This window comes from Uliginosibacterium sediminicola, from assembly GCF_039631295.1.
GTDB classification, from domain to species: domain Bacteria; phylum Pseudomonadota; class Gammaproteobacteria; order Burkholderiales; family Rhodocyclaceae; genus Viridibacterium; species Viridibacterium sediminicola.
Genome location: NZ_JBDIVE010000002.1, coordinates 1 through 114,824 on the forward strand (window position 1 = coordinate 1; position 114,824 = coordinate 114,824).

Here is a 114,824-nt window from a genome sequence, read left to right on the forward strand (position 1 = left end):
CCGAAGACAGAAACCCAACCAAAGACCAAGCACCCACACCTATCGGTTGTCACATTTTTAAAGAGCTTTACTGCCTTTACTGCTTTATTCTTTACCGCTAACCGCTGCTGCTTACGCTGCATCTCGTTTAGCGAGGGGCGAATTCTACACGCTATATTCAAGCAGTCAAGCACTTTCGAAATTTATTTCTCAGTACTTAGCAAGAAAATTTCTCTTGCAAAACAACAGCTTGAACAGCTTTTTCTTCGCCCCGCTGCCGTAGCAGCAGAGAAGCGAGATTATGGACAACCACGTACATCTCGTCAAGCCCCACATCACTAAAATCCAGCAATGAGCGCTTTCCCGTAGCCCGCTCAACCTGTCCTATTCGGGCAGGTATTGGAAAAGCATAATTTTCCGGTGATAGATTGGAGACATAAGCCTTTTCGGCACCGTACAACTGCAATCGGGGGTCGGCTGTTGATGCGCTATCGTCCCATTCTTATTGTTGCTACGTGCACACAGCTAGGTGCCTGTGCCACCGAGCCAAGTGTCGAGTTAAACACTAGTCGACATCTTGCAAGGCCGACTGAGCGCAGCGCAGCCGATACGACGAGCATTCCCGAGCCACTGGCGCAAAGCTTCAGCCTGCCACCACCGAAGATCGTACCGCCGCCCGAAACCTATTCGGTGGTCGTCAGCAATATCAGGGCGCCGGAATTGTTGTTCTCCCTGGCGCGCGACGCCAAGCTGAATCTGGATATCCATCCAGGCATTTCCGGCAATGTCACCCTCAACGCGCTGGACCAAACCCTGCCTCAGCTGCTGACGCGTATCGCCAAACAGGTGGATATGCGCTTTGAGCTTGATGGCAACTACCTGAGCGTGATGCCCGATACGCCGTTTCTGCGCACCTATCGCGCCGACTACGTCAATATGTCTCGCGACACCAACGCGACAGTGGCGGTCTCCAGCCAGATTGCCGCAGCCAGCGGCAGCCTGCAGAGCACGGTTGCCAGCTCCGGCCCGGGCAGCAACAGTTCATCGACGGTGATCACCAGCGCAACCCGCAATCGCTTCTGGGACACCTTGATCCAGAACCTCAAGGATTTGCTACGCGAGACGGACAAAGTCTTCCCCGAAGGTGCTGCCGAAAGAACTGTCGAGACCATCACTTCAGGCAGCATCAATACTTCAGCACTCAAAGCCAGCAAACCTGATGAACTTCAGGCGCGAGCAGCCGAAACCGAGCGTCGCAGCTCACAAACCGAGAAGACAACCAGTTTTCGCGAGGCCGCTGCAATCATCGCCAACCCCGAAACCGGTGTGATCTCGATTCGCGCGACGGCTCGCCAACATGAAAAGGTGCAGGAGTTTCTGGGCAATGTGCTGGCCAGTGCCAGACGGCAGGTACTGATCGAAGCCACCATTGCCGAAGTCGAATTGTCGCAGAACTACCAGAAAGGCATCGACTGGCGCGCTCTCAATGTCTTCGATACCGGCTTCCGGATCATCCAGAGTGTCTCCGGTGCGATCAGCGGTCCCAGCGCCACCTTGATGGAGCTGGGCTACAACTCGAGTGGCGGCAATTTCGGCAGTACGATCAAGCTGCTCGAGAGCTTCGGCACCGTGCGCATCCTTTCCAGCCCCAAGATCAGTGCACTGAACAATCAAACGGCGGTGATCAAGATTGTAGACAACGCCGTGTATTTCACGATTGAAAGCGCCACCAATCAGAATCAGTCCACGTCCAAGACGACCTACTCGACCAGTGTACATACCGTGCCAATCGGCTTCGTCATGAATGTGACCCCACAGATCGCCGATAACGACAGCGTCTTGCTCAATATCCGCCCAAGCTTGTCGCGCGCCATCGGTGAGGGCGCGGTTGATCCGAATCCGGATCTGAAGACGGCAGGCATCATCAACCGCATTCCGGTAGTGCGCTCACGCGAGCTCGAATCGGTAATGCGCGTCAGCAGCGGCAACATCGCAATCATGGGCGGCTTGATGGAGGACCTGCTCAACAACACGAGCGATGCGGTTCCGGGCCTGGTCGGTGCGCCGGTCATCGGCAGTGCGTTTGAAAACCGCAACGATCTTAAGAAAAAGACAGAGCTGATCATTTTCGTCCGTCCGACCATCATTCACGACGGCGACGCGAACCTCGCGCATGAGTCCATGCCCAGCAGCCAGTTCTTTGCGCCGCTCTCCTCGCGCAGTTAAGGGGGGCGCAATGCAAACAAAGGCATCCAGCCCACACGGCTCAGTGAGCCGAAACAGGAGAAGCGGCACGATATCGCTCACGCACTGGCTAGGCATATCAACCCGCTACTTGCTGCTGAGTGCCACCCCTTTTTGCTACGCAAAAACCGCCGACAACGACATCAGGCTACTCACTGAACTGGCCGGAGCTACCGCACGAGCATCCAGTCAGCGCACAGAAAAAAGCTCGGCCACGCTGCAGCTTCCGCCCAGCAAAACCAGACACACCAAGCGCAGCATCTTGGCACCACGCCTTCCCCCGACAGAACCGCAAGCGTCCTCGCAAATCGAGGCCACAGATCCGCTGGCAGACACTCAGCCCGCCGCGGAGCTACACATCCGGCGCAACACACGGCAGGACACTCGCCCCCTGCAAGCCCTGGCTGACACGGCCTACGCCGCCTACCGTGCGGGTGATCTGATCACTGCCAAACATCAGTACAAGGAATTGCTCAAGCGTGCGCCAGACAACAGCGAAGCGCGCAATGCTCTGGCGCTCCTCTACTGGCGCGACGGCCAAAGCGATGAGGCGGCCAGCCTGTTCCAGGCGAGCGTGCAAGCCGACCCTGTCAACGACACGGCTTTATCCGCACTGGCCCTGCTGACCGGGAGCAGCGACCCGATCTCAGCCGAAAACCGCCTGCGCAGTTTGATCACGAAGCAGCCCGCTGCGTCGTTGCCCCATTTCGCACTGGGTAGCCTGCTTGCTCGGCAAGGGCGCTGGAGTGAAGCGCAACAAAGCTTGTTCCAGGCGCTCACGCTCGACAGCCACAACCCGGATGTCATTTTCAACCTCGCCGTTTGCCTCGATCATCTGCAAAAGAGCAAACAGGCCAGGCAGTTCTATCTCCAGGCCTTGCAGGCGAGCGCTCTAAGGCCCAGCAGCTTTGATCCGGCCGGGGTTCAGAGACGCCTCAAGGCACTCGACGAAGGAGTCAGACCATGAACGCACCTGTCGCGCCAACACTGCTGGGGCAGCAACTGATCAGCAAGGGCATGCTCAACGAGGACCAGTTACGCATTGCCCTGCATGAACAAAGCCTGTGCAAGGCTCCACTGGGAAAATTGCTGGTCAAGCTGGGCTTCATCTCCGAAAACGGTCTACGCGACACACTCTCGCAAGCGCGCGGCGCCAGCAGTATCGAACTGGGCAACCTGCAGATCTCGCCAGACACCCTGGCCCTGGTGCCGGAGACCTTGGCCAAGCGTCACCAGCTGCTGCCGATCAGCTGGGATGCGCAAACCACGAGCTTGGTTGTCGCGATGGCCAATATCGATGATCTGGTCGCGTTCGATGCACTGCGCGCCCAGCTCCCCAGCCAGGCCAGGATCGAGCCGCGCATTGCATCACACAGCGATATCGGTCGCGCCATCGAACAGCATTATGGCTACGAGCTCGCCATCGAGGGCATTCTCACCGAACTGGAAACCGGCCGCCTTGAGCCTGGCCATCTTGAAACGCAGCGCGAGGAATACAGCGCACCGATCATCCGCCTGATCAACGCTTTGCTGGCCGATGCGGTTCAGCAGGGCGCTTCGGACATCCACTTCGAGCCGGAAGCTGGCTTCTTGCGGCTGCGCTACCGTATCGACGGCCTGCTCAAGCCGATCCGCGTCCTGCATAAATCCTACTGGCCGGGCATGGTCGTGCGTCTCAAGGTGATGGGCGGCCTGAACATCGCCGAGAGCCGTGCCCCGCAGGACGGACGCTTCTCGCAAGAAATTCGCGGCCGCGAGATCGATTTCCGCATCGCTGTGCAGCCGACCATGCATGGCGAGAATATCGTGCTGCGCCTGCTCGACCGCCACAAGGGCATCCTGCCACTGGCCAAGCTGGGCCTGGCGCCGCGCCAGCTCGAAACCTTGAAGCTGATGAGCGCGCGCCCCGAGGGAATCTTGCTGATCACCGGACCAACCGGTAGCGGCAAGACGACCAGTCTGTATTCGATCATCAATCACATCTCGCACGAGGGCATCAATATCATGACCCTCGAAGACCCGGTCGAGTACCCGATGCCGCTGATCCGCCAGACCTCGATCGCCGAAGCGGCGCGCATGGATTTTGCCAGCGGCATACGCTCCATGATGCGGCAGGACCCGGACGTGATCCTGGTGGGCGAGATCCGCGATGCCGCCACCGCCGAAATGGCTTTCCGCGCAGCGATGACCGGGCATCAGGTGCTCAGCACCCTGCACACCAACTCGGCCCTCGGCGCCATTCCGCGCCTGCTCGATATCGGCGTGCTGCCCGACATCATGGCCGGCAATATCATCGGCGTCATCGCCCAGCGTCTGGTACGCAAGCTCTGCGTGCATTGCCGACAGGCGCGCCCGGCAAATTTGCACGAGCGCCGCCTGCTCAAGCTGAGCAGCGCATCGCAAGATCAGCTGTTCGAAGCGCGCGGCTGCACGGCCTGCGCTGGCAGCGGTTACAAGGGACGCATTGCGATCATGGAATTGCTGCGTGTTGATAGCGATCTGGACGAACTGATTGCCCGTCGCGCGAGCATGCGCGAACTCCGCCATGCGGCGCGCGACAAGGGCTTCGAGGCGATGGCCGACGATGGCATCCGCCGCGTGCTCGACGGCAGCACATCACTGAATGAACTGATGCGCGTGATCGACATGACCGAGCGCATCTATCACGCCACACACTGAGCGGAGGCGAAATGAGCTGCTTCGTGTATCGCGCCATCGATGCAAGCGGGCAGCGCCAGCAGGGGCGCATCGAAGCACGCAGCCTTGCCGAACTCGAGGCCTTGCTCAGGCAGTCCGGCCTGGAATTGATCAATGCGCGGCTTGCGAAAAGCTGGCCCTGGCCAACACCGACACGCAGCCTGCCGCTACGCGAGCGCATTCACTTCTGCTTCCATCTCGAACAGCTTGCACGTGCTGGCGTGCCCTTGCTCGACGCACTGCAGGATCTGCAACACAGTGCCAAACGACGCGAGACGCGCCAACTCATCGGCCGCGTGATCGAACGCATTGAAGCCGGCAGCAGCCTTTCCCAGGCCCTGCGCGCGCAAGGCAAAGCCTTCGACGAAGTATTCTGCGCCCTGGTTCATGTTGGCGAATGCAGCGGACAGCTGCCGCAAGTCTTGCAATCGCTCAGCGACTCGCTCAAGCGCGAAGACGAGTTGCGCGCCTTTCTCGGCAGAATCCTGATCTACCCCAGCATCGTCCTTGTGCTGACCCTGGCCGCCATCGTCTGCGCGCTCTTATTTGTGGTGCCTCAACTGACGCAGCTCTTCCAGAGCACCGGTCAGCCCCTGCCCTTGCAAACCCGCGCCCTGATCGGCCTGTCCGCCTTTTTGCAGCACCAGTGGCACTGGCTCATCACGGCGCTGCTCCTTGTCTCCTTGAGCATCATGGCCTGGCTGCACTGGGTTCCGCAGGCGGCGCTGCTGTGGGACCGTTGCATGCTGCGCATTCCGCAGCTGGGCGAGCTGTACCGCAAGATCATCCTGGCTCGCTTCGCCAAGCTGTTTGCCATCATGTATGCCTCAGGCATTGCCGTGGTCGATATTCTGGTGCTCACACAGGCGCTGGCCGGTAATCGCGCCGTGCGGCGCGCGCTGGAACAGGCCTCGACGCTGATTGCCGAAGGACAACAACTGAGCGTTGCGTTTGCCGCGGTCGATCTGTTCCCGCCACTGAGCATTCACATGCTGCGCATTGGCGAACAAACCGGCTCGCTGGATACCGCGCTGCGCAATCTGAGCTATTTCTACGAACGCGATGTCAGCGAATCGGTCGCGCGCTTCGAGGCCATGCTGGAGCCTGCGCTGAGCATCGTCATGGGCGCCCTGATGCTGTGGGTGGCGATGGCCAGCCTGGCGCCCATCTACGACATCGTGACGCAGATGAAAACCTGAACGGAGGACGACCGTGCTAGGCGCCGAGCAGTTTGTCCACTTGATCAGCCATGCCGGCCTGCGCAGTTTTCGCCTGCGCGGCAAGCAGCTTGAAGCCATTGCCGAATTCAACGAGCAGCCCGCAGAGCAAGCGCGCTTTAGCCAATTCGTAGAGACACATGCCCGCGCACGCCACAGCCTGCTGTTCGAGACGCCAGAACAAATCTTCCAGGACGAGAAGCTGCCACCAAGTCGCGGCGCCGATCGCCGTGCATTAATTGCGCGACGCCTGACACGCCACTTCCCCGTCGCGGACAATGCCTCGCCTGCGCGCTTCTGCCTCGCCTTGCCGCAGGGCAGGTCGCGAAGTGTGTTCTCGCGCAAGGCAGAGGAAGAGATTCTCCTCACCGGCCTCAGCAGCAAGGCCGGCGCAACGCTCGAAACCTGGCTGGCCTCGCTGCGGCAAGCCCGCGCGCCAGTGCGCGGGGTATGGAGCAGCGCACTGCTCTGCTCAGCGCTGCGCATGCTGATCTGCAAACAGGCCACACGCGGGCTGATCCTGCTGCTCACCGCACAAGGCATCCGCCAGATCTATTTCGACCACGGCCAGCTGCGCTTCTCACGCCTGGCCGCAGCGCCCGATTCCCCACTCAAGCACTGGGCGCCAGAATGCGTGCGTGAAGCACAGCAGATGCGCCTCTACCTTGGCAACCGGGGCTGGCTGGCCCACGACGAGGTACTCGATGTATTCGTGCCGCTGCCCGAAGCAGACATTGCGGCATTCGACCAAACCTCCACACAACTGCTCGCGGCAGATGGCAAGCTGCGCTTCCACTGGCGCCGCAGCGAGGAGATGTGCGCACAACTCGGCCTCCGCCCGACAGCGGCGGAATCCGCGGTACAAGAATGTCTGCTCAAGCTGACGCTGCGGAGCCGGGCGCCGCAACTGGCCGCCGCGCCAGATCTGCGCGCCGACAGACATCAACACGCTTTTCAGTACAGCGTGGTGCTTAGCCTCGTCCTGTTGCTCGGCAGCGCGAGCCTCGCTGGCCTGTGGTACGCGCAGGCGCTCGCGCTGGCACCGCAGGTCGCTCAAGCGCGAACCGAGACGCAAAGACTGGCAGCCCAGACACAGCAGGTGCAAACCGCACAAAAGAACACCCCCGAACACCTCGCCGCACTGCGCAGTGCCCTGCAGGGGCTTGATGAAGCCTCGCAGCAGCGCCTGGACCCACGCGGCCCGCTGCTGGCGCTGAGCCAGGTACTGGACGATTTCAAAGATGTTCAGCTGACGCAGCTGCGCTGGCAGGACAGCCGCTGGCCAGAGGCCGCCATCGCCACAGACCGACCCCGCCACATCCTGCAACTGACAGCAAAATTGCTGAGCGCAGCCGACACCGCGCCTGCGAGCAGTGCCGAGCGCATCCGCTCGTTCAGCCGCAGCCTGCAAAGCGCACTGGATGGCGAGCTGATCAAGCTTGAACTACCCCTCGATGACACGCCGGCGCGCGCGCTGCACAGCGACGAGCTGGTCGCTACGCAGGCTGCGCACTTCAGCGTGCAGATCAAGTTGGGGAACACCGTTTCATGATCTGGCCCGCAGACATCTCGAAACCCGCAGCAGGCGTGCTGAGTCTGTCGCTGCTGCTCAGTCTGGCCCTGCTCTACGCTGGCTTCAAGCTGCGTGCCGATGCGCAGGAGGAGTTTGCGCAGCTGCAGCGCGCCCAGCAGCACAGTGCCGCGCTGCTCCAGCAGGCGCAGCACGAGCAGTCTGCCATCGAGCAAGCACTGGCCCGCCTCGGCGAACTGCAGGCCCAAGGTATTGCCGGCAGCGCAAAACGCCTCCAATGGATGGCGGACATGCAGCAGCTGCGCCAAAGCATTGCTCTGCCGGATCTCGACGCCGAACTCGCCGCGCAAGAAGCCTTGCAGCCCAAGAGCGCCGGCAGCTTCCGGCTGCTAAACAGCCGCATGCAAATCCATGCCGCGCTGCTGCACGAGCTGGATCTGTTCACATTGCTGGCGCATCTGCACACTCGTCGTGATGCCCTCGTGGCTGCGCGACATTGCACGCTCAGTCCCGACCCTGCGCCAACCGCATCACACGCAGCACTGCGCGCCGACTGCGTCTTCGACTGGATCAGCCTCGGCACGCCCGAGCAGAGTGAGTGAGCACCATGCAGAACCGCCCAAGGCTGATGCTGCAGCTGTTGCTGATCTTTGCGGCGCAGTGCGCGCACGCGGCCGAGGATCTATCGGGCAAAAAGCTGGGGCGTCTGTTCACCACGGCCGAGCAACGCGCTCAGCTGGATTTGCTGCGCCAGCACCCAAAGCTGCGCAGCGTGCTTCCTGTGGAAGGCCTGGTGCGGCTCGATGGCATCGTGACGCCCGAGCATGGCCGTCGCAGTATTTGGCTCAATGGCCGGCGGGTGCCGGAAGAAGCAATCAGCGCTGCCGATACCGCGTCGGTACAGCTGCGTGGCAACGACGCATCCGGCCAGCGCCTGCGGGTCGGCCAGACACAACGAATCGTGCCGCTCGAAGCGGAGTCGCCGCCATGAGCCGGCGCATGGCGCAGCGTGGCGCGGTGGTCTTGCTGAGCATCCTGCTACTGGCCTTTCTCGCCCTGATGTTCGCCGGCCACCAAGTCGCCCAGGCCGCTGCACCGGGCGCGCAAAGTGTCCGGCCACAAGCTGCCTTACAAGAACAATTACAGGAACTCAAATACGCGCTATTGTTCAAGGCGATGACCGAGGACAACACGCCGGGTACCCTGCCCTGTCCTGACCTCGCGCTCAGCAGCAGTTGTGCGGCGAGCGTCAGCGGCTTGTCTGGCGAGCTGAGCCCGGCCGCGCTTGCCTTGCCCAGCTTCAGCAGCGCACGCAAGCTTTGCCTGCAATATGTCATCGCGCCCTCGCTGCGCAACAGCCTCGATACCGTGTGGCGCGGCAACGACCCCGCGCAAAAACGCATCAATCCGTCTTACGTCGCGGACCTCAGTCTGGTCGACCCAGCCAGCAATACCAACATCGCGACCTGGGCCGTGCTGCTCGCCAGCTACGAGATCAGTGGTAGCTGCTCGCTCGATGCGCTGGGCTTCCAGCTGAGCTATAGCAGCAACTCAGGCAACGCGCGCCTGCAAGGCAGTCGTGCCAGCGCGATCAATACCACGCTACTCACGATCCAGCGCGCTGACCTGCTGCAAGCGCTGTTGTTACAGGTGCTGCAGTCGGTCGATGTCGCCACGCTCAAAAGCTATCTGGCGAACCTGAGTCTCGCAAGCAGCACGCGCCTGAGCGATCTGCGCAGTGCCCAGCCACAACAATTCGACACGGCCTTGGCCAGCCCCGGTGTGATTGCCACGCTGGGCACCTGCAATGTCGATACCAGCAGCCCGCATCCACACGCCTCAGCCGTCAGCTGGCTGTGCTTCAACGCCTGGCATGACTACATTGTTTTCAATCCGCTCGATGCCTCGTTCAGCATCAGCGATGCGCAAAGCGGCCTGCAATGCACGCGTCGCAATGGCCTGTCCTCATGCGCTCGAGCAAACAGCTAGGCATGCGCGGCTTCAGCCTGGTCGAGATCGCCATCGCCCTAGTGGTGATCTCACTGCTTGCCGGCAGCTTGATGAAGGCCTTCCAGTTACAACTGGCCTTCGGCCGCAGCACACTGGCGCGCGAGCAGCTGCGTGAAGCACGTGAGGCCTTGCTCAATTATGCCGTCGTCAATCAACGCCTGCCCTGCCCAGCCAGCGACAGCAGCGGCATCGCCCAGACCAGCTGCAGCAGCACGCCGAAGGGCTGGCTACCCTGGCAAGAGCTGGGTTTGCCCGCACGCGATGCCTGGGGGCAGACACTGCGCTATGCGGTCAGCACAGCAATGAGCACAAGCGGCTTCGGCCTCGGCAGCACGGGCAGCTTGCAGCTCTATCAGGGCAGCAACCGCATGAACAATGACGAAGCCGTCGCCTTCGTGGTCTGGAGTATCGGTAGCGACGGACACGATGCCTCAAGTGGCAGCAACGCGGTTGTCACGGTGGAGAGCCCAAGTTCCGATGATCTGGTCGAATGGGTTTCGCGCTACCTGCTGTTTGGCAAAATGCTCGCCGCCGGGCGCAGCCTTTCCTTCGGCGCGGGCCCCTGATCAAGCCAGTACAGCAGTGCTTTGCTATGATCAGCCCACATGGACAAAGCACGCCCCGCCACTTCCTTTCTGACGCGCCTGCGCAATGCAGGCATCCATGCCGGAGATAGCGAAGAGCTGCGCCAGCAGAAATCCCTGCTGGTGTTCATGAGCGGCCTGATCAGCCTCGCCTCGATGATGTGGTTACTGGTTTACGGCTGGATGGGCTCGCTGTTCTCGTCCTGGCTACCTTTGAGCTTGCAGCTGCTGGTTGCGCTCAATCTATGGAGCTACATCAAGTTCGAGCGCTTCGAGTTGTTTCGCGCGCTGCAAATCGCGCTACTGCTGATCTTCCCCTTCATCGCGCAATGGTCGATCGGCGATGTCGTCTCGGCGTCCGGGCTGATCCTGTGGGGCGGGCTGGCGCCGATCTGTGCCTTGCTGTGCATCGGCATCCGTGAGTCCATCTTGTGGCTGGCGGCCTACCTGATCCTGACCCTTGCCACCGGCATCTCCGACTACCTGCTCGGCGACTTTGCTTCAGTGCTCGACAGCGAAGAAAAACGCCGCAGCGCGATGATGTTCTTTGCGCTGAATTTCGCCACTTTGTCGGCCATCATGTTCCTGCTGCTCCGTTACGCGCTGATCGACCGCGGACGTGCGCGCGCCGCACTGGAGACTGCACATACCCGGCTGGCGGCCGAACAGGCGCGCAGCGAACGCCTCTTGCTCAACGTGCTGCCGGCGCGCATTGCGGGGCGCCTCAAACAATCGGACGCCACCATTGCCGACGGCTTCGAGGCCGTCACCGTGATGTTTGCCGACATCGTCAATTTCACCGAGCTGGCAGCCGACATGAAGCCCGAGCAAGTGTTCGCCATGCTCAATCGCGTTTTCAGCAATTTCGATGAACTTGCTGAAAAGCATGGCCTCGAAAAAATCAAGACCATCGGTGACGCCTACATGGTCGCCGGCGGATTGTCGGGCGCGCGCGTCGATGCTGGCGAGGCGGTTGCGGCGCTGGCGCTGGACATCCACAAATGGTTGCGCAAAGACCAGGCAGGACGCAGCAAACCGCTGAAAATCCGCATCGGCATGGCGACCGGGCCAGTCGTTGCCGGCGTGGTCGGCAAAAAGAAATTCATCTACGACCTCTGGGGCGACACGGTCAACCTGGCCAGCCGCATCACCGAAGAAAGCCTGCCAGACGGCATCCAGTGCGATGCACGCACCTATCTCCAGCTCAAGGACAGGTTCAGTTTCGAAGGCCCCATTCCTTTCGACCTCAAAGGCAAAGGGCTGATCGAAGTGTGGCGCATGCAAGGTCGTCATTCGAACTAAATCAGCACCTGCATCAGCGACATGCGCGACGGTGAATTGATGACAAATCGCTATGTGAGATTTTGCACAGATCGTCCAGATTTCGACGCGCATTCATGAATTAGTACCGCTAGATCGACATTTCCAGCCCGCCAACTACTGGCATCATTGTTGCAGACCCCCAGCACCTACAACCAACACAGGGGTCGATGCAAAATGAGAATTCCTAAAAGCAAGATCGAAGCAGGCTTCACGCTGATTGAAATCGCCATCGTTCTGGTCATCATCGGCCTCCTGCTCGGAGCCGTCCAGAAGGGTCAGGAGCTCATCAACAGCGGCAAGGCCAAAGCCGTGATGGCAGACTTCCGCAACACCGCGACGATGCTTTCAGCATTCCAGGATCGCTTCCGTGCCGTGCCGGGTGACGACGCCCAGGCCGCCAACCATCTGGCTGGCGCCACGACAGCGGCCTCGGCCAGTGGCCAGACACCGGGCAATGGCAACATCGAAGGACTCTGGAGCTCGACCAGCGCCAGCGATGAAAGCGTCATCCTCTGGCAGCATTTGCGCCTGGCCAATCTGGCCCCCGGGGACACGACGGCGCCGGCCTCCGTCAGCGATCTCAACAGCTGGCTGCCGCGCAATCAGGAAGGCGGCCGCATCGGCGTCCAGAGCACACCGCTCATCAGCAACTGGAGCGGGCGGCAATTCATTTGCCAGGACAATATCTCCGGCCGCATCGCCCAACAGGTCGACAGCAATATGGATGACGGCGCGCCGAGCACCGGCAGCATCCGCTTTGGTGCTATGAACGGCAATAACCTGAGCCCCACCTCCGTCGCCAATGGCGCCAGCAGCAGTGTCAGCGGCAGCTTCAACGAAAGCAGTAGTTACGTGGTCTGCATGAGCTTCTGAGCCACCCGCTGCGGGCGCTGCGCGCGCCCGCAGGCTCAGGCGCCTTTGAGCAGCTTGAGTTCGGCAAGCGACAGATCAGCAGGGACGCCCAGCAGGACCAGCACATCACCGGACTGCAGTACCGTTTCATCCGAAGGATTGACGCCACGGATCCCACGCCGGCGAATCGCAGTGACCGTTACATTGATTTCCTGCAAGTGCAGATCCGAGAGCGCAACACCAATCGCGTGCGCGCCGGGCTGCAGCGCGATTGAATGCAGACGCTCCTGCAGCGCGTCCGGCCGATCAGCTGCATCGGAGGTGCCATGGAAGAATCCACGCATCACCGAATAACGCTGATTGCGGATGTCACGCACGCTGCGGATCACCCGCGAGAGCGGCATGCCGATCAAGGCCAGCACGTGGCTGGCGAGCATGATCGAGGTCTCCAGCATTTCCGGCACCACTTCCACCGCGCCGGCATTGAGCAAGCGCTCCAGATCATTGTCGTCCGCCGCACGCGCCACCACCGGCACATCAGGCCGTACGCTCTGCACGTGGTGCAGAACGCGCAGCGTCGCCTCGGTATCATTGAAGGACACGACCACCGCGCTGGCGCGCATCAGGCCGGCGGCCATCAGGGTCTCGCGCCGTGCCGAGTCACCGAAGACCACGGTATCCCCCGCCGCTGCCGCGCTGCGTACACGATCCGGGTCCAGATCGAGCGCCACGTAGCTCAGCTGCTCCTTCTCGAGGAAACGCGCCAGATACTGACCACTGCGCCCATAGCCGCAGATGATGATGTGCTTATCGGTCGCAATCGACTGTGCTGCCACGCGGGTCAGCTCCATCGAGCGCAACAGCCATTCCGAAGCGACAAAGCGCATCACCAGACGGTCGCTGACCTGCACGATCAGCGGCGCCAACAACATCGACAACACCAGCGCCCCCACAGTGACCTGCAGCGCTTGCGTCGAACCGATGTCCAGATCGCCGGCCAGGGTCAGCAACACGAAGCCAAACTCGCCCCCCGCGCACAGCCACAGGCCGCTGCGCATCGCGGTACCGGTTGGCGAACCCAGGAGACGGGACACCGCAAAGACGACGCCGAACTTGAGGGCAAGAACGCCGAGCAAAGTCAGCAGCACGAGCAGGAGATTGCTGGCGATCACGCCGACATCGAGGAACATGCCGACCGTCACCATGAAGAAACCCAGCAGCACATCGCGGAACGGCTTGATGTCCTCCTCGACGTGAAAGCGGAACTCGGTTTCCGAGATCAACATGCCCGCAAGGAACGCCCCCAGCGCCATCGACAAGCCCGCGCGCTCGGTCACCCAAGCCAGTCCTAGCGTGATGAACAGAATGTTGAGCATGAACAGCTCGGAGGATTTTCGCTGCGCCACCCAATGGAACCAGGGGCGCATCAGGCGATGACCGAGGAACAGCAACAGGGTCAGCACCACCACCGCCTTGAGGGCAGCCCAGCCAAGAATCGGCGCCAGATTGGCGCTCTTCTGGCCCAGTGCGGGAATCAGGATCAGCAAGGGCACCACGGCCACGTCCTGGAACAGCAGCACACCAAGCACCTCGCGACCATGCGGCGCGTCGAGCTGCATGCGGTCAGCGAGCAATTTGGACAGCACCGCGGTCGAGGACATGGTCAGTGCCGAAGCCAGCGCAAAGCCCGCCAGCGGGTCAACACCGAGCGCGATGCCGATCACCGTGCCAAGCACGATGCTGAGCAACACCTGCAAGCCGCCCAGGCCGAACACCAGACGTTTCATCGCGAAGAGGCGGCCCAGCGAAAACTCAAGCCCGATGGTGAACATCAGGAAGACCACGCCAAACTCCGCCAGATAGTGCGCCTGAGCGGTGTCGGGCACCAGCGCGGCGGCATGCGGGCCAAGCACGGCGCCCATGGTCAGGTAACCCAGTACGGGCGGCAGATTGAGGGTTCTAAACAGGGCAACGACCGCGACAGCGGCGGCCAACAGCAGGAGAATCAGTTCCAGGGCGTGGTTCATTCAGGGGTCTGCTCGGGGACAAGCGGATCGCTTTGGTATACTGCGAGGTCGCGACACGTGAAGCTATTGCGGTTTGACCGACTAGTAAACAGTCAAGGACAGATCCCACACTGCGACACATTATGGCTGGGAGTTTAACTTTCCCGGCCCGCCAACCCAAGCGGAATCACCACTGCATGAGTCCTGTAGCACCTTTGAGCAGCACGACACCTTCCCCGGAAATAGACCCGCAGATGCTGGTGCGACGCGCCCGCGATGTACTGCGTATCGAGGCGGCTGCCGTCTCGGCGCTGTCCGAGCGTATCGGCGACGCCTTCGTCAAGGCGGTCAGCATCATCCTCGCCAGCCGTGGTCGGGTGATTGTCAGCGGCGTCGGCAAGTCCGGTCACATCGCCCGCAAGATTGCGGCAACCCTGGCCAGCACCGGCACACCCGCATATTTCATGCATCCCGGCGAAGCCGCACATGGCGATCTGGGCATGCTGCAGCCAGATGATGTGCTGGTCGCGCTGTCCAACTCCGGCACGGCAGAAGAACTGCTGACCATCCTGCCGCATGTCAAACGCATGGGCGCACACCTCATTACCTTGACCGGTCGTGATGACTCACCGATGGCGCAAGTGGCCGACGTACATTTGAATGTCGGTGTGGCTGAAGAAGCCTGCACCCTCAACCTTGCGCCGACAGCCAGTACCACCGCAGCGCTGGCCATGGGTGACGCGCTAGCCGTCGCCCTCCTCGAAGCACGCGGTTTCGGCCCTGAAGACTTTGCGCGCTCCCACCCGGGCGGTGCGCTGGGGCGCCGCTTGCTCACCCATGTGCGCGACGTGATGCGTACCGGCGATGCAATTCCGCGTGTCTTGCCGGAGGCCAGTTTTGCCGAAGCCTTGCTCGAAATCTCGCGCAAGGGCATGGGCATGACGGCCATTTGCGATGCGCAAAACACGCTGATCGGCGTATTCACCGACGGCGACCTGCGCCGCCTGCTTGAACGAACGGACGACATCCGCGGTCTGAGCATCGCCAAAGTCATGCATGGCACGCCACGCTGCATCGCGCCCGAAGCGCTGGCGGCGGAGGCAGCCAGCATGATGGAACAGCTCTCCATCACCCGTCTGCTGGTCACCGACGCCGCAGGCGTGCTGGTTGGCGCACTCAATACGCAAGACCTGCTCAAGGCCAAGGTAATCTGATGTCTGACACGCTTTCCGCCCGCAACAAAGCGGCACAACTGCGCTTGATGGCCTTCGATGTCGACGGTGTGCTCACCGACGGCAGCCTGTTCTTCACGCCCAATGGCGACGAGATCAAGGCCTTCTCCAGCCTCGACGGACACGGCCTGAAGATGCTCGCGCAAGCCGGCATCGAGCTGGCCATCATCACCGGCCGCCGCTCGCGCATGGTCGAGCTGCGCGCAGCCAATCTGGGCATCACGCATCTGTTCCAGGGCGTCGAAGACAAACGCGCGGTGATGCGCGCCCTGCGCGAGCAGCTGGGGATCAGCCGCGACGCCTCCGGCTACATGGGTGACGACGTGGTCGATCTGCCGATCCTGCTCGACTGCGGCTTCGCCGCCACCGTTGGCGACGGTCACCGCTTTGTCCGCGAACACGTCGATTTCGTCGCCAGCGCTGGCGGCGGGCGCGGCGCCGTGCGTGAGCTCAGCGACTTCATCCTCAGCGCGCAAGGCAAGCTCGACGCCATGCTGCAAAGCTACCTCACGCAATGAACCGCCTCAGCTCACTGTTCCCGCTACTCATCGCCGCCCTGCTGGCCATCAGCGCCTACTGGCTGCAGCGCACCGTCAATGGCGAACGCGGACGCACCACCATCGCCAGCCGTGGTACGCCGGACACCATCATCGAGAACTTCCACATCAACAAGTTCGAAGCCGACGGCACCTTGTCGATGAGCCTCGAAGGTCCCGAGCTCAAGCATTTCCCGAGCGATGACTCGGCCGAGCTAACGTCGCCGACGGTGCGCTTCCTGCGCCCGCAACGCAAAAGCGAATGGCGCAGCGACAAGGCCGTGGTCACCGAGCAGGGCAATAATGTGTTGATGACCGGCCGGGTCAAGGGCATCGGCTCGGCCAGTAATGGCGAGCCCATGTACTTCGAGACCGAATCACTGACCCTGCGCTCCCATGATGAAGTCGCCAGCACCAATGAAGCCCTGCGCGTGACGCAGGGGCGCGAACGCATCGACGCCGGCAGCGGCGAATGGGACAATATCAATGGCCTGCTCAAACTCAAGCAGGTCGAAGCAACTCTTGAACATCGCGGACCATGACATGACTGCAGCCCGAACTTCTATTTTTGGCCTGATGGGCCTTGCCTGTGCCCTGGCCCTGAGCGCCACGCCAGTCAAAGCCGAACGTGCCGACCGTGACAAACCGGTCGTGATGCGCGCCGACTCGGCGACCTACGACGATGTGCGCAAGACGCGCACGCTGCAAGGCCGCGTGCGCATCACCCAAGGTTCTCTGGTGATTCTCGCCGACAAGCTGGAAATCAGTCTCGATGCCACCGGTTATGAGCACGCCGTGGCCATCGGTGGTGAGAACGGCCTCGCCCATTTGCAGCAAAAGCGTGAAGGCCGCAACGAGATGGTCTATGCCGAAGCCGAGCGCATCGAATACGACTCCAGCACCGAAATCGCCAAGCTCATCAAACGCGCCTGGGTGCACATGGGCAAGGGCGATGAGGCCTGCGGCGACTACCTCGAATACAACGGCCAGACCGAAAGCTACCGTGTGCTGAGCAACCCGAATGGCAAACTTGAGGACCAGCTGACGATGATCAGCCCCAGCAAATCGGGTCAAGCCAGCACCTGCGTGCGCAAAAAATAAGCGCCTGCTTCACCTCACAGCAAACGCCCGGACCCTTGGTCCGGGCGTTTTCGTTTGCACCTTCCACTGCTACATGACACGACCTGCATCAAGCGAAGCAGGCATTTGTCGCAGCGCAATGTTTTTGCCATCTTCACGGCGCAGAATCCGCCCAGACCATCCACCAAAGCACTGATAGCTATTGGTTTTATACTGAAACATAAAAATAACGCATCGCACAAAAAAACAACTTGACATGAAAGTTTTTCTGCCTAGAATTGGCATTGTGCATTGCAGCAAAAGTTTGGTTGGGTGTCCTGCAACGCCTGTTGTAGATGTGTTGTTGAAACCATTCACCGAGGAGATCACAAATGTCTTTCGCACCTGAACAATTCGCAAGCGCCAACAAAGCCGCCATCGAAGCCTTCCTGACTTTTGCCAACACCGCCTTCGCCAGCGTCGAACGCCTGGCTGCTCTGAATCTGAATACCGCTCGCAGCACGCTGGAAGACAGCGTTGCTACGACCAAGGCCCTGCTGGCCGTCAAGGACGTGCAAGAACTGGCCGCGCTGCAATCGAGCCTGGCCCGCCCGGGTGTTGAAAAGGCTGTTGCCTACGCTCGTGGTGTCTATGAAATCGCCACCGAAGCCCAAGGCCAATTCTCCAAGGCCGTCGAAGAACAAGTCGGCGAGCTGAACAAGAACATCGCTTCGGTGCTCGACAAGGCTGCCAAGTCGGCACCGGCCGGTTCCGACGCCGCCGTGGCTGCCGTCAAATCAGCTTTCGCTGCCGCCAACTCCGCTTACGACAGCATCAACAAGGCTGCCAAGCAAGTGGCTGAAATCGCCGAAGCCAATGTGGCTGCCGCAACCGATGCAACGGTCAAGGCTGTCGGCGCAGCGCCGGCAAAGACCAAGAAGGCCGCCTGAACCAGGCTAGCCTGAAATGAAAAGGCCGCCGGTGCAAACCGGCGGCCTTTTTGCATTCTGCAGCCGCTCAAGCAGCGGGCAGATCGCCCAGCTCACACCAGGGCGCGGCACGCGCCGTCAAAGCCTCGCGCATTGCCGCCATCGCCGCCTCAACAGCCGCCGGCTCGCCCTTGGCACCCAGATCGATATGGCGCGGCACGCCCTCGCCGCCGAGATTCGGCAAGCTGAACACCGTGACGCCAAAGCGCTCCTGCAGATCGGTCATCAGATCGATCAACGCGCTTTCATTGGTATCGAGCACGGCCAGCGAGGCTTCCGCCCAGGGCGTGAGGTGGTGCAGATGGGCGTAGTGCGTATCGAGCACGGCCTCCATCATCGGCCAGGACATCTGCGGGAAGCCCGGCAGAAACCAGTGCTCGCGGATGCTGAAACCGGGAATCTGGTTGAAGGGATTCGGGATGATCTCGCTGCCCGCCGGAAACTCGCCCATCGCCAGCTGCTGCGGGCCGGCTTCCACCCCGCGGCGGGCAAAGATGGCCTCGCGAATGGCGCGTTCGGCTTCCGGATGCAGGACGATATCCAAGCCCAGCGCAGCGGCGGCAGCTTGCCGCGTGTGATCGTCAGGCGTCGCGCCAATGCCGCCGAATGAGAACACCACGTCGCCGGTGGCAAAGCTCTGCTGCAGTGTTTCGATCAGCAAGGGACGGTCGTCGCCGCAGTAGCGCGCCCAGCTGAGCGCCATGCCGCGTGCCGAGAGCAACTCGATGGCCTTGGCCAGATGCTTGTCAGCCCGCCGGCCGGAGAGGATTTCGTCGCCAATGATCAGTACGCCTATGCCCATGAATACTCCCTCGCTTGAGCCTTAATTGATGTCGATGATGTGTTCGTTGGCGCGCGCTTCACGCAGCGCTTGCAACAGGAAATGCACGAAGCTCAACCCCGTGAGCGCCGGCACGAAAAGATTCAGCAGCGGCACATAGGCCAGCACGCCAGCGCCCAGCCCGAGGGCGTAGAGTTCGGCACGATGACGCGCCGGCAGAGCCTGGAGTTCATGCGCATCCGCATGCTGCATCAGCGCGTCGTAGCGATAGCAGCGCTGGTTGAGCCAGGCGCTCAAGCCAATCGACAAGAAGATGCCCATGCCCGGAATCAGCCACAGCGGCAGGCTCAGCAAGGCCAGCACGATGAACAGCAGGAGCGCCACCAGCGCATTGGTGATGCTGCCGATCTGCGTGCCACCGCGCCGCAACTGCAGCTCGGGATAATCGCTGGCGGCGACGCGTTCGAGCATCAGCGGCAGGGCGAACACCGAGATCAGCACGCTCGCTGTCAGCAAGGACAGCGGCACGAAGAGCAGCAGCAACAAGATATGTGCAAAGCCGGTCAGGGCCAGCGCCCATAGCGAGCCATCGGCAAACCACTTGCCTACTGCCGGCCAGGCCTGGACGTATTGCAGCAGCAGATTGGCGGTCTCGCCCCACACGGCCACCGCCAGAGCGATCCACAGGGCGAAAGCCAGCACAGTCGGCCACAAGAGGTGCCAGAGGATGTCGCCGCGCAGCAGGCTGTGCAGGGCGCGCAACCAGGCGCTCAGGATCTTGAACATAGAGCTCTTTCAGAAATATCAGGCACCAGCACGCAGGGTATCGACGACGGTGCGCCGCAGCAAGCCGCGCACGCCCAGCCAGCCCAGGGCTAGCACCGCGAGTACGGCCAGCCAGACGTAAAACACCAGCGCCAGCCAGTCCGGCCGGTATTCGATGTCGAAGACCTTGATCGCCAGCAGCTGCCCGGTGGCCAAGGCGCCCAGGCAGGCCAGCACGCTGGCCAGCACGCCGAGCACGAGGAACTCCGAGAGCATCGCCGCACGCAGCTGGGCATTGCTCGCGCCGAGCGTGCGCAGCACCGACAGCTCATGCGCGCGCTCGTCATGCGTTGCGCGCAGGGCCGACCACAAGACCACGGCACCGGCCAGTAGCGCAAAGCCGAACACCGCCTGCACGACGCGAATCAGCCGTGCGCTCAGATCTTGCACCTGGGCGATGATCGCGGCGACATCGATCACCGTCAGATTCGGAAAGGCCGCCACCAGGGCGCTGAGTGTGGCCCCCTGCCCCGGCGGCAGGCGGAAGCTGGTGATCCACGAGGTCGGCAAATTGTCGAGCACGCCCGGCGCCGCGCTGAAGAAGAAATTGACGCGCATCGAGTCCCAATCGAGCTTGCGGATGCTGCCCACCGTGCCGCTGACGCGCTGACCAGCAACATCGAAGCTCACCGCGTCGCCCAGACGGATGCCCAGGGTCTTGCCGACGCCCTCTTCCATCGAGAACACCGGCGCACGTGACTCGCCGTGCCAGGTGCCGGCGACCACCCGATTGCCCTCCTGCAAGACACTGCCCTGCGAGAGATTGAATTCACGATCGAGCAGATTGCGAGCGCGTTCTTCGGGGTAATCGCCCGGCGTCACCGGCTGGCCGCGCAGCTCGACCAGACGCCCACGAATCATCGGCAGCAGTTCGATGGGCGGCAGATTGTGAGTGCGGAAATACGCTTGCAAGCTATCGCGCTGATCGGTCTGGATATTGAGCAGGAACTGGTTCGGCGCATCCGGCCGCAGGCCGCGCTGCCAGCCGCGCATCAAATCGCCCGAGACCAGGCCGAGCAGCAGCATCGCCATCAGTGCCAGCCCCAAGGCCACGCTTTGCACCACGCTGGCGGCCAGGCGCCGATGCATCGCTGCCAGCCCGTAACGCAGGCCCCAGGGCAGCGCCCACCCGAACAGCTGGCCGCGATGCCGCAAAGCGCCCAGAGCCCCCAGGGCCAGACGCGCGATCAGCGCGAACACCGCGCAGGCAGCGGCAAACCCCAGCGCCACCCAGGCGCCCAGCTTGATGTCGCCCGCCATCCACAGGAACAAAGCCAGCAGCGCGAGGATGCCGGCCGCCCAGGCGCCCAGCACACTGCCCTGCATGCCGCCCCATTCGCGGCGCAGCACATGGATCGGCGGCACACGCGTCATGTGCAAGAGCTGCGGCGCGATGAAACCGAGTACCAGCACCAGCGCCACCAGCAAACCATGTACGACGGGCAGCCAACTCGGCAGCGGCAGATTGGTCTGGATCAGCGAACTGGCCAGCGCGGCAATGCCCAGCTGGACGACAAAGCCCAGCGCGCAGCCAAGCAAGGCAACAGCCAAACCGAACACCGTGAATTCAGTCAGGAACAGCCCCAGCAGCTGGCTGCGCTGGGCGCCGAAGCAGCGCATCGCCGCGCAACCGTCGAGGTGGCGCTGCAGATAACGCCGCGCCGATAAACCGATCGCCACCGCCGCCAGCACCACCGACAACATGCCGGCCAGCTGCAGGAAGTGCTGGATGCGCTCCAGATTGCCGCGGATCTCCGGCCGCACGTTTTCCAGCGACTCCAGCTGCTGGCCGGCGCCAATCTGCGGCTTGAGCCAGCGCTCGTAATCCGCCACCGCCTTGGGCGAACCCGCCAGTTGCAGGCGGTAACGCACGCGGCTGCCTTCCTGGATCAGCCCACTGGCCGGCAGATCGGCCGCATTGACCATGATGCGCGGGATGAAGCTGAAGAAGTTGTTGCCGCGGTCCGATTCGAAAGTAATCAGGGCGCCGACACGCAGCTGCAGATTGCCCAGGCTCAGCGTATCGCCGACCTTCACATTGAGGGCGCTGAGCAGGCGCTCCTCGACCCAGGCCTCGCCCGGCGCCGGAATCCGCCCGGCCACCACGCCTGGCTGGCCCATCGCCGGCGCTATCTCGACGCGGCCGCGCAGCGGATAGCCACTCTCGACGAACTTGGCGCCGGAGAGCTGGGCCAGCTCGCCGGTACTGACCATGCTCGAAAAATTGACCGTATTCGCCGCCTGCAAACCGCGCCGCTGGGCCTCGGCGCGCCAGGCCGGCGGCAGCGGCGCATCCGCCGAGACGAGCAGATCGCCGCCCATCAATTGCGTGGCGTCGCGGCGCAGGGACTGTTGCACGCGGTCGGCAAAAAAGCCGACGCTGCTCAGGCTGGTCACCGCCAGCAACAGCGCCACGCCTAGCAAGCTGAGCTCGCCGGCGCGCAGGTCACGGAACAACATCTTCAGGGCAAGTCGGAAATCAGGCATCGGTCGGTATCGGCAAGGCGTCGTGACGTGTCAGTGCGGAAATCGCAGTGCTTGAGACAGACATCATACGTGGCAGAAGGTTTGCTAAAAATCAGAAATCCCGTTTTGCGACAGCCTATCTGAGGGTAAGCCCTTAGTCAGACAACTACGGAACAACCCCTAGAATATGCCACCCGCAAATGCCGAACAAACCGGCATGGCAACGCTGCGGAGACGATTCCGATTTGTCAGTCAAAGCCTTAGCAAGCCTGGACAACAGGCTCACACAGATTTGCCACCGAAAGAGGAGTGTCATGAAGCGCGTTAATGTCCTGAAATTCTCACTGCTACTGTCCGCCCTGCTGTCGGCCCAGGTTTTCGGCGCTGTCGAGCTCAAGCTCGGCCACTTCGCCGCTGACGGCACGCCGAACGCCATTGCCGCCCTGCAATTCAAAACCAATGTTGAAAAACGCACCAATGGCGAGGTGAAGATCAATGTCTTCGGCAACAACGCACTGGGCAGCCCGCCCGAGGTGCTGGAGCAAGTGATGATCGGCGCGGTGGACATGAGCCTCTCCGGTCAGGACCAGCTGGCCAAGCATTTCCCCTTCTACGATGTGATCAGCACGCCCTTCGCGTTCAAGGATTACGCGAATGCCGACAAGATCATCGATGGCGATTTCAAAGCCTGGGCCGATCCCGAACTGGCCAAGAAGGGCCTGGTGCATCTGTCGGATTGGGAATGGGGCTTCCGCCAGCTCACCAATTCCAAGAAGTCAGTGATGGTGCCGGCCGACATGAAGGGCATGAAGATCCGCACCCCGCCGGCTTTCGCCTACCAGGCCTTCGTTGAAGCCGCCGGTGGCAATGCGGTCACCATCGCCTTCCCCGAACTGGTGATGGCCATGAAGCAGGGCGTGGTCGACGGCCAGGAAAACCCGGTCGGCACGATCTACGCGCTCAAGCTCTACGAGACGCAGAAGTACATGACCATCCTCAACTACACCTACAGCTCGATGGTGCATGTGGTGAACAAGAACAGCTGGGCCAAGCTCACGCCGGCACAGCAGAAGATCGTCGCGGAAGAGTCGGCCGCTTCGGCAAAGTTCGCGCGCAAGACCGTGCGTGACGAGGAAAGCACCCAGCTCAAGGACCTCGAAACCAGCAAGGGCATCATCATCAGCCGCCCCGATCTGGGCGTCTGGAAGGCGGCCATGGGTCCGGCCTGGGACAAGGTCAAGGCCAAGGTGGGGCCGGATAACTTCACCAAGTTCATGAGCATCGTCGACAAGAACAGCAAGTAAGCCAGAACGGCGTTTGTCCGCCACGCGGGCAAACGCCAGCGCTTACCTGCACGCCTGTTCAACCCTCGTCTGGATGCTCTGCAACTCATGCTTACCCTGCTGATTTTCTCTGTCCTGCTCGTCCTGCTGGTCATCGATGTGCCGATTGCTGTCGCCATCGGCCTGACCGCCGTGATCTTTTTCGTCGCCATGGGCCAGGGCAGTTTCCTGGTCATGCTGCCGCAGCGCATGTATTCCGGCACCACCGGTTTCACCCTGCTGGCGATTCCCTTCTTCATCCTCGCCGGTAATCTGATGAATACCGGCGGCACCACCACGCGCATCTTCCGCTTCGCGCGCGCCCTGGTCGGCCATGTGCCCGGCGGGCTGGGCCAGGTCAGCGTGGTCTCGTCGATGATCTTCTCCGGCATGTCCGGCTCGGCGGTGGCCGATGCGGCCGGCCTCGGCCAGATCCAGCATCGCGCCATGGTCGACGCCGGTTACAAGCCGACCATCTCGGCCGCCATCGTCGCCGGCGCCTCGACCATCGGGCCGGTAATTCCGCCGTCGATTCCCTTCGTGCTCTACGGCGCGATCACCTCGGTGTCGGTAACCCAGCTGTTCCTGGCCGGCGCCATTCCCGGCGTATTGATGGGCATTGCGATGATGATTGGCATTTTCCTGATGGCCAAGCCGCGCGGCCTGCCCTCAGATCCACGCGCCAATTTCGTCGAAATCTGGACCAGCTTCAAAGCCGCCTTCTGGCCGCTGATGGCGCCGGTGATCATCATCGGCGGCATCACCACGGGCTTTTTCACGCCGACCGAGGCTTCGGTGATCGCCACCCTGTACGCTCTGGTGCTGGGCTTTTGCTACCGCGACCTGAAGTGGCGCGACCTGCCGCCCATCCTCCTGGCCTCGCTCAAGCAGACCTGTGGCCTGATGTTCATCATCGCCACGGCCAACTTCTTTGGCTGGTTCACCATTTTCGAGCGCATCCCTGACCAGCTGATCACCCAGCTCACCGCGATGGGTGCAAGCCCTGCCGGCTTTCTGTGGATCGTCATCGCCATCATTCTGGTGCTCGGCTGCTTTCTCGACGGCAATGCGATCTTCCTGATCACCCTGCCGATCTTCATGAAACTGTGCCCGCTCTACGGCATCGACATGGTGAATTTCGGCGTGGTGATGACCTTGCTGATCATGATCGGCAACCTCACGCCACCGGTGGGCATGTGCTTGTTCGCCGTGGAGAGCTTCGCCAAGGTCGGCATCTGGCGGCTGTCGCTCGAATGCCTGCCCTACCTGCTCGCGATCTTCGCCGTCACCCTGCTGTGCGCCTTCATTCCGGAGATCGCGCTGTGGTTGCCCAGCGTCATGGCCAACTGAACGACAAGGACACCTACTCCGATGCTGCAACTTTTCGCCTGCTTTGATCGCGCGCTACGCAAGACCCTGGAATGGATCTGCATCCTGCTGTTCGTCGCCATCGCGCTGATCCTCACGCTCAACATCGTCATCCGCTTCCTGCCGCTGATGTCGATGCACTGGTTCGACGAGATCCTCGAGCTGCTCTACGGCGCGCTGATCTTCTACGGTGCGGCCACCGTGTGGGTCACGCACAGCCACTTCAGCGTCGGCGACTGGATCTCCCGGCATATCGCCAGCGTGCGCCTGCGCTTTGTCTATCGTCTGATTGTCGAGCTTTGCTCGCTGGCCTTCATCGCCATCTTCTTCAAGTACGCGCTGGACATCACCCTGCAAACCGACGAGCAGACCACCGCTTTCGCGATGTCCAAGAAATGGCTCTACGTGTGCATGCCGATCACCGGCGGCATCATGCTGCTCTACAGCCTGAAGAACATGTACCTGGAGATGGCCAAGATCCTCAAGCCCGAGCTTGAGATCGACCTCGGCCGCGAAGACCTCAATCACTGACCCCAATCACTGAGCTCCATCACTGAGCCATCCCGATCTGCGCCGCCGGGCAAGGCAGGCGCAGATCGGTCAGCGCTCGCGTCCACGCGTATAATCCGCGCTCCACCGCACCCGGCCACGGCCTGTTGCGGCGTTCTGCATTTTTGTACGCTGCCCATGACTGCTCCCGCCCCGCTTCAGCTCATTCCGCGCATTGCCCTGCCCAAACCTGGCCAGCGCCTGGACTTGCCGCCCCTGCATGGTTCGGCCGATGCCGCCGTGCTCGCCCAACTGGCCGGTAGTGGTCAGAAGCTGCTGGTGATTACCGCCAATCCTCTGGATGCGCAGCGTCTCAAGGAAGAAGTCGCGTGGTTCGCGCCGCAGTTGCGCACGCATCTGCTGCCCGACTGGGAAACCCTGCCCTACGACACCTTCTCGCCACATCAGGACCTGATCTCCGAACGTCTGGCAACGCTCTACGCGATCCAGAAAGGCGAGTCGGACATCACCCTGGTGCCGGCCTCCACGGCGCTCTACCGCATGGCACCGCCGGCCTGGATGGCGGCCTACACCTTCTTCCTCAAGGCCAAGGGCAAGCTGGACCTCGAAGCGCTGCGCATGCAGATGACCCTGGCCGGCTACGACCATGTCACCCAGGTGCTGCGACCGGGCGAATTCTCGGTGCGCGGCGGCATCGTCGATCTGTTCCCGATGGGTACCGCGATGCCCTACCGCATCGACCTGTTCGATGACGAGATCGACACCATCCGCACCTTCGACCCGGACACCCAGCGCACGGTCTATCCGGTGCCCGAGATCCGCCTGCTGCCGGCGCGCGAATTCCCGCTCGACGAAAAGGCGCGCTCGAGCTTCCGCCAGCGCTTCCGCGAAGCCTTTGAGGGCGACCCGACCAAGAGCGTGATCTACAAGGATGTCTCCAACGGCATCGCCTCGCCCGGCATCGAGTACTACCTGCCGCTGTTTTTCGACGAGACCGCGACGCTGTTCGACTTCCTGCCCAAGGAACTGGTGCTGGTCACCCATCAGGATGTGCCCGGCGCCATCGAAGCCTTCTGGGCCGAAGCGCACAACCGCTACCGCATGATGGCCGGCGAACGCGCCCGCCCGCTGCTGCCGCCCGAGCAGCTGTTCCTGCCCGCCGAGCAGTTCTGGCTGGCGGCCAAGAATCTGCCGCGTTTGGTCATACACGGCGAAGCCGCACGAAGCGCCCCTCTCCCGCTTGCGGGAGAGGGGCTGGGGGAGAGGGCCGCGAGTGCCGCAACGCCCTCTCCCGGCCCTGCGGGGACAACACCGACGGCGCCGCTGCCCGAGCTGGGCGTCGAGCGCAAAGCGAGCGATCCGCTGCACAAGCTCAAGCACTGGCTGGCCAATTTCCCCTGGCGCGTACTGATCATGGCCGAATCGGCCGGCCGCCAGCAGACCATCCACGAATACTTCAATGAATACGGTCTCAAGCCGCAGGCCAGCGCCGATCTGGCCGGCTTCCTCGCATCCGACGCCAAGCTCGCGCTGAGCAGCGGGCCGCTCGGCAATGGCTTCGTGCTGCCCGGCGCCAATATCGCCATCCTCACCGAGAACGAGCTCTACTCGGCGCAGGCACGGCCGCGCAATCGCGGTCGCGAGGCGCGCAAGGCTTCGGTCGAAGGCTGGCTCAAGGATCTCTCCGAACTCAAGACCGGCGATCCGGTGGTGCACGCCAGCCACGGCATCGGCCGCTACCTGGGCCTGGTGCACATGGATCTGGGCGATGGCGACATGGAATTCCTGCACCTGGAATACGCCAATGACACCAAGCTCTACGTGCCGGTCTCGCAACTGCATGTGATCACCCGCTATGCCGGCGCCGACCCCGAGGCGGTGCACCTGCACGCCCTGGGCAGCGGCCAGTGGGAAAAGGCCAAGCGCAAAGCCGCGCAGCAAGTGCATGACACGGCGGCCGAGCTGCTGGTGCTCTACGCCCAGCGCGCCGCGCGCCCCGGCCACAAGTTCGATTTCAAGCAGCATGATCTGGACGCCTTTGCCGAAGGCTTCGGCTTTGAAGAGACGGCCGACCAGCTGTCCGCCATCAATGCCGTCATCGACGATATGCGCAGCGGCCGCCCGATGGATCGCCTGGTCTGCGGCGATGTCGGCTTCGGCAAGACCGAGGTCGCCTTGCGCGCCGCCTTCATCGCCATCGCTGACGGCAAGCAGGTCGCCGTGCTGTGCCCGACCACCCTGCTCGCCGAGCAGCACTACCAGACCTTCGCCGACCGCTTTGCCGACTGGCCGGTCAAGGTCGCCGAGATCTCGCGTTTCAAGAGCGCTGCCGAGCAAGCCGAGGCGATCAAGCAGCTCGGCGAAGGCAAGGTCGACATCCTCATCGGCACCCATCGTCTGCTGCAGAAGGACGTGGAATTCAAGCGCCTGGGCCTGGTCATCATCGACGAAGAGCACCGCTTCGGCGTGCGCCAGAAAGAGGCGCTGAAAGCGCTGCGCAAGGATGTGGACATCCTCACCCTGACCGCCACACCGATCCCGCGCACGCTGGGCATGGCGATGGAAGGCCTGCGCGAGTTCTCGGTGATCGCCACCGCGCCGCAGAAGCGCCTTGCCATCAAAACCTTCGTGCAGAGCTGGAGCAAGGGCATCGTGCGCGAAGCGGTGCTGCGCGAATTCAAACGCGGCGGCCAGGTGTACTTCCTGCACAACGAAGTCGACACCATCGAGAACATGCGCAATACCCTGGCCGAGCTGCTGCCCGAGGCGCGCATCGTCGTCGGCCACGGCCAGCTGCCCGAGCGCGAGCTGGAACGCGTGATGAAGGACTTCACCTCGCAGCGCGCCAACCTGATGCTGTGCACCACCATCATCGAGACCGGCATCAATATCCCCAGCGCCAACACCATCATCATCAACCGTGCCGACCGCTTCGGCCTGGCGCAGTTGCACCAGCTGCGCGGCCGCGTCGGGCGCTCGCATCACCAGGCCTATGCCTACCTGCTCACCGACGCCGGCGGCAAGCCCAGCGCCAATGCGCAAAAGCGCCTTGAAGCGATCACCATGATGGAAGACCTGGGCTCCGGCTTCTTCCTCGCCATGCATGACCTGGAAATCCGCGGCGCCGGCGAAGTGCTGGGCGAATCGCAGTCGGGCGAGATCCAGGAAGTCGGCTTCTCGCTCTACACGCAGATGCTCAATCGCGCCGTCAAGGCGCTGCAATCGGGCAAGACGGTCGATCTGGCGCAGCCGCTGGACGTCACCTCCGAGGTGAATCTGCACATGCCGGCGCTGCTGCCCGACGCCTATTGCAGCGATGTGCAAGAGCGCCTGACGCTCTACAAGCGCATGGCCAACAGCGAAAGTGCCGAAGAATTGCAGGACATCCAGGAAGAGCTGATCGACCGCTTCGGCGAACTGCCGCCGCAAGCGCAAGCGCTGATCGAGACGCACAAGGTCAGGCAGGCGGCCAAGCCGCTAGGCATCATCAAGCTGGACGCTTCAGAGACGCGCATCAATCTGCAATTTGAAGCGAACCCGCCGATCGAGCCGATCAAGATCATTCAGCTGATCCAGAAGAACCGCAACTACAAGCTCAACGGCCAGGACAAGCTGAGCGTGACGATCGGCTCGACGACGCTGCGTGACCGCGTCACGCGGATCAAGGAAGTGCTCAAGGCGCTCAGCTGAGCGCTGGCGCTGCGCCGCTCAAGCGCGCATCGCCGCTGCCGCCAGGGCGCGGTCAAAGCTGATGAGGTGTTCGCTCAGGTGCTGGTCGATGAACTGATCGAGCGCATCGGTCTGCGTGAGCGCGCCGCGCTGAAAGCAATGCTGAAGGTATTGCACCTTGTTGATCAGACGATCATGGGCGGCTTTATGCACCAGATAATCGGGATACTCGATGCGCAGCATGAGGCGCTCTTCGCGCTCAAAGTGCCCGACGGTGTACTGGATCAGCTCGTCGAGAATCTTGCCGACAACAACCTTCCCGAAGCCTTCACAAATCGCCTGCCGCAAGCGCTCGGCGACGCTGAACAGCTGCTGGATGGGTTCATCCAGCGCCGCATTGCCGACGCTTAAAGCCGCTGTCCATTTCATGACACACCAAACAAGCCATCTCAAAAGGTCGCCGATCATAACATCAGCCCCCTGAAATACTAGGGTTAACCACTACACCACTAGGGTGTAAGTATCAGAATCAGGGATAAACGGCCCCCAGCAGCGGCGCACGGCGCGGCCGACGCAAAACAAGGTCTGCGGAATGCGGATCAAACGAAGCGGCGGCCGGGACAGCCGCCGCGATCAGGACTTCAGGCCAATGGCCGACTTGTCGGCCGCCTGCGCGGCGCTGGCCAGCTCGCAATCGAAACGACGGATATGCTCGCTGAGCAACTTGCTCAGAAAGTTATCCACGCGGTCCGAAAGATTGAGAAAACCGTGGTGGAAACTGTGCTTGAGGTACTGCACTTCGCTGATCAGGCGATCATGCTCGGCCTTGTGGCGGGTGTAGTTGGCGTAATTCACGCGGCGCATGAAGTACTCCTCGCGTTCGAAGTGGCCCACCGTGTAGTGCACCAGCTCGTCGAGGATGTCGCCCAGGACATCGCGCTCCTGGCCTGAGCGCATGGCCTGGCGGAAACGCTCGACCATGCTGAACAGCTGTCGATGATCTTCGTCGATCAGCGTGTCGCCGACACTCAGATGCTCATCCCATTTCATGTGCGTCAGAGGAACTGATAAGCGCAATTGCGCAATATGTGAATATCGACAATCCCGGCCAGACTTATCTTGACGGCCATCAAGCACATTGCAATGCAGCATCGAATCCGTCCGGCGTGCGCGCGTAAACGTCAGAACGGGCTTTGGCGCATGCACCAAAGCCCGTTCCGGGATCAAGCACTCAGTCCTGCCAACGCGCTTTAACGTTCGACGAAGGCGCGTTCGATGACGTAGTCGCCCGGCTCGCCCACGCTCGGCGAAATCTTGAAGCCGCGCGCGTCGAGCAGATCAGCCGTATCGTTGTTCATCGACGGGCTGCCGCAAATCATGATGCGGTCGGTCTCCGGGTTGAGCGGCGGCAGGCCGATGTCGGCGGTGAGCTTGTCGCTCTTGATCAGATCAGTCACGCGGCCCTGGTTGCGGAAGGGCTCACGCGTCACGCTGGGGTAATACACCAGCTTGTCGCGCACCATCTCGCCAAACAGTTCATCGTTAGGCAGCTCTTCGGACAGGTAGTGCTGATACGCCAGCTCGCTGACCGTGCGCACGCCGTGGAAAATCACCACCTTCTCGAAACGGTCGTACACTTCCGGATCGCGCACCAGACTCATGAACGGCGCCAGACCGGTTCCCGTACCGAGCATGAAGAGATTCTTGCCCGGCTTCAGGTCGTCCAGCACCAGGGTACCGGTCGGCTTCTTGCCGACGAGGATCTCATCGCCTTCCTTGAGATGTTGCAGGCGCGACGTCAGCGGGCCGTTCGGCACCTTGATGCTGAAGAACTCCAGATGCTCTTCGTGGTTGGCGCTGGCGATGCTGTAAGCGCGCAGCAGCGGCTTGCCATCGACCTCCAGGCCGATCATCACAAAGTGACCATTGCGAAAACGGAAGCTTTGATCACGCGTGGTCTTGAAGGAAAACAGCGATTCGTTCCAGTGATGCACGCTGAGGACTTTTTCGGGCGCTACGACGGCCATGGGACTTTTCTCAATGAAATACGGACAGTGAATTTATAAGCCCAAGCGCGCGCCAAGTTAAGGTCGCAGGCCCTATCAACTCATAACAGCAGGTTATCCGCCCGCCAACAGAGGCAAAAAAGCCCGCCTGCGGCGGGCTTTTGCAGCGCTTGATGCGATCAGACCGCGCAGTAGGAACGCATGCGCAGCGACAGTTCGCGCAGCTGTTGCACACCGCTCTCTTCAGCGCGCTGGCACCAGTCCTGCAGTTGATGCAGCAGTTGCTCGCTGGAAGCGGAAGAACGTGCCCACAACGCAGCCAGCTCCTCGCGCATGCCGTGCAGCTGGGCCAGACGCGGGCTGTGCGCCAGCGCCTCGCTCAAATGCTCGCTCAGATGGGCGGGCAGCTTTTGGGCATCGGCCAGCAGCGCAACACGCAGGCGCTTGGTATCGAAACGCTCACCGTGCTTTTCGCGCAGCAGCTTGAGCTCACGGGCGTACTCCGCCTTGAGGCCGTCCAGATAACGGGTCATCACGTCATAGCGATGAGTGATCACGGTTTGCAGCATTTCGAGGTCGACCACTTTGCGCGTCTCACCCAGGCGCGGCACCGGAATCGTCTTCTTGACCTTGGCCAGACCCAGCACTTCGAGAATGCGGATGTACAGCCAGCCGATATCGAACTCATACCACTTCGCCGACAGCTTGGCCGAGGTGGCATAGGTATGGTGATTGTTGTGCAGCTCTTCACCGCCGATCAGGATGCCCCAGGGGAACAGATTGGTCGACGCATCGACACAGTCGAAATTGCGGTAACCCCAGAAGTGGCCCAGACCATTGATCACGCCTGCGGCCCAGAACGGAATCCAGATCATCTGCACCACCCAGATCAGCGCGCCCGGCACGACGCCGAACATAGCCAGATCGAGCAGCAGCATGAGGACGATGCCCAGCTTCTGATGCGGCGTGTAGATCGTATTCTCGATCCAGTCATTCGGCGTGCCGTGACCGAAGCGCTCCATGGTCTCCTTGTTGCGGCTTTCCTTCACATAAAGGAACACGCCGCCCCACAGCACGCGGTTGATGCCCAGCACTTGCGGGCTGTGCGGATCTTCCACGGTCTCGCACTTGGCGTGGTGCTTGCGGTGAATGGCCGCCCATTCCTTGGTGACCATGCCGGTGGTCATCCACAACCAGAAGCGGAAAAAGTGACTCGGAATGGCATGCATCTCCAGCGAGCGGTGCGCCTGGTAGCGATGCAGGAAAATGGTGACAGAAGCGATGGTGATGTGGGTGAGCCCCAGTGCGGTGATGACGTAACCCCACCACGGAAGATCGAAAATACCGGAAAACATGAAAGTCCTTTGTCAAGTTGCATCGCGATTGTACGTGATCCTAGACAAGCGACACATCAGGAAATTCATCGATTTGCAATGTTTATCGTGATGATTGCTTGACAACATCGCCGTGACAGCTCTACTGTGAGCCCATGACTGCGATCTCCACGATCCTCGCTCTGCTTCTCTCCCTCAGCCTTGGCCGCGCGCTGTCCCTGCGTGCCAAGCGTCAGCTGCTGCTGCGCCGCGCGCGCAGATAATCTTCCCCCCTCGTTCCGGTTTGACCCTTCACCCGCCCTCTGCGGCCGGTGTTGCCGTGCTTTGGCACTTTTCACTCGGGAGATTCACATGATCGACTTCTTCACGCTACGACTGCCCATCGGACATCCGGCCTCGAACTGGCTGCCGGATGTCCCTGCCCTGGCCATCGACACTTCCCGATACCGAACGCAATGGAGCACGCCCGCATCATGTTGAAGAATCCGTCTAGCAAGTACCGCGCTTTTCCCCCTGTCCAGCTCGCTGATCGCAGCTGGCCCGCCAAGACCATCACGCAAGCGCCGATCTGGATGAGCACCGATCTGCGCGATGGCAATCAAGCCTTGTTCGAGCCGATGTCGCCGGCACGCAAGCTGCAGATGTTCCAGACCTTGTGCCAGATCGGCTTCAAGGAAATCGAAGTCGCCTTCCCCTCCGCCTCGCAGACCGATTTCGACTTCGTGCGCAAGCTGATCAGCGAAAACCTGATTCCGCAGGACGTCACTATCGAAGTGCTGACCCAGGCGCGCGAACACCTGATCCGCCGCAGCTTCGAATCGCTCAAGGGCGCGCGGCGCGCGATCATGCACGTCTATAACGCGACGGCCGAGAACTTCCGCCGCATTGTCTTCAATACCGACCGCGCCGGCTCGATCCGCATCGCCACCGAAGCGGCCAAGCTGATCCGCGAACTGGCCGAAGCGCAACCGGAAACCGAATGGGTGTTCCAGTACAGCCCGGAGACCTTCACCGCGACCGAACTGGACTTCGCCCTCGAAATCTCCGAGCGCGTGTTCGAGATCTGGCAGCCGACGAAAGAACGCCCGGCCATCCTCAACCTGCCCGCCACGGTTGAAGTCGCCACGCCGAACGTGTTCGCCGACCAGGTCGAGTGGATGTGTCGCAATCTGTCGAATCGCGAAGCCATCATCGTCAGCGTGCATCCGCACAACGACCGTGGCACGGCCGTTGCCGCCGCCGAACTGGCGATGATGGCGGGCGCTGATCGCGTCGAAGGCTGTCTGTTCGGCAATGGCGAGCGCACCGGCAATGTCGACGTGGTCACCCTCGCCCTCAATCTCTACACCCAGGGGATCGATCCCGGCCTCGACTTTTCGAGCATCAACCAGATTGCCCGCGTGTCCGAGGAATGCACCCAGCTGCCGATTCACCCGCGCCACCCCTATGTTGGCGATCTGGTGTTCACGGCTTTTTCCGGCTCGCATCAGGACGCTATCAAGAAGGGCTTCGCGGTGCAGGATCCGCAAGGCATCTGGGAAGTGCCCTACTTGCCGGTCGATCCGCAGGACCTTGGCCGCACTTACGACTCGATCATCCGCGTCAATAGCCAGTCCGGCAAAGGCGGCATCACCTACCTGATGGAATCGGCTTACGGCCTGGTCATGCCGCGCCGCATGCAGATCGAATTTTCGGCCGAAGTGCAGCAAGTGATGGACGACACCGGGCGTGAGCAGGATGCCGCGGCAATCTGGGCGATCTTCGAGCAGCGCTATCTGGCGGCCGACTTGCCGCTGATCTTGCTCGCGCATCGTCTCGAAGAGTCGCGCGAACATCACGTGATCGAACTCGATGTGATGATCGATGGCCATCCGCGCCGCCTGCGCGGCGAGGGCAACGGCCCGCTGGATGCGGCTTTGCGCGCGCTCGATCTGCCCTTGGCGATCCACAGTTTCGAGGAGCGCTCGCTCGGTCAGGGCGGTGACGCCCGTGCCGTGGCCTTTGTCGAACTGACTCGTCCCGGCGTGGCGGGCAGCCTGTTCGGAGCCGGTTGTTCGTCGAGCATCGTCGAAGCTTCGCTCAAAGCCCTGGTCTCGGCGATCAATCGTGTCCATGCCCGCGACGCAAGCCTGCTTGCAAAGACTTTTAATCCGGCACAATAAACGGTCAATTCGCGTCAATTTCCCGCGCTGAATGGAACACAAGCTCGGCTAAAGTGGTCGAATTGCCAAATTTGGCGATTCGACCACCAACATGAGCGCAAGCACGCAACAGACCTTGACCCAGCGAGCCATCGGTGAATGCCGTAGGGCCATGCTGGAAACACTCACCGAGGTCTTGCAGATCTTCAAGTACGTCGACGGCAAGATCCTCAACGTCACGCTCAATGCAGCGGGCGAGCAGTTCGACCAGCTTGCTGGCCTGCGTGATCGCAAGAGCTTCGAATCGCAACGTGGCCTCACCGCCTCGCGGATCAGCCTGGTGCACGAGGAAGATCTCGAATTCTCGATCCGCCTCTCCGATCTGGCTCAGCAGTTGCGCGAGAACTGTGAGCAGCCGCTGTCCCAGCTGCACCTGCGCTTCATGACCCTGCTCGACCAGCAGGAAGCCGCGCCCGAGCAATTACCACTGGGGCCGGAGACGATCTGTAGCGCGCTGCGCGTGCTTGCCACCGAATCCAAGCTCAATCCGGATCACCGCATCGGCATGCTGCAGGAGATGCGCTGGCAGCTCACCAACAGCCTGCGCCGGCTCTACGAGGGCCTCAATACGCGCCTGGAAGAAATGGGCGTCGAGCAGAAGAGCTTCACACGCAGCCCGGCCGAACGCGCCAGCCGCGCCACCCTGATGCCCAACGCACTGACCAGCGCCGCCGCAGCACCCGCCGCAGCGCATGCGCTGGAGCCGCTGCTCGCGGGCGCGTTGCGCGAGCACATGATCAGCTGGCTGGAGGATCAGCTGAGCAACGGTGGCAGCGCCCAGATCGCGCATCAGCTCAGCCGCACCGAACTGGCCGGTCAGCTGCCGGCCGAATCACGCGCAGCGGTCGATTTCATCGAACTGGCGCTCGACCGCCTGGCCACCCATGACGACATCCCGGCGGTGGCCAAGCAGGCGCTCGAAGGCCTGCGCGTGCCCCTGCTCAAACTGGCGCTGCGCGAACCCCAGCTACGTGAAGAGGCCGAGCATCCGGCACGGCGCCTGCTGCTCGCGCTCGGTCGCGAAGCGGCGGAACTGCCCGTCGATGCAAGCCCCGGCAGCACCCAGCTGAATCTCATTGAAGCCTGCGTGTCACGCCTGACGCGCGAGTACAAGGAAGACACCCGCGTTTTCGGTGACATTCTCGCGGTGCTCGACAGCGCACGCGCCGAACGCCTCGCCGCGCTGGAGCGGCGTGCGCGCCAGCACACCGAGAGCATCGGCCGCGAAGAACGCAAGGAAAGTACCCGTCTGCATGCCAGCAAGGCGATCCGTGCACTCTGCGCGCAAGATCCGCCGCGCTTCGTGCGGCATTTTCTGGAGCATTACTGGAGCGTCCTGCTGCGTCGCACTCTGCTGCACTATGGTGAGCGCAGCGCGGAATGGAAGCAGTCGCTGAAAGTCGCCGATGCCTTGATCTGGAGTACCCAGGCCAAGCACGACGAGGCCGCGCGCGACAAGCTGGTCGAGCTGATGCCACGCCTGCTGCGCCACCTGCAAAACGGGCTGGATGCCATCGGCGTCAGTGCCGAGACACGCGACCGCCTGCTGGGCATGTTCAGCACGCTGCACGAGGATGCCCTGCAAGGTCGCGACGCAGAGGTGGCGGACAGCGAATCAAGCCCGGCGGCTGAAACCTCGAAACTGGAAAATGTCGCCGGCAGCGAGGATTTGCAGATCCAGCGCCGTGTCGGCTTCCAGGCCCATGAACCGAGCTTTCCGCCGGCACTCAACGAATTGTCCGCCGGCGCAGTGCTGCGCTTCGTGCGGGCCGACGGTCAGGCGCTCAGTGGCACCATCGCGCTGATTGGCCCCCAGCAGCAGGTTTTCATCTTGCTGACGCGCCCGGAAAACCAGCTCTTCGCGCTGACAGCAACCGAAATCGCCCACCAGTACGCAGCGCGCACCCTGAGCATCGCCCGCACGCCCCAGCTCTTCGACTGAGGCAGCGCGCGCTCAGTGCGGCGTGGTTTGGCTGGGGGCGATGGCGAGCAGCTTTTGCGACTGTGCCAGCTCGATGCCGGCGGCGCCAAAGCGTGCCAGCACGGTGCGCAAGATATTGGAGCGCGTCTCCAGCATGCCGCTGCGCGGATCAGCCACCCACACGCCCAGTTCGAGACGGAAACCCGCATCGGTCACCTCGGAGAGGAAGGCGCGCGCCAGCGGCTCGGCCATCACGCTAGGCTGCGCCTGGGCCACTTCCTCGGCGATGCGCAAGGCCTGCTCCAGATCGCTGCCATGCGCGACGGTCAGGTGGATCGCCATGCGCAAGCCGCTGCTGCTGAAGTTTTCGTTCTGCACCACGGAGGACACCAGCTGCTCATTGGGCACGATGAAATGAGCGCCATTGCCACCGCGCAACACGGTGTAACGCGTGGTGATCTGCAGCACTTCGCCACGCTGATCGCTGCCGACCTGGATCAGGTTACCGATGCGGATCGAGCGGTCGAGCAGGATGATGAAGCCGGAGACATAGTTGCTGGCGATCTTCTGCATGCCCAGACCGAGGCCGACACCCAGCGCGCCGCCGAAGACTGACAGCGTGGTGATGTCCAGCCCGACCAGGGACATGCCCAGCAGCACCGCGACGAACAGCAGCACCGCCTTGATCAGCCGCGAGAACACCACGCGCAGGCTGCTGTCCAGGCTGCTGGCGGCCTGCAGGCGCGCATCGGCCAGCCCGCTGAGCCACATCGCCAGGATCACCGTGACGAAGACCGTGACCAGGCCCTGCAGGATCTGCCAGACCGTGACATGCCCCTTGCCGACGTGCAGCGAGAAGCTGTCGAGCCAGTCGATGAACTCGGGCAGGATGCCCAGGATATTGAGCGCCACGCCGAACCAGATCAGGCTGGCCAGGCTGCGCTCGAAACTGGCCAGCGCGCCCGATGGCGCAAAGATCTGACGCAGCGCGAACACCAGCACACGCACGCCGACCATCGCAATCGCCAGTTCGATGGCAATGCGCAGCACCTGGCCGGACCAGGCAAAGCGATGGGTGACAAAGCTGCACAGCGTCAGCAGGACGATGGCGCACAGCGGGAAAGCCAGGCGCCGCGCGCTCTCACCCTTGAGCGGCGAGACATCGGCCGCATGGCGGCGGCGCAGGTAGCGCGCCAGCCCGGCGGCTACGGCGACGATCAGCAGAACCAGCACGATCTCGCGCAGGATCTGTGTCGACTGCAGCAGCCGCAGCCATTCGGACAGCAGCTCCATCAGCTCGCCTCGGCAGCGACCGGGTTAGCCTTGCGCGTCAGCACGGCGGCGAAAAAGCCGTCGGTGCCGTGCTCCAGCGGCGTCAGCCGCAGGCGCGTACCGGTATCGAGATTGATCTTCTGCGCGGCCAGCACAGCGCTGGCGGATTCTTCCTGAAACTCCGGATGCGCGGCGAGGAAGGCATCGACGATGGCGTCGTTCTCTTCGCGCAGCAGCGAGCAGGTCGCATACACCAGGCGACCGCCCGGCTTGAGCAGGCGCGAGGCGGAGGCCAGGATGCTGGCCTGGCGCTGCACCAGCTCGCCCAGGCCCGCTTCACTCTGCCGCCACTTGAGGTCGGGATTGCGGCGCAGGGTGCCAAAGCCGCTGCACGGCGCATCGACCAGCACGCGGTCCATCTTGCCGGCCAGACGTTTGATGCGCGCATCGTTCTCGTGAGCGATCGCCACCGGATGCACGTTCGACAGACCGGAGCGGGCCACACGCGGCTTCATGCGCGCCAGACGCTTGTCGGAAACATCGAAGGCATACAGCCGCCCGGTCGAGCGCATCATGCCGCCCAGCAACAAGGTCTTGCCGCCAGCGCCGGCACAGAAGTCAGCGATCATCTCGCTGCGCTTGGCGCCGAGCAGCACCGCCAGCAGCTGGCTGCCCTCGTCCTGCACCTCGATGCTGCCATCGAGGAACAAGGGGTGGCGCTGCAGCGGCGTGCGCGCGCTCAAGCGAACGGCGTAGGGCGAATAGCTGCCCGCCGCGGCATCGATCTTGTCGCTGGCCAAACGGCTCAGCAAAGCGTCGCGTTCAAGCTTGAGCGGATTGACACGGATGTCCATCGGCGCCGGCTTGTTCAGCGAATCCGCCAGCGCCAGCAGATACGGCTCTTCATACTGCGCCAGCAGGCGCTCGGCCAGCCAGTCAGGCAGATCACAGCGTTCGGCCAGTGTCGCCGCATCGGTGGCAGCGGCCTTGACCTCGGCCAGCCACTGGCGCTCGCCGGTCGACAGCAGGGGTTCGATCTGGCGAATCGAATAACCTTCGATGCGCAGCAACCAGGCCAGCACGAGTTTGCGCGGCCCGACATTGTCGCCGGCGACGCGGCGCAGCTGACGCAGATGGCGCACCACGCCATACACCGCCTCGGCGGTGAAGGCACGGTCGGCGCTACCCAGCTGACGCTGGGCGCGGAAGAAAGCAGACAGCACGACATCGGCCGGGTGCTGGAAATCGAGCACTTCGTCGAGTGCGGCAGACGCAGCATCAAGCTGCGTACTCAGGATTTGCGTGGCCATGGAGTCCGGAAACAGTCATCAAGCCCGCAAGTATAGTGGTTTTGCTCCAGCGCCCCCTCATTCACCGCTGCTGGGCGGCGGCGCCGTGGCCACGCGCTGGCCGTCGATCTCCACTTCTTCGGCTTTCAGGTCGTAGGTGCCGCCCTCGTCGGCAACGCGCACGCGCAGCGGCGCATTGCGCCAATCGACCGCCAGCCAGATATCGATTTTCAGCGCACCGCCGCGCCCTTCGGCATGAAAACGCCGCGCCGGCACGCGGCCCAGCGGCAAGTCGATATCTTCCGGCGGCATCTGCACCACGGTCACACGGCTGACCGAACCGCGAAAAGTCACCACGAAGATGTCGAAATTCGGCGTATCGCGTGGCTGCAAACCCATGAAATGCATCAGCGCGAGCATGTCCAGGGCGTAGCCACCGGTCGGCACTTCGCGCGCATCGCCGCGCCGCAACTGGTGCACACGCGTGCCGTCGGCATCGAAAGTGGTCTCGTAAGCGGATTTGTTGAAGGTCTCGCGGAACTGCTCGGACACCGGCCGGCCGGCCGCGATGTGGCCGCTCGACTCCTGGCGCAGCAGCTCGCCCTTGATCGCCACCGAGCCGCGCAGGCTGGCGCTGAACTGCGCATCATCATGCGACCAGGTCTGCTCGGCCGAGACGGCGAGGCCGAAATAGCTCGATTGGTAGCGCACCCGCCCCTGGCCGGCCCATTGCGCCAGATCCAGCGCCGGCTCCGCGGGCGCAGCACTGGCCTCGGCAGGCGCTGCGCTGGCTTCAGCGAGAACCGGCGAAGCCGGCGTATCAGGCGCGCTGGACTGCGCGTCCGGCGGCAAGGCGGCCACTGGCGCAGCCGCGGTGGCTTCGGCCACCGGCAGGCGCGGCGCCGGCTTGTGCGGGCGGGCCGGCTTGGGCGCGGCGGCGCTGGGGGCCGGCACGGCGACCAGATGTGCGCTGAGTGGCGACGGCGGCTCCGTCGGAGTGTCTTCAAACCACGGGCCGCCGGGCATCAGCAAGGCAGCGCCATGTACCAACAGCGAGGCTACAACAGCCATCCCGAGTACTCGTGGCGGCCGCATGTGCGTAGGCCTCAGTCGCCCAGACTGGTTTCTACCCGCGGCACGCTCCAGCCCTCGGCGCCTGCTACGGCATTGGCCACGCAGGCACGGCCGTCGCGCAGGCTGATGCGCCCTGCGACGAACCAGCTGATCGCCTGCGGATAGATGCGATGCTCTTGCGCCAGCACGCGCGCCGACAAGCTTGCCTCGTCATCCTCATCGTGCACCGGCACGGCGGCCTGGATGATGATCGGGCCGCAGTCGAGCTCGGCGGTCACGAAGTGCACCGTCGCGCCATGCAGCTTGACGCCGGCCTGCAGCGCCCGCGCATGGGTGTGCAGCCCCGGGAAGGACGGCAACAGCGAGGGGTGGATATTGATCAGCCGGCCGAGGTAATGGGTGACGAAGCCAGCGGTCAGCACGCGCATGAACCCGGCCAGCACGACCAGGTCCGGCGCATGGCCATCGATCAACGCCATCAGCGCCGCATCAAAGGCTTCGCGCGAAGCAAAGGCCTTGTGGTCGAGCACCGCCGTAGCGATGCCATGTTGCTGCGCAAAGGCCAGACCGCCGGCATCGGCGCGATTGGCCACCACGGCGGCAATGCGCGCGCCAGCGATCTGACCGGCTTCGAGCGCACGCACGATGGCCTCCATATTGCTGCCACGGCCAGAGATCAGGATGACGATGTTTTTCATGGAATCAGGTCTTTACGAGCAGGCATCAAGCCTTGGCCGCCTCGCGGCGCGCCTTGAGCCAGGCGAAGAATACCGGCAGCAGGGACACTCCGATGATGCCAAACACGAACACGCTGAGGTTCTTGCGCACGAAGGGAATGTTGGCGAAATAGTAGCCCGCGTAAGTCAGCGAGCCGATCCACAGCGCGCCGCCGAACAGGTCGAGCACGACGAAACGGCGGTAGTCCATGCGCCCGATGCCGGCCACGAAGGGCGCAAAACTGCGCAGCAAGGGGATGAAGCGCGCCATGATGATGGTCTTGCCGCCATGCTGTTCGAAGAACACCTGGGTGCGGTCAAACGCCTTGCGATTGAACAGTTTCGAGTTCTCCCAGCGAAACACCCGCGGGCCGACAAAGCGGCCGATCCAGTAATTGGTGTTGTCGCCCAGCACCGCTGCTACAAAGAGCAGCAGCGCCAAGGTATGCACGTCCATATTGCCGGTTGCCGCCAGACCGCCGGCCACGAACAGCAGGGAGTCGCCCGGCAGGAAGGGCGCAATCACCAGACCGGTTTCGCAGAAGATGATGGCGAACAGCACCAGATAGATCCACTGTCCGTATTGCGCCGTTAGCGCAGCCAGGTGCACATCAAGGTGCAGGATGATGTCGAAGAATTGCGTGAAGAGCTGGATGATCAGTTGCACGGCAGAGTCCAAGGCAGGCCGACGAGGGCAAAGGCCGCCATGATAGCCGCAGCGGGCGCCGCACGGACAGCAAGTGCCGAATCAGCCCTGCAGCCGCGTCGCCAGCCAGGCCTCGAACTGCTCGGCCGGCATCGGATGACCGAAGAAATAACCTTGCATCTTCTCGCACCCCATCGCGATCAGTGCGTCGCGCTGTTCGACGGTTTCCACCCCTTCGGCCATCAGGCTCATCGAGCGCGCAGCGGCCAGCATGACAACGGTCGCCGCCATGGCGTGATCAGCACGCGAAGAATCGCTCTCGACGCCCAGCTTTTCGACGAAGGAGCGGTCAATCTTCAGCTGATCCGCCGGCAAGCGTGCGATCTGGCTCAGCGACGAAAAACCGGTGCCGAAGTCATCGATCGCGAAATGCACGCCCGCACGGCGCAGCTCCTCGATCTGGCCCATCACCTGGGCGTGATCTTCGAGAGCAATCGATTCGGTGATCTCCAGCACGACCGCCGAAGGCGCCACGGCATGGTGCTCGATCAGGCGCAGCACGCGGCGCGCAAAGTCCTCGTTGCGGAACTGCACCGAGGAAACATTGACGCTCATGCTCAGCGCCAGACCCTGTGCCTGCCATCGGGCCAGCCGCGCCAGCGCTGCGTCGAGCACCCACAAACCCAGCTCGTTGATCAGGCCGGTGCGCTCAGCCAGCGGAATGAATTCGTTCGGCGGCACCAGGCGCGCGGCATCGTTGCGCCAGCGCAGCAGCGCCTCGACGCCGACCAGCTCGCCGTCACGCGCATTGATTTGCGGTTGATAGACCAGACTGAGCCCGCGCTTGAAATCGATTGCCGCACGCAAGCCGTGCAGCATCGACACCCGCGTCTGCACATCGTCGGACATCGCGCGCACGAAATGGCTATGCCCGCTGCCGCCCGAATTGCGCACCTGATTGACTGCCAGATTGGCGCTGCGCAGCAGTTCCACCGCACCGCCATGACTCTCCGCAACCTGGGCCAGACCGACGCGCAAGCTCACCGAGAGCACATGACCCTGCACGTAGAAAGGCGCGTCGAAGGCGCGCCGGATGCTCAGCGGATCGATGTACTGGGTCGGCCCGAACAGCGCGAACACATCGCCGGCGATGCGCGCGCACAGCACATGCGCGCCGGCCACGGCGCATAACCGCCGCGCCACGGCGCTGAGCAGGCTGTCACCGCAGCGGTGACCGAGCGCATCGTTGATGTCGGAGAAGCGCACCACATCGACAATCGCCATGCAGCGCGGAATGTCGGCATGCGAGAACAGATCGTGATCGACATCGGCCAGGAAGCGCGCGCGATTGGGCAGGCGCGTCAGCGCGTCGAAGGAAGCGTGAAAATCGAGCTGCTCGAAGAGCATCACATTGCCGAAGGCCACGGCGATATTCGCCGCCATCAACTCCAGCAGGCGGCGCGTCAGCTCGTCGAGTACATTGCCGGTGTGGAATACCGCCACCGCCGCTCGGCGCTCGTTGCCCAGCCACAGATAGGCGCAGCTCTGGTCGAACAGGCTGCAGCGCTCCAGCGCGCAACGCTCGATCATGCCGCGCAGTTGCGGCTCGCAGAGCTGGGCCACGGCGCTGCCACGGCAGTGCTCGTAGCGACCGCTGGCGTCCAGCACGCGCAGCGGCGCCTCGCCCTCAACCGTGACCTCGGTCGCGCAGAACGCGCCGTCGTTCTCGCATTCGAGCACCAGCGCGAGCTGGCGCAGCAACTCGGCGCCAAAGGCCTGCGGCGCCCGCACACTGGCCATGCGCTGACCCGCTTGCACGACGCGCGCCATGCCACGGCTGATCTGCGCATTGCCTTCGAGCTGCGCGTAGGCGCGGATCGCCGCCGTCAGCGCAGTCAGCAAGCGCGCCTGGGTCAGTTCGGACTTGGTCCGGTAATCATTGATGTCGCTCTGGCGAATCACATCCAGCTCGGGCGCGTAACCGGGCTGGCCGGTGCGCAGGATGATGCGCAGATTGTGCAGGCCCAGCTCCTGACGGATGCAGCTGACCAGACGCAGGCCGGCATCCGGCGCTTCCATCACCACGTCAATCAGGGCCACCGCAATACCGTGCTCCTGACGCAGCATGGCCTCGGCTTCACGGCCACTACTGGCGTGCAGCAATTCGATTTCGATGCCATCGATTTCCGCGCCGCGCAGCGCAAAGGCGGTGGCGGTGTGGACTTCAGGATCATCATCAACGACCAGCACACGCCAGCGCCGTACAGCGCTCAGCGCGGACGCAGCCTCTTCGTCTGCTTCCGCCTGCTCGTCGGCGAACACCAGTTCATCGTCGCCCGGATCAGCATCGGACGTGGCGAAAGATGAGCTCAACTGGCTCAGTACCGATTCGACACGCGCCGGCTGCAAGACGCCTGAGCTCATCAATTCTTCTCTCCCGCACACGGATGGCGTCGCTCATTCATACGCTGCATCGGCCTCCCCGCAAACCAAGGCAGCGCAACTTAGAGCTGTTCACGGTCGCAGCACACTGAAACTGAAGCCGCAGCACACATCTATCGGCGCGAAAATTGTGAACAGTGTGTGGTAATGCACACGCCGCCATGAATTCACACGCCTGCACTGGACGCCGCCGCTTGATCACAGAAGCGTGCAAGACGCACATCCAGCTCACTCAAACCATTCAGTGAATGCGTCGCCAGAATAATGTGTACACGGTTGTAGACGTTTGACCACTCAGGATGGTGATCAAGCCGCTCAGCCATCAGGGCGACACGGCTCATGAAGGCAAAAGCGACATTGAAGTCGGTGAAGCGGAATTCACGCTGCAGCGCCTCACGCCCTTCGACCAGCCGCCATTGCGGCAGCTGTCGCAACACCTGCTCGATTTCCTCGACAGTGAGTCTTGATGCATTCATGCCCGCCACGCCCCGAAACTCGCCCATCTGTCTCGCCAGGCTCCGGCCTGCCGAGCAGTGGCGCCGAAAAAGCGTGACATAGTTCAAAGAAATGCACGAAAAAGCCCCAAGCCTTTGGTGCAACGCAAAAACATTCTAGCAGTGGATTTGCCCGCCCGCCTGCTATCAGGCAATCACCAAACGAGATTGCGCCACGGCTTAGCCGTATGCCTGCGAAAGCAGACCAGCTCAGGGGCTCACGGCAACGAGCGTTTCAAACACCTTGCCACATCACGCTGCGCGCGCGCGGCCCCCACCGTCCGGAGAGCGCCCAGAGCATCAAGAGCTTTTCGTGAATAAATCGAATTTGTTATTTTTTACATGCACTTGCAGCATTAAATCTGAGTAAATCCGCCTTGACGTTTGAATAATTCATAACCACACTCCGGCCACACATCGCGGATCCACTACCGCTTGATAGGCAAAACCGGAGCAGCGGCAAACCGCCACAAAGCACAATCCAGGGTGTGTTGCAGCAGAAGATGTTCCAAGATTCAGCAGCATAAAACCTAAAATCAGGAGACAACTATGCAATCGAAGCTTCTTCTCGGCCTGTTCCTTGCCGCCGTTCTGACCAATGCCAATGCCACCTCGACCATCTCCGGCACCTTCGACGGTGGCGGCAAGACCTATGGCACCTCCTGCTCGGGCGACGGCGAAAGCCAGGATCCGGTGTTCACGCTGAAAAACGGCGCCACGCTGAAGAATGTCGTGATCAAGGCCGGTGCCGCTGCGGACGGCGTGCACTGCGTCGGCAACTGCACGATCAGCAATGTGAAGTGGCCTGACGTCTGTGAAGACGCCGCCACCCTGGAAGCCGGCGCAGGCGCCAGCACCATGACGATTACCGGCGGCTCGGCAACCGGCGCGAATGACAAGGTGTTCCAGCACAATGCGATCAAGGGCACGATCTCGATCAGCGGCTTCACTGGCGGCACGATGGGCAAGCTGGTACGCACCTGTGGCGACTGCTCCAGCAATGGCGGCCCGCGTTACATCAAGATCAGCGACACCACCCTCAACAACAAGCCGAGTTCCAGCGTTGTCGGTATCAACAGCAACTATGGCGACAAGGCCACCATCCGCACCCTGACCGTGCCGAAGGGTACCAAGGTGTGCGTGACCTACAAGGGTGTCGTCAAGGGCAACGGTTCGGCCAGCTCCATCGGCGAAAAGTGGAACGACGCCAACTGCGACGTCAAGACCTCGGACGTGACCTACAAGTAAGTCTCGGGCAGTCCTGCCGTACCAAGCCCCTTGCTCCCGCGAGCAAGGGGCTTTTTTGCTGTCGCGCAGCCTGTGCTCTCTGCCCGGCCGCCGCATTTGTTATGTTCACGCCTCTGCCCTCTTTTCGAACGTCCAACGAATGAGCAAGCGCAGTCCTTATCCGGCCCGCCCGGCCACGCGCCCCGACCCGCTGGCGGGCTTCCTCAACAAGGCGCTGCAACTGCACCAGCAAGGCCAGCTGGCTGAAGCCGAACAGCTCTACAGCTACATCCTCGGCAAGCAGGCCGGGCACTTCGATGCGCTGCACATGCTGGGCGTGGCGCGCCTGCAAAGACAGCAGACCGCCAGCGGTGTTGAACTGATCGAAGCGGCGCTGCGCATCCGGCCCCAGGCGGCCGATGCCTGGAACAATCTGGGCAATGGCCAGCTCCAGCTCGGCCAACAGGCCGCAGCGCTGGCAAGTTTCGAGCAGGCCATCGCCCTCGCGCCGACCGACGCCAATGCCCACTACAACCGTGGTCTGGCCTTCGCCGGCCTCGGCGAACACGCAGCGGCGCTGGCGGCCTTTGACGCCGCCCTCGCCCAGCAGCCGCGCCATGCCGAAGCCCACAACGCGCGTGGCAATGCGCTGCGCAAGCTGCAACGCTTCAACGAGGCGCAGCAAGCCTATGCGGCCGCCTTGGCACTGCGCCCCAGGTTCGCCGATGCGCTGAACAATCTCGGTCTGCTGCGTGCGGCACAAGGGGACTACACGACCGCGCTGACGCATTACGCAGAAGCGCTGGCGCTGCGTAGCAGCTATCCCGAAGCACTCAATAACCGTGGCAATGCCTTGCGCGAACTCGGCCAGCACGCTGCCGCGCTGGAGAGCTTCACCCAGGCGCTGGCCCTGCGCCCGCACTACCCGGAAGCGCTCAATAATCGCGGCAATACCCAGCTGGCGATGCAGCAGGCCGAGGCCGCACTGGCCGATTTCGACGCTGCCCTGGCACAGCGCGAGGACTACGCCGACGCCCTCAACAACAAGGGCCTGGCGCTCGCCGCACTGAGCCGCTGGGAGGCTGCGCTCGCCTGTTACGAACAAGCCCTGCAGCACAAAGCCGATTACCCCGAAGCACTCAACAACCGTGGCAATGCGCTCAGCGCGCTGGGCCGCCACCTCGACGCCATCGACAGTTTCGACCGCGCCTACCAGCTGCGTGCCGACTACATCGATGCCCTCAACAATGCCGCCAGCACCCTGCTCGATCTGCGCCGCCCGACAGAGGCCATCGCGCTGATCGAGCAAGTGCTGGCCAAAGCGCCGGCGCACCAGGCCGCACAGAGCAATCTGGCCCTCGCCCGCTGCCAGCAGGCACGTTTTGCCGAGGCGCTGGAAATCTATGATCGCTTGCTCGCCGAGACGCCCGATGATCACGAGTTGCTCTGCGCGCGCGGCACCCCGCTGGCCGCCCTGCACCGCTACGACGAAGCCTTCGACAGCTACCAGCGCGCGCTCGCCCTGCGGCCGGACTACGCCAGCGCACACAATAATCTGGGCGTCACCTGCACCCTGCTGGGACGCCATGATCAAGCCCTGCAGCACTACCAGCAGGCGCTCGCCGTGGCGCCCGAGCATGCCGGTGCGCAGCTCAATGTCAGCGTCACCGATCTGCTGCACGGCAATTGGGAAGCCGGCTTTGCGCGCTACGCATGGCGCTGGCGCCATCGCAATTCCGAAGCGCCGCTGCAACTGCCCTGTCCGCAATGGACCGGCGCGGAAGCGCTGCAAGGCCGGCGCATCATCCTGTGGTCCGAACAGGGCTTGGGCGATACGCTCCTGAGTAGCCGCTTTGTCGCCGATGTCGCGGCGCGCGGCGCCGAGGTGATCCTCGCCGTGCAGGCGCCCCTGGTCAGCCTGCTGCGCTCGCAGGCGGGCGCCGCCGAGGTGCTGGCGCGCGATGACCGCCTGCCCGTGGCGGACTTCCACTGCCCGCTGATGAGCTTGCCGGCAGCGCTGGGCGTCCGCCTGGAGAGCTTGCCACGCATCGACGCGCACCTCGCCGCACCGGCTGAGCGCCAGCACTACTGGCAACAGCAGCTTGGCGGCCGTGCCGGTCTGAAAGTCGGGCTCTGCGTCTCCGGCAATGCCAAGCAGGCCAATAACCACAACCGTTCGATGCCGCTGGCGCAGCTGGCCGCGCTGCTGGACTGCCCGGCGGACTTCTACCTGATCCAGAAAGATCTGCCCGCCAGCGACGAAGCCTGGCTGGCCGCGCATCCGCAAATCCACGACCTGCGCGCGCACTTGCATGACTTTGCCGAGACGGCGGCGATCATGCAGGCGCTGGACCTGGTGATCAGCGTCGACACCTCGGTCGCCCATCTGGCTGGCGCGCTGGGCCGACCAGTGTGGATCATGCTCTCCTACGCCGCCGACTGGCGTTACCTGCTCGATCGCCGCGACAGCCCGTGGTTTCCCAGCGCCCGCCTGTATCGCCAGAGCCGGCCGGGCGACTGGGATACACTCGTCAGCGAACTCGCCAGCGATCTGCACAGCCACGCACAAGCATGAGCAAGAAAACCCCCACGCCCGCGCGCGGCACTGGCCGCGACCCGGCCGCCGCGCTGTTCGCCCAGGCCATGGCCCTGCATCAGCAAGGCCGTGTCGCCGAGGCCGAAGCGGCCTATCGCCAGATCCTCGCTGCGCAGCCCGCTCACTTCGACGCCCTGCATTACTGCGGCGTCGCGCAGATGCAGCTGGGCAATACCGAGGCCGGCGTAGCCTTGATGGAGCACGCTCTGCAGATCCGCGAGAGCGCCGACGCGCTATCGAATCTGGCCAATGGCCTGATGCGCCTGAACCGCCATGCCGATGCGCTGGCCAAGCTGGATCGCGCCCTCGCCCTGTCCTCACGGCAACCAGCAGCGCACACCAATCGCGGTCTGGCGCTGGCCGCGCTGGGCCGCCATGAAGAGGCTGCCGCCGCGCATCGCAAGGCGCAGCAGCTGCAGCCGGTATTCCCCGAGGCGCTCAATAATCTGGGCAATGCGCTGCGCGCGCTGGGCCGACATGAGGAAGCCATCCAGGCCCTCAACCGCGCACTGGCGCAACGCCCCAATTACCCGGAAGCCTTCAACAATCGCGGGCTGGCCGAGGCCGCCAAGGGCGAGCATGCGGCGGCGCTGCAGAGTTATGCGCTGGCCCTCAAAGCGCGCCCGCATTACGCCGAGGCACACAACAACCGCGGCAATGCGCTGTCCTTGCTATGCCGTTTCGATGAGGCCCTGGCAGCCTACGACACGGCGCTGAGTCTCAAGCCCGATTACGCCCAGGCGCGCTACAACCGTGGCAATACCCTGGGCGCGCAAAACCTGCACCGGCCAGCGCTGGAGGAATACGCACAGGCCATCGCGCTGCAGCCCGAGCATGTCGATGCGCAGTGGAACAAGGGTCTGTCCCTGCTGGTACTGGGCGATCTGGCCGCCGGCTTCGCGCAATACGACTGGCGCTGGCGCCTCAAGGGTGCCGAACTGCCACGACAATTCGCCTGCCCGGCCTGGGACGGCCACACCAGCCTGGCCGGCAAACGCATCGTGCTGTGGGCCGAACAAGGCCTCGGCGACACCCTGCAGTTTGTGCGCTACGCCAGCCTGCTTGCGGCGCAAGGCGCCGAGCTGGTCCTTGCCGTGCAGCCCGCGCTACGCAGCCTGCTCACGCGCCTGAACGGAGTCAGCGCCGTGCAGGCACTGGGCGAGGACGTGCAGGCGGATCTGCACTGCGCGCTGCTGCAGCTGCCGGCCTTGCTCGGCACCACGCTGGCCAGCATTCCAGCCGAGGTACCTTATCTGCACGCCGATGCCGCAGCCTTGCAGCGCTGGCAGCCGCGCATCGCAGCGGCAGCCGCTGGCCGCTTGCGCGTGGCGCTGTGCTGCTCGGGCAATGCCAAGCTGGCCAATGACCACAATCGCTCGATCCCGCTCGCAATGTTTCGCCCGCTGATCGAGGCGCTGCAAGATCAGGCCTGTTTCTTCCTGATGCAGAAGGAATGCCGCGCACAGGATGAGGCGAGCCTTGCCAGCCTGCCGCAGCTCATCGATCTGCGCGCCGAGCTCGGCGACTTCGAGGACACCGCCGCCGCGCTGAGCCACTGCGATGTGCTGATCAGCGTCGACACCTCGGTCGCCCATCTGGCCGGCGCGCTGGGCAAGCCGCTGTGGCTGCTGCTGCCCTTCGCGCCGGACTGGCGCTGGCTGCTTGAACGCAGCGACAGCCCCTGGTACCCGAGTGCGCGGCTGTTCCGCCAGCAGCGCATCGGTGACTGGCCCGCGGTGATCGCGCGTCTCGGCCCAGCGCTGCAGCAGTGGCCAGCTACTGTTTAAGGCGTTCGAGCAGGATCAGACGATCACCGTAAGCAATCAGATTGCCCGTCGCCGGATGCACGGCCAGCGCCTTGATCCGCGCCGTGCTGTGGGTGGCGATGCGCTGCCAGGTCTTGCCGCCATCGTCCGAGCGCATCACCACGCCGCCGCGTCCGCTGAGCAACAGGGCCTGACTGCCCGGTTCCAGAGTGAGGCCGCGCAGCAGCTCGCTGGTGCCACTCGCGACAGCCTGCCAGCGCTTGCCGCCATCCTCGCTGCGAAGAATATTGCCCTTGTCGCCGGCAATCACCAGAGCACGACTCTTCGGGTCCATGATGATCGAATTGAGACCGGCCGAGGCGCCACTCGCCACCGCCGTCCAGTGCTGGCCCTGATCGTCCGAGCGCAGCAGCGTGCCTTGCGAGCCGACGACAAAGAACTGCTTGCTGCGCGAATCGATCAGCGCGTTGTAGAGCTTGGCCTGGCTGCCGGTCGCCAGGCGCTGCCAGCTCAGCCCGGCATCGGTGGAGCGGGCCAGCGTGCCATCGTCGCCCATCAGCCACAGATCCCCGCTGCCCGGATCGACCACGCCGCGCCATAAGGCACTCTCGCCAAAAGGCGCCAGGCTGCGGAACTGGCCCGCCGCGAGCAGGCCCAGCGCGCCGCCATCGCCATACAACACGACATTACCGCTGCCCGGATGGATGACGAAGCCCTGATAGGTCGGCGCATTGTCGGTGCCGCTGAACTGCCAGTGCTGGCCGCCGTCCGCCGACAGCAGATGACCGCTCTTGCCACCGACCGCGATCAATTGGCGCGAGGCTTGATGCCAGCCAATCTGGAACAGATAGGGCAGCTCGGCGGGCACTTGCGCCGGTCGGCTCCAATGCTGGCCGGCATCGTTCGAGCGCGCCACCACACCATTTGAACCTACCGCCAGCACGGCGCCACTGGCCGGCTCGACAGCAATACCATGGACATAGTCGAGCACGCCTTCATTGACCTTGCTCCAGTGCTTGCCGCCATCGACCGAGCGGCCGATCTGCGCATTCGGGCCGATGATCAGCAAGGCGCCGCTGTGCGGATCTTGCGCAATGGTCTCGATGCCCTTGGTCCAGGCCATATCGAGCAGCTGCCAGGTCTTGCCGCTGTCTTCCGAACGCAGCAAGGTCGCCGGATCGCCGACCGCCACCAGGGTCTTGCCATCAAGGCTGAGCACGCGCGACAGGTAGCGCCCGGCGGCGGGTCGTACACGTGACCAGCGCACGCCATGATCGAGCGAGCGAGCGATGTCGCCGCCGCTGCTCAGCGCGTAGAGCGCCGCACTGTGCGGATCGGCATAGAGCCGCGTGATGTAGTCCTTGACGCCGATCTGGCTGACCTGCCAGTTGCCACCGCCATCGCTGGAGCGCAGCAGATGGCCCTCGCCGGTCGCGGCGAAGAGCATGCCCGAGCGCGCATCGAAGATCAGGTCGGAGATCGTCACATCCTCGCCCAGCTGCATGCGCAGCCAGCTCAGGCCCTGGTCCTGCGAGACCAGCAGACTGCCGTGCTCGCCCGCCACCACGATGGTGTCGTGCTGCGGATCGCCGACCACCAGGCCGAGAAAAGCGCTCAGGCCCGAGTCCACGCTCTGCCAGTGATCACCGCCATCGGCGCTGCGCAACAAGGTGCCGCCGGTGCCGCTGGCGATCAGCGTCTTGCCGTCCGGCAAGGCGTAGAGGCCGCGCAAACTGGCTTCGGTACCGGAGTCGAGGCGCTGCCAGGTTTTGCCATCGTCATCGGAGCGGATGATCGCGCCGCCACTGCCAACCGCCACCAGGCGCGTACTGCCCGGCAAGCGGACGATATTGCTCAGCTGCTGCTCGGTCACCGCCTCGCTGGTCTGCCAGGACTGACCGCCGTCGACCGAGCGCCACACCGCGCCATCGGTCCCGATGCTCAGCATCGCCGTGCTCTGTGCATCGCCAAACAGCGCAAACAGATTGGGATTGGTGACGATGGCGCGATAGCGCGCAGGCGTGGCCGGGAAGTCGGCGGCCGCAGCCGGATCTTTGGGCGTGCAGGCAGCCAGGCAGCACAGCGCAAGCAATACGCATAGCGGCGCCAGGCAGCGGCGCAGAACGTGGTGCATCGTGTCGTCTCCGGTGTAACCGGCGCGTGGGCCGGGCTTGTTGTTATTGGCGCTGCAGAGACGGGTTCCAGCCGCTGCAGGCTGGCCGCAGTATACGGGAGCGGCGCCGCCCGCCACGCTGCGCCACAGCATGGACGCCGGCGACGACAGCATGCACAATGCGCGCTCTTCACCCCTCACCCCGGATCCGGATGTCCAGTTCGCGCGCGGCCCTCACTGCAGGTCTTACACCTCGTCGCCGGCGCGGTTTCAGCCTCATCGAGCTGCTGATCGCACTGGCGATTCTCGGGGTGCTGGCCAGCATCGTCATGCCGATTGCGCAGGTGACGATACAGCGCGGCAAGGAACAGGAATTGCGCCTCGCGCTGCGCGAAATCCGCCGCGCCCTCGATGCCTACAAGACCGCTTCCGACCAGGGCGTGATCGCCACCGAAGTCGGCTCGCCCGGTTATCCGAAAACGCTGGACGACCTGGTCCTCGGCAAGGTCGATCAGCGCAATTCGGCCGGACGCAAGATCTACTTCCTGCGCCGCATCCCGCGCGACCCCTTCAGCGACGACCCAAGCCTGCCCGACGCGCAGACCTGGGGCCTGCGCGCCTATGCCAGCGATGCCGCCGATCCGCGTGAAGGCGATGATGTTTACGATGTCTATTCGAAGTCCGAGATCGTCGGCCTCAACGGCATCCCGTACCGGCGCTGGTGAGGTGGCGGTGGCACGCGCACGCGGCTTCACCTACATCGGCCTGCTGATCGCCGTGGCGATCATCGCCGTCGCAGCGGCAGCGGCACTGCAGATTGGTGCGGTCGCGCAGCGCCGCGCGGCCGAAGAGGAGCTGCTGGGCATCGGACTGGAATTCAAGGCGGCGATCCGCAGCTACTTTGAAACCACGCCGGTCGGCATGCCCACCGGCGCGCCGCGCCGTCTCGAAGACCTGCTGCGCGACCCGCGTTTTCCGGGCGTCAAACGCCATCTGCGCAAGATCTACAGCGACCCGCTCACCGGCAGCAATGACTGGGGCATCGTGCGCTCGGACGACGGTGGCATTCTCGGCGTGTACAGCAAGGCGCCAGGCGTGCCGATCCGTCAGGAAAACTTCCCCGACGAGTTCTTCCACTTCAAGCACGGCCAGAGCTACAAGCGCTGGGTCTTTGTGTATGGCGTGGTGTGTACCGATGCCGGCTGCGAACTCCCCAACGACGAGGACAAACCACAGCAGAATGCTGCGCAGCCGAATCTCACCCAGCCGAACTTCATGCAGCCTTCAAGCCCTCAGGCCCAGCCCTGAATCTGCGCAGGCTAGCTGAGCGATCAGTGACTACTGCCAGCGCTGCGCGGCCAGATCGTCGGACTCGCGTGCATCGACCCAGTGTGCGCCCTGCGCGGTTTCTTCCTTCTTCCAGAACGGCGCACGGGTCTTGAGGAAGTCCATGATGAATTCGCAGGCCGCAAAAGCCTCGCCGCGATGCGCGGCGGCGACGCCGACAAACACAATCTGCTCGCCCGCCAGCAGGCGCCCGACGCGGTGGATGACGCGCACGCCGTTCAGCGTCCAGCGCTGCTGCGCCGCCGCCACAATGTCGGCGAGGGCGCGCTCGGTCATGCCCGGATAGTGTTCCAGACTCATCGCCAGCACGCGCTCAGCGCCGCTACCGCCGCGCACCACGCCAACAAAACTGGCAACCGCGCCGACACCCGCAGCGCCCAGCGCGGCGATCTCGGCGCCACAATCAAAATCGGCCAACTGCACGCTGATGCTCATCGCCGCCCCGCTCAACCGCCGGTCACCGGTGGAAAGAAGGCCAGCTCGTCGCCCGCCTTGAGCGCCGCATCCTCGCCCGCCAGCGCCTGATTGAGCGCGGCACGGATGCGCGGCGAAGCCAGGCGCTGCCATTCACCACCACGTGCCACGAGCAGCGCCCGCACGCCAGCAATCGTCGCCTCGGCCGGCAGCGGCAAATTCTCGCGCTCGACGCCCAGAGCCTCGCGCAAGCTGGCGAAATACAAGAGGTTCAGACTCATGGCAGCGCTCCGAAGGGGATGTAGCTGACGATGTCGCCAGGCTCGATCAGCGTGTCCGGCGCCTTGTCGACCAAGCCCTCAGCCCAGGTGCAGGAGCTGAGCACCGCACTACCCTGCTGCGGGAACAGCTCCAGGCTGCCTTCGGCATTGCAGCGCGCGCGCAGGAACTCGCGCACCGGCACCGCCTTCTTGGTTGCAAAAGCGGCACGCATCGGCAGACGCCGCGGCAACACTTCGCGCATGCCTTGCAGACGGCGCAGATACGGGCGCACCAGCATCTGGAAGGTGACGAAGCTTGAAACCGGGTTACCCGGCAAGCCAATGAAGGGCACCTCGCCGACCCGGCCAAAGGCCAGCGGCTTGCCCGGACGGATCGCCACCCGCCAGCTCTGCAGGCTGCCCTCGGCTTCGAGCGCAGCCTTGACGTGATCTTCCTCGCCCACCGAAACGCCGCCGCAGGTGATGATCAGATCGCTATCCTCGGCGGCGCGGCGCAAGGCTGCCCGCGTGGCGGCCAGATCGTCCGGCACGCTGCCGATATCGCGCACGCTGCAGCCCAGGGCTTCGAGCTGGCTGACCAGCACATAGCGATTGGAGTTGTAGATCTGCCCCGGCGCGAGCGGCAGGCCCGGTGCCTGCAGTTCGTCTCCGGTGAAAAACACCGCCACGCGCAGGCGCTGCCATACCGGCAGGCTGGCGACGCCCAGCGACGCGGCAAGGCCCAGCTCGGCCGGTCCCAGCAACACGCCGGCCTGCAGCACCGTGCTGCCGCGCGCGATGTCCTCGCCCGCACGGCGGATGTTCTGGCCAGCTTGCGGCAGCTGATTGACCCGCACCGCGTCTCCTTCGGCCGTGCAGTGTTCCTGCATCACCACCGCATCGGCGCCTGAGGGAATCGGCGCGCCGGTGAAGATGCGCGCCGCCGTGCCGGCTTGCAAGGGCAGCGGCACGCTGCCGGCCGGAATGCGTTGGCTGATTGGCAAAATCGGCGACTGCGCCTGACCGGCAACGAGATCGCCGACACGCAGCGCGTAACCATCCATCGCCGAATTATCGGCGGGCGGCACATCCAGATCGGCCAGCACATCATGGGCCAGCACACGTCCGCTGGCTTGCAGCAGGGGCAACGCTTCCTGGGTGCGCGGCGGGGTGGCCGCGTCGAGCAGGTTTTGCAGGGCTTGTTCGAAACTCAGCATCAATCAATCATCCTTCAAATCCCCAGGTAAGACCTGAGGAATGCTGCCACAGCCGGCGCATCATTGATGTCCAGACAGGGCAAATCACCTTCGATACGCACATCGCTGGCCACCGCCACCACGCCCGGAAACTGCGGGTGCAGGCGCTCACGGCCGGTGCTCGGGCGGAACACCTCGATCTTCGGAATATCGTCGGCACGGAAACCTTCGACCAGCACCAGATCACAGGGCGACATGTGCGCCAGCAGATCGGCCAGCGTCGGCTCGGCCGCCTCGCGCCGCTCATGCATCAAGGCCCAGCGCTGCGCGCCGGCGAGCATCACCTCCTGCGCGCCGGCCGTGCGAAAGCGCCAGGAATCCTTGCCGGGCTTGTCGATATCAAAGTCGTGGTGCGTGTGCTTGAGCAAGGACACGCGCAACCCGGCCGCGCCCAGCAGCGGAATGAGCTGTTCGATCAGGGTGGTCTTGCCCGCGCCGGAATAACCGGCAAAGCCGAAAACGTGCATGCGTGCTCTGCGCTGTGAATTGGCCACATTGTATGCGCTCCCGCGCAAAGCGCGTCACGGCGCCCGCAACAGCAATCTTTTGCGCGCAGACGGCGGGCCGGAGCGAATCTTGGATACACTCGGCCATCCGATAGTGTGACAAGACCATGACAACAGAATCAAATCCGACGCAAGCGCTGCTCAGCTGGACGGAAAACGGCCAGACGCACAGCGCGCCCTGGCGCTCCGGCAATGGCAGCCCGCCGCCGGCGCGGGTCGTTCCCGGCGACGACACCATGAACGCCGACACGGCGTATCGCCTGGCCTGCGAGGGCACGGCGATCCTCTGGTTCGGCGACTTCCAGAACGCCCGTCAGCTGCTGCAGGCCCTGGTGCGCCGTACCGACCGCAAAAGCCCGGCCAAGCAGAACAGCAAGAAGCCGGCGCTGAGCATCACCGAGACTTTCCACAAGCAGCGCATGGCGCAGGCGCAGCGCGCACGCATCCTCGGCATGCTGCTGATCCCCTTTGAAGCCGGCCATGGCATCTCGCTGCGCCGCGCGCCCGATGTGCAGGAAGCCTGCGCGGCGGCGCTTGGCGAGGCCGATACGCCCTATGTCGCCTCGCTGCGCGAACTGCTGGGCTTCATCAGCGCGCACGAATGGCGCAAGAAGGGCGTCGAGATCGCTGCGCTGGGCGCACGCATCCATCCGCATTACGGCGTGTTCTCGCCGGTGCGTGGCGAATATATCGATCTGGTGGTCAGGGCCGATCTGCCCAAGGTCATGGAGAAGCAGTCGCTGGCCTTTGACATCGGCACCGGCACCGGTGTCATCGCCGCCCTGCTGGCGCATCGTGGCGTCAAGCGCATCGTCGCCACCGAGCTGGACGAGCGGGCGCTGGCTTGCGCGCGCGAGAACATCAAGCGCCTGGGTTTTGCGCCGCGTGTCGACATCCTGCAAGCCGACCTCTTCCCGCCCGGCCAGGCGCCGCTGATCGTCTGTAACCCGCCGTGGTTGCCCGGCAAGCCGGCAACGCCGCTGGAACACGCCATCTACGATCAGGACAGCGCCATGCTGCGCGGCTTCCTGCAAGGCCTTGCCGCCCACCTGAGCCCCGGCGGCCAGGGCTGGCTGCTGCTCTCGGATCTGGCCGAACGGCTCGGCCTGCGCAGCGAAACCATGCTCGCCGAGCTGATTGCGGCGGCGGGTCTCAAGGTGCTCGGTCGCCTCGATATCCGCCCGCGCCATCCGCGCAGCCAGGACGAACAGGACCCGCTGCACGCCGCACGTTCGCAGGAAGTCACCACGCTGTGGCGCCTGGCGCCGAACAAGCCGGCAGAATAGGAGCGCGCCATGCAGCTGGGTGGATGGATGCTGTGCCTGCACCTGATCGCCGTCGCCATCTGGGTCGGCGGCATGGCGGTAATGCATTTCGCGGTGCGCCCCGCAGCGGTCGCGGTTTTGCCGCCGCCGCTGCGCCTGGCCTTTCTCAGCGCGGCGCTCGGCCGCTTCTTCAACGGGGTGGCCGCGGCGATCCTGGTGCTGCTGTTCAGCGGCTTTGCGATGTGGCGCGAGATGCCCTTCGCCGGCCCCGGCGTGCATGCCATGGCCGGCCTGGCCTTGCTGATGACGCTGATCTTCGTGCTGATCCGCGTCGTGCTCTACCCCGGCATGCGCGCGGCAGTGGCCGCTGAAAACTGGCCCGGCGCGGCGCGCCTGCTTGGTTTCATCCGTCATCTGGTCGCCCTCAATCTGGCGCTGGGGATCACCACGATTGCGCTGGCCTGCCTGATGCGCTGATATGCTCGCATCTTGAAGCAGCACCGCACCGCCTGTTGCGCCCTGTTCAGCAGCAGGCAGAGACCGTTTGCAAGGACTCCAGATGGGTTTGTTCGACCTCTTCTTCCGACGTAAATCGCCCACCCTGCCGGCGCCCTCCGTGACCCAAACCGAGCGTCGCCGCAATCCGCGTCGCGATGCGCCCAAGGGCACACGTGTGCTGATCATCGACGATTCGCCGACGATCACCGCTGCGCTGGGCAAGATCCTGCGCTCGGCCGGCTACGTCACCCTCGGCGCGGCCGATGCCGAACATGGTCTGGACATCCTGCGCAAGAACATGCCGGCCATCGTCTTCCTCGACATCGTGCTGCCCGGCATGAACGGCTTTTCAGCGCTGCGCATGATCCGCCGCAACCCGCTCACGCGCGACATTCCGGTGATCATGATGAGCGGCAACGAGCAGGCCACCGAGCAGTTCTTCGGCACGCGCATCGGCGCCGACGACTTCCTCAAGAAGCCCTTTTCGCGTTTTGAGGTCTTTTCACGCATCGAGCGCCTGCTCGACGACAGCCTGATTCCGCGCCGCATCGTGCCCAAAGTACCGGAGCCCGAAGAGACCACGCCCGAGCAGCCCAACGCCCGCTGAGACGCAAGGACAGGCTTTACCTCGGGAACACGCCTGACTCACAATGTGGCCAAACAACCACAGAGAGAGTCCGGGTCATGACAACAACACCTCAACGCACTTACCGCTATTACGACTTCGTGATGGCGGCCTTCGTCTGCGTCCTGCTGTGCGCCAATCTGATCGGCGCGGCCAAGGCGGCGCAGGTGACGCTACCCGTTTTCGGCACGGTGACCTTCAGCGGCGGCGTGCTGTTCTTCCCGATTTCCTACATCTTCGGCGACATCCTCACCGAGGTCTATGGCTATGGCCGCGACCGCCGCGTGGTGTGGGCAGGCTTTGCAGGGCTGGCCTTTGCCGCCTTCATGTCCTACGTGGTGCTGGCCCTGCCGCCGGCGGCTGACGACTTCAACCGCGCCTATCAGGGCCACCTTGAAGCGGTGTTCGGCAATACCTGGCGCATCGTTGCCGGCTCGATGATCGCCTTCTGGTGCGGCAGCTTTGCCAACAGCTTCGTGCTGGCCAAGATGAAGATTGCCACCGGTGGCAAGTGGCTGTGGACGCGCACCATCGGCTCGACCATCGTCGGCGAGGCGGTCGATTCGGGCTTGTTCTACTTCATTGCCTTCTACGGCATCTGGCCGCTGGAACAGGTGATTGCAGTGACCCTCGCCCAGTACTTCCTCAAGACGGGCTGGGAGATCGTGATGACGCCGGTGACTTACCGTGTCGTCGGCTTCCTCAAGAAGATCGAGAACGAGGACTACTACGACCGCGGCACAAGCTTCAATCCCTTCAGCTGGCGGGTTTGAGCGGCGGATTGCGGCGGGCAAGCAGGCGGTCAAGCTGATTGGCGAAGTTCTGCCGGTCAGCCTGACTCAGCGCCGCCGGCCCGCCGGTCTGCACACCGCTGCTGCGCAGGCCTTCCATGAAGTCACGCATCGACAGGCTCTCGCGGATATTCGCCGCCGAGTAGAGCTCGCCACGCGGATTGAGCGCCAGTGCGCCTTTTTCGATCACCGCTGCGGCCAGCGGGATGTCAGCGGTGATCACCAGATCCACCGCCTCGACCTGGCTGACGATGTAGTTGTCCGCCACATCAAAGCCGGCCGCTACTTGCTGCGCGCGGATGTAGGGCGAAGGCGGCACGCGCAGCATCTGGTTGGCGACCAGGATAGTCGTCAATTGCAGGCGGGTGGCCGTGCGGAACAGGATTTCCTTGATCACGACCGGGCAGGCATCGGCATCGACCCAGATCTTCATACGCAGTCCTTAGCGGCAGTTCATGTTCTTTTATTGTCCGTGGCCGAGATCAAACGCCGCATTATTGACGCAAAGGGCGCGAAGAAAAGCGAGGCTTCGCAGAGTTTCAAGTCGTAGGCTTTCTTGAATCGCGCCCTTGGCGAAACTTTCTGTGTTTTCTTGGCGTCCTTCGCGTCAAAGACAAGTCTTTTGCTATGCGATGCCAGGCACACGCAGGAACGCGAGCAGTCTCTTGGCGACAATATTACCGGGCAAGCACTGTACACTGCGCTCCAATCGCATCGAACAGCGCATCATGAAATCTGCCAAGCCAGCCAAATCCGCCGCCCAGCCTGCCAAGACGGCGAACAAGAACCACGACATCCGCCCCGGCCAGTCAGTCGAGCTGCTCAAGGAGCTGCACATCCTCACCCGCGACGGGCAGATGAATCAGGACAGCCGGCGCAAGCTCAAGCAGGTCTATCACCTGTTCCAGTTCATCGAGCCTCTGTTGCAGGATGTGCTGACGCGCCAGGCGCAGCTTGAGCTGGTCGACCACGGCGCGGGCAAGAGCTATCTGGGCTTCATCCTCTACGACCTGTTCTTCAAGGAGCAGGCGCCGCAAGGCCAGATCTGGGGCATCGAGACGCGCGACGAGCTGGTCACCCGCTCACAGGAACTGGCTGCGCGCCTGGGCTTTGGCGGCATGCAGTTCAGGAATCTGAGCGTGGCCGATTCGATCAGCTCGCCCGACCTGCCCGGCCAGATCGATGTCGTCACCGCCTTGCACGCCTGCGATACGGCGACCGATGACGCGATCCGCTTCGCCCTCGCCAAGGAGGCGCGCCACATCGTGCTGGTGCCCTGCTGTCAGGCCGAAGTGGCCAGCGTGCTGCGCAAGAACAAGGGCGCGGCGCTGGGCAAATCGGCGCTCACCGAGCTGTGGCGCCACCCGCTGCACACGCGCGAATTCGGCAGCCAGCTGACCAATGTATTGCGCTGCCTGCAGCTCGAAGCACATGGTTACCAGGTCAGCGTGACCGAGCTGGTCGGTTGGGAACATTCAATGAAGAACGAGCTGATCATCGCCAGCTACAAAGACCTGCCGCGCCGCCGCCCGGCCGAGCGCCTGCAGGAAGTGCTGCAGCAAGTCGGCATCGAGGAGCTGGCGACGCGCTTTAGCGTCCGCTGAGCGGGCGCCCCTCGCCCTGTGCGAGGGCAATAAAAGCCTGCAGGTAATCGATGTCGAGATCGGCCTCGCGCAGGCCGAGGAAGATCTGCTTGGCAATGCCCTGCGGCCCCAGGCGCACCGGCCACACCGCCAGCTTGCTGGCGTATTCCTCGACCAGCCAGCGCGGCAGCGCGGCCACGCCGCGCCCGCTGGCGACCATCTGCAACATGATGTCGGTGGTCTCGATGCTTTTGTGGCGCTGCGGGCGGACGCCGGCCGGCGTCAGGAACAGGGTGTAGATATCCAGGCGGTCGAGCGCTACCGGGTAGCTGATCAGCGTCTCCTCGGCAAGATCTTCCGGCCGCGCCCAGGCCGCCTCGCGCAGGCGATGGCCGGCGCCCACCACCAGCACCTGCTCGTAATCGAAGACCGGCTCGAAATGCAGGCCAGGCTTGAGCAAGGGATCAGGCGTGACCAGCACATCGATCTCGTGCCCGAACAAGGCGCCGAGGCCGCCAAACTGGAAGCGCTGCTTCACGTCGACATCCACATCGGGCCAGTCGGCCAGATAGGGCGCGACGATGCGCAGCAGCCACTGGTAGCAGGGATGGCACTCCATGCCGATGCGCAGACTGCCGCGCTCGCCCTGCGCGTACTGGGCCAGGCGCGCCTCGGCGTGTTCGAGCTGCGGCAACAGGCGCTGGGCCACGGCGAGCAGGTATTCGCCGGCCTGGGTCGGCCGCAGACGGCGCCCCTCGCGATGCCAGATGCTCAGCCCGAGTTGTTCTTCGAGCTTGCGCATGGTGTGGCTCAGCGCCGACTGCGTCAGATGCAGGGCCTGGGCGGCGGCGGTCAGGGAACCGCTGCGCTCGACTTCGCGCAGGATGCTCAGATGGATGCGTTCAAGGCTAGGCATACGTGAATAATATTAATCGATCGATGAAACAATACCATTTTTATTCATGAATCGAGATCACTAAGATCGCCCCACTTTCTTTCACGGGCGTTCTCGATCATGGCCATCACCCACTCTCTCGGTTTTCCGCGCATCGGCGCACAACGCGAACTCAAGTTCGCCCTCGAAGCCTACTGGCAGGGCAAATCCTCAGCGGCGGAACTGCGCGCCGTCGGCACCCGGCTACGGCAGCAGCACTGGGCAGCACAGGCAGGGCTGGATCTGGTGCCGCTCGGCGACTTCTCCTTCTACGACCAGGTGCTCGACATGAGCTTCACCCTGGGCAATCTGCCGGCCCGCGTGCGGGACTTCCACGGTGATGCGCTGGACAACTACTTCCGCGTCGCGCGCGGCCGCTCGGCGGCGGGCAGCGAAGCCCACGGCGCCTGCTGCGCCGGCGTCGCGGCCGGCGAGATGACCAAGTGGTTCGACACCAACTATCACTACATCGTCCCCGAATTCACGGCGGACAGCGAATTCCGCCTCGATGCCTCGCGCCTGCTGCAGGAAATCGGCGAAGCGCGCGCCCTCGGCCTGCGCGCCAAGCCGGTGATCATCGGGCCGCTGAGCTATCTGTGGCTGGGCAAGGCCAAGGATGGATCCAACAAGCTGGATTTGCTGCCGCGCCTGCTGCCGGCCTATGCCCAGCTGCTCGCCGTGCTCGCCGAACAAGGCGTCGAATGGCTGCAGATCGACGAACCGGCCCTGGTCACCGAACTCGATGAAGACTGGCGCCACGCCTATTCGATTGCCTACCACACGCTCAAGAGCACGCCGCTCAAGCTGCTGCTGTGCAGCTACTTCGGCCCCCTGCGCGAAAACCTCGAATGGGCGCTCAAGCTGCCCACGGCGGGCTTCCACCTCGACGCGCTGCGGGCGCGCGACGAAGTCCAGGCGGCGCTCAACTATCTGGGCAGCCACAAGGTGCTGTCGCTGGGCGTGATCAATGGTCGCAATATCTGGAAGACCGATCTGAATGCCGTGCTCGACTGGCTGGAGCCAATCAGCGAGCGCCTGGGCGAACGTCTGTGGCTGGCGCCCTCCTGCTCCCTGCTGCATGTGCCGGTCGACCTGCGCAGCGAAACCCGGCTCGACGCCGAAGTGCGCAGCTGGCTGGCCTTTGCCTGCCAGAAGCTGGAGGAACTGCAGCTGCTGGCCCGTGCGCTCAAGTCCGGACGCGAGGCCGTTGCCGGCGCGCTGGCCGAGAACCGGCAAGCCATCGCCGCGCGGCGCAGCTCAACGCGCGTTCACAACCGCCAGGTACAGGAAGCCATGGCCCGCCTGCACGACAAGCTCGGCCGCCGCCAAAGCCCCTACCCCGTGCGTGCGGCGCGGCAGGCCGCTGTGCTGCAGCTGCCCGCCTTCCCCACCACGACCATCGGCTCCTTCCCGCAGACCGCGGAAATCCGCCAGATCCGCCGCCGCTTCAAGTCCGGCGAGCTGGATGCGGCGGCCTACCAGGCAGCGATGCACGGCGAAATCGAACGCAGCGTGCGCGCCCAGGAAGCCCTGGGCCTGGATGTGCTGGTGCATGGCGAGGCGGAACGCAATGACATGGTCGAATACTTCGGCGAACAGCTCGACGGCTACGCCTTCAGCCAGGCCGGCTGGGTGCAGTCTTACGGCTCGCGCTGCGTCAAGCCGCCGATCCTGTTCGGCGACATCAGCCGCCGCCAGGCAATGACCGTGGACTGGATCCGCTACGCCCAGTCACTCACCGACAAGCCGATGAAGGGCATGCTGACCGGCCCGGTAACGATCCTCAACTGGTCCTTCGTGCGCGACGACCAACCGCGCGCTTTCAGCTGCTTCCAGCTGGCCCTGGCGCTGCGCGAGGAAGTGCTGGATCTGGAACGCGCCGGCATCCGCGTGATCCAGATCGACGAAGCGGCGCTACGCGAAGGCCTGCCGCTGCGCAAAGCCCAGTGGCAGGCTTATCTGGAATGGGCGGTGGAAGCTTTCCGCATCACCGCCAACGGCGTGGCCGACCAGACGCAGATCCATACCCATATGTGCTACTCGGAATTCAACGACATCATCGCTGCCATCGCCAGCATGGATGCCGACGTGATCACCATCGAAACCTCGCGCTCCGACATGGAATTGCTCGAAGCTTTCAAAAGCTTCAAGTACCCGAACGAGATCGGCCCCGGCGTGTACGACATCCACTCGCCGAACATTCCGAGCGAGGAACACATGCTGGCGCTGATGCGCAAAGCCGCCGAACACATTCCGGCCGAGCGCCTGTGGGTCAATCCGGACTGCGGCCTCAAAACCCGCCAGTGGCCGGAGGTGATGCCGGCGCTGCGCAACATGGTGGCGGCAGCCAAGCGCTTGCGCGGCGCCGCAGAATCAGCGCGCGCGCCACTGCAAACGGCAGAGCACTGAGGGCTGGTAGCGGCCACCGTGGGCACGCCACAACTCGTTCATCGCAGCAAAACTGATATCTTCAAAAGCGAGATTCAGTGTTGCTGCCTGAGCTTTGGCGTCACCAGGCGCCTCACTCAGAACAGGATGGGTCTGGATGAAATGGATGGCCTGCGAGAGCGTGCGCAGGCCCTCAATGTAATTGCTCGCGCTGAAATTGGCGCTACACAAGACACTCAGGCTCAAATTCGCGTAAGCGGCATCGTCGTCTGCGCGCCCCTCTTGATGCGCCGCCGTAAAAGCCATTTTTTGCAGGTGGCGCTCACAATTGATGCCGGCCAGACTCAACACCAGTTTGTTGGCACAGGCAGGCGTAGCGCTACCATCCAATCCCAGCACCTCGCCCAGCGCAACGATCTCTTCAGCGACATCGAAGCGCTGCCTCAGATACTGGTTCAGCTGCTTCTGCAATTGCGACAAAGCCTGTTCGATCATGCTGCGCTCCCCTGTCCTGTCCCGCAAAGCTATCCATCCAATATTGCAGCCGCCACACGGACCGCGCCGTCACCATCACACAACTGTCCCATTTGCATCGACATCGCCTGCACGCGATCTGGTGTAGCCAGCAGTTCACGCATACAGGCAAGCAAGCGCGCCGCTTGAAAATCCTGCGCACTGCCCAGATCAATGCCGGCACCTGCCGCGTCAATGGCCTGCGCAATCGGCCGCTGATTCTCAGCGAGCGACAACATGATGCCGGGCAAGGAAAGCACGGCGCGCTCCCAGCTCATCGATCCACTTGCTCCGATGAAGAAATCAGCATCGCGCATCCACACTGCCATAGTGTCAACGGCTACACCAAGCCTCACTTGAGGATCGTGCGCCCAGCGCTGACGTAAGGTATCGATATGTGGACTGGCAGCGCCGACAACGACATCCAGCACCAGCTGAGGAAACGCTGCGGAGATCAGCGCCACAATCTGACCCGTGACGTTGTCCGGATCGCCCCCGCCTAAGCACACCAACACGCGCTCGATCTTGCCGCTACGTGGCGCGAGCTGCACGCGCGCTTCGGCAAAAGCCCGGCGCAGCAAAGCGTAGCGAGGTCCAAGCAGCTGACGGCAGCGCTCAGGAACGGAAGCTTCCCGGCGCGCGGCAGCCAGATTCTGATCCAGAAACAGATCGCAGTCGTGCCAACGACCGGCCAGATCATCAATCACGAAAATGCTTTTCGCATTGCCGCGCTGCGCGCGCTCCCACTGCGCCTCAAGACCGTAATGATCGACAATCAGCCAGTCGCAGGCCGGCAACACGCCTTCGCGCTGCAGCGACTGCACAGCGAAGCCGGCTTGCTCTATCGCAGCAAAAGCATTGCCGACAAGGGGGCGACTGTGAAACACGACTTCAGCGCCACGTTCGCGCAAGGCCTGTGCCAGAGCCAGACAGCGCATCACATGGCCGTGGCCGATCTGTGCCGAAGCGTCGGCGCGAATGCGGATTTTCATGGCGCTTAACGCAGCTTAAACAGCGGCTCCAGCGGCGCGCAGCGCAACAGGGTTTCCAGCTTGCCATCCAGGACGGCGCTGTGCAGGATGGGCAGCACTTCGTCGTACACCGCCAGCAGGCGATCCACATCCGCTTCCGAATGCGCGTAGCTGATGTTGTGCGTACCCAGGGTCAGCACGCCGCGCGCAAACATCTCTTGCAGGAACAGGGTCTTGATCTGCCACATACTGTAGCGCGGCGTATCGCGCAACAGCAGGAAGGACCAGGTGGCGTCGCCCGCGACGCTGGCAAACTCGCCGATGCCGTGGCGTTCCACGCGCGCTTGCAGACCGGCCTTGATGCGTGCGCCACGCGTCTGCAGGGTGGCGATCACCGGCTCGCGCTGCAACTTTTCCAGCGTGGCCTTGGCCGCCGCCAGCGACAGCAGCTCGCCGCCAAAGGTGAAGGAGAAGAAGATCTCTTCCATCATCTGCATGTATTCGGCTTTGCCGCACACGGCGGAGACCGGGTAGCCGTTGGCCATGCCCTTGCCGAAGGTGGCCAGATCCGGCGTCACGCCAAAGCGTGCCTGTGCGCCGCCCAGCTCATAGCGGAAGCCGGTGATGGTTTCGTCGAACACCAGCAAGGCGCCGTGGCGATGGGCGATGTCACGCACCGCTTCGAGATAGCCCGGCAATGGTTCGGCGACATTCATCGGTTCGAGAATGACAGCGGCAAATTCATCCTTGTGCGCGGCCAGCAGCTTGTCCAGCGCCTCGGCATCGTTGTAGGGGAAGTTGTGGGTCAGCGCACGCACCGCTTCCGGCACACCGCGATGGCGCGCCGTGCTGCCGATGTACCAGTCCTGCCAGCCGTGGTAACCACACACCGCCACGCGCTCGCGCCCGGTATGGGCACGCGCCACGCGGATCGCCCCGGCCGTCGCGTCGGAGCCGTTCTTGCCGAAGCGCGTCATCTCGGCGCAGGGCACACACTCGGCGAGCTTCTCGGCCACTTCCATCTCCAGCCGGTGCGGCAGCGAGAAGATCACGCCATTGTCGAGCTGGCTGCGCACCGCAGCGGTGACATCCGGGTCCTTGTAGCCGAGGGTGACGGCGGCCAGGCTCATCACGAAGTCGAGGTACTCGTTGCCGTCGACATCGCGCACATGGCTGCCTTCACCGCTGTCAATGAAGTACGGCGATACGCCAAACGGGTATTGCGTGCGGCTCTTGCTGAAGGTCTGCGAACCGAGGGGAATGGTGCGCAAGGCGCGCTCCAGCAGCAACTCGGACTGGTGATAGCGTTCGGACATGATGACTCTCCTGCAAAAGCGGTGACGCGCCCGGCGGGCGCAGGCAATCGGCTAAGACTGTGCTGGCGCAGCGCGCTGCGCCTGATCCGCCGCCAGGGACTTGGCCAGCCCCTCGTTGCGACGGTGCGAAGTGTTCCAGGTGCGCAGCTCGGGCTGCGCGTCGAGCAGGCGCAGCACATCGTGCATGTCGAACTGCGGCTTCTGCGCGTACAGCGCAGCGTAGATTTTCTCGACCAGTTCAAGGTCGTCCGGTTCGTCGACGGTCCAGCGCAAAGCGGAAAGATCGACCGCCGAGCTCAGCACTTCGACGTGAAATTGGGCGCGCCGATTGACGATGTAGAGCGTCACATGCTCGCGCTCCGAGCCCTGCTGCGCCTCGCGCCAGGCTTGCTCCAGCACTGCAAAGCGGATGACTTCGGCATCCAGACCATCAGGAAAACTCGCCGGATTGGCGTTCGTCGTGTAATCCGCCGCCTGCGCCAGATGCAGCGCGATCAGCTGATCGATCAGTGCCGGGTCGGTCAGCGGGCAATCGGCGGTCAGGCGCAGCACATGCTCCGGCGCATGGGGACGCGCCGCCTGCACGAAGCGATCGAGCACATCGTCGAGCGAGCCGCGATAACAGTCGATGCCCAGTTCGCGACAGCAGGCTTCGATGGCATCGTCGCTGGCATCGCGCGAGGTAGCGACGATCAGCTTGTCGATGCGCTGTGCGTGCTGCAAACGCTCGATCTGGCGCGCCAGCATCGGCACGCCCAGCACGGGGCGCAATACCTTGCCGGGCAGTCGGGTCGAAGACATGCGCGCTTGGAGGATGGCAAGAATCATGCGTCTAGGTCTCGTAGAAATCAGTTCGGGCGTGTCACATCGCGCCACTGGCGCGGGTCGAGTGCCTTGCTGTCACTGCAGGCAAAGCTTGCCCAGTCGCAATCAGCCGGCGTGGCGAAAGCCTCCAGGCACTGCTGCAATTCCTGCTCGCGGGTGACTCCGATGACGGCAAGTTCCAGCGCCGTCTGTGCCGCGGCCCAGGCCAGCGCCAGCGACAGGGTATCGCGGCCGCGCGCCTGCGCTGCGCTTTGCAGCCGCTGCAAGGGCTGCAGCAAGGCGCCCAGCTGTGGCGGCAGACGTTCGGGGCTGAGACTCACCACGCCTTGCAGCAGGAGCGAGCGCGCCTGCACTTTCACGCCACGGGCCACCAGTTGTTCAAGCGTGCCGCTGGCGAGCAGACGCTGATCGAACACGCTGCAGGGTAGCTGGATCCAGTCCGGCTGGTAGCGCGCCAGCAGCGCTTCGATCTCGCCCTGCTCATAGACCGAGACGCCGATGCTGCCGACCAGGCCGGCCGCACGTTGCTGTAGCAACCAGTCCCACAGCGCGTCGCCTTCGGCGCCCAGCAAATCGCCTACCGAATGCAGGAGCAAGGCATCAAGCCGCTCGCGACGCAGGCGCGTGAGGCTGTTATCGAGGCTGCGCGGGGCGAGCGCGAGTGCTGATTGCTCGGCTAGCGTCGGCAGCAGCTTGCTGCAGATCGAAAAATAAGGATCGCCGGCGAGCAGTTCGCCCAGGCGCGTTTCGGCATTGCCATAAGCCGCAGCGGTGTCGAGCCACTGCACGCCCTGATCATGCGCGCAGCGCAGGATGCGCTCGGCTTCGCGGTCGCTGATGCAGCCAGCCTGATTGGTCAGGCCGTAGTCGAGCCCGAATTGCACCGTGCCCAGAGCGATGGCCGGCATTTCATTGCTCCGCTTCGAGTGCCTGACGCAAGCTGGCCAGCACGCGGTCCTGATCGGCATCGCTCAGCGCCGCGTGCAGGGGGAGCGACAAGGTGCGCTCGTAATACGCCTCGGCGAGCGGGAAGTCGCCGCGCTTGAAGCCCGAGCGCATGTAGTCCGGCTGCAAATGCACCGGGATGTAATGCACCTGGACGAAGATGCCGTCAGCGCGCAAGGCATCAAAGACATGGCGGCGCACCGTACCATCGGCGAGCAGAACCGGATACAGGTGGAAGGCGGAACTCCCCTCGGGCGCCTGCCAGGGAATCTGCACGTCATAGTTCTGCAAGAGACTGTCGTAACGTGCGGCCAACTCGCGGCGACGCGCCAGAAAGCGGTCGACCTTGGCCAGCTGCGACAGACCGAGCGCAGCGGAGAGATCGGTCATGCGGTAATTGAAGCCTAGCGCATGCTGCTCGTAGTACCAGGCGCCCTCTTCCTGGCGGAACAGATTCTCCGGCTCGCGGGTGATGCCATGGCTGCGCAGCAGTTGCACCGCGCGATGCAGGGCCACGTCGTCGGTGACGATCATGCCGCCCTCGCCAGTGGTGAGGATCTTCACCGGATGAAAACTGAAGATCGTGCAATCGGCCTCGGCCAGACTGCCGATGCGGCGACCACGGTAATCGGCGCCGAAACTGTGCGAAGCGTCTTCGATCAGACGAAAGCCGTAACGCGCCTTAAGCTGGGCGAGCGCGCGCCAGTCGCAAGGCTGACCGGCGAAATCGACGGCGACGATGACATCCGGCAAACGCCCGCGCTGCTCGGCCTTAGCAAGCTTCTCGCTGAGCGCGTCGATGGACAGGCAATAGGTACGCGGATCGATGTCGACAAAATCGACGCTGGCGCCGCAGTAGCGCGCGCAGTTGGCCGAGGCGACGAAGGTATTGGTCGAGGTCCACAAGCGCATGCCGCGCTCCAGGCCCATCGCCAGACAGGCCAGGTGCAGCGCCGCGGTAGCGCTGCTGACGGCCGTCGCGTAGCTGGCGCCGCAGTAGCTGGCGGCGGCCTGCTCGAAGCGCGGAATCGTCGGCCCCTGGGTCAGCCAGTCACCACGCAGCACCGCCTCGACGGCAGCTACGTCATCGTCTTCGATCAATTGTCGACCGTAGGAGATGGAACTCATCGTGCGTACTCCATCCATCAAATCGCGCGCCGCTCCACGGTGGTCGAATCAATGAGCTTGTGAATGTCGTCAACCGACAGGAAATGCGGGTTGGTGCCGGAGTTGTACTCCCAACCCTCTTCGATAGCCTTGCCACGCTCGCCGGTGCCGTCATTGAAATAGCTCGGCTGGGCGAAGAAAGCGATGCTCGGCGTGATCACATAGTGATCGGGAAACTCGATGGTGTGATGCGAATCGTCCGCCGGCACCATGATCTCGTGCAGCTTCTCGCCGGGCCGGATGCCGACGATGCGCGTCGGCAGATGCGGCGCAATGGCGGCGGCCAGATCGGTGATGCGCGAGGAGGGAATCTTCGGCACGAAGATCTCGCCGCCGTGCATGCGCGCGAGGTTCTTGATGACGAATTCCACACCCTGCTGCAAGGTGATCCAGAAGCGCGTCATGCGCTCATCGGTAATCGGCAATTCCTTGGCGCCGTCGCGGATCAGCTTCTGGAAAAAGGGCACCACCGAACCACGCGAGCCGACCACATTGCCATAACGCACCACCGCAAAGCGGGTGCTGCGCCCGCCGACGATGTTGTTGGCGGAAACGAACAGCTTGTCCGAGGCCAGCTTGGTCGCGCCATAGAGATTGATCGGGTTGGCGGCCTTGTCGGTCGACAGCGCAATCACCCGCTCGACTTCGTTCTCGATGCAGGCATTGATGACGTTCTGCGCGCCGATGATATTGGTCTTGATGCACTCCATCGGATTGTATTCAGCCGCCGGCACCTGCTTGAGCGCAGCGGCGTGAATGACGATGTCCACATCGCGGAAAGCCTGCCGGGTGCGCTCGGCATCACGCACATCGCCGAGAAAGAAACGCATGCGCGAGTCGGGGAACTCCTGCTGCATCTCGTACTGTTTGAGCTCGTCACGCGAGTACACCACGATGCGGCGCGGATTGCCCGATTCGAGCAAGGTGCGCACGAAGGCGCGGCCAAAGGAGCCCGTCCCACCGGTGATGAGAATCGACTTGCCATCAATCATGCTGCTTCCCCCTGCACCAATTCATTTTGCGCGCCACCGGCCAGCTTGGCACTCAGGCGCTCCTTGCCGATATCAACAACCGCGAGCATGTTGTCCAGCGCGCCGGCGAGGAATCGATCAAAGAGGTCGAAACCGAAATGCGCGAAGGCCACCGCCTGCTCATCCGTCTTGGCCAGCAGGGCGCAGTCGTAGAAGAAACGCCCCATGTGCATCATCGAACCGCGCACCAGCGGGAAGATGTCGGTGAGCTTGTGATGCTCGTCAAACAGGTAGTGATGCATGTCGTAGAGCTTGTCTGCGATATCCATCTTGTTGTGCAGCTCACCGGCCAGAATGCGGCGCAGATCGGTACGCAGCGCTTGCAGTTGCTCCATCAGGCTGCCCATATTGGCAAAGGGATTGGCGTCGTACTGATCGGTGAATGAACTGAGCATGGCGGCCAGGGCAGCAGGCTTGTTGGCCGGGTCCGCCTCGATGCGCAGTTCTTCCGGGCGCAGCGGCGTGGCATTGCGGATGCGTGCACCGTCGTTCAGATTGAAGACCTTGGCACCCGGGTACTCGTCGATGGTGATCGCCATCGCGTCGCGCGAATGCATGAAGATTTCGGTCGACAGCACTTCCTCGCAGAAATTGCCCTCGGTGGACTTGTTCTTCTGGTGGGTGATGTGCGTGTCCTGCACGATCTTCTCAAGTGCTTCAGCCTTGTCCGACTCGTCGAAGTAGAGCGAGGTCTTGGCGTGGTGACTGCCGGCTTCCTTGAAGCCGAAGTCGATGCCGACCAGGTGGATCTTCGAGAAGCCCATGTCCAGCGCCAGCGCAACGCCGCCATTGGTACACGTCGGACCGCTGCGGAAGCGCTTGGTCTTGCCGTGGATGTCGAGCAGGGGCGCGCCCAGATCGATTTCCTTCTGGAACATCAGCGGCTTGTCGGTGAGGGTGAACACCGCCGGGTCCATGATCGACAGCGCCACCAAGGGCACGTCCTTGACCATTTCGCGGGTCGCCGGGTCCAGCAGCACCACATAGGTCATGTGCGTACGCTCGATCTCGACGTGCAGATCCGGCTTGATGCCCGCCCGTGCCAGCGCGGTAATCGCCGTACCGCAGCTGATGATTACAGCGCGATCCTTGTTGGCGCGCAGCACCGGCAGCAGGCCATCGAGCGAGGGACCGGAGCCCACCACGAAGACCTCCGCATCGGCGGGCATGTTCAAGGGCTTGCGTGTATAGAGCGGATAGCCTTCGATGGCGTTTTCCATCGCGTGCTTGAGACCGAGGATCTCGTCATCGAGGAAGCCCCAGCCACGGTAGAGCGTCCACAGATCGTTCTTGAGCTTGTTCCACAGGGTTTTGACGCGATCCGAATCATAGTCATTGAAGAACAGACCCGTGCCCTGCATGAAATAAGGCGGCCACAATGCATACAACATGGCGCGCAGATGCTCGGCCAGCGCCTTGGGGTCCTCGTCGTGGGCAATCGAGAAATAAAAGCCCTTGGCCGCGAAGCGCTGATACAGCGAGATGTAGTCGACGAAGTAGAGCGACATGTTCAGGCGCGTCAGGTCCGTGTCGACGAGAATCAGGTGACGGATCTCCCAGTCGTCCACCAGACGCTCCAGATGCCAGCCGTAGCCGCTGCCGAACACCAGGGCGATCGGCATCTTGTGATCGCCGAAATCGGGACGCGGCAGGTGCCCGCCCTCGCCGGCGATCTTGCGGAAGCCCTCGATCAGCTCGCCACGGAACTTGGGCTCGATGGGTTTGAAGAAGTCGGGATTGGTGGCGTGCGGAAAAGCCTGCTCGGGATCATCGACAAACTCATGATTGACGTCGATGCGCGGACGCGTGTCCGGATCTTCAAACATGCGGTAGAGCGAACGGCCGAAGTCGGTGAACTCGCGCGGGCCGCCCTGGAAATGGCGGTAATAGATGGTGATCTTGCCTTCCGCATCAACCTCGAAGGGCGCCGGCAGATCCGTCAGCATCAGCTTGTCGAAAATATCCGGAAACTGTTTGCGGAAGAAGTACAGGTTGGCCTGATAGGTAGCCATCACCTTGTGTACATAGGCCTCTTGCAGCGGGCTCCAGCTATCGTCCTGCGGTTCGTTCATGACGGATTCCGTTCTGAAAGAGAAATCGGAACGGCGGAGCACCTGCTCGGTCCTTCGCCGGGATGTTGCCCATATTAATGAGCATCCCCCGGGCGCCATGAGTCTAGATGGCAAAGAAAACAGGCCTATTTCCGCTTTGTGAGGCCTGTCAGACCGCCCTCCCCGCCCTCTCTGTTGATCAGCCGGCGGATGACGCGGTGGATCGGAGGGCGGGCGGCAAAGCGCAGACGGCAAAACCCTCCGCCGGTTTGCCGCTCCGGGCGGCAAGTTTTTCCGAATTGCCGCAAACGGCCTGTAAATCACCGTAAAACACCTGGCATGGTCCATGCGTAAGCGGGTTACGAACCTGAAGCACTCGCTGCAGAAGGATTCCAGTGTCATACAGTGCTGCCCGATGAAGTCTATCGGTGGATCGCACTCACGATTCCGGCAGCAAGCGCTTCAATCATCTTCAAAGAATGTTTGAAGTGAGCAACGCAACTACATACGAAGGAGTTCTGAAATGGCAATGACCATCAACACCAACGTAGCCTCGTTGAACACTCAGCGCACCCTGAGCGGCTCGCAAAGTTCACTGGCTACATCCCTGCAACGCCTCTCCTCAGGCTTGCGCATCAACAGCGCCAAGGATGACGCGGCTGGCCTGGCAATCTCCGAGCGCATGACCTCGCAGATCACCGGTTTCAACGTCGCCGTGCGCAACGCCAATGATGCCATGTCGATGATGCAGGTGGCCGACGGCGGCGCATCGCAGATTTCGGCCAACATCCAGCGCATGCGCGAACTGGCCGTGCAGGCATCCAACGGCACGCTCAACTCGGGCGACCGTCTGAACCTGGCGACGGAATTCAACGCGCTGTCTGCCGAAGTCACACGCCTGGGCGAAGCCACCAAGTACAACAAGATCGATCTGCTCAACAGCGGCGCGGTGATGACCTTCCAGGTCGGCGCCGGGACCACCAGCAATGACCAGATCACCGTGTCAACGACTGACCTGCGTGCGTCAACGCTGGGTATCGATTCGGGCTCGATCAATATCTCGACCGCCTCCACGGCGCTGGACGCGATCACTGCGCTGGACTCGGGCATCAGTACCATCACCACGACACGCGCGCGTTTCGGTGCCGCCCTCAACCGCACGGAAGCCGTGGTGTCCTCGCTGCAGATCGCAGTCGAGAACCAGTCGGCTGCAAAAGGCCGCATCACCGATGCCGACTTCGCGGCAGAATCGGCCAGCCTGTCGCGCGCGCAGATCCTGCAGCAAGCGGGTACGGCCATGCTGTCGCAAGCCAATTCGCTGCCGCAACAGGTGCTCAGCCTGCTCAAATAAGTCTTGCCTGCTGTACGTGCGTGTCTCTCGCCAGGCACGCCATTCAATGCCGCCACCGTGTCCTCACCGTGGCGGCATTTTCTTTGTGTCACCGCCACCTTGCCGTCGGCACGGCAAAAAATGCCGCTGCGGCCAGAAGCGCAGCCCCGGGTGGACATTTTTGCCAGCGATGCAATCCGGATTGCCGGTTTTCCCGAAAAAACGGGCAGAAACAAGCACTTTTTCGCGTGATTACATTTTTTTAAAAGCTGGCACAGCCTTTGCTGAATAGTAGTTGTAGCAATCGGGAACGAATCTGGACACGATCCTGCTTGCGCCTAGATGACGTTAGCATGCCTATCAAATTAAATGCGTTATGCATTTGCAGGCCGCAAGCAATACCGTCAGAGATCGTTTCAAAAGCATTCATGGAGGAATGTAATCATGTCAATGACCATCAACACCAATGTGGCGTCGCTTAATTCGCAGCGCAACCTCAGCATCTCGCAGACTTCCCTGGCGACGTCACTGCAACGTCTGTCCTCAGGTCTGCGCATCAACAGCGCGAAGGACGATGCAGCGGGGCTGGCCATTTCGGAACGACTCAATTCCCAGATTCGCGGCTTCGGCGTTGCAGTGCGTAACGCCAACGACGGTATTTCCCTGATGCAGGTCGCCGATGGCGGCGCACAGAAGATTTCGGACAACATCCAGCGCATGCGTGAGCTGGCCGTGCAAGCCGCCAACGGCACGCTCAACTCCGGCGACCGCCTGAACCTCTCGGTGGAATTCAATGCGCTGTCCAATGAAGTGGGCCGCCTCGCACAAGCGACGCGCTACAACAACGTTGATCTGCTCAACAGCAATGCCGCGCAATTCACTTTCCAGGTGGGTGCAGGCACCTCGGCCAATGACCAGATCTCGGTGAGCACCATCGACCTGCGCGCCTCGACGCTGCAAGTCGATACCTCAGCGATTTTCATCTCCACGGCATCGCAAGCGATCGACGCGATCACCAACCTCGACTCTGCAATCAACACCATCACCTCGGCACGCGCCGGTTACGGTGCTGCGATGAATCGCACCGAGGCCGTCATCTCCTCGCTGCAGATCGCCTCGGAAAACCAGTCTGCCGCACGTGGTCGCATCACCGATGCCGACTTCGCGGTGGAATCGGCCAACCTCTCACGCGCACAGATCCTGCAACAGGCGGGCACGGCCATGCTCTCGCAAGCCAATGCCCTGCCGCAACAGGTTCTCAAGCTCCTCGGGCAGTAAGCGATAGCTCCATCTATCGCCGCGCTGACTGTATCTCGCATGCAGTCAGCGCTCTCTTTTCTACGGCATGACGCAGGCGACCCGCTCGGGTATGCTGCTCGACATGCTGCTTCAAGCGCCTCCCTCCCGCTCCGCTCCCCACAAGTTGCTTGACCTGACGCGCCCCCGCGCGCAGCGGCGAAGCTGTACGCTTGCGGCGGGCGCGCGCCAGCCAGCGGCTTTGCAGCACGCCTTCCCCGTCCAAGCGCATCGACTGCCCGCTTCACGCAGGCCTCGCGCTGCATTCCTTTTACTGTCTTGAGAGTCTTCGCATGAGCCTGCCTTTTGATATTGATTTGCGTAACAAGGTCGCTGTGGTCACCGGCGGCGCAGGCGTGCTTGGCGCGCAGATGTGCCGTGCCCTGGCCGAATGCGGCGCCAAGGTCGTGATCGTCGGACGTGATCTGGCCAAAGCCGAGCGCCTGGCCGAATCCATCAATGCCACGGGCGGCTTTGCCCAGGGCATGTCCTGCGATGTGCTCGACCGCGCCGCGCTGGAAAACGCCGCCAGCCACATCGCCAGCACCCTGGGCCCGTGTGACATCCTGATCAATGGCGCCGGCGGCAATCACCCCAAGGGCATCACCGGCCAGGAATATTTCAATGCCGAGACCAACTCCGCCGAACCCGGCCAGTCGAGCTTTTTCGATCTGGACATGGAAGGCTTCAAGTTCGTCTTCGACCTCAACCTGATGGGCACCTTGCTGCCCAGCCAGGTCTTTGCCAAGCAGATGCTGGGTCGCCCGGGCTGCACGATCATCAATATCTCCTCGATGAGCGCCTTCCGCCCGCTGACCAAGGTCGCCGCCTACAGTGGCGCCAAGGCGGCGGTGAGTAATTTCACCCAATGGCTGGCCGTGCATCTGGCGCAGTCGGGCATCCGCGTCAATGCGCTGGCACCGGGCTTCTTCATCACCGAGCAGAACCAGAAGCTGATGCTCAACGAGGATGGCAGCTACACGCCGCGCGCGCAGAAGGTCATCGCGCAGACGCCGATGCGCCGCTTCGGCGAGGCGGGCGAGCTGATCGGCGCCCTGCTGTGGCTGGTCGAACCCAAGGCCTCGGGCTTTGTCACCGGCTCGATCATCGCGGTCGATGGTGGCTTCTCGGCCTACTCGGGTGTTTGAGGACAGAAATTTCGCAAAAAGTTGTCTGACAGCAAATGGCGTTTAAAGGTGATCTTGCTATAATTAGTCAGACATCACGCATGTTTCAGGAGACAAACAATGGCCAAGACTTTCATGGACGAGCACTTCCTGCTCGAAACACCGACCGCACAGAAGCTCTATCACGAGTTCGCTGAGCATCAGCCCATCATCGATTACCACTGCCACCTGCCGCCGCAGGAAGTGGCCGACAACAAGCAGTTCCGCAACATCACCGAGATCTGGCTGGGCGGCGACCACTACAAGTGGCGTTTCATGCGCTCCTCCGGTGTGACCGAGGATTTCGTCACCGGCAATCAGCCTGACATCGAGAAGTTCCGCAAATTCTGCAGCGTGCTGCCGATGGGCGTGGGCAACCCGCTCTACCACTGGAGCCATCTGGAGCTGCAACGCTACTTCGGCACCAAAACCCTGGTCAGCGCCGATACCGCCGATGAGCTGTGGGAAGTCTGCAATGCCCAGATCGGCAAGCCCGAGCTGTCGGCACGCGGCCTGATGCTGCGCTCCAACGTGCGCGTGGTCTGTACCACCGATGATCCGGTCGATGACCTGGCTTACCACAAGGCGATTGCAGCCGACTCCGGCTTCTCGGTCAAAGTCTTGCCGACCTTCCGCCCGGATAAATCCTTCAACATCGACCGCGCCGGCTTCCAGGACTACATCCGCAAGCTGGCCACGGTCTCCGGCGTCGCCATCAACAATTTCGGCGAGCTCACCCAGGCGCTCAGCGCACGTCTGGACTACTTCGCAGCACATGGTTGCAAGCTGTCTGACCACGCCATCGATATCGCCTTCTTCTCGCCGGCCTCCGACAGCGAGCTGACGACGATCCTGTCGCGTGCCATGAACAATGAAGTGATCGGCAAGGAAGACGCCGACAAGTTCAAGACTGCGATCATGCTCTTCCTCGGCCGCCAGTACGCGCAACGCGGCTGGGCCATGCAGCTGCACATCGGCGCGCAACGCAACAACAACACGCGCATGTTCAACCGCCTCGGCCCGGACACCGGCTGGGACTCGATCGCTGACGACCTGATCTCGGCCAAGATCTCCGCCTTCCTCAACGCACTCGACGGCGACGACCTGCTGCCCAAGACCGTGCTCTACAACCTGAACCCGATCCACAACGAAGTGCTGGCCACCATGCTCGGCAACTTCCAGGACGGCAAGGTCGTCGGCAAGATGCAGTTCGGCTCCGGCTGGTGGTTCCTCGACCAGAAGGACGGCATGACGCGCCAGCTCACCGCGCTGTCGCAGCTCGGCAACCTCGGCGCCTTCGTCGGCATGCTCACCGACTCGCGCAGCTTCCTGTCCTACACCCGCCACGAATACTTCCGCCGCATCCTCTGCAATCTGATCGGCGGCTGGGTTGAAAATGGCGAGTACCCGCAGGACTACAAGCTGCTCGGCAAGATCGTCAGCGACATCTGCTACAACAACGCAGACCGCTACTTCGGACTCTGATCCGCGCCTCGCCGCCGCAAAAAAAGCCAGCCCTCGGGCTGGCTTTTTGTTGGCACAGCAGCCCCCTTCCGCTCACCTAAGCCACACTCAGCACCGCATCAGAATCTGTTTTCTCGGCTTCGAGCAAGCTTGCTGCGATTTTCCCCGCCAGGAACTGTGCATCTCTGGCAACGCCAGAGAATCGTCCAGACCCCCAGGTGTGCAACCAGGGCAGGCCGAGGAAGTAGAGGCCGGGCTGGCGCGTGACGCCGCGCACATGGCCGGGGTAGCCGCGACCGTTGAACACCGGCAGATCGACCCAGCTAAAGTCGGGCGTGAAGCCGATGCACCAGACGATGCTGGTGATGCCGGCGGCGACAGGGTCGAGCACAGCGCGTTCGGCGGCGGGTTGCCACACCGGCACATAGACACTGCCGGCCGGTGCGTCGATGCCCTGCTTCGCGATGTACTTGTCGATGCTGGCATTGATGCCGTTGTAGATGCTGTCGCCATGCTCCAGGTTGGCGGCAAGATTTTCGGCGAAGCGCAACTGCGTGCCATCGAAGTCTTCGAGGCGGCCGAACAGCTCCATGCCTTCGAGGGCGAACTTGCGCAGATCGATGTCGCGGCCACCATCGCGGCCCGTGACGTAATGATTGGTGTTGTCGCGCACGCCTTCCTTGAGCGGATGCTGTTCGACCGGCATCTCGTAGTAACCCATGTCGGCGAGCCAGTCGACCACGTCTTTGCCGCGGTAGAAGCGCGCACAGCGCGGCGCGTCACCGGTGGAGAGATAGACCTTGCGACCCGCCAGATGCAGGTCTTCGGCGATCTGCGCGCCTGACTGCCCCGAGCCAACGACGAGCACGGCGCCTGCAGGCAGGCTCTGCGGATTGCGGTACTGCTCGGAATGAATCTGCGTGATCGACTCCGGCAGGCGCTCGGCCATGCGCGGCACGATGGGCTGGTGATAGCCGCCCGAGGCGACCACTACCTGGTCGGCCGTGAATTCGCCGCTGGATGTCTGCACGCGATAACCGCCCTCAGCACGCGAACTGACACGCTGCACGCTCACCCCTTCGCGAACGGGGGCATTGACGTGGCGCGCAAAGCCATCGAGATATTCGATGATCTGATCCTTGACCATGAAGCCGTGCGGATCATCGCCCTGGTAGGGATAGCCCGGCAGCGCGCACTGCCAGTTGGGCGTGACGAGACAGAAAGTGTCCCAGCGCTGGGTGCGCCAGCTGTGCATGAGGCTCTTCTTTTCGAGCACGAGATGATCGATGCCGGCTTGCTGCAGGTACCAGCTCATCGACAGACCGGCCTGGCCGCCACCGATGATGATGACATTGTGGTGAGGTGTACTGGGGTTCATGGTGTGGATCCTGTGCTGGGGTGTATTGGTGAGGCGTGGCTCACTCTTCGAAGCCGAGTACTTCAACCTGCGCATCGGGCAGATTGGCGAAGCGTTGGGCGTGGGCTTCCAGTTCGGCGAGCTGATCCATCGCTGACGAGCAGGCGTAGCCGTACTTGGCACGTACGCGCTCCGAGGCGATGTTGAGCGCTTCGCGGCTGCGTGACATGAAGTCGGCCATGGGGTAGCGGGTGCCGGGGGTGAGGAAATCCTTGATCACCAGCGAGGGGGAATAACAGTTCAGTTCGGTGCTGTCCGGCAGGCGGACGCGGAAATGCATGACGGGCATGGGCTTCTCTCGTGTTGGAGTTCAGTTCAGTTCGGGCTGGAGCCGGGCGCGCTGCACCAGACTCTGTTCATAGAGGTCGAGATGACGACGCGCGCTCGCCTGCCAGCTGAACGCATCAAGCAGCGGCTGCGCTTCGGCGCGCAGTGCCGGGCCGCGCGTGGCTGCGCTGGCGGTGCGCATGGCGCTGGCGATTGATTGCGCGTCGAGCGGATCGGCCCAGTGGCACAGCGCATCGCTCAGGTATTCGGTAAAGGGCGCGATGTGCGACACCACGACTGGCGTGCCGCTGGCCAGCGCTTCGAGCACGACGAGGCCGAAGCCTTCACGCAGCGAGGGCAGCATCAGCACATCGGCGAGGCGGAACAGCGCGGGCATGTCCTCGTCGGCCATCACGCCGGTGAATTGCACCGCCGATGTGGGCAGGCCACTATCGCGCAGCAGGGCATGGAAGTCGCTGCCATAACGGCTGTGGTCGAGCAGGCTGGCGCCGCCAGCGATCAGCAGTCGTGCGCCGGGCTTGCTCTCCTGCACCTCAATGAAGGCTTGCAGGATGCGTTGCGTGTTCTTGCGTTCCTCGATACCGCCGACGGCGAGAAAGACTGGCCCGGTCTTGTTCGCAAGCCCCAGTCGTTCAGCGAGCGCTCGATCTGACGCGTCCGATTGCGCCACGAAGCGCTGCGTGTCGACGCCATTGCTGACCAGCTCCGCCTGCACGCCATGCTCGCGCCGCATCTGTTCGCACCAGGTCTGGCTCACGCACAGCACTTGCGCGGCAGATCGCCAGGCGCGCGTTTGCCAGGTGGCGAGTTGCGCGTCATTGAAGTGATCGAGGTGATGCACAGTGCGGATGAAGCTGTCGATGCGCCCAGCATCCACCAGCTCGGCCAGTGCATTGCCACTGATGCTGTCCTGCGCATGGAAGATGTCGAAAAACTCGCGCGCCAGCACGCGTTCAAGATGCAGCACATAGGCCGCGATGCGCGTGCGCACCATGTCGGCCACGCCACTGTTTGCCGCCTCGACAGGCACCCGCTGCACACGGAAAGGCACTGTGCGGAACAGCGTCTGGCCGGCCTCGGCGGGCGCCATCAGCGTGACGTCGTGACCGGCTGCATGCAGGGCCTGCGCCAGTTCAAGACTGTGCACCACGCCCCCGCGTGGATTGACGGAATGCGTCAGCAGGGCGATGCGCAAGCGGCGCGGCGCAGTTTCACGACGCATGGGCGTGCTCCCGTTTGCTGGCTGTAATGAAAGCGTCCTGAGCAAAGTCCCACAGCAGCGCCTGCTCGTCGGCCTGCTGCAGGCTGACTTGCGAACCGCTGCGTACCTCGCCGACTGCGGCACAGGCAATCTCGCGCGCGTCGAAGAGCGCCTGCACGGCCGCCACGTGCTGTGGTCGCACGCTGAACACATAGCCAAAGCTGGGGAAGGCAGTGAGCCAGCGCAGCAGCGGTACGCCAGTGGGGCGCGGGATGGCATCGATGTCGATATGCGCGCCGACCTGCGAGCACTCCAGCAGCATCAGTGCGGTGCCGAGAGCGCCAGCCATGCTGATGTCTTTCGCAGCGTCGCACAGGCCTTGCTCGGCAAGCTGTGGCAGCAGGGCGATGTCGCCACGCAGGCGGGCGGCTGGTGCGCGCGTCGAGGCGTTCCACCAGGGGTAGGGTTCTTCGAAGGCGCCGCGCAGATCGATGGCCATCATCAGGGTGTCGCCGGGCCGCGCGTTGAAGCTGCTCAAGAGCTTTTGCGCACGGCCGAGTATGGCCACCGCGAGCTGGCCGCGTTCGCTGCGCTTGTTGCTGTGACCGCCGACAATGGGCACGCCATAGGCGGCCGATGCGGCAGCCATGCCCTTGAGCACCTCGTCAGCCGGCTGCATGCCTTTGCTCCACAGCGCGTCGACTACGGCGATGGGGCGGCCACCCATCGCTGCGATATCGCTGATGTTGACCATCACGCCGCTGTAGCCGGCGAACCAGGGCATGCTGGCGACGAAGTCTTCGGTCATGCCCTCGATGGCGAGCAGCAGGTAGCCATCGGCGTCGGCAATCGCTGCGCAATCGTCACCGTTGGCGACGGCCTGCTTCATGTCCTGCGCGCCACCGGGCAGGGCTTGCGCCAGCGCACCGACGATGTCGCCGATGTCGCGCTTGTGCGCAAAACCGCGACTCGCGCGCAGGACGTCGACGAGTTCCTGCAGATTCATCTCACGACTCGCGACAGGGTGACAAAGCCGCTGGCCGGATCGTGGCAGGGCGGGTAGTGCGCGAGGTCGGCCTGCATGCGCGTGTGCGGGCGACCGAGCAGGGTTTCTTCGCCCATCACGTTCCAGTGCAGGCGGCGGAACAGCGGCACGTTCTGGCTCTGCACGTGGGCGCGGAAAGTCTCGCAACCGAGCGCGTGGGCGCTGCTGACGGCGAGCCGGATCAGCGTGGCACCGAGCTTGCCGTGATTGCGAAATGCCGCGTGCACGGCAAGGCGCGAGCCGTACCAGAGATTCGGCAAGCCATCTTCTTCCTCACGGTGGATGCGCACCGTACCGACCACCTGCTCCGGCATGCCGGCAATGCATAGCGTGGCGACCAGCAGCTGCGCGCGCTCGTCGATGGCGTCACGGTCGTCGCCCAGAAAGATGCCCTGCTCGACGCAGAACACGGCGCGGCGCAGCCCGTAGGCCTCACGCGCTTCCCAGTCCTGCGTGACCCACTTGATGCGGAATTCGGTCGGCGAGAAGGTGTCGTGGCGCAGGGCGCAGAACTCGTCGTACAGTGTGTCGGCGGTCGGCAAGTCGATGGTTTCGGCAAACATGGCGCCTCCCTACTTCTCGTACTTCGATTGCGATGAGCAGGCGCCACACTTGCCACAGCCCGCCTTGATCTCGCTGGCACGCAGCCCTGCCTGCGACAGCATGGCGCCGAGTGGTTCGAGCACCGAGCGCATGAATTCGGGCGTCGGTGCCGGGTGGTTTTCGAGTGGCGTGCCGCTGATGGGCACGAAGGGCACCACGAAGGGATAGACGCCCAGCGCGATGAGCTTTTCGCTCATCTCAAGAATCGCCTCGCGCGTGTCGCCGAGCCCGGCGAGGATGTAGGTATTCACCTGGCCACGCCCGAACACGGCGACGGCCGCTTCGAAGGCCTTCATGTAGCGCGCCAGTGACACCGTGGCCTTGCCCGGCATGATGCGTGAGCGCACTTCGGGCGTGACCGCTTCGAGGTGCATGCCCAGGGTGTCGATGCCGGCAGCCTTCATGCGCGCAAACCATTTGTCGTCATTGGGCGGCTCGCACTGACCCTGGATCGGCAGATCAACCGCCGCCTTGATGGCGAAGGCGCTGTCGCAGAGGATCTGCGCGCCGCGGTCGGACGTGGGCGGTGTGCCGGTGGTGAGCACCATGTGCTTGACGCCATCGAGCAACACGGCCGCACGGGCGACTTCGGCGAGCTGTTCGGGCGTCTTGTGGGCGATGGTGCGCTTGGCCGCGAGCGACTGACCGATGGCGCAGAACTGGCAGGCCGAATCGCGATGCTCGTAACGAATACAGTTCTGCAGCACGGTGGTCGCCAGTACATCGGAACTGTGCAGCGTAGCGATATGCGCATAGGGCACGCCGTCGAAGGTCTGCAGCGCATAGAAGCGCGGCTGCTTCGGAAAGGCGATGTTCGCAATCGGGATGCTGGCGCGCTTGAGCGTGATGCGACCGCTGGCGTCTGCCGCGTCGGCGTGGAAGGGCGAGGCCGAAGCGCTGCCGGTGTGCACCGGTACCATGATGGTGTGGCCGTCGACGGTCACCGCCTTGTGATCGGACGGCCCTGCGCCACCGCGCCGGCTGGCGGCGCCGGCATCGGGGTCAGGCAGCCTTAATCCCCAGGACTGCAGCTCGGTCATCAATTGGCGCGTCGCTTCGTTCGGCGCTGTGGGGCTCGGTGTGGTCATAGCTGTACTCCGGATTGAGGGCTGTGCCGTGCATGGGGCTGACGGTGGCAGCGGCTTGCGCATTGATGTGCAGACTGAGGAGTTCGGGGCGCGCGTAGTGGCCGACCGAATCCATCATGCGTTTGCGCTTGGTGATGAGCTTCATGTCGAGATCGGCAATCACCATGCCTTCACCTTCTCGCAAGGGTGGTGCCAGGTTCACGCCTTCGGGCGAGACGATGGCCGTGTGGCAGCCACCACGCAGCACGCGCTGCATGGCCGGGTCGGGTGTGATGGCGGCAATCTGCGCATCGCTGAGCCAGCCAGTGGCATTGACCACGAAGCAGCCGGATTCGGCCGCGTGATGGCGGATCGCCGCATCGATCTGGTCGGCGAAGATCGGCCCAACCATGGAGCCGGGGAACTGGCTGCAGTGGATCTCTTCGTGCTGGGTCATCAGCGCATAGCGCGCCAGCGGGTTGTAGTGCTCCCAGCAGGCCAGCGCGCCGACGCGGCCGACGGCGGTGTCGACCACCTTGAGGCCGCTGGCATCGCCCTGCCCCCACACCATGCGCTCGTGGTAGGTCGGCGTGATCTTGCGGCGCTTGAGCTTGAGCGAGCCATCAGCGTCGAACACCAGTTGCGTGTTGTAGAGGCTGCCGTGGTCGCGCTCATTGACACCGAGCACGACCACCACGCCCAGCGCACGCGCGCTGGCCGCGACGGCCTCGGTCACCGGGCCGGGCACGACCACCGCCTGCTCATAGAGCTTCAGGTGATCGGCCCCCATCGCCACCGCCGGCTTCACGAAGGAGAAGTAGGGGTAGTAGGGCACGAAGGTCTCGGGGAAGACGACCAGCTGCGCGCCCTTGCCTGCCGCTTCATTGATGGCTGCACACACCTTGGCGAGCGTGCCCTCGGGCTGCTCGAAGTCGGGTGTGATCTGGACCGCTGCGGCACGGATGACGGAGGCTGCCGGCATGTCAGAGCGTCCAGGTGTCGAGGATGAAGGCATTGGACTTGCGGTGCAGCAGCACCAGGTCCAGCACGTCGAGCGGATTGATCGGGCGGATGCCTTCGATCAGCGAGGGTTCGCCATGGCCGTAAAGCGCCTGCAGGGCGAAGCGGCACGCATAGACCTTGCCGCCTTCCTCGATGAACTTGGTGATCTGCTTATTGAAGTTGAGGTGGCCCGGAAAGGCTTCGTCACCCAGGGTCGGGAAGCCGCGTTGCACACCCAGGGTCACGCCCGGGCCATAGAGCAGGATCGAGGTTTCGAAGCCTTTGCGCTGCAGGCGCGTGGCCTGCAGCAGGTTCACGAAACCGATGGAGCCTTCGAAGGCCACGGTGTGAAAAGTCACCAGCGCTTTTTCGCCGGGTTCGGCTTTCACGTCCTCAAACACCTTCTCTTCGTAATTGACGAGGAAGTCGCCTTTCTGGTGGGCGGGTTTGGTCACTACCGGCATGTTAGTTCTCCTGTTGATGGATTGGGCCTGCCGCACATGCAGCCTGCTCTGCCACAGCATTGCAGCAACCGTGCCATCAATTTCAGATCATCATGCGATCAATATGCAATCATCCAAGAGTGGAGTATCGGCCGACCATGAAAATATTCTGATGGCTTCTTAATACGCCAAAACACGGCGATATACCGCGATATCACGACTATTCGTTATGGTGCAAAAAAGCAGCCCAGCGGCACCGACTTGATGCAGATCAAACCAAAGAATTGCCAAGCAGCGTGCTATCCGACGAATCTTCAGCAAGAAAATGCAATCAATGTCAGAATTTCATGCAATCAATACGAGACAAGCCGCTCTACGCTTCCCCAAACCATGAAAAATCCGCAACAGCATTGGATCAAACAGATCGCCGAAGCCAACAAACCCAGTTATCTGATGATTGCCGACCTCATCGCCGAGGACCTGCGCGTCGGGCGCTTGAGCCCACGCGACCAGTTACCCACGTTGCGCGAGCTCGCTCAGATGCTGGGCATCAACTACACGACCGCCGCACGCGGCTATGCCGAGGCGCGCAAGCGTGGCCTGATCGATACCCGTACGGGGTCCGGTACCTTTGCACTGGGCAGCAGCCCGACCCTGCCTTTGCGCGGCGGCAGTGGCGCCGAAATGACGATGAATCTGCCACCGGAAATTGAAGACCCGGCCTTGCTGTCGCGTATCAGCGACAGCGCAGCTGCCGCGCTGCACGACTGCGACATCAATCTGCTGCTGCGCTATCAGGATTTCGGTGGCACGCCGACCGACCGGCGGGTCGCCACCAAGTGGCTGCGTGAATTCATTCCCGATGCCGAGTGCGAAGAAATTCTCATCTGCCCCGGCATTCATAGCGCTCTGGCGGCGTTGATGTCATTGCTGGCGCGCCCCGGCGAGATGATCTGCGTCGAGTCGCTGACCTATCCAGGCATCAAGGCCATCGCCGCGCAACTGGGCGTCAAGCTGTTTGGCTTGCCGATGGATCATGGCGGGGTCAAAGTGCGCGCTTTTGAAGACGCCTGCAAGACGCTCTCACCCAAGGCGCTGTACCTCAATCCCACCATGCTCAACCCGACCACGCAAACCTTGGACCTGCAACGTCGCGAAGCCTTGGCTGACATCGCCCTGCATTACAGCATTCCGATTATCGAAGACGACGCCTATGGCATGCTGCCAACGAAACCAGTTCCCGCGTTGGCCACACTCGCGCCAGCGCTGACCTATTACATCTCGGGCATGTCCAAGTGCTACGGCGCCGGCTTGCGCACCGCGTTCGTACGCTCACCCACGCCACGCCAAGCGCAGCGCCTAGCGGGCGCGCTACGCGCCACGACCGTGATGGCCTCACCCGTGACGACAGCCATCGCAACACGCGCCATCAACGACGGCACAGCACAGGCGGTGCTCACGGCGATCCGACAAGAATGCCAATCACGCCAGGCGCTGGCGGACGAACTGTTGGCAGGCTACGCCCACAGCAGCCACCCCGAGGGTTTTCATTTGTGGCTGCCCGTCGAGGAGAGCTGGAACGTGGTCGAATTCGCCTCCTACCTGCGCACACAAGGCGTAGGCGTCGTCGCCAGCGCGGCTTTCAGCACCGATGCCAACCCGCCCAACGCTGTTCGCATATGCCTGGGCGGCCCCGGTGGAAAATTTGCGTGCGAGACTGCGTTGCGATTGATTGCCGATACGCTGACGCATCCCCTGCATCCGCATGCAACCATGTTGTGAGAAGGGTTTAAAGCCTCAGTCTAGGGCGCCGCAACTTCGGTCGTGCAACGGCCTTCGTCAAACAAGGCCGCCAGACCACAGCTTGAGCCAAACATGCGCGTGCTGTTGTGCGCCACGCCGGGCACGATGAACAAGCGCTGCTTGAAAGCAGCGTCGCGCGGGAACTGCGCCGCGTAAGCAAAGTAGTAACGCCCGCGCTGCAAGCGCGAATCGCCCTGGGCTTCGCCCGCACAGCTTTTATCGAGCTGCGGGTGATGCGGATCCTTGTCCTCTTCGCCGAGCAGGTAGATCACATCATGCGCGAGATAGCGGCGCATCAGCGCGGCCGGATCCAGCGGCTTGCGTGCGTACGCCGGCAGATTCGCGCTCAAGCTGTACGGCCAGCGATCGACGCGCTCGCACTGGCTCGCATCCGCCGCCGCAAAGCCGCCAGCAGCCAGAGGCCGCAGATCATTGGCGTAAGCATAAGACGAGGGATTGGCCACCACGTAGCGCAGTCGCACGCCAGCCTGATCGACCAAGGCGCTCCCCTGGCCGAACAAGGCGTAGCGCTGCAAGTATTGCCCGCCCGCCGAATGTCCGGCGAGGACGATGCTCTGCAAATTGGGGAACAGCTGGCGATCGAGCAGACGCGCAAAAATGGCGTCCATCACCGCGTAGGCACTCAGCGGCGCAGGCGCCTGCGCCTTGAAGCCGGCCTTCCAGTCATCGACACCCCAGCGCAGGGTCAGCTCGGGCAGCTGGTGGGCGGCGACATCCTCGGCGATCAGGAATTGCGGCGTGATGATGATTGCATCGTCCGCAGCGCTAGGCACCTTGGCCGCGGCGCGCTCGCCGGCGAGCAAGTCATCGCGCGTGATGCCATGGACGACGATCAGCGCACGTCGAACCGCAGGCTGCGCTTGCGACCAGTCGCGACTGACATGGATCGGCAGCCGCCCCTGCCCCTCGCCAGCGCGCACATCCAGCCAGCCATCCTGAATCTTCGGCACCGCCTTGCGGGCGGCCGAACTGCCCGACTCCTGGGCCTGCGCGCCGGCAAGCCCGGTACACAGCAGCAGCGCTGTCAACGCGTATTTGATCAAGGCTTTTGCCACGCTCGCACCTCGTCGATGAAAACGCGAGCCTAACAGAGCTGCCACGTGCCGCGTGCAAGGACGCGGCACGTGGCAACAGACGAACGGGGATGCGGACCGATCAGGCCGCGTTGGCCAGGGTGCGCCGTGCCATGCCCACCACCGCCGCCGCATCGACGATGCAGGCGACACGCCCGTCACCCATGATGGTGACACCGGCAACCCCGGCAACGCGGCGGTAATTGGCTTCCAGACTCTTGATCACCACCTGGTGCTGGGCATTGAGCTGTTCGACGAAGACCGCCGCCTTGACGCCGTCGCTCTCGATGATCACGAGAATGCCGTCGGTATGTGCCGGATCATTCCCCGGCACACCGAAAGCCTCACGCAAACTGAGAATGGGCAAATACTCGCCACGCACCCTGAGCAAGCACTCCTTGCCGGAGATACTCTTGATCATCGAGGCATCGGGCTGCAGCGACTCGACGATGGCGTCGAGCGGAATGATGTAACGCTCCTCGCCGACGCTCACCGACATGCCATCAAGAATTGCCAGCGTCAGCGGCAGACGCACGGTGACGCGGGTACCAAGGCCGGCGGCGGAATCGATCTCGATACGGCCATTGAGCGCCATGATGTTCTTGCGCACCACGTCCATGCCGACACCGCGACCGGAGACATCAGTCACCACATCAGCCGTCGAAAAGCCCGGCTCGAAGATCAGCATCCAGACATCCTGATCGCTCATGTTGTCACTGACGCGCAGACCACGTTCGCGGGCCTTGGCGAGAATCTTGTCGCGCCGCAGACCACCGCCATCGTCGGCCACTTCGATAACCACATTGCCGCTCTGATGATAGGCACGCAGGGTCAGCGTGCCCTGCTCGGCCTTGCCGGCAGCCAGTCGCTCGGCCGGCGCTTCGATGCCGTGATCGAGACTGTTGCGGACCAGGTGGGTCAGCGGATCGGCGATGCGTTCGACCAGGGTTTTGTCGAGTTCGGTATGTTCGCCGGTGAGGAGCAGCTGAACTTTCTTGTCGAGCTTTTGCGACAGATCGCGCACCACACGCGGAAAACGCGAGAACACCGTACTGATCGGCAACATGCGCACCGACATGACAGAAGCCTGCAGGTCGCGCGTATTGCGCGCCAGCTGGTTGAGATTATTGAGCAAGTCTTCGAACAGCACCGGATCCACGCCCGAGGCAGCCTGAGTCAGCATGGCCTGGGTAATCACCAGCTCACCGACCAGATTGATCATCTGATCAAGCTTGCCGACGGCCACGCGGATCGAACCGGCATCCGTATTGGCGCTGGCAGCAGGCGTCGGTGCTGAGGCCTGGGGCGGCGTTGCGGGCGGCGTTGCGGCCGCGCTGGTGGGTGTGGCGATGGCGCGAAGCACGGCGGCCGGCGGTGGCACCTTGTCGGCATCGGCCGGCAGACTGCTGAGGTCGAAGAAGCCATAGCCGGCCTCCTGCTCACGCCGGATCGGCGCTGCAGCGCTCGGTGGCGTCAGCGGCTCGAAGAAACCGTAAGCCTCTTCTTTCTTGGGTAAGGGTTCGAAAAAGCCGTAGGCTTCTTCCTTCTTGCTCAGCGGCTCAAAGAAACCATATGCCTCTTCCGGTTTGGCGAGCGGCTCAAAGAAACCATAGGCGTCCTCTTTCGGCAGCACGGGCTCGAAAAAGCCGTAAGACTCCTCAGCCTTGGGCAAGGGTTCGAAGAAGCCGAATGCTTCCTCCGTGCTCGCCTTGCTCACACTGGCGGCACTCACATCAAAGAAGCCGTAAGCCGCCTCTTCCTGCGGCGCAGGTGCAGACGTATCTGCCTCGATGTGTGCCGGCGCGGATTCGCGGATGCACAGGGTCTCGGCATCGACGGTGTATTCGAGCAGCTTGTGCAGGGTGTCGGCATCAAGCTTGGTATGCAGCTGGATCTGGCTTGGCTCGCTGTCGCTGCCTGCACGCAGCACCGTCAGCTCCCCCTGCTCACGCAATTCGTTAAACAGGCTTTCGAGCAGGACAGCATGCCGATCGGGCAGACATTGCAACTGGAAATCGATCAGGAAACACGGCAGAGCGGGCTTGGCGTGTGAGGCACGCGGCGCTGCAGAGGCTGCCGACGGCGTACTGCTGGCCGCCATCGTCTCACCATTGAGCAAGGCTTCCAGGCGTGCGCGCACGGCGCGCGCCGCCTCATGATCGGCCACGCCCTGACCACGGTGTGCCGAGAGCAGGTTCTTGAGCACATCGCCGGCCTTGAGGCAGGCATCGACGATGGCGTCGGTCATCGCTTGCTGGCCGTTGCGCACGCGGTCGAGCAGGCTCTCCATGACATGGGTGACCTCGGTGAGGTCATCAAAGCCGAAGGTCGCACTGGAGCCCTTGATCGAATGGGCTGCGCGGAATACGGCGTTCACATCCTCCTCATCCGGTGCTGCGATATCCATCGCCACCAGCAAGGATTCCATGCTCGCCAGATGCTCGTCCGATTCCTCGAAGAACACCTGGTAGAACTGCGTCATGTCAATCGCCATGCCATACCCCTGAAGCGCGACAGATATTGGATTTCAGCACACGCAAGCCCGCACTCAGCCGATGACCTTGCGCACCACTTCGATCAGCTTCTGCGGATCGAAGGGCTTGACCAACCAGCCGGTGGCCCCTGCCGCACGCCCCTGGGTCTTCATCGCATCCGAAGACTCGGTGGTGAGGATCAGGATTGGCGTAGTCTGATGACTGGGCAAACCACGCAGACTTTTGATCAAAGTGATGCCGTCCATGCGCGGCATGTTCTGGTCGGTGAGCACCAGATCGACCGCGCGCTGCTTGCATTTGTCGAGGCCATCCTGGCCATCGACCGCTTCGAGCACTTCGTAGCCTGCGCCTTTGAGGGTGAATGAGACCATCTGGCGAATGGATGCCGAATCGTCGACCGTCAGAACAGTTTTTGCCATATTGCCTCCTGCGTAAATGCCATGTGTATTACTTGATACGCGTTTTTTCGCGTGGTGCCTCACCGGCTACCACCGATGAGTCAGCCGAAGGCGACAGCGCCTGCGGCTCCGTTGTGTCGGGCGTTTGCCCTTCGTGCAGCAAGACATCTTCCGCACGCTTGTTGAGTACCACAATGCTGATCCGCCGGTTGGTCGGGCTGTAGGGATCATTGCGATCAAGCGGAATAGTGGCCGCCAGCCCCGTCACGCGGACGATCTTGTCACTCTCCAGGCCGCCCAGTACCAGCTCGCGCCGACATGCGTTGGCCCGATTGGCCGACAACTCCCAGTTGGTGAAGCCGGTGGCGCCACCGGGGAACTGCGCAGCATCGGTATGACCGGCAATGCTCAGGCGATTGCCGAAGCGATTGAGTTCGGGCGCCAGCGCGCGCAGGATCTCGCGCGTGTAGGACTTGAGCTCGGCGCTGGCCGAGTCGAACATTGGCCGATTCTTCTCATCGACGATCTGCACACGCAAGCCGTCAGGTGTCATGTCGAGCAAGAGCTGGCGCTTGATCTGGCGCAGCGTCGGACTGGCCTCCACCATCGCCTCGATGCGCGCCTTCAGCTCCTGCATCTTGCTGCGCTCGATGCGTTCGGCCTCGGCCGTCATCTGCAACTTCAAAGCCGCAGCCCCGTCGCTTTGCAGGAACTTGGTACTGTCCTTCTGCTGCATCTCGGGCGGCGTCACCATGACCTTGGCCGCCGAACGTTTTTCCTTGAAATTGGAATTGGCGACGTCACCGACAGCGCGAGTCAGATCTTTGCCGCCCCCCTCAATCGGGCTGGAGGCAGCACCTGTGCCACGCCCGCCGTTGAGCGAGAGCTTGAGCGGGCTCTGGAAGAAATCGGCAATCCCCTTGAGGTCACCCTGCGTGGTCGAGCCGAGCAGCCACATGAGCAGGAAGAAGGCCATCATTGCCGTCACGAAGTCGGCATAGGCGATTTTCCATGCACCACCGTGCGCGCCGCCACCGCCCTTCTTGATGCGTTTGACGACGATGGGCTGCTGATTGTTATCCGCCATGATCGGGTCTCAGAGTGCCGTGTCCGCTCACTTGCCCTTACGGCTCTTGATGTCCTCTTCCAGCTCGGCAAAGCCCGGGCGATCGGTTGAGAACAAGACCTTGCGGCCGAACTCCACGGCCACCTGCGGCGCATAGCCATTCATGCTGGCCAGCAATACCGTCTTCATGCACTGGTAGATCTTGCCTTCTTCTTCGCAGATCTGTTCGAGCTGACCGGCAATCGGCGCCACAAAACCGTATGAAATAAGGATACCGAGGAAGGTGCCGACCAGCGCACCGCCGATCATCTTGCCCAGCACTGCAGGCGGCTCACCCACCGAGCCCATCACGTTCACCACGCCCATCACCGCGACGACGATACCGAAGGCCGGTGTCGCATCGCCCACCTTGGAGATGATGTGCGGTGCCTGGTGCGCCTCAAGGTGATGCGTTTCGATTTCGACATCCATCAGGTTCTCAAGCTCGAAGGCATTGAGATTGCCGCCCACCATCATGCGCAGATAGTCGGTCAGGAATTCCATCACGTGATGGTTGTGCTGCAGCTTGGGGTATTTGGAGAAGATGGCGCTGCTGTCGGGATTCTCGATGTCGCCTTCAATCGACATCAGGCCTTCCTTGCGCACCTTGGCGAGGATTTCGAACAGCATGGCCAGCAGGTCCATGTAGACCGCCTTGTTCAGACCGGAGCCCTTGAACACCTTGGGCAGTGCGCCAATCGTGCCCTTGATCGCCTTGATGCCATTGCCGGCAACAAAGCCGCCGATGGTCAGACCCACGATGGCGATGTACTCCATCGGCACCCACAAGGCCGCCAGACTGCCGTGCACCGAGTAGGTTCCCAGTGCGGCCCCCAGAATGATGACGTAGCCAATAATCAGAAACATCGCTTCGACCCCACGAACAAGCAGCTACATCGGCTGAAATGATTGATCCAATCCCCTGTTGGGTATCGGCTCCACGCGCGCAAACTTAAGGCACAAGCGCGGATCAATCGAATCGAGGCAGTGCTGATGGCAGGCCATGTGCTAGCCAGAGGCAGAAATGATGATCCGCGAACGGCAAAAAAAAACGCCGCCAGACATGCTGGCGGCGGCTAACTCCCTGCAACGCAGGAAGGAGGTCAGCGGTGAAACCGGTCGAATCGCTCGGGAAAACCCGGATCAGACCGCGATTTGCAAACTGTCGCTAGCGGCCGAACGGCCTACTGCACGCTTACCCTTGCCGGCACGCGCCGGAATATGACAAAGACCGCAGACATAGCCTTGCGTCGGGTCGTAAGCGTGGGCCACAAAACCGCCGCCGCACTTGGTGCAGCAGGCCAGTTGCAGCATCTTGGCGTCGAAGAAGCGCACCAGAGTCCAGGCCCGGGTCAGGCTCAGCACCTGCTCCAGATCATTGGTCTCGGTGTGGTCGCGATACATGCGGAAGGCCTTGAGCGTGGCATCCAGGCCGCGCAACTCGGTATTGCGATTGATGAAACCGAGGAAGGACATGAACAGCGAGGCGTGCACGTTTTGCTGCCAGGGGATGAACCAGTCGGTCGAAAACGGCAACATGCCCTTGGGGGGCGATTCGCCACGAATTTCCTTGTACAGCTTGAGCAGGCGCTCACGCGACAAACCGGTTTCGGATTCGAGCATCTGCATGCGCGCGCCCAGTTCGATCATGTTCATCGCCAGCTGGGTTTCGCGAGCATCCTGAACGAGACTTTTCATGCGCATGGCAATCCCCTCAGGCGAGATGACCAACCGGCTGCGCAGCAGCGAGGATGGTGGCATGGATACGGGCGGCCTGATTGTCGCGATCATGATTAGACAACAGGTTGAGCAACAGGACGTCGTCAAAACGGAACTGACACAGGAGCATGTCGCAGGCCGCCATACGCAGGATCTGACCCGGCGCCAGATTGCTGATCAGATCGGCGACATCGCTACCAACGCCCAGCTTCATCATTGCGGCTTCGCGGTCAGCATTGAGCATCTGCTGGGCGAGCATGAGATAGGCAAGATTCAGGTCTCTGATCTCATCGTTGATATTTGCTGCCATGTTCGACCCCCGTTTTTTTCATCCCACGTATCAGGAGCTGATACGCCATGGAACGCATTGTTCCCCGAAGAACGCGAGGGTCCTATCAGGGGGGGGCGGAAAATGATGTACAAAGGCGAACGCCACCCCGTGTAAGAAGCCGTCTTACAAGGGTTGGTCGCACTGCGGTTAACACGAAGGAGCAAGCCTGCATTTTCACTTGCTTGGCAATCTATCGGCCGGCCTTGAGACGGCTTGAGAAAATTTCTAAAAAAACTTTTAAGAATTTGTTTTTATTGAAATTTATTTCATTAGACAGGTGCCGCCTTTCAGGCAACTCAGTGGCCGGGCGGATGCATCTGCATGTTGGAGATGCGGTTGCGCCCTTCTTTTTTGGCGACCTCGACCGCGTACTCCGCACGCCTGATCAACGTGTCAGCATCGCTGATGCTGCTGTCGCGTGTCGCCACGCCCAGGCTGATGGTGAGCCTGAGTTTAAGCATGCCGGAGACGATGTCTGCGCCCTCGACGGCTGCGCGCAGCCGCTCGGCGCAGGCTTGCGCCGCCTCGATGGCGGTATCCGGGCACATCACCAGGAACTCATTTCCCCCGGTTCGCGCCACCATATCCTGCGTACGCAAAGCTGAACGAATCGACTGACACACCTGACGCAATACCGAGTCCCCGACCTCAGGGCCGTAGGCATCATTGACACGCCGGAAGTGGTCGATGTCGATCACGATGCAGGACAGGGGTCGGCGATTGCGCGTGGACGCCGCCCACTCCTGCAACATGCGATCGATGAACAAGCGTCGATTGGGAAAGCCCGTCAGCGGATCGATCATCGCCACTTCCTGCAGGCGACGATTGCTGACTGCCAGTTCGGCCGCGAAGTGGCGCATCTCCTCGCGGTCGCGCTCCAGCTCCTGATGCAGACTGCTGATGCGCCGGCCGGCATTGAGACGGGCCAGTAACAGACGCGGACTGACCGGCTTTTCGACCACATCATCCGCGCCCTGCTCGTAGGCCAGCACCTTGAATTCCTCATCGACGCGCTGACCGAGCAGCAATACGAACAGTCCGCGGCCGATGCGCGTGTGGCGGATCTGCACCAGCAAGTTCTCGCCACCCTGCTCCAGCAGGACATCATCGATGATCAGCATATCCGGCTCATAGTCGATCACCAGCTCGATCGCCATGCCGGTATCTTTGGCCGTCGACACCTCATAGCTGGCGTCGCACAGCAATTTCTCGATGGCCGTGCGGACCACCGTATCAGGCATGGCCAGCAACACCCGTGGCTTGGTCGGCGCGGCATGCGGCACCACATGGCGGGTCGCTGCGATCGGGCTGAACTCCGCTTCCGGCGGAAGCTCCGCCGCATCCGTCTGAACGGCCGCCAGATGCAGACTTTCGAAGGAAGGCAAGGGGCTGGCTTCAACATTGAGCAGCACGCACCAGTCCAGCCAGGATTTGACGGTGTTATCGCACAGCTCGGTTGTGGCGACTTCGTCAAGACTCAGACGCGAGCCGAGCATCAGCATGCGCCGAGTCAGCACACCGCGCTCCTGCTCGGACGCCACGCACAGCGCGCCGGTCGCATTGGCCAGCAACAGGGTATCGGTCACCGCGCGCTCGCGCGAGCCCTCAGGGTAATCGTGATCACTGGAAATCGCGCTCTGGTAAGCCGCCTCGGTAAAGACACGCGGCATGCCCCAGTCAGCCAGCATCGCAGCTCCCAGCTCGGCGTGGTTCATACCGAAGCGGCGCGACTCCAGCTCCAGCTGATTGAGCGATGAATCGGCCGCCAGCTCGCGCAAGATGGCCCCGCACTCGGCCGGATAGAGCGTCACCAGCGCCAGCTCGCCAATCCGCGCGAGCAGGCCCAGGCAATAGATTTCGTCCGGCGCAGCCGCACGCGTCTTGAGCGAGATGAGCTGGGTCATCACCGCAGCAGCCAGGCTGGAGGACCAGAAATTGGCGTAATTGAATTCCTGACAAGTCCCGACGCGGTAATTGGTCAGCAGGGAAAAACCCAGTGCCATGGTGCGCACGGCTGGCATGCCGAGCACGGTCAGCGCGTCCTGCACCGAGGCAATCGGGCGCCGCCCATAGCCAATGACGCCATTGGCAGCCTTGATCAGGCGACCGACAAAAGCCGGATCGGTGCGGATGATGCGCGCCATTTCGGGCATCGACACATCATCCTGATTGGCCAGACGCATGATGGCGAGCGCGACGCCCTTAGGCGAGGGCAAATCGCCCGAAGCCTTGATTTGCTCGAATCGTGTGCTGTCTATCGGTGGCGCCATCTAAAAAAACCTCATTGACTTGCCCCGCGCCCGCTCGACAATGGAGTTCGCGCCGGGCGGCGGGATGCCTTACGTTTTCAGGCTGACTGGAGGTGATAACGGCGTTTACACCTATGCCTTGAGTCGTATCTTTCACTCGCCCGGAAATGGCCCGCGCAGCGTCGCGAGCGCTTGCGCTAGAATTAGCCGCAAATGCCTGCCAATCAAGCACCTCCACCACCCGAAATCCACTTCTGCACACGCTGCGGCGGGCCGGTCAGCCTGCGCGTTCCGGCCGGTGACAGCAATCTGCGGCACGTCTGCGATGTCTGCGGCAATATCCATTACCTCAACCCCAAGGTCGTCGTAGGTACCCTGAGCGAATGGGAAGGCAAGGTCATGCTCTGCCGGCGCGGCATTGAGCCACGCTATGGGTTGTGGACCCTGCCGGCAGGTTTCATGGAAATGGGCGAGACGACGGCGCAAGGCGCGCTGCGCGAAACCTATGAAGAAGCCTGTGCGCGGCCGGAGCTGATCGACTTGTTCACACTGATCAACGTCACCCACATCAGCCAGATCCACATGCTCTACCGGGCACGGCTGCTGACGCCGGACTTTGCCGCTGGCGAGGAGTCGCTGGAAGTCCGTCTGTTCGATGAAGCCGAGATTCCCTGGGAGCAGATCGCTTTCCGCTCGATGGCCGCGACCCTGCGTTGCTACTTCGAAGACCGCGCCCGCGGGCAGTTCCAGTTCCACCCGATCGACCTGCCGCCGCCCGAAGCGGGCTGAACACGTCAGCGTTCGACCAGCAGATCGAGCGCAAACGCCTGGCCGGACAAAACCGCCGGCACCGCCACCGCACGCAGGGCAGGAAGCAGATCGGGGTAAGCCGCCAGCTCGCCGCGCACTGCCAAAAGCCGGCCATCGGCCGCGTAATCACACCACAGCAGATCACTCGCAGGCGGCCAGGCAGTGGCCGGCAGGCGCTGCAACGCTTCGGCCAAAGCCAATCGCAAGGCCACCTGCGCCTCGGCCGGCGAAGCGGAGCGCAAAACAGACAGCACAGGCGGCGGTTGCGTGTCGAGCTGGCCCAGCGCCTCATGCGCGCGCTGCGCAGGCGCTTGCGCAAGCGCCACAGCTGAGCGCTGCATCGGGGTTGGGGGTAGCTCCTGCGCTCGCCGCGCGCTTGCCGGCGGCTTGCTGGCGGCCTGATCCGGCAAACCAGGCGCCACAGAGGCAGCCGGCTCAGCGGGCGGCGCCCAGCGCAGCTGCAAGGGTCGCGGATCGGGACTTGGCGCCCACTGCGGCCGCCGCATCCAGTCCAGCACACAGCCGTGTACCAGCAGCGAAGCGCCGATTGCCCACAACAGAACACGCATCCAATGCCGCATCGTCATCACCAAATCGAGGTTGATGGAGTAAGCTCGCGACAGATAAGCTAGTGCGGACTTTGATTTTACGGAAACTGGACAGGCACTTACACCCGGAGCAGCTCTGCCATGCAAGCATCGCCATTGCAAGCACTGCACGACCATCGACGACCGATGATCCTCACGCTGGACATGCACGGCCAGCCCCACCGCTGGGTGAACTGGCAGCATGCGCTGTTCTATTACGCCAAGAATCTAGTCGCCTGGGATGCGGGCGAACAATGCTTCACCTTCATCGGCGGTACCTCCCGGCTCACCGGCGAGCGCTCGGCGATGACCGCCAACAGCATCATCGCCATCAAGGGCCGCACCCTTCCCGCACGCAGCTTGCTGCAGACCCCGCCGCTCTCCAACCGCGAACTGTTCCACCGCGACCGTCAGATCTGCGCCTACTGCGGCGTCGAATTCACCCCCCAACGCCTCACCCGTGACCACATCAAGCCGGTCTCGCAAGGCGGCGCCGACACCTGGATGAACGTTGTCACTGCTTGCCGCAGCTGCAACCAGCGCAAGGGCGGCCGCACGCCCGAGCAGGCGCGCATGCTGCTGCTGTTTGCGCCCTACGTGCCGAACAAGGCCGAATACCTGATTCTCTCCAATCGCAGCATCCTGGCCGACCAGATGGACTTTCTCGCCCGTCACCTACCCGCCCAAAGCCGATGGCGAATCCCACCATGAACCTCGCCGCAGCAGACCTCATCGGCTACCTTGCCGCCAGCCTCACCACCTCCGCCTTCATCCCCCAAGCCTGGCTCACCTGGAAGACGCGCTCCGCCGCCGGCGTCTCGCTGGGCATGTATTGTGTGTTCACCACCGGGGTCGCACTGTGGCTGATCTACGGCCTGCTGTCCGAAGCCTGGCCGGTCGTGGCCGCCAATGCGATCACCCTCAGCCTGGCCACATTCATCCTGGGCATGAAGCTGTGTTTTGGCGGTGCGCCCCGCAAGCCGCATGGAATAGGCTTGAAAGATGGCGACTTTTTCCGCCATCACCTGACGCCCCGCCTCGCTAGTATCGAGCCTATCGTCGCCTGCCCGTCGCCCCTCTTGCGCCCCTGCGCCTGAAGGCGTGCTGCATACGGCAGCACACACACCAAGCGAGGGGCTTGCGCATGAATCATGACCTGATTGCCTTTGAATCCAGCATCGAACGCTTGATCGATGCCGGCGAATTCGACAGCGCCCTGGCCGCGCTGCGCGCCCTGGTCGAAGCTGTCATCCATGATCCGGCCGCGACCGGCAGCGTACTGCGCTCGCCGACGCTCGACGCAATCTGCCAGCGCATTGGCGCCATCTCACTCGATTACGTGCGCAGCGAAAAGCTCTGCCCGCCCCCCGCTGAACCACAGGCGGAGGTGATCATCCTCGCCACCGAACTGCACAATGTCGGTGGCCACTCGCGCGTCGTCGAAGACATCATCCGCGCCCTGCCGGACAAGCGCGTACTGATCCTGCTGACTGATTTCTTCTGCAGCGACTACGCGTTCGGGCTTGATCGCTTCACGGCTCTGGGCATCGAAGTCCGCCGCCCGGAACGCGGCCAGTATGTCGAACACCTGGCCTGGACGCAGATGCAGCTCGCATGCCACCCGGACGCCCAGGTGATGCTGTTCAATCACCATGCCGATGTCGCCGCCATCGCAGCGATCCAGCCAGGCCTCAATCGCGAAGTGTTGTTCTGCCACCACGGTGACCACCACCTCTGTCTGGGTGCCAGCCTGAACTGGACACGACATGTGGACCTGTTTGCCGCGCACTGCGTCGACTGCCGCGCCAACGGACTCGCGGCCGAATTCTGGCCCTTGTCGGTCGATGATCCGGGCGCGCGTCCGCACGATGCCCAGCACTTTCTCGCCAACGCTCAGTTGCTCAGCTGCAGCAGCGGCCACGATGCCAAATTCCTGAGCCCCTACCCCTTTCACTACTGGGACATCCTGCCGCAATTGCTCAAGACCAGCGGTGGTAGCCACGTACACATCGGTTCGTTGACCGAGGACATGCTGGCAGCCATTCATCAGGGGCTGGCAGCCGAGGGGCTGGCACCCACGCGTTTCGTGCACATACCCTGGGTGGACAATGTGGGCGAGACGCTCAAACAACTGGGAGTCGATCTCTACATCGGATCATTTCCAATTGGTGGCTCCCGCGCCTGTATCGAAGCCATGGCCGCCGGCATTCCGATCATCACCCATCGCCACATGCTCTACCCCATTCTGGGCAGCGATGGCGCCGTGGGCGACAGCCTTATCTGGAGCTGGAGCACCCCCGAAGAATTGCTGAGCCTGGTTGCACAGGCGACGCCGGCCGCGCTGGCGCAGCAAGCACAACATGGCCGTGACTGCTATCTGCGTTACAACGCGTCCGGCAGCTTCCGCGCTGCGGTGCGTGGTGAACAGCGCTTCGAGCCTGACGCCCGCCACCAACGACCGCCCGGCGACCCACTCGCCAGCTACCTGCTGCGCAGCCAGATCCGCCAGGAAAATACCGCCGAGGTTTTTGCGCTGCTGGACGCCATCGGCAATCAGGACTCCACCAGCGACACCTCTCCTCTGGCTCGCGCTCGCGCCCTGATCGAGGCTGGCCATCTCGCCGAAGCCAATGAAGCACTGATGCAGGCACTCGAACTCGCCCCCGAAGACCCGCAAATCCTCTTCGAGCTGGGGCGCCTGGCCTTTCTCGGCAAGATGCCAGAAGAGGGCTACAACATCCTGCAACAAACTGCGCAGGCGCATCCTGCCATTCTCCCGGCGATCGAGCAGCTGGCGCAGACCCTGCTCAGCGCGGGCGATACGCAGAACGGGCGCCTCCTCCTCAGCCTGCTGCCTACAGCAACCCGAGCGCAGCCCAGCACGTCCGCCGAGGCACTGGCGCGCGGCCGCTCGCTAATCGAAGCGGGTCATCTTGGCGAAGCCAACGAGGCACTCATGCAGGCGCTTGAACTCGCGCCCGAAGACCCCCAGATCCTCTTCGAACTCGGTCGCCTGGCCTTTCTCGGCAAGATGCCCGAAGAGGGCTACAACATCCTGCAGCAGACCGCGCAAGCACATCCGTCCATCCTGCCGGCCATCCTGCAATTGGGACAGGACATGGTCAGTGCTGGCGATATGGAGAGCGGGCGCCTTATCCTGAGCCTGCTGCGCGATGCCACCAATGCGCAGCGCCCTTCCGGCACGCCGGCCGATGGCCTGGCGCGCATTCGCGGCCTCAGCGATGCCGAATGGCTGCGCGTGCTGTGCGACAGCCCGAAGTTTCTGGACTATCACGGATTCATCCTGCCCGGCTTCCCGGACGAGCAATTCCAGATCAACACCATGGGCAGCAGCAACGAGCAAGCCATGCAGGAGGCAGGCCTGTTCTACCGTGCCGTGCTGCCCTATGTGAATCGCATGCGCCCGCTGGCGACGCGTACCCTGCTTGATTTCGGCACTGGCTGGGGGCGCTTCCCGCGCACCTTCGTGAAGATTTTCGAACCGCACAACATCCACGGGATCGATGTCGACCAAGCCATGGTCGATGTCTGCCGCAACAGCTTCAGCTTCGGCCATTTCTCCCGCTGCGAGCCCTTCCCGCCGACCCACATCGAGAACGAGCAATTCGATCTGATCACCGCCTATTCGGTGTTCTCGCATCTCTCGGAAGATGCCGCCAACGGCTGGATCAAGGAGTTCGCGCGCATTCTCAGGCCAGGCGGCCTGGTCGCCTTCACCACGCAAGGACGCGACTTCATCGACCAGTGCGCCTACTACCGCCAGCAGAGTACGCTGAGCCATCCCTGGCACATCAATCTCGCCGCCTCGTTCACCGACGCCGAGGCCTGCCGCGCTGCCTACGACCGTGGCGAGTTCCTGTTCGCCGCCACCGGGGGTGGCGATGCGCGACCATCGAGTTTCTATGGCGAAGCGCTGATTCCGCTGGGCTACATGCTCAAGCACTGGAACGCATATTTTGATGTACTGAGCTTCATCGATGATCGCAACATCATGCCGCAGGCCTTCACCATCCTGCGTCGCAAGTAGGCCCTCATCCAGCATGCCAAGCGAACCGACACCGCACAGCACAGTCCTGCCCTCGCAGGCGATGCCACGCAGCATCGCCTTCTATCTGCCGCAATTTCACCCCATCCCCGAAAACGACGAGTGGTGGGGCAAAGGCTTTACCGAGTGGCGCAATGTGACCCGCGCCGAGCCTCTCTTTGAAGGACACGACCAGCCACGCCGCCCCGCCGATCTGGGCTACTACGACCTGCGAGTGCCGGAGATCATGGAACAGCAGGCGGCACTGGCGCGCGAAGCAGGCATTCACGGCTTCTGTTATTACTACTACTGGTTTGCCGGGCGTCGCCTGCTCGAAAAGCCGCTCGACCGCATGCTGGCGAGCGGCACACCCGACTTCCCGTTCTGCCTGTGCTGGGCCAACGAAAACTGGTCGCGCCGCTGGGATGGCAGCGAGCAGGAAGTGCTGATGCGCCAGGAGTACGGCGAGGACTATGCGCGTCGCATCATCCGCGACATGCTGCCGTTCCTGCAGGACGCGCGTTACATCCGCGTCGATGGCAAACCGCTGCTCCTGGTCTATCGCGTAGACATCATCCCCGACTGCGCGGCGATGACCGACATCTGGCGCGAAGAAGCAGTTGCCGCCGGCCTCCCTGGACTCTATCTGGTACGCGTCGAGAGCTTTGTCGAGCTCGATCCGCAAGCCTATGGTTTCGACGCCGCCACCGAATTTCCGCCACATTTGTTGGACAAGGTCGCACTCAGCGATCCCAAGACCATCCTCAAGCAACACCCGAAGTTCTCGGGCTTTGTCTTCGACTACGAAAAGATTGCCCAGCACTACGGCAACAAGCCCGCACCGGACTACAAACGCTTCAAGGCACTGGTCCCCTCGTGGGACAACACTGCGCGCAAACGCTTCAACCCCTACGTGCTGCGCCGCGCCTCACCCGAACTCTACAAGTCCTGGCTAAACCAGTGTCTGCGCGAAACCTGCCGCCGCTTCAAGGGCGAAGAACGCCTGCTGTTCATCAATGCCTGGAATGAGTGGGCTGAGGGCTGCTACCTGGAGCCTGATGAAAAATTCGGCCATCGCTATCTTGAAGCCACGCGCGAAGCCCATGCACAGATGGCCAGCGAGCTGCACAGCGGCACGCAGCGCAGCAGCCATGACCCGCTGGGCTTTGCCGTTGCCTTGTTCGACGACGGCCAGCTCGAAGAGGCCTACAGCCGCTTCTTGAGCATGGTCGAAGCGGGCGAACGCAATCCGCTGGTGTTCGTCTATCTGGGCCTGATCGCACTCTCCAGCGCACTGCCGGACGACGCCCACACCTTCTTCCAACACGCCATCGACAGTTCAGCAGATCGCGCCAATACCATGGCGGCGATTGCTCAGCGCTGCCTGGAGCGCGATCAACTGGCCTTCGCTGAAACCTATTTCTCGGCGGCAGTCGAAGCTCAGCCAACGCTGATCGGTGGCTTCGTCCTGCTCGCCGAAGTCTGGGAGCGCCAGGGTCGCCTGCGTGACGCCCTGCAACTACTCGGCTCCTTTACGCAGGCCGAGAGCAGCATGCGGCCGGCGATTCTCGCGCGCATTATCAAGCTCGCACGTGCGCTGGGCGATACGTCCAGCGAATACGCCGCCAGCCTGCTGGCCCGCGATTTCCCGGATAGCCATGCACGCGCCATCGAGCTGATGCTCAGCCGCGACACCACACGCGCGGCCGACCTGCGCGCCGAAGCGCAGCGCTTCGCACAGAGCCACGGCAATCAGCTACAACAGATGCCCGCGCAGCCTGTCGCACGTCTCCGCGTAGGCTTTGTGCTCGGCCTGCCGGACGCCAGCAGCACCACATTGCGCCTGGAAGCCTTGCTGCGCGAGCTGGACCCGCAGCGCTTCGAAACCTTTGTGTTCGCGCGCGGCCTCTCCAGCAGCGAATCCACACAACGCCTGTTCCTGCTCGCGGACGCCTGGGACAATCTCTGCGGACTCGATGCCGATGCCTGCGATGCGCGCATCCGCGCGCATGCGATCAACATCCTCATCAATCTTGATGCTTACGCGAGTCTCGCCGCGCTGGATGTCTTCTCGCGCCGCAATGCACCGCTGCAAGTCAACTGGAGCTGGCCGCCGCGCCCGCTTGCCCTACCCTGCATCGATCATCTGCTGGTGGATGCGCTCAGCGCTTCCACGGACAACTACGCCGAACTGTGCTGCGAGGCGCCCGCCGTCATCGAGCATCTTCCTGCCTTTGCATTGCCAGCCCTGGATTTGCCCAGTTCAAGCGCTTCTCCGCTGCGCCACACAGCGCCACGCGGCTTACGGCTGGCGTGCCTGGAAGCGGCCGAACTCATTGACCAGCGCAGCTGGCAGGCCTGGGCACGCATCCTCGCAGCGCTCCCCGAGGCGCGCCTGCGCCTCAACTTCAGCGATCTGTCCGCCACCGCCATCGCATCCCTGCTCAGCCAGCTCGCCAGCCTGGGCATTGAGGCCGCGCGTATTGATCACTGCATGGCAATGGATAGCGGCGCCCTGCTTGAGGCCTGGCAGGATGTAGATCTCGGCCTCTGCCCACTCAGTGGCGACAGCAGCTTGCCCACCCTGCTGGGCTTGCAGCAGGGCGTTGGCAGCATCAGCAGTACCGCAGTCACCCCGTGGACAGCGCTCAGCGCCGGCTTGATTGATCAGCTCGGCGGCGCAGCCTTGATCGCACATCAGGCTGATGACGAAGACTACGTAGCGCTGGCCGTGCAACTGGCCAGCGACGTCACGCTCGCCAGAGAGCTGGGCAGCGCCCTGCGCGATCGCCTGCAGGATTCGGCCCTGCTCGACACAGCGGGCTTTGCCGAGGCCTTCGCGGCCTGCCTGCACGCCCTGTGGCAACAAAAACTGGAGGGCATAGCATGAGTACGACGGCCACGCCCAGCTGGTCAGTCATCATCTGCAGCATCGACGCCGGCAAGTACGCGCACATCGTGCAGAGCTATGAGCGCCTGCTGGCAGGCCGGCGCTTCGAGATCATCGGCATCCACGACGCACGCTCGCTGGCCGAAGCCTATAACCGCGGCATCGCCCGCGCGCGTGGCGACAGTCTGGTGTTCTCGCACGATGACATCCTGATTCTCGATGACGGCTTTGCCGGAAAAATCGAACAGCATCTGGCCAAGGGTTTCGATCTGATCGGCTTCGCCGGCGCCAAGGCGGTCAGCGATGGCTACTGGTGGTCCGCCGGGCCCGCGCAGCAATATGGCGCCGTCGGCCACGCACCGCCGGGGCTCCCGCAGCTCTCGCTACATGTGTATGGCATCGACGATGTCGCGATCAGCCCGGCGCAGGTCATCGACGGCCTGTGCATGGTCGCCGCGCGCCGAGCCGTCGACACCCTGCAATTTGATGCGGAGACCTTCGACCACTTTCACCTCTACGACCTCGACTACAGTTTCTCGCTGCATCAGCGCGGTCTGCGCGTCGGCGTTGTCCATGACATTCCGCTGCTGCACATGTCGGTCGGCAGCTTTGGCGCACACTGGCAGGAACATCGCCAGCGCTTCGTGCGCAAGCACGCCGCCGCACTCGGACGCGTCGCTGATGCGCCACTGCCCGAGCCACTTAAACTGCGGGCGCGCGTGGCCCTGTTCGACGATGCACAGTCGCTGCGCCGCTTCTGGACTCACGCCAATCTGCTGCGCGCGGGCCTCGCCATGCGCCGCATGCAGCGCTGAATCCGCCGCACACCAATCGACAAATTGCCGCACAAAGCACCAACATATCGCACCATGCGCGGCTTCATCGATGCGCTAGGATGACTTCAAATACCCAGCTTGCGTCAGGCTGGCACCTGCATTCTGCGCGGCACGGCGATGGTAGCGCTGCCGCAACACATACGAGGCTCCCATGCGTGGTAATCGCTTGATCATCGTTGGTGGCGCACCGCGCTCCGGCACGAGCATGTTCCAGTCCATGATGGACTCACATCGTGACGTCTTTGGCGGCCCCGAATTCGATCACCTCACCGACATCGTGCACCTGCGCAACCGCCTGCACACCGGGCTGCAATACGGCCGCATCGAACAATTCGTCGATGCTGCACAGATCGACGCAGCCATCGCCCAGCTTATCGACGCCCTGCTGCTGCCGGCAGCGGATCGTCGCCAGTGCAGCTACCTGTCTGAAAAGACGCCGATGAATGTGCTGGTCTTCAAAGACCTGATGCAGATCCTGCCCGGCGCACGCTTCGTGCACATCGTGCGCGACCCCCGTGCCGTCATGATTTCCATGCTGATGGTGGCGCAGCGGCTGGAGCAGAAAGCCGAGAGCAAGCCCGATTTTCTCGCCAGCCCGGCGCATATGGCGCAATACATCACCGACTGCGTGCAGGCCGGCGTAGACGCCTGCGAGAGCCATCGTGATCGCGCCATCATCGTGCGTTACGAAGACTTGCTGACGCGTACTGCACACATCATGACCCAGGTGCTAAGTTTTCTCGGCCTGCCCGAAGACCCCGCCGTGCTCAAGCCAGGCGCCGTGACGCATGACAGCGCCCAGCTGCTCAAGGATGGCCAGGATGCCTGGGCGGGTGGCCGCGCACGCTTCAGCGATCCGGAGCCAGAGAATCTCGACAAATGGCGTACTCAGGTCGATGCCGCCGCGGTGCAGACGCTCAATGAGCACTTCGCGTCGATACCGCTCTTCGCTGCACTGGGCTACACCTTCAACTAAGCGCCGCACCTGAGGCGCACGAGGCGACCGACATGCATCCACCTACCTTCTGGCTCACCGGCTTAAGCGGCGCCGGCAAATCCACCATCGCCCAGGCACTCAAAGTCCGTCTGGGCGAAGCACAGCGAGCATGTGTCGTGCTCGATGGCGATCACTTGCGCAGCGGTTTGTGTGCCGACCTTGGCTTTTCGCCACAAGACCGTGCCGAAAACATTCGCCGTGTTGCCCACGTGTGCCGCCTGTTCAATGACAACGGCCTGATCGTCATCGTTGCGCTGATTTCACCTTATGCCAAGGATCGCGCCCTGGCACGCGAGATCATCGGTACCGAACACTTTCTCGAAGTGCACATCGCCACCAGCTTGCAAACCTGCGAGTCGCGTGATCCAAAAGGGCTTTATCGCAAGGCACGCGCCGGCCTGCTCAAGGAGTTCACGGGCATCTCTGCACCTTACGAGGCGCCCGCAAACCCGGCCTGCGCACTCGATACCGTGGCGCTTTCGCTCGATCAATGCGTCAGCCAACTGCACGCGCTGCTAGAGACTGCAGCAAACCCTGCGCGTTGATCCGCAGCCAGCAGCGATGAAAGTCCTGCCCTATTCCGCTGCCGACAAGCCACGCTGGGACAGCTTCGTGCGTAACAGCCGCAACGGCACCCTGCTGTTCGAACGCAGCTATATGGATTACCACGCGGAGCGCTTCAAGGATGCTTCGCTGCTGATCGAAGACGAAGGCCGGCTGCTTGCCCTGCTCCCGGCCAGCCGCCACGGCGACAGTCTGCGCTCGCACGGGGGACTGACCTACGGCGGCTTCATCACCGATGCGCAGATGCGTGTCGAGAAAATGCTCTCGGTCTTCGCTACTACATGCAATGCGCTGCGCGCCGCGGGCATCCGGCAGCTCGAATACAAGGCCATTCCGCACATCTATCATCGCCAGCCGACCGAGGAAGACCTTTACGCGCTGTTCCGTCACGGCGCACATTTGCTCAAACGCGAACCCTCCGCCGCCATCGAGCTGGCGGGACTGCACCTGCCCAGCATGAAGCGCTACGGTGCTCGCCAAGCACTCAAGCTGGGCCTGCGCTGCACACAGGCCACCGACGCCAGCGAACTGATGGCACTCATCGACAGCAATCTGCGCGCACGCCACGGCGTCGCCGCCGTGCACACGGCCGCCGAAATGCAGCAGCTCCATGCCAACTTCCCGCAACACATCGAATTGCTGGAAGTGCGCGACGCCACCGGTGTTCTGCACGGCGGTGCCGTGGTCTATCTGGCCGGGCCGGTTGCCCACACGCAGTATCTGGCCAGCTCCGACAGCGGGCGCCGCAGCTCACTCATGGAACTGCTCGAATGTGAACTGGCCGAGCGTTACCGCAACCGCTGCCGCTGGCTCGAATTCGGCATCTCCAGCGAAAACGGTGGTCAGACACTGAATGCTGGCCTGATGCGTCACAAGGAAAAATTCGGCGCGCGCTGCGTCTGCTACGACACCTACTTGCTCGATCTCTAAGCTTCCACGGCGGCGCAAATAGACGCGCAATCCGCCAACATATCGGCCCATCCAGCCGCGCCGTCCGGGACTAGCATCTTGCCATTGCATAAAGGTGTTTGAAGGAAGGAACCTGCCATGGCGCTGTCCGACTGCCGGATCATCGAGTTGCCGAAAATCCACGACGTGCGCGGCAACCTCACCTTCGTGGAGGGTGATCGCCACATCCCCTTCGACATCAAGCGCGTCTACTACCTCTACGATGTTCCTGGCGGCTCCGAGCGCGGCGGTCACGCCCACGGCAAGCTGCACCAGTTCATGATCGCCATGTCGGGCAGCTTCGACGTGGTGCTGCACGACGGCGACCGTGAGCGACGCTTCCACCTCAACCGCTCCTACAACGGAATCTATATCTGCCCGATGACCTGGCGTTATCTCGACAATTTCTCCTCCGGTGCGGTGTGCCTGGTACTGGCCTCGGCGTACTACGACGAGAGCGACTACTTCCGCGACTATGGTGAATTCATCAAAGCCGTACAGGCGCGCCAGAAATGACCGTCAGCTTCATGGATCTGCACGCCAGCCAGGCACCGATTGCCGATGAACTCCGCGCGGCATTCGACCGCGTACTCGACCGTGGCAATTTCATTCTCGGCGAGGAACTGGCCGCTTTCGAGCAGGAGTTCGCCGGCTATTGCGACAGCGCGCACTGCATCGGTGTCGGCAACGGCCTCGATGCGCTGCACCTGATCCTCGCCGGCATGGGCATCGGCGCAGGTGACGAAGTGATCGTCCCGGCGCACACCTTCATCGCGACCTGGCTGGCGGTCTCGCAGACTGGCGCACAGCCGGTACCGGTCGAACCGGACGAGACCAGCTTCAACATCGATCCGGCACGCGTGGCCGAGGCCATCACGCCGCGCACACGCGCCATCATTGCCGTGCACCTCTACGGCCAACCGGCCGACATGGACAGTCTGCGTGCGATTGCCGACCGCCACGGCCTCTATCTCATCGAAGACGCCGCGCAGGCGCACGGCGCCCGTTACAAAGGCGAGCGCGTCGGCAGTCTGGGCGACGCCGCGGCTTTCAGCTTCTACCCGGCAAAGAATCTTGGCGCGCTCGGCGACGGTGGCGCCGTCACGACCCAGGACGCAAAGCTGGCGCAGAACATCCGCCGCTTGCGCAACTACGGCTCCGACCAGAAATACGTCCACCTCGTCAAAGGCTGCAATTCGCGGCTCGACGAATTACAGGCGGCCCTGTTGCGCATCAAGCTACGCAATCTGGATACGCTCAATGCGCAACGTCGCACACTCGCGCAACAGTATTGCCGCGCACTGGCCGATCTGCCCGGCATCCAGTTGCCGCAGCTGAATGCTGCCAGCGAAGCGGTCTGGCACCTGTTTGTCATTCGCTGCACGCAGCGCCAGGAGCTGGCCCGCCTGCTGGCAGAGCAAGGCATCGCCACACAGATCCACTACCCGCAGCCGCCGCATCTGCAAGCAGCTTATGGCGAGCAAAGCTGGCCAGCACTGCCGCTGACCGAGCAATTGTCCGGCGAAATCCTCAGCTTGCCGATGTGGCCCGGCCTCGATCCTCAGCCTGTCATCGATGCACTGCGCCAATGCACAGCCAGCCTGACGCGCTGACATGGGCAAGGAAGCACGCGCCAAAGCGCTCTTGAAGCAGCAAGCCCAAACAGGACAGGGCGCCCTGAGAACACGGGCAGAACACGAAAGCGCCGCCGGCAACTGGCACAGCGCCTGCGAAGCCTGGCAGGCGCTGCTGCAACAAAGCCCCGGCGATGCGAGCACGCATGCCAATCTTGCCCAAGCACTGGCGCATGCTGGCCGCCATGCCGAGGCGGTCGATGCCTGGGCCGCCGCCATGCACTATGGTCTGCCCGCCGATCAGGCGGCCGTCGGCATGGCCGATGTTTTCATTCTGCGCAAGCAGTACGACATCGCGCTGGAAAACCTCGACATGGCCATCGCCGCCAATGACGGCAACCTTCAGGCCTGGAGCAAGCGCGTCATGGTGTGCACACGGCTTGGCAAGTTGCAGGAAGCGCTGAGCGCGGCCGAACAAGTGCTGGCTGTCGCGCCCGAAGATCTCAATACCCTGCTGAGTCTGGGCATGCTGTTCAAGGATGCCGGCGTGCCCGAAGAAGCCTTGTCCTGGTTGCAGCGCGCCATTGCAGCCGCACCAGCCAAGCTGCCACTGCGCTCCAACCTGCTGTGGGCGATGCTGCACGCCGATCAGCCCAGCGCAGCCGAGATCCTCGAACAGGCGCGGCAATATGGCCAGCTATTGTGTGCCGAGAAGCAAGCAGGGCTTCGCCAGGCGCCACGCCGACGCGGCGATGTGCTGCGCATCGGCTGGCTGAGTGCTGATTTGCGCAATCACGCCGTCGGCCATTTCGTCATCCCGGTACTCGAAGCTTTCGACACACAGCGCTCTTGCCATATCGTCTATGACAATTCCGGACTCGACGACGCGATGTCACAGCGCGCACGGCGCGCCGTCAGCCAATGGCACAAGGTCTCGCAGCTGGGTGATGCAGCACTCGCGCAACTGATCCAAAACGACCAGCTCGACATCCTCATCGACCTCGGTGGCCACACCGACGGCACGCGCCTGGAGGTGTTTGCCACGCGTCTGGCCAGCGTACAGATCAGCTGGCTGGGCTATCCCGGCACCACTGGCGTGATCGGCATGGACTACGTGCTGGTTCCGCCCGATCCAGCCTTGTTGCGCGGCGGCTGGAGCAGCGAGGAAGCGCTGGCGCTGCCGGACAGCTACTGCGTACGCGAACCTAGCTATAGCGCTCCGCCAACAGATTGCACGCCACCCTGCCTGCGCAATGGCTACATCCGCTTCGGCTGCCTCAACAATTTCGCCAAGGTCAGCCCCAGCGCAATCGCTGTCTGGGCGCATATCCTGCAGCGCGTAGCGCATTCGCAGCTGCTGCTGGTCATCAATGGCGAGCCGGACGGCGAGCTGGCCGCCGACATCCGCACGCGCTTCGCAGCACTCGGCGTGGCCGCGGAGCGCCTGCAGATCCGCGGCCGCATGTCGCCAGCGGACTACTTCGCGAGCTATCGCGAGATCGACATCGCACTGGACAGCTTTCCCTTCAACGGCGGCACCACCGGCTTCGATGCGCTGTCGATGGCCACGCCATTCGTCACGCTCGCCGGCGAAGCGCTGCATGCGCGCATGGGGCGCAACCTGCTGTGCGCGGTCGGCCTCGAGCCACTGGTAGCGGACAGCATCGATGACTATATCGCCAAGGCCTGCGCGCTGGCCGCCGAGCCTGCACGCATCAGCGCCCTGCACGCCTACCTGGGCGACACGATGCCGAAGAGTGTTCTGATGGATGTGCCGCGCTTTGCGCGCGGGCTGGAAGCGATTTTCGAACGCCTGCTGCCGCCGGCCTGAAGCGGCCTGCCCGCCTCAGAACAACACGTCGCGCGACACGCCGCGGCGTTTGATCAGGCGCCGCAACTGCGCCAGCGCTTCGATCTGGATCTGGCGCACGCGTTCGCGGGTCAGTCCCATCTGCGAGGCCAGATCTTCGAGCGTCAGCACCTCGACGTCGTCAATGCCATAGCGATACTGGATGACCAGACGCTGCTTGTCGGTGAGTTGCGCCAGCCATTCGCGGATCAGCGATTCGACCTCGCTGTTATGGATGTTGATCTCCGGGCTGATCGCCTGCTCGTCCGCCAGCGACTCACCAATCGACAGATTGGGGTCGATGTCGAGCGGCGCGTCGAGCGAAGCAGTGTGCTCATTGAGCGCCAGCACGGCGCGAACATCCTCGACCGGCCGGGCGAGCTTTTCGGCAATCGCCTCGGGGCTGGCGGTGGCGCCGGTCGCCGCCTCGATCTGGCGCTGCGCGCGCAGCACCTGGTTGAGCTCCTTGACCACGTGGACCGGCAAGCGGATGGTGCGCGACTGATTCATGATCGCGCGCTCGATGTTCTGGCGAATCCACCAGGTAGCATAGGTGGAGAAACGGAAGCCGCGTTCGGGATCGAATTTGTCGAGCGCGTGCATCAGCCCGAGATTGCCCTCTTCGACCAAATCGAGCAGCGGAATGCCGCGATTGAGATAGTGCTTTGCAATGTTCACGACAAGGCGCAGATTGTGCTCGATCATCTTCTGCCGCGCTTCGAAATCGCCCTGGCGCACACGCCGCGACAGCACACCTTCCTGTTCCGCCGTCAGCAGCGGATTGATACCGATCTCGTTAAGGTAGAGCTGGGTGACATCGCCGAGGAATTCGCTCTCTGGCGGCGGCATCGCTGCAATGACATCAGCAAATGCCTCTAGCTCGGCCGGAACATCTGGCTCCTTATCTTCTGGCTCATCAAGGAATTCCGGTTCGAGCATTCTCGCCTCAGCGTGTGGGCAGATATTTGATCGGATCGACTGGTTTGCCCCCGAGCTGCCGCAGTTCGAAATGCAGCTTGGGCCGGTCTGCATCGCTGTCGCCCATGACTGCGATCTTCTGCCCCTTCTGCACTTGCTGCTGCTCCTTCACAAGGATCTCCTTGTTATGGGCATAAACCGTCGTGAATTGCGTTCCGTGCTTGATGATGACGAGGTTTCCGTAAGCCCGCAAGTCGGATCCTACGTAGATCACCTTGCCCGATGCGGCGGCATAAACCGGATCACCCACGCTGCCTGCAATATCGATCCCCTTGCTGGTCGAGTCATTGAAGCTGGTGATCACTTTGCCACGCGCCGGCCAGCTCCAGTCAGGCTTGTCGTCACCGCCTTTGGCCGACTCGGCGGCCGGCGCCGGCTGTGGCGCGCTGGCGGCCGGCGGCGCTTTCAGCACCGGGGCGCTGGCCGCAGCGGGTGGCTGTAGCTTGGGCGGCTGCGCCTTGGCATCGCTGGCCGCAGCAGGAACGCTGGCAGCCAGCGGAGGCCGCGCATCCACGCGTGGTTCGGACTGCGCCTGCAACTCACGCCAGGCTTTGTCGGAGTAGGCCAGACGGCCGCCACGCGGTTCGCTGACAATGCCGTTGTCCTGCTTGGGCGGCGGCGCCATCAGCGGAGCAGACAGCGCATCCGCCGGACGGCTCTCAAAGCGCGGCACGGCGACGGGGCGCGTAGTCCCCGGTGCATCCGCCGCAGCCGGCGTTACGCCCGGTGGCAGTACGCGCAATTCCTGGCCGACAAGGATCAGCGAAGGATTGTCCAGATTGTTCCAGCTCGCCAGCTCACGGTAATCCGAACCGTGTTCCAGCGCGATGCTGTAGAGCGTGTCGCCCTTCTTGACGATGTAATAGCCGGGGCGCGGCTGTGCCGGCGCGCTCGGCGCCGAACTGGCCACTGCGCTGCTCGCAGCAGGCGCGGCCTGCGCAGGGCTGCGTGTTTCGACCGGCGCAGGCGTATTGCTGACGCAAGCGCCCAGTGTCAACAGCGCCAGAAGCGCGGAAATGGTTTTCAACTCAGTCATTCGGTACCTGCCAGCAAGGGTACGAAGCGCACGGCATCCAGACGCGTTTCCTTGAAACCGCCCGTCGCGCCATGTTCGATCATCAGGATCACCTGGCTGGACGTGCCCAGCGGCATCACCATGCGACCACCGCGCGCGAGCTGCTTGAGCAAGGCTTCGGGCACCTTGCTGGCCGCGGCGGCAAGGATGATCGTGTCAAAAGGCGCCACTTCGGGCAAGCCCAGATTGCCATCGCCGTGTTTCAGACGAACATTGGGCAAGCGCAAGGGACGCAAGTTCGAGCGCGCACGGTCGAGCAGCTTGGCGATGCGCTCCATCGTATAGACATCGCTGGACAGACAGGACAGCACCGCCGCCTGGTAGCCGCAACCAGTACCGACCTCCAGCGTCTTGCCCAGCGCCCGCCCGCCCGCCGCCAAGAGCTCCAGCATGCGTGCGACGACGAAGGGTTGCGAGATGGTCTGCTGGAAGCCCAGCGGCAAGGCCGTATCCTCGTAAGCACGACTGGCCAGCGCCTCTTCAACAAAGGCGTGACGCGGAATGCGGTTCATGGCGTCCAGCACGGTCTCGTCACGGATACCCAGCTTGCGCAGGTGCTCGATCATGCGGGCGCGCGCACGCGCGGCAATCGGATTGGCGGGGCGAGAACTATCAATCATCGGAACAAATTTCTGGCCATTTCAGGTCGGGACACAGCTGAAGGCCAAGGCGGCGCAAGGCCACTTCAGCGCTGTAGCCAGTTTGCCACGCCTTCGAGCTGTGCGGTGTGTGTCAGATCGATCTGCAGCGGTGTCACCGACACAAAACCGGCGGCCACGGCATGAAAATCGGTGCCCTCGCCGGCTTCAGCAGCCGGACCCGCCGGCCCCACCCAGTAAATGGTTTCGCCACGCGGGTTTTGTGCGCGGACGACCGGTTCGGCGCGATGCCGACGACCCAGGCGCGTGATGCGCACGCCGCGCAAGGCTTCGTAGGGCAGATCCGGCACATTCACATTGAGCAGCACCGGCGCGGCAAAGGGCTCACGCTGAAAGCGCTCGACCAGTTCGCGCGCCACGCGGGCGGCGGTCGCGAAGTGTTCCGGCTGCTTGCCGACCAGGGAGATGGCGATCGAAGGCACACCGAGCAGGAAGCCCTCGGTGGCGGCGGCGACGGTACCGGAGTAAATCGTGTCGTCGCCCATATTGGTGCCGTGGTTGATGCCCGAGACC

General features: G+C 63.0%; 103 protein-coding genes (1 of these 103 running past the window's edge). 52 read left to right on the forward strand and 51 right to left on the reverse strand.

What is annotated here, in order from left to right; translation table 11 throughout:
• The 12 genes from ABDB84_RS03795 to ABDB84_RS03850 all read left to right on the forward strand — a co-directional run.
• The coding region (locus ABDB84_RS03795; RefSeq protein WP_345918360.1) for a hypothetical protein at positions 1-321 on the forward strand (321 nt) is incomplete at its 5' end.
• A gap of 57 nt (positions 322-378) precedes the next feature.
• On the forward strand, positions 379-2,205 hold the full coding sequence (locus tag ABDB84_RS03800) for a type II secretion system protein GspD (RefSeq protein ID WP_345918361.1): 1,827 nt from the start codon (positions 379-381) through the stop codon (positions 2,203-2,205).
• A 10-nt stretch (positions 2,206-2,215) separates the two neighbouring features.
• Positions 2,216-3,190, forward strand: a complete 975-nt coding sequence (locus ABDB84_RS03805) for a tetratricopeptide repeat protein (protein WP_345918362.1) — start codon at positions 2,216-2,218, stop codon at positions 3,188-3,190.
• Positions 3,187-4,902, forward strand: coding sequence for a GspE/PulE family protein (locus ABDB84_RS03810; protein WP_345918363.1), 1,716 nt, complete (start codon positions 3,187-3,189; stop codon positions 4,900-4,902). Before ABDB84_RS03805 ends, ABDB84_RS03810 begins: the two co-directional genes overlap by 4 nt.
• A gap of 11 nt (positions 4,903-4,913) precedes the next feature.
• A complete protein-coding gene (locus ABDB84_RS03815; RefSeq protein WP_345918364.1) occupies positions 4,914-6,119 on the forward strand; it encodes a type II secretion system F family protein in 1,206 nt (401 codons plus the stop codon).
• 13 nt (positions 6,120-6,132) lie between these two features.
• On the forward strand, positions 6,133-7,689 hold the full coding sequence (locus ABDB84_RS03820) for a hypothetical protein (RefSeq protein ID WP_345918365.1): 1,557 nt from the start codon (positions 6,133-6,135) through the stop codon (positions 7,687-7,689).
• The gene (locus ABDB84_RS03825; RefSeq protein WP_345918366.1) at positions 7,686-8,270 is read left to right on the forward strand and encodes a hypothetical protein; all 585 of its coding nucleotides are present in this window, start codon (positions 7,686-7,688) and stop codon (positions 8,268-8,270) included. The genes ABDB84_RS03820 and ABDB84_RS03825 overlap by 4 nt, the downstream gene beginning before the upstream one ends.
• Complete coding sequence (locus ABDB84_RS03830; RefSeq protein WP_345918367.1) at positions 8,267-8,659, forward strand: hypothetical protein; 393 nt, start codon at positions 8,267-8,269, stop codon at positions 8,657-8,659. Before ABDB84_RS03825 ends, ABDB84_RS03830 begins: the two co-directional genes overlap by 4 nt.
• Positions 8,656-9,657, forward strand: a complete 1,002-nt coding sequence (locus ABDB84_RS03835; protein WP_345918368.1) for a hypothetical protein — start codon at positions 8,656-8,658, stop codon at positions 9,655-9,657. The genes ABDB84_RS03830 and ABDB84_RS03835 overlap by 4 nt, the downstream gene beginning before the upstream one ends.
• Positions 9,636-10,244, forward strand: a complete 609-nt coding sequence (locus tag ABDB84_RS03840; protein WP_345918369.1) for a type II secretion system protein — start codon at positions 9,636-9,638, stop codon at positions 10,242-10,244. The genes ABDB84_RS03835 and ABDB84_RS03840 overlap by 22 nt, the downstream gene beginning before the upstream one ends.
• A 39-nt stretch (positions 10,245-10,283) precedes the next feature.
• Positions 10,284-11,564, forward strand: coding sequence for an adenylate/guanylate cyclase domain-containing protein (locus ABDB84_RS03845; RefSeq protein WP_345918370.1), 1,281 nt, complete (start codon positions 10,284-10,286; stop codon positions 11,562-11,564).
• 195 nt (positions 11,565-11,759) lie between these two features.
• Complete coding sequence (locus ABDB84_RS03850; RefSeq protein ID WP_345918371.1) at positions 11,760-12,458, forward strand: type II secretion system protein; 699 nt, start codon at positions 11,760-11,762, stop codon at positions 12,456-12,458.
• Between the two features lie 35 nt (positions 12,459-12,493).
• On the opposite strand, the gene ABDB84_RS03855 is transcribed toward ABDB84_RS03850, so the two are convergent.
• Positions 12,494-14,464, reverse strand: coding sequence for a monovalent cation:proton antiporter family protein (locus ABDB84_RS03855; protein ID WP_345918372.1), 1,971 nt, complete (start codon positions 14,462-14,464; stop codon positions 12,494-12,496).
• Between the two features lie 176 nt (positions 14,465-14,640).
• On the opposite strand from ABDB84_RS03855, the gene ABDB84_RS03860 reads away from it, so the two are divergent.
• The 5 genes from ABDB84_RS03860 (at position 14,641) to ABDB84_RS03880 (ending at position 18,220) form a co-directional block, all read left to right on the forward strand.
• On the forward strand, positions 14,641-15,657 hold the full coding sequence (locus tag ABDB84_RS03860; RefSeq protein ID WP_428715067.1) for a KpsF/GutQ family sugar-phosphate isomerase: 1,017 nt from the start codon (positions 14,641-14,643) through the stop codon (positions 15,655-15,657).
• Entirely contained in the window at positions 15,657-16,193 is a 537-nt protein-coding gene (locus tag ABDB84_RS03865; protein WP_345918373.1) for a KdsC family phosphatase, read from the forward strand. The genes ABDB84_RS03860 and ABDB84_RS03865 overlap by 1 nt, the downstream gene beginning before the upstream one ends.
• A complete protein-coding gene (lptC, locus tag ABDB84_RS03870) occupies positions 16,190-16,753 on the forward strand; it encodes an LPS export ABC transporter periplasmic protein LptC (RefSeq protein ID WP_345918374.1) in 564 nt (187 codons plus the stop codon). Before ABDB84_RS03865 ends, lptC begins: the two co-directional genes overlap by 4 nt.
• Position 16,754: 1 nt before the next feature.
• The gene (lptA, locus tag ABDB84_RS03875) at positions 16,755-17,312 is read left to right on the forward strand and encodes a lipopolysaccharide transport periplasmic protein LptA (protein WP_345918375.1); all 558 of its coding nucleotides are present in this window, start codon (positions 16,755-16,757) and stop codon (positions 17,310-17,312) included.
• Positions 17,313-17,662: 350 nt separating this feature from the next.
• Complete coding sequence (locus tag ABDB84_RS03880) at positions 17,663-18,220, forward strand: TIGR01841 family phasin (protein WP_345918376.1); 558 nt, start codon at positions 17,663-17,665, stop codon at positions 18,218-18,220.
• Positions 18,221-18,287: 67 nt separating this feature from the next.
• Here the strand turns inward: ABDB84_RS03880 and ABDB84_RS03885 are convergent, their stop codons facing one another.
• Genes ABDB84_RS03885 through ABDB84_RS03895 form a run of 3 tightly spaced genes read right to left on the reverse strand, consistent with a single transcriptional unit; the run spans position 18,288 to position 22,352 of the window.
• Entirely contained in the window at positions 18,288-19,061 is a 774-nt protein-coding gene (locus ABDB84_RS03885; RefSeq protein WP_345918377.1) for a competence/damage-inducible protein A, read from the reverse strand.
• A 21-nt stretch (positions 19,062-19,082) separates the two neighbouring features.
• The gene (locus ABDB84_RS03890) at positions 19,083-19,826 is read right to left on the reverse strand and encodes an EI24 domain-containing protein (RefSeq protein WP_345918378.1); all 744 of its coding nucleotides are present in this window, start codon (positions 19,824-19,826) and stop codon (positions 19,083-19,085) included.
• A gap of 18 nt (positions 19,827-19,844) precedes the next feature.
• Entirely contained in the window at positions 19,845-22,352 is a 2,508-nt protein-coding gene (locus tag ABDB84_RS03895) for an ABC transporter permease (RefSeq protein WP_345918379.1), read from the reverse strand.
• A gap of 293 nt (positions 22,353-22,645) precedes the next feature.
• Between ABDB84_RS03895 and ABDB84_RS03900 the strand changes: the two genes are divergently transcribed.
• The 4 genes from ABDB84_RS03900 (at position 22,646) to mfd (ending at position 29,221) form a co-directional block, all read left to right on the forward strand.
• The gene (locus ABDB84_RS03900) at positions 22,646-23,635 is read left to right on the forward strand and encodes a TRAP transporter substrate-binding protein (protein ID WP_345918380.1); all 990 of its coding nucleotides are present in this window, start codon (positions 22,646-22,648) and stop codon (positions 23,633-23,635) included.
• A gap of 87 nt (positions 23,636-23,722) precedes the next feature.
• Positions 23,723-25,003, forward strand: coding sequence for a TRAP transporter large permease (locus tag ABDB84_RS03905; protein ID WP_345918381.1), 1,281 nt, complete (start codon positions 23,723-23,725; stop codon positions 25,001-25,003).
• A 21-nt stretch (positions 25,004-25,024) separates the two neighbouring features.
• A complete protein-coding gene (locus ABDB84_RS03910; protein WP_345918382.1) occupies positions 25,025-25,552 on the forward strand; it encodes a TRAP transporter small permease in 528 nt (175 codons plus the stop codon).
• A 156-nt stretch (positions 25,553-25,708) separates the two neighbouring features.
• A complete protein-coding gene (gene mfd / locus ABDB84_RS03915) occupies positions 25,709-29,221 on the forward strand; it encodes a transcription-repair coupling factor (protein ID WP_345918383.1) in 3,513 nt (1,170 codons plus the stop codon).
• 18 nt (positions 29,222-29,239) lie between these two features.
• Here mfd and ABDB84_RS03920 read toward each other — a convergent pair whose 3' ends face one another.
• From ABDB84_RS03920 to ABDB84_RS03935, 4 genes are all read right to left on the reverse strand, one after another.
• A complete protein-coding gene (locus ABDB84_RS03920) occupies positions 29,240-29,668 on the reverse strand; it encodes a bacteriohemerythrin (RefSeq protein WP_345918384.1) in 429 nt (142 codons plus the stop codon).
• Between the two features lie 165 nt (positions 29,669-29,833).
• A complete protein-coding gene (locus ABDB84_RS03925) occupies positions 29,834-30,250 on the reverse strand; it encodes a bacteriohemerythrin (protein ID WP_345918385.1) in 417 nt (138 codons plus the stop codon).
• A 200-nt stretch (positions 30,251-30,450) separates the two neighbouring features.
• On the reverse strand, positions 30,451-31,227 hold the full coding sequence (locus tag ABDB84_RS03930; protein ID WP_345918386.1) for a ferredoxin--NADP reductase: 777 nt from the start codon (positions 31,225-31,227) through the stop codon (positions 30,451-30,453).
• A gap of 158 nt (positions 31,228-31,385) precedes the next feature.
• Positions 31,386-32,561 (reverse strand): DesA family fatty acid desaturase, encoded by a 1,176-nt coding sequence (locus ABDB84_RS03935; RefSeq protein ID WP_345918387.1) that lies wholly within the window; start codon positions 32,559-32,561, stop codon positions 31,386-31,388.
• A gap of 452 nt (positions 32,562-33,013) precedes the next feature.
• On the opposite strand from ABDB84_RS03935, the gene leuA reads away from it, so the two are divergent.
• Both leuA and ABDB84_RS03945 read left to right on the forward strand, forming a co-directional pair.
• Positions 33,014-34,702 (forward strand): 2-isopropylmalate synthase, encoded by a 1,689-nt coding sequence (gene leuA / locus ABDB84_RS03940; protein ID WP_345918388.1) that lies wholly within the window; start codon positions 33,014-33,016, stop codon positions 34,700-34,702.
• A gap of 151 nt (positions 34,703-34,853) precedes the next feature.
• Positions 34,854-36,683, forward strand: coding sequence for a DUF1631 family protein (locus ABDB84_RS03945; protein WP_345918389.1), 1,830 nt, complete (start codon positions 34,854-34,856; stop codon positions 36,681-36,683).
• A 12-nt stretch (positions 36,684-36,695) separates the two neighbouring features.
• Here the strand turns inward: ABDB84_RS03945 and ABDB84_RS03950 are convergent, their stop codons facing one another.
• From ABDB84_RS03950 to ABDB84_RS03980, 7 genes are all read right to left on the reverse strand, one after another.
• Positions 36,696-37,955, reverse strand: coding sequence for a mechanosensitive ion channel family protein (locus ABDB84_RS03950; protein ID WP_345918390.1), 1,260 nt, complete (start codon positions 37,953-37,955; stop codon positions 36,696-36,698).
• Positions 37,955-39,244 (reverse strand): RsmB/NOP family class I SAM-dependent RNA methyltransferase, encoded by a 1,290-nt coding sequence (locus ABDB84_RS03955; RefSeq protein ID WP_345918391.1) that lies wholly within the window; start codon positions 39,242-39,244, stop codon positions 37,955-37,957. Before ABDB84_RS03955 ends, ABDB84_RS03950 begins: the two co-directional genes overlap by 1 nt.
• Before the next feature lie 57 nt (positions 39,245-39,301).
• On the reverse strand, positions 39,302-40,294 hold the full coding sequence (locus ABDB84_RS03960) for a DUF3108 domain-containing protein (protein ID WP_345918392.1): 993 nt from the start codon (positions 40,292-40,294) through the stop codon (positions 39,302-39,304).
• A gap of 35 nt (positions 40,295-40,329) precedes the next feature.
• Complete coding sequence (gene purN, locus ABDB84_RS03965) at positions 40,330-40,995, reverse strand: phosphoribosylglycinamide formyltransferase (protein WP_345918393.1); 666 nt, start codon at positions 40,993-40,995, stop codon at positions 40,330-40,332.
• A gap of 25 nt (positions 40,996-41,020) precedes the next feature.
• A complete protein-coding gene (locus ABDB84_RS03970; RefSeq protein ID WP_345918394.1) occupies positions 41,021-41,680 on the reverse strand; it encodes a DedA family protein in 660 nt (219 codons plus the stop codon).
• An 81-nt stretch (positions 41,681-41,761) separates the two neighbouring features.
• Positions 41,762-44,083, reverse strand: coding sequence for a GGDEF/EAL domain-containing response regulator (locus ABDB84_RS03975; RefSeq protein WP_345918395.1), 2,322 nt, complete (start codon positions 44,081-44,083; stop codon positions 41,762-41,764).
• A gap of 185 nt (positions 44,084-44,268) precedes the next feature.
• A complete protein-coding gene (locus ABDB84_RS03980; RefSeq protein ID WP_345918396.1) occupies positions 44,269-44,664 on the reverse strand; it encodes a 4a-hydroxytetrahydrobiopterin dehydratase in 396 nt (131 codons plus the stop codon).
• A gap of 480 nt (positions 44,665-45,144) precedes the next feature.
• Here ABDB84_RS03980 and ABDB84_RS03985 point away from each other — a divergent pair, with 480 nt between their 5' ends.
• The 3 genes from ABDB84_RS03985 (at position 45,145) to ABDB84_RS03995 (ending at position 50,205) form a co-directional block, all read left to right on the forward strand.
• Positions 45,145-45,843 carry a pectate lyase gene (locus ABDB84_RS03985; protein ID WP_345918397.1) on the forward strand — a complete coding sequence of 233 codons (699 nt, stop codon included), beginning with the start codon at positions 45,145-45,147 and terminating at the stop codon, positions 45,841-45,843.
• A 139-nt stretch (positions 45,844-45,982) separates the two neighbouring features.
• A complete protein-coding gene (locus ABDB84_RS03990; RefSeq protein WP_345918398.1) occupies positions 45,983-48,397 on the forward strand; it encodes a tetratricopeptide repeat protein in 2,415 nt (804 codons plus the stop codon).
• Positions 48,394-50,205 (forward strand): tetratricopeptide repeat protein, encoded by a 1,812-nt coding sequence (locus ABDB84_RS03995; protein ID WP_345918399.1) that lies wholly within the window; start codon positions 48,394-48,396, stop codon positions 50,203-50,205. Before ABDB84_RS03990 ends, ABDB84_RS03995 begins: the two co-directional genes overlap by 4 nt.
• Here ABDB84_RS03995 and ABDB84_RS04000 read toward each other — a convergent pair.
• Entirely contained in the window at positions 50,195-52,318 is a 2,124-nt protein-coding gene (locus tag ABDB84_RS04000; protein ID WP_345918400.1) for a WD40/YVTN/BNR-like repeat-containing protein, read from the reverse strand. The genes ABDB84_RS03995 and ABDB84_RS04000 overlap by 11 nt on opposite strands.
• Before the next feature lie 191 nt (positions 52,319-52,509).
• On the opposite strand from ABDB84_RS04000, the gene ABDB84_RS04005 reads away from it, so the two are divergent.
• Both ABDB84_RS04005 and ABDB84_RS04010 read left to right on the forward strand, forming a co-directional pair.
• Positions 52,510-53,022: a type II secretion system protein gene (locus ABDB84_RS04005; RefSeq protein ID WP_345918401.1), complete on the forward strand. Its 513-nt coding sequence runs from the start codon at positions 52,510-52,512 to the stop codon at positions 53,020-53,022.
• Positions 53,023-53,029: 7 nt separating this feature from the next.
• Positions 53,030-53,605 carry a type II secretion system protein gene (locus ABDB84_RS04010; RefSeq protein WP_345918402.1) on the forward strand — a complete coding sequence of 192 codons (576 nt, stop codon included), beginning with the start codon at positions 53,030-53,032 and terminating at the stop codon, positions 53,603-53,605.
• Positions 53,606-53,635: 30 nt separating this feature from the next.
• On the opposite strand, the gene moaE is transcribed toward ABDB84_RS04010, so the two are convergent.
• Genes moaE through mobB form a run of 4 tightly spaced genes read right to left on the reverse strand, consistent with a single transcriptional unit; the run spans position 53,636 to position 56,041 of the window.
• Entirely contained in the window at positions 53,636-54,079 is a 444-nt protein-coding gene (moaE, locus tag ABDB84_RS04015) for a molybdopterin synthase catalytic subunit MoaE (RefSeq protein ID WP_345918403.1), read from the reverse strand.
• 11 nt (positions 54,080-54,090) lie between these two features.
• A complete protein-coding gene (gene moaD, locus ABDB84_RS04020; RefSeq protein WP_345918404.1) occupies positions 54,091-54,339 on the reverse strand; it encodes a molybdopterin converting factor subunit 1 in 249 nt (82 codons plus the stop codon).
• The gene (locus tag ABDB84_RS04025; protein WP_345918405.1) at positions 54,336-55,535 is read right to left on the reverse strand and encodes a molybdopterin molybdotransferase MoeA; all 1,200 of its coding nucleotides are present in this window, start codon (positions 55,533-55,535) and stop codon (positions 54,336-54,338) included. The genes moaD and ABDB84_RS04025 overlap by 4 nt, the downstream gene beginning before the upstream one ends.
• 14 nt (positions 55,536-55,549) lie before the next feature.
• The gene (gene mobB, locus ABDB84_RS04030; RefSeq protein ID WP_345918406.1) at positions 55,550-56,041 is read right to left on the reverse strand and encodes a molybdopterin-guanine dinucleotide biosynthesis protein B; all 492 of its coding nucleotides are present in this window, start codon (positions 56,039-56,041) and stop codon (positions 55,550-55,552) included.
• A gap of 146 nt (positions 56,042-56,187) precedes the next feature.
• On the opposite strand from mobB, the gene ABDB84_RS04035 reads away from it, so the two are divergent.
• The 4 genes from ABDB84_RS04035 (at position 56,188) to ABDB84_RS04050 (ending at position 59,241) form a co-directional block, all read left to right on the forward strand.
• Complete coding sequence (locus ABDB84_RS04035) at positions 56,188-57,366, forward strand: methyltransferase (RefSeq protein WP_345918407.1); 1,179 nt, start codon at positions 56,188-56,190, stop codon at positions 57,364-57,366.
• Positions 57,367-57,375: 9 nt separating this feature from the next.
• On the forward strand, positions 57,376-57,822 hold the full coding sequence (locus ABDB84_RS04040) for a CopD family protein (RefSeq protein ID WP_345918408.1): 447 nt from the start codon (positions 57,376-57,378) through the stop codon (positions 57,820-57,822).
• Positions 57,823-57,904: 82 nt separating this feature from the next.
• Positions 57,905-58,450, forward strand: coding sequence for a response regulator (locus ABDB84_RS04045; protein ID WP_345918409.1), 546 nt, complete (start codon positions 57,905-57,907; stop codon positions 58,448-58,450).
• Between the two features lie 77 nt (positions 58,451-58,527).
• On the forward strand, positions 58,528-59,241 hold the full coding sequence (locus ABDB84_RS04050) for a queuosine precursor transporter (RefSeq protein ID WP_345918410.1): 714 nt from the start codon (positions 58,528-58,530) through the stop codon (positions 59,239-59,241).
• Here the strand turns inward: ABDB84_RS04050 and ABDB84_RS04055 are convergent.
• Positions 59,225-59,692, reverse strand: a complete 468-nt coding sequence (locus ABDB84_RS04055) for a YaiI/YqxD family protein (protein WP_345918411.1) — start codon at positions 59,690-59,692, stop codon at positions 59,225-59,227. The genes ABDB84_RS04050 and ABDB84_RS04055 overlap by 17 nt on opposite strands.
• Before the next feature lie 295 nt (positions 59,693-59,987).
• Between ABDB84_RS04055 and ABDB84_RS04060 the strand changes: the two genes are divergently transcribed.
• Positions 59,988-60,863, forward strand: a complete 876-nt coding sequence (locus ABDB84_RS04060; RefSeq protein ID WP_345918412.1) for a class I SAM-dependent methyltransferase — start codon at positions 59,988-59,990, stop codon at positions 60,861-60,863.
• On the opposite strand, the gene ABDB84_RS04065 is transcribed toward ABDB84_RS04060, so the two are convergent.
• A complete protein-coding gene (locus ABDB84_RS04065) occupies positions 60,850-61,758 on the reverse strand; it encodes a LysR family transcriptional regulator (RefSeq protein WP_345918413.1) in 909 nt (302 codons plus the stop codon). The two genes, ABDB84_RS04060 and ABDB84_RS04065, sit on opposite strands and share 14 nt — an antisense overlap.
• A 99-nt stretch (positions 61,759-61,857) precedes the next feature.
• Between ABDB84_RS04065 and metE the strand changes: the two genes are divergently transcribed.
• On the forward strand, positions 61,858-64,185 hold the full coding sequence (metE, locus tag ABDB84_RS04070; RefSeq protein ID WP_345918414.1) for a 5-methyltetrahydropteroyltriglutamate--homocysteine S-methyltransferase: 2,328 nt from the start codon (positions 61,858-61,860) through the stop codon (positions 64,183-64,185).
• Here the strand turns inward: metE and ABDB84_RS04075 are convergent.
• The 8 genes from ABDB84_RS04075 to ABDB84_RS04110 are packed head-to-tail and all read right to left on the reverse strand — an operon-like array spanning position 64,150 to position 73,004.
• Entirely contained in the window at positions 64,150-64,659 is a 510-nt protein-coding gene (locus ABDB84_RS04075; RefSeq protein WP_345918415.1) for a Pvc16 family protein, read from the reverse strand. The two genes, metE and ABDB84_RS04075, sit on opposite strands and share 36 nt — an antisense overlap.
• A 29-nt stretch (positions 64,660-64,688) precedes the next feature.
• Positions 64,689-65,669 (reverse strand): UDP-2,4-diacetamido-2,4,6-trideoxy-beta-L-altropyranose hydrolase, encoded by a 981-nt coding sequence (pseG, locus tag ABDB84_RS04080; protein ID WP_345918416.1) that lies wholly within the window; start codon positions 65,667-65,669, stop codon positions 64,689-64,691.
• Positions 65,670-65,674: 5 nt separating this feature from the next.
• On the reverse strand, positions 65,675-66,964 hold the full coding sequence (locus tag ABDB84_RS04085; RefSeq protein WP_345918417.1) for an aminotransferase class III-fold pyridoxal phosphate-dependent enzyme: 1,290 nt from the start codon (positions 66,962-66,964) through the stop codon (positions 65,675-65,677).
• Positions 66,965-67,015: 51 nt separating this feature from the next.
• A complete protein-coding gene (locus tag ABDB84_RS04090; protein ID WP_345918418.1) occupies positions 67,016-67,792 on the reverse strand; it encodes a cytidylyltransferase domain-containing protein in 777 nt (258 codons plus the stop codon).
• Positions 67,793-67,812: 20 nt separating this feature from the next.
• Entirely contained in the window at positions 67,813-68,697 is an 885-nt protein-coding gene (locus ABDB84_RS04095; RefSeq protein ID WP_345918419.1) for an aldo/keto reductase, read from the reverse strand.
• 1 nt (position 68,698) lies between these two features.
• Positions 68,699-69,862, reverse strand: coding sequence for a UDP-4-amino-4,6-dideoxy-N-acetyl-beta-L-altrosamine transaminase (pseC, locus tag ABDB84_RS04100; RefSeq protein WP_345918420.1), 1,164 nt, complete (start codon positions 69,860-69,862; stop codon positions 68,699-68,701).
• Between the two features lie 17 nt (positions 69,863-69,879).
• Positions 69,880-70,893 carry a UDP-N-acetylglucosamine 4,6-dehydratase (inverting) gene (gene pseB / locus ABDB84_RS04105; protein WP_345918421.1) on the reverse strand — a complete coding sequence of 338 codons (1,014 nt, stop codon included), beginning with the start codon at positions 70,891-70,893 and terminating at the stop codon, positions 69,880-69,882.
• Positions 70,890-73,004 carry a motility associated factor glycosyltransferase family protein gene (locus tag ABDB84_RS04110; protein WP_345918422.1) on the reverse strand — a complete coding sequence of 705 codons (2,115 nt, stop codon included), beginning with the start codon at positions 73,002-73,004 and terminating at the stop codon, positions 70,890-70,892. The genes pseB and ABDB84_RS04110 overlap by 4 nt, the downstream gene beginning before the upstream one ends.
• Before the next feature lie 502 nt (positions 73,005-73,506).
• Here ABDB84_RS04110 and ABDB84_RS04115 point away from each other — a divergent pair.
• From ABDB84_RS04115 to uxaC, 5 genes are all read left to right on the forward strand, one after another.
• Positions 73,507-74,334: a flagellin N-terminal helical domain-containing protein gene (locus ABDB84_RS04115; RefSeq protein ID WP_345918423.1), complete on the forward strand. Its 828-nt coding sequence runs from the start codon at positions 73,507-73,509 to the stop codon at positions 74,332-74,334.
• Between the two features lie 57 nt (positions 74,335-74,391).
• Positions 74,392-74,565, forward strand: a complete 174-nt coding sequence (locus tag ABDB84_RS04120; protein ID WP_345918424.1) for a hypothetical protein — start codon at positions 74,392-74,394, stop codon at positions 74,563-74,565.
• 192 nt (positions 74,566-74,757) lie between these two features.
• Positions 74,758-75,591, forward strand: coding sequence for a flagellin N-terminal helical domain-containing protein (locus ABDB84_RS04125; RefSeq protein WP_345918425.1), 834 nt, complete (start codon positions 74,758-74,760; stop codon positions 75,589-75,591).
• Between the two features lie 311 nt (positions 75,592-75,902).
• Positions 75,903-76,757: an SDR family oxidoreductase gene (locus tag ABDB84_RS04130; RefSeq protein ID WP_345918426.1), complete on the forward strand. Its 855-nt coding sequence runs from the start codon at positions 75,903-75,905 to the stop codon at positions 76,755-76,757.
• Positions 76,758-76,856: 99 nt separating this feature from the next.
• Complete coding sequence (gene uxaC, locus ABDB84_RS04135; protein ID WP_345918427.1) at positions 76,857-78,260, forward strand: glucuronate isomerase; 1,404 nt, start codon at positions 76,857-76,859, stop codon at positions 78,258-78,260.
• A 76-nt stretch (positions 78,261-78,336) separates the two neighbouring features.
• Here the strand turns inward: uxaC and ABDB84_RS04140 are convergent, their stop codons facing one another.
• The 8 genes from ABDB84_RS04140 to ABDB84_RS04175 are packed head-to-tail and all read right to left on the reverse strand — an operon-like array spanning position 78,337 to position 85,326.
• Complete coding sequence (locus tag ABDB84_RS04140) at positions 78,337-79,617, reverse strand: MSMEG_0569 family flavin-dependent oxidoreductase (RefSeq protein ID WP_345918428.1); 1,281 nt, start codon at positions 79,615-79,617, stop codon at positions 78,337-78,339.
• Positions 79,618-79,657: 40 nt separating this feature from the next.
• Positions 79,658-79,945 (reverse strand): MSMEG_0570 family nitrogen starvation response protein, encoded by a 288-nt coding sequence (locus ABDB84_RS04145; protein WP_345918429.1) that lies wholly within the window; start codon positions 79,943-79,945, stop codon positions 79,658-79,660.
• 21 nt (positions 79,946-79,966) lie between these two features.
• Entirely contained in the window at positions 79,967-81,166 is a 1,200-nt protein-coding gene (locus ABDB84_RS04150) for an MSMEG_0565 family glycosyltransferase (RefSeq protein WP_345918430.1), read from the reverse strand.
• Positions 81,156-82,151, reverse strand: coding sequence for a sll0787 family AIR synthase-like protein (locus tag ABDB84_RS04155; protein WP_345918431.1), 996 nt, complete (start codon positions 82,149-82,151; stop codon positions 81,156-81,158). The genes ABDB84_RS04150 and ABDB84_RS04155 overlap by 11 nt, the downstream gene beginning before the upstream one ends.
• Positions 82,148-82,753, reverse strand: coding sequence for an MSMEG_0567/Sll0786 family nitrogen starvation N-acetyltransferase (locus ABDB84_RS04160; protein WP_345918432.1), 606 nt, complete (start codon positions 82,751-82,753; stop codon positions 82,148-82,150). Before ABDB84_RS04160 ends, ABDB84_RS04155 begins: the two co-directional genes overlap by 4 nt.
• A gap of 9 nt (positions 82,754-82,762) precedes the next feature.
• On the reverse strand, positions 82,763-83,881 hold the full coding sequence (locus tag ABDB84_RS04165) for an MSMEG_0568 family radical SAM protein (RefSeq protein WP_345918433.1): 1,119 nt from the start codon (positions 83,879-83,881) through the stop codon (positions 82,763-82,765).
• Positions 83,796-84,842: a Nit6803 family nitrilase gene (locus ABDB84_RS04170; RefSeq protein ID WP_345918434.1), complete on the reverse strand. Its 1,047-nt coding sequence runs from the start codon at positions 84,840-84,842 to the stop codon at positions 83,796-83,798. The genes ABDB84_RS04165 and ABDB84_RS04170 overlap by 86 nt, the downstream gene beginning before the upstream one ends.
• A 1-nt stretch (position 84,843) precedes the next feature.
• A complete protein-coding gene (locus ABDB84_RS04175; protein ID WP_345918435.1) occupies positions 84,844-85,326 on the reverse strand; it encodes an MSMEG_0572/Sll0783 family nitrogen starvation response protein in 483 nt (160 codons plus the stop codon).
• A 369-nt stretch (positions 85,327-85,695) separates the two neighbouring features.
• Here ABDB84_RS04175 and ABDB84_RS04180 point away from each other — a divergent pair, with 369 nt between their 5' ends.
• Positions 85,696-87,087 carry an aminotransferase-like domain-containing protein gene (locus ABDB84_RS04180; RefSeq protein WP_345918436.1) on the forward strand — a complete coding sequence of 464 codons (1,392 nt, stop codon included), beginning with the start codon at positions 85,696-85,698 and terminating at the stop codon, positions 87,085-87,087.
• Between the two features lie 20 nt (positions 87,088-87,107).
• On the opposite strand, the gene ABDB84_RS04185 is transcribed toward ABDB84_RS04180, so the two are convergent.
• The 8 genes from ABDB84_RS04185 to ABDB84_RS04220 form a co-directional block, all read right to left on the reverse strand.
• Positions 87,108-88,184, reverse strand: coding sequence for a hypothetical protein (locus ABDB84_RS04185; RefSeq protein WP_345918437.1), 1,077 nt, complete (start codon positions 88,182-88,184; stop codon positions 87,108-87,110).
• Between the two features lie 100 nt (positions 88,185-88,284).
• Entirely contained in the window at positions 88,285-90,696 is a 2,412-nt protein-coding gene (locus ABDB84_RS04190; protein ID WP_345918438.1) for a chemotaxis protein CheW, read from the reverse strand.
• Between the two features lie 54 nt (positions 90,697-90,750).
• Positions 90,751-91,116 (reverse strand): response regulator, encoded by a 366-nt coding sequence (locus ABDB84_RS04195; protein WP_345918439.1) that lies wholly within the window; start codon positions 91,114-91,116, stop codon positions 90,751-90,753.
• A gap of 28 nt (positions 91,117-91,144) precedes the next feature.
• Positions 91,145-92,182: a flagellar motor protein MotB gene (gene motB, locus ABDB84_RS04200; protein ID WP_345918440.1), complete on the reverse strand. Its 1,038-nt coding sequence runs from the start codon at positions 92,180-92,182 to the stop codon at positions 91,145-91,147.
• A 27-nt stretch (positions 92,183-92,209) separates the two neighbouring features.
• Positions 92,210-93,067, reverse strand: coding sequence for a flagellar motor stator protein MotA (gene motA / locus ABDB84_RS04205; RefSeq protein ID WP_345918441.1), 858 nt, complete (start codon positions 93,065-93,067; stop codon positions 92,210-92,212).
• A 276-nt stretch (positions 93,068-93,343) separates the two neighbouring features.
• Positions 93,344-93,904, reverse strand: a complete 561-nt coding sequence (gene flhC / locus ABDB84_RS04210; protein ID WP_345918442.1) for a flagellar transcriptional regulator FlhC — start codon at positions 93,902-93,904, stop codon at positions 93,344-93,346.
• A gap of 10 nt (positions 93,905-93,914) precedes the next feature.
• Positions 93,915-94,229 (reverse strand): flagellar transcriptional regulator FlhD, encoded by a 315-nt coding sequence (gene flhD, locus ABDB84_RS04215; protein ID WP_345918443.1) that lies wholly within the window; start codon positions 94,227-94,229, stop codon positions 93,915-93,917.
• A 317-nt stretch (positions 94,230-94,546) separates the two neighbouring features.
• A complete protein-coding gene (locus tag ABDB84_RS04220) occupies positions 94,547-96,520 on the reverse strand; it encodes a sensor domain-containing diguanylate cyclase (RefSeq protein ID WP_345918444.1) in 1,974 nt (657 codons plus the stop codon).
• A gap of 225 nt (positions 96,521-96,745) precedes the next feature.
• Between ABDB84_RS04220 and ABDB84_RS04225 the strand changes: the two genes are divergently transcribed.
• Positions 96,746-97,288: an NUDIX hydrolase gene (locus ABDB84_RS04225; protein ID WP_345918985.1), complete on the forward strand. Its 543-nt coding sequence runs from the start codon at positions 96,746-96,748 to the stop codon at positions 97,286-97,288.
• A 5-nt stretch (positions 97,289-97,293) separates the two neighbouring features.
• On the opposite strand, the gene ABDB84_RS04230 is transcribed toward ABDB84_RS04225, so the two are convergent.
• Positions 97,294-97,878, reverse strand: a complete 585-nt coding sequence (locus tag ABDB84_RS04230; protein ID WP_345918445.1) for a hypothetical protein — start codon at positions 97,876-97,878, stop codon at positions 97,294-97,296.
• Positions 97,879-97,998: 120 nt separating this feature from the next.
• On the opposite strand from ABDB84_RS04230, the gene ABDB84_RS04235 reads away from it, so the two are divergent.
• The 11 genes from ABDB84_RS04235 to ABDB84_RS04285 all read left to right on the forward strand — a co-directional run bounded on the left by ABDB84_RS04235 (position 97,999) and on the right by ABDB84_RS04285 (position 111,581).
• Positions 97,999-98,607: an HNH endonuclease gene (locus ABDB84_RS04235; protein ID WP_345918446.1), complete on the forward strand. Its 609-nt coding sequence runs from the start codon at positions 97,999-98,001 to the stop codon at positions 98,605-98,607.
• Positions 98,604-98,993, forward strand: a complete 390-nt coding sequence (locus ABDB84_RS04240; protein ID WP_345918447.1) for a SemiSWEET family sugar transporter — start codon at positions 98,604-98,606, stop codon at positions 98,991-98,993. The genes ABDB84_RS04235 and ABDB84_RS04240 overlap by 4 nt, the downstream gene beginning before the upstream one ends.
• 47 nt (positions 98,994-99,040) lie before the next feature.
• Entirely contained in the window at positions 99,041-101,944 is a 2,904-nt protein-coding gene (locus tag ABDB84_RS04245; RefSeq protein WP_345918448.1) for a methyltransferase domain-containing protein, read from the forward strand.
• 13 nt (positions 101,945-101,957) lie between these two features.
• On the forward strand, positions 101,958-104,831 hold the full coding sequence (locus tag ABDB84_RS04250; protein ID WP_345918449.1) for a glycoside hydrolase family 99-like domain-containing protein: 2,874 nt from the start codon (positions 101,958-101,960) through the stop codon (positions 104,829-104,831).
• Complete coding sequence (locus ABDB84_RS04255; protein WP_345918450.1) at positions 104,828-105,646, forward strand: glycosyltransferase; 819 nt, start codon at positions 104,828-104,830, stop codon at positions 105,644-105,646. Before ABDB84_RS04250 ends, ABDB84_RS04255 begins: the two co-directional genes overlap by 4 nt.
• Before the next feature lie 172 nt (positions 105,647-105,818).
• Positions 105,819-106,643, forward strand: a complete 825-nt coding sequence (locus ABDB84_RS04260; protein WP_345918451.1) for a sulfotransferase family protein — start codon at positions 105,819-105,821, stop codon at positions 106,641-106,643.
• Between the two features lie 32 nt (positions 106,644-106,675).
• Positions 106,676-107,209 carry an adenylyl-sulfate kinase gene (gene cysC, locus ABDB84_RS04265; protein ID WP_345918452.1) on the forward strand — a complete coding sequence of 178 codons (534 nt, stop codon included), beginning with the start codon at positions 106,676-106,678 and terminating at the stop codon, positions 107,207-107,209.
• 16 nt (positions 107,210-107,225) lie between these two features.
• Positions 107,226-108,158 carry a GNAT family N-acetyltransferase gene (locus ABDB84_RS04270; protein ID WP_345918453.1) on the forward strand — a complete coding sequence of 311 codons (933 nt, stop codon included), beginning with the start codon at positions 107,226-107,228 and terminating at the stop codon, positions 108,156-108,158.
• A 117-nt stretch (positions 108,159-108,275) separates the two neighbouring features.
• A complete protein-coding gene (locus ABDB84_RS04275; RefSeq protein ID WP_345918454.1) occupies positions 108,276-108,692 on the forward strand; it encodes a sugar 3,4-ketoisomerase in 417 nt (138 codons plus the stop codon).
• Entirely contained in the window at positions 108,689-109,789 is a 1,101-nt protein-coding gene (locus tag ABDB84_RS04280) for a DegT/DnrJ/EryC1/StrS family aminotransferase (RefSeq protein ID WP_345918455.1), read from the forward strand. The genes ABDB84_RS04275 and ABDB84_RS04280 overlap by 4 nt, the downstream gene beginning before the upstream one ends.
• Before the next feature lies 1 nt (position 109,790).
• Complete coding sequence (locus ABDB84_RS04285) at positions 109,791-111,581, forward strand: O-linked N-acetylglucosamine transferase, SPINDLY family protein (protein ID WP_345918456.1); 1,791 nt, start codon at positions 109,791-109,793, stop codon at positions 111,579-111,581.
• Positions 111,582-111,596: 15 nt separating this feature from the next.
• Here ABDB84_RS04285 and rpoS read toward each other — a convergent pair whose 3' ends face one another.
• The 4 genes from rpoS to surE form a co-directional block, all read right to left on the reverse strand.
• Positions 111,597-112,538, reverse strand: a complete 942-nt coding sequence (rpoS, locus tag ABDB84_RS04290) for an RNA polymerase sigma factor RpoS (protein WP_345918457.1) — start codon at positions 112,536-112,538, stop codon at positions 111,597-111,599.
• Between the two features lie 7 nt (positions 112,539-112,545).
• On the reverse strand, positions 112,546-113,613 hold the full coding sequence (locus ABDB84_RS04295) for a peptidoglycan DD-metalloendopeptidase family protein (RefSeq protein ID WP_345918458.1): 1,068 nt from the start codon (positions 113,611-113,613) through the stop codon (positions 112,546-112,548).
• Positions 113,610-114,272 (reverse strand): protein-L-isoaspartate(D-aspartate) O-methyltransferase, encoded by a 663-nt coding sequence (locus tag ABDB84_RS04300; protein WP_345918459.1) that lies wholly within the window; start codon positions 114,270-114,272, stop codon positions 113,610-113,612. Before ABDB84_RS04300 ends, ABDB84_RS04295 begins: the two co-directional genes overlap by 4 nt.
• Before the next feature lie 65 nt (positions 114,273-114,337).
• Positions 114,338-114,824, reverse strand: the 3' portion of a protein-coding gene (gene surE / locus ABDB84_RS04305) for a 5'/3'-nucleotidase SurE (RefSeq protein ID WP_345918460.1). Its footprint extends 257 nt past the window's final position; 487 of the gene's 744 nt are visible here — the last part of the coding sequence; its start codon lies off the right edge, out of view; its stop codon occupies positions 114,338-114,340.

Bases quoted from the DNA above. Each gene is read 5' to 3' on its own strand.
- ABDB84_RS03990 (WP_345918398.1), top strand. From the start codon at position 45,983: ATGAGCAAGCGCAGTCCTTATCCGGCCCGCCCGGCCACGCGCCCCGAC.
- ABDB84_RS03905 (WP_345918381.1), top strand. From the start codon at position 23,723: ATGCTTACCCTGCTGATTTTCTCTGTCCTGCTCGTCCTGCTGGTCATC.
- ABDB84_RS04050 (WP_345918410.1), top strand. From the start codon at position 58,528: ATGACAACAACACCTCAACGCACTTACCGCTATTACGACTTCGTGATG.
- motB (WP_345918440.1), bottom strand. From the start codon at position 92,182: ATGGCGGATAACAATCAGCAGCCCATCGTCGTCAAACGCATCAAGAAG.
- ABDB84_RS04155 (WP_345918431.1), bottom strand. From the start codon at position 82,151: ATGAATCTGCAGGAACTCGTCGACGTCCTGCGCGCGAGTCGCGGTTTT.
- flhC (WP_345918442.1), bottom strand. From the start codon at position 93,904: ATGCGCATGAAAAGTCTCGTTCAGGATGCTCGCGAAACCCAGCTGGCG.
- ABDB84_RS03885 (WP_345918377.1), bottom strand. From the start codon at position 19,061: ATGGGCATAGGCGTACTGATCATTGGCGACGAAATCCTCTCCGGCCGG.
- moaE (WP_345918403.1), bottom strand. From the start codon at position 54,079: ATGAGCATCAGCGTGCAGTTGGCCGATTTTGATTGTGGCGCCGAGATC.
- ABDB84_RS04275 (WP_345918454.1), top strand. From the start codon at position 108,276: ATGGCGCTGTCCGACTGCCGGATCATCGAGTTGCCGAAAATCCACGAC.
- ABDB84_RS03845 (WP_345918370.1), top strand. From the start codon at position 10,284: ATGGACAAAGCACGCCCCGCCACTTCCTTTCTGACGCGCCTGCGCAAT.
- ABDB84_RS04035 (WP_345918407.1), top strand. From the start codon at position 56,188: ATGACAACAGAATCAAATCCGACGCAAGCGCTGCTCAGCTGGACGGAA.
- ABDB84_RS04170 (WP_345918434.1), bottom strand. From the start codon at position 84,842: ATGCCGGCAGCCTCCGTCATCCGTGCCGCAGCGGTCCAGATCACACCC.
- ABDB84_RS04065 (WP_345918413.1), bottom strand. From the start codon at position 61,758: ATGCCTAGCCTTGAACGCATCCATCTGAGCATCCTGCGCGAAGTCGAG.
- lptC (WP_345918374.1), top strand. From the start codon at position 16,190: ATGAACCGCCTCAGCTCACTGTTCCCGCTACTCATCGCCGCCCTGCTG.
- ABDB84_RS03895 (WP_345918379.1), bottom strand. From the start codon at position 22,352: ATGCCTGATTTCCGACTTGCCCTGAAGATGTTGTTCCGTGACCTGCGC.
- ABDB84_RS03900 (WP_345918380.1), top strand. From the start codon at position 22,646: ATGAAGCGCGTTAATGTCCTGAAATTCTCACTGCTACTGTCCGCCCTG.
- ABDB84_RS03925 (WP_345918385.1), bottom strand. From the start codon at position 30,250: ATGAAATGGGATGAGCATCTGAGTGTCGGCGACACGCTGATCGACGAA.
- ABDB84_RS04190 (WP_345918438.1), bottom strand. From the start codon at position 90,696: ATGGCGATTGACATGACGCAGTTCTACCAGGTGTTCTTCGAGGAATCG.
- ABDB84_RS03920 (WP_345918384.1), bottom strand. From the start codon at position 29,668: ATGATCGGCGACCTTTTGAGATGGCTTGTTTGGTGTGTCATGAAATGG.
- ABDB84_RS03860 (WP_428715067.1), top strand. From the start codon at position 14,641: ATGAGTCCTGTAGCACCTTTGAGCAGCACGACACCTTCCCCGGAAATA.
- pseG (WP_345918416.1), bottom strand. From the start codon at position 65,669: ATGAAAATCCGCATTCGCGCCGACGCTTCGGCACAGATCGGCCACGGC.
- motA (WP_345918441.1), bottom strand. From the start codon at position 93,067: ATGTTTCTGATTATTGGCTACGTCATCATTCTGGGGGCCGCACTGGGA.
- ABDB84_RS03825 (WP_345918366.1), top strand. From the start codon at position 7,686: ATGATCTGGCCCGCAGACATCTCGAAACCCGCAGCAGGCGTGCTGAGT.
- ABDB84_RS04000 (WP_345918400.1), bottom strand. From the start codon at position 52,318: ATGCACCACGTTCTGCGCCGCTGCCTGGCGCCGCTATGCGTATTGCTT.
- ABDB84_RS04300 (WP_345918459.1), bottom strand. From the start codon at position 114,272: ATGATTGATAGTTCTCGCCCCGCCAATCCGATTGCCGCGCGTGCGCGC.
- uxaC (WP_345918427.1), top strand. From the start codon at position 76,857: ATGGCCAAGACTTTCATGGACGAGCACTTCCTGCTCGAAACACCGACC.
- ABDB84_RS04125 (WP_345918425.1), top strand. From the start codon at position 74,758: ATGTCAATGACCATCAACACCAATGTGGCGTCGCTTAATTCGCAGCGC.
- ABDB84_RS04270 (WP_345918453.1), top strand. From the start codon at position 107,226: ATGAAAGTCCTGCCCTATTCCGCTGCCGACAAGCCACGCTGGGACAGC.
- ABDB84_RS04160 (WP_345918432.1), bottom strand. From the start codon at position 82,753: ATGTTTGCCGAAACCATCGACTTGCCGACCGCCGACACACTGTACGAC.
- ABDB84_RS04110 (WP_345918422.1), bottom strand. From the start codon at position 73,004: ATGAACGAACCGCAGGACGATAGCTGGAGCCCGCTGCAAGAGGCCTAT.
- pseC (WP_345918420.1), bottom strand. From the start codon at position 69,862: ATGAGTTCCATCTCCTACGGTCGACAATTGATCGAAGACGATGACGTA.
- ABDB84_RS04060 (WP_345918412.1), top strand. From the start codon at position 59,988: ATGAAATCTGCCAAGCCAGCCAAATCCGCCGCCCAGCCTGCCAAGACG.
- metE (WP_345918414.1), top strand. From the start codon at position 61,858: ATGGCCATCACCCACTCTCTCGGTTTTCCGCGCATCGGCGCACAACGC.
- ABDB84_RS03950 (WP_345918390.1), bottom strand. From the start codon at position 37,955: ATGGAGCTGCTGTCCGAATGGCTGCGGCTGCTGCAGTCGACACAGATC.
- ABDB84_RS04045 (WP_345918409.1), top strand. From the start codon at position 57,905: ATGGGTTTGTTCGACCTCTTCTTCCGACGTAAATCGCCCACCCTGCCG.
- ABDB84_RS04250 (WP_345918449.1), top strand. From the start codon at position 101,958: ATGCCAAGCGAACCGACACCGCACAGCACAGTCCTGCCCTCGCAGGCG.
- ABDB84_RS03955 (WP_345918391.1), bottom strand. From the start codon at position 39,244: ATGGCCACGCAAATCCTGAGTACGCAGCTTGATGCTGCGTCTGCCGCA.
- ABDB84_RS04025 (WP_345918405.1), bottom strand. From the start codon at position 55,535: ATGCTGAGTTTCGAACAAGCCCTGCAAAACCTGCTCGACGCGGCCACC.
- ABDB84_RS04075 (WP_345918415.1), bottom strand. From the start codon at position 64,659: ATGATCGAACAGGCTTTGTCGCAATTGCAGAAGCAGCTGAACCAGTAT.
- ABDB84_RS04115 (WP_345918423.1), top strand. From the start codon at position 73,507: ATGGCAATGACCATCAACACCAACGTAGCCTCGTTGAACACTCAGCGC.
- ABDB84_RS03805 (WP_345918362.1), top strand. From the start codon at position 2,216: ATGCAAACAAAGGCATCCAGCCCACACGGCTCAGTGAGCCGAAACAGG.
- ABDB84_RS04090 (WP_345918418.1), bottom strand. From the start codon at position 67,792: ATGATTCTTGCCATCCTCCAAGCGCGCATGTCTTCGACCCGACTGCCC.
- ABDB84_RS04095 (WP_345918419.1), bottom strand. From the start codon at position 68,697: ATGCCGGCCATCGCTCTGGGCACGGTGCAATTCGGGCTCGACTACGGC.
- ABDB84_RS03815 (WP_345918364.1), top strand. From the start codon at position 4,914: ATGAGCTGCTTCGTGTATCGCGCCATCGATGCAAGCGGGCAGCGCCAG.
- ABDB84_RS04180 (WP_345918436.1), top strand. From the start codon at position 85,696: ATGAAAAATCCGCAACAGCATTGGATCAAACAGATCGCCGAAGCCAAC.
- ABDB84_RS04175 (WP_345918435.1), bottom strand. From the start codon at position 85,326: ATGCCGGTAGTGACCAAACCCGCCCACCAGAAAGGCGACTTCCTCGTC.
- ABDB84_RS03850 (WP_345918371.1), top strand. From the start codon at position 11,760: ATGAGAATTCCTAAAAGCAAGATCGAAGCAGGCTTCACGCTGATTGAA.
- ABDB84_RS04235 (WP_345918446.1), top strand. From the start codon at position 97,999: ATGCAAGCATCGCCATTGCAAGCACTGCACGACCATCGACGACCGATG.
- ABDB84_RS04295 (WP_345918458.1), bottom strand. From the start codon at position 113,613: ATGACTGAGTTGAAAACCATTTCCGCGCTTCTGGCGCTGTTGACACTG.
- ABDB84_RS03960 (WP_345918392.1), bottom strand. From the start codon at position 40,294: ATGGCTGTTGTAGCCTCGCTGTTGGTACATGGCGCTGCCTTGCTGATG.
- mfd (WP_345918383.1), top strand. From the start codon at position 25,709: ATGACTGCTCCCGCCCCGCTTCAGCTCATTCCGCGCATTGCCCTGCCC.
- ABDB84_RS04085 (WP_345918417.1), bottom strand. From the start codon at position 66,964: ATGTCCGAACGCTATCACCAGTCCGAGTTGCTGCTGGAGCGCGCCTTG.
- ABDB84_RS03880 (WP_345918376.1), top strand. From the start codon at position 17,663: ATGTCTTTCGCACCTGAACAATTCGCAAGCGCCAACAAAGCCGCCATC.
- ABDB84_RS03935 (WP_345918387.1), bottom strand. From the start codon at position 32,561: ATGTTTTCCGGTATTTTCGATCTTCCGTGGTGGGGTTACGTCATCACC.
- ABDB84_RS03945 (WP_345918389.1), top strand. From the start codon at position 34,854: ATGCTGGAAACACTCACCGAGGTCTTGCAGATCTTCAAGTACGTCGAC.
- ABDB84_RS04285 (WP_345918456.1), top strand. From the start codon at position 109,791: ATGGGCAAGGAAGCACGCGCCAAAGCGCTCTTGAAGCAGCAAGCCCAA.
- rpoS (WP_345918457.1), bottom strand. From the start codon at position 112,538: ATGCTCGAACCGGAATTCCTTGATGAGCCAGAAGATAAGGAGCCAGAT.
- ABDB84_RS04145 (WP_345918429.1), bottom strand. From the start codon at position 79,945: ATGCCCGTCATGCATTTCCGCGTCCGCCTGCCGGACAGCACCGAACTG.
- ABDB84_RS04150 (WP_345918430.1), bottom strand. From the start codon at position 81,166: ATGCGTCGTGAAACTGCGCCGCGCCGCTTGCGCATCGCCCTGCTGACG.
- ABDB84_RS03910 (WP_345918382.1), top strand. From the start codon at position 25,025: ATGCTGCAACTTTTCGCCTGCTTTGATCGCGCGCTACGCAAGACCCTG.
- ABDB84_RS04240 (WP_345918447.1), top strand. From the start codon at position 98,604: ATGAACCTCGCCGCAGCAGACCTCATCGGCTACCTTGCCGCCAGCCTC.
- ABDB84_RS03995 (WP_345918399.1), top strand. From the start codon at position 48,394: ATGAGCAAGAAAACCCCCACGCCCGCGCGCGGCACTGGCCGCGACCCG.
- ABDB84_RS04055 (WP_345918411.1), bottom strand. From the start codon at position 59,692: ATGAAGATCTGGGTCGATGCCGATGCCTGCCCGGTCGTGATCAAGGAA.
- pseB (WP_345918421.1), bottom strand. From the start codon at position 70,893: ATGATTGATGGCAAGTCGATTCTCATCACCGGTGGGACGGGCTCCTTT.
- ABDB84_RS04245 (WP_345918448.1), top strand. From the start codon at position 99,041: ATGAATCATGACCTGATTGCCTTTGAATCCAGCATCGAACGCTTGATC.
- ABDB84_RS04140 (WP_345918428.1), bottom strand. From the start codon at position 79,617: ATGAACCCCAGTACACCTCACCACAATGTCATCATCATCGGTGGCGGC.
- ABDB84_RS04220 (WP_345918444.1), bottom strand. From the start codon at position 96,520: ATGGCGCCACCGATAGACAGCACACGATTCGAGCAAATCAAGGCTTCG.
- ABDB84_RS04165 (WP_345918433.1), bottom strand. From the start codon at position 83,881: ATGACCACACCGAGCCCCACAGCGCCGAACGAAGCGACGCGCCAATTG.
- ABDB84_RS04040 (WP_345918408.1), top strand. From the start codon at position 57,376: ATGCAGCTGGGTGGATGGATGCTGTGCCTGCACCTGATCGCCGTCGCC.
- ABDB84_RS03855 (WP_345918372.1), bottom strand. From the start codon at position 14,464: ATGAACCACGCCCTGGAACTGATTCTCCTGCTGTTGGCCGCCGCTGTC.
- mobB (WP_345918406.1), bottom strand. From the start codon at position 56,041: ATGCACGTTTTCGGCTTTGCCGGTTATTCCGGCGCGGGCAAGACCACC.
- ABDB84_RS03890 (WP_345918378.1), bottom strand. From the start codon at position 19,826: ATGTTCAAGATCCTGAGCGCCTGGTTGCGCGCCCTGCACAGCCTGCTG.
- ABDB84_RS03930 (WP_345918386.1), bottom strand. From the start codon at position 31,227: ATGGCCGTCGTAGCGCCCGAAAAAGTCCTCAGCGTGCATCACTGGAAC.
- ABDB84_RS04230 (WP_345918445.1), bottom strand. From the start codon at position 97,878: ATGCGTGTTCTGTTGTGGGCAATCGGCGCTTCGCTGCTGGTACACGGC.
- ABDB84_RS04130 (WP_345918426.1), top strand. From the start codon at position 75,903: ATGAGCCTGCCTTTTGATATTGATTTGCGTAACAAGGTCGCTGTGGTC.
- ABDB84_RS04255 (WP_345918450.1), top strand. From the start codon at position 104,828: ATGAGTACGACGGCCACGCCCAGCTGGTCAGTCATCATCTGCAGCATC.
- cysC (WP_345918452.1), top strand. From the start codon at position 106,676: ATGCATCCACCTACCTTCTGGCTCACCGGCTTAAGCGGCGCCGGCAAA.
- ABDB84_RS03975 (WP_345918395.1), bottom strand. From the start codon at position 44,083: ATGAGCTCAGGCGTCTTGCAGCCGGCGCGTGTCGAATCGGTACTGAGC.
- ABDB84_RS03810 (WP_345918363.1), top strand. From the start codon at position 3,187: ATGAACGCACCTGTCGCGCCAACACTGCTGGGGCAGCAACTGATCAGC.
- ABDB84_RS03985 (WP_345918397.1), top strand. From the start codon at position 45,145: ATGCAATCGAAGCTTCTTCTCGGCCTGTTCCTTGCCGCCGTTCTGACC.
- ABDB84_RS03840 (WP_345918369.1), top strand. From the start codon at position 9,636: ATGCGCTCGAGCAAACAGCTAGGCATGCGCGGCTTCAGCCTGGTCGAG.
- lptA (WP_345918375.1), top strand. From the start codon at position 16,755: ATGACTGCAGCCCGAACTTCTATTTTTGGCCTGATGGGCCTTGCCTGT.
- ABDB84_RS04195 (WP_345918439.1), bottom strand. From the start codon at position 91,116: ATGGCAAAAACTGTTCTGACGGTCGACGATTCGGCATCCATTCGCCAG.
- flhD (WP_345918443.1), bottom strand. From the start codon at position 94,229: ATGGCAGCAAATATCAACGATGAGATCAGAGACCTGAATCTTGCCTAT.
- ABDB84_RS03865 (WP_345918373.1), top strand. From the start codon at position 15,657: ATGTCTGACACGCTTTCCGCCCGCAACAAAGCGGCACAACTGCGCTTG.
- purN (WP_345918393.1), bottom strand. From the start codon at position 40,995: ATGAAAAACATCGTCATCCTGATCTCTGGCCGTGGCAGCAATATGGAG.
- ABDB84_RS03835 (WP_345918368.1), top strand. From the start codon at position 8,656: ATGAGCCGGCGCATGGCGCAGCGTGGCGCGGTGGTCTTGCTGAGCATC.
- ABDB84_RS04260 (WP_345918451.1), top strand. From the start codon at position 105,819: ATGCGTGGTAATCGCTTGATCATCGTTGGTGGCGCACCGCGCTCCGGC.
- leuA (WP_345918388.1), top strand. From the start codon at position 33,014: ATGTTGAAGAATCCGTCTAGCAAGTACCGCGCTTTTCCCCCTGTCCAG.
- ABDB84_RS04280 (WP_345918455.1), top strand. From the start codon at position 108,689: ATGACCGTCAGCTTCATGGATCTGCACGCCAGCCAGGCACCGATTGCC.
- ABDB84_RS04005 (WP_345918401.1), top strand. From the start codon at position 52,510: ATGTCCAGTTCGCGCGCGGCCCTCACTGCAGGTCTTACACCTCGTCGC.
- moaD (WP_345918404.1), bottom strand. From the start codon at position 54,339: ATGAGTCTGAACCTCTTGTATTTCGCCAGCTTGCGCGAGGCTCTGGGC.